Genomic DNA, 115343 nt, shown 5'->3' with positions numbered 1-115343 from the left:
TCACCACCGTCTGGTTTTCCAGCCGCGAAGCGCCGAAACTGACCTCTTCGAGCAGGCGCTCGAGCACCGTCGCCAGCCGCCGGGCACCGATGTTCTCGGTGCGTTCGTTGACGTGGTGGGCGATTGTGGCCAGCCGGATGATGCCGTCGGGCCGGAAATCCAGGGTGACGTTCTCGGTCGCCAGCAGCGCCTGGTACTGCTTGACCAGCGAGGCGTGGGTCTGCGTCAGGATGGCTTCGAAATCCGCAACCGACAGCGATTGCAGCTCGACCCGGATGGGGAAGCGTCCCTGCAGCTCCGGAATCAGGTCGCTCGGGCGGCTGAGATGGAATGCGCCCGAGGCGATGAACAGGATATGGTCGGTCTTGACCATGCCGTACTTGGTATTGACGCTGGTGCCCTCGACCAACGGCAGCAGGTCGCGCTGCACGCCCTGCCGGGAGATGTCGGTACCGCCCCCTGCCGAAGCGCGCGTGGCGACCTTGTCGATCTCGTCGATGAAGACGATGCCGTTCTGTTCGGCATTGGCCAGGGCCTTGAGCTTGATGTCCTCGTCGTTGACCAGCTTGCCGGCTTCCTCTTCGATCAGCAGACGGCGAGCCTCGGCGATCTTGAGCTTCTTGGTCTTGCGCTGCTGCGCACCGGCACCTGCAAAGAGACCGCGCAACTGCTCGGTCATCTCTTCCATGCCGGCCGGCCCCATGATCTCCAGCGCACGCGGCTGCTCGGCGATGTCGATCTCGATTTCCTTGTCGTCGAGCTGGCCTTCGCGCAGCTTCTTGCGGAAGGTCTGGCGTGCGGTGCTGTCCTGCGCCTGCACGCCCGGTTCACGGGGCATGGGGATCAGCACGTCGAGGATGCGTTCTTCGGCCGCATCCTCGGCACGGGTTCGCACCACACGCGTGGCCGACTCGCGGGTCTGCTTGATGGCGACCTCGACCAGGTCGCGGATGATGGCATCCACGTCCTTGCCGACATAACCGACCTCGGTGAACTTGGTGGCCTCGACCTTGACGAAGGGCGCATCGGCCAGACGGGCCAGGCGACGGGCGATCTCGGTCTTGCCCACGCCGGTGGGGCCGATCATGAGGATGTTCTTGGGCGTGATCTCGTGGCGCAGCTTGTCGTCGACCTGCTGCCGGCGCCAGCGGTTGCGCAGCGCGATGGCCACGGCCCGCTTGGCATCGGCCTGGCCGACGATGTGGTGATCGAGCTCGGAGACGATTTCCTGGGGGGTCATGGAGGACATGGTCAAAGCGTCTCGATGGTGTGGTTCATGTTGGTGTAGATGCACAGCTCGCCGGCGATCGACAGCGACTTGCGCACGATCTGCTCGGGGGCGAGATCGGTGTTGTCGAGCAGCGCCTTGGCCGCCGAGTGCGCATAGGCGCCGCCCGATCCGATGGCGACGATGCCGTTTTCGGGTTCCAGCACGTCGCCGTTGCCGGTGATGATGAGCGAGGTGCGCCGGTCCGCCACCGCCAGCATGGCCTCGAGACGCCGCAGCACGCGGTCGGTGCGCCAGTCCTTGGTCAGCTCGACCGCCGACTTGACCAGGTTGCCCTGGTACTTCTCGAGCTTGTCCTCGAAGCGCTCGAACAGGGTGAAGGCATCGGCCGTCGCGCCGGCAAAGCCCGCCAGCACCTGATTCTTGTAGAGCTTGCGCACCTTGCGTGCCGAGCCCTTGACGACGATATGCCCCAGCGTGACTTGTCCATCGCCGCCGATCGTGACTTGATCGCCTCGGCGCACGCTGATGATGGTGGTTCCGTGAAATTGCTCCATAGCGACCTCAATTGGGGATGAAGCGGCCGGCTGCAAGGGGGTCTCGGCGCGCAGACTGCGCACCCATAAAAATGCCCGCACGCGGCGGGCAGGGTGCAGACCCGTGCTGCGGGACTGCGGGTTCGGCCAGCCGGCACGCCGGGCACCCGGGCTCCGGTCTGCAGGCAGGCGTCGAAGGTTCAGTCGCCGAACATCTTCTGCTTGAGTTCGCGGCGTTCCTGCGCTTCGAGCGACAGCGTGGCCGTCGGACGCGCCAGCAGGCGGCCGACGCCGATCGGTTCACCGGTTTCATCGCAGTAGCCGTAGTCGCCGGCATCCAGGCGGGCGATCGACTGTTCGATCTTCTTGAGCAGCTTGCGCTCGCGGTCGCGGGTGCGCAGTTCGAGCGCGTGCTCTTCCTCGATGGTCGCACGATCGGCCGGATCGGGCACGACCACGGTGTCTTCGCGCAGGTGTTCGGTGGTCTGGCCCGCGCTGTCGTGGATGTCCTGCTTCAGTCCGAGCAGCTTGAGCCGGAAGAACGCCAATTGTTTGTCGTTCATGTATTCCTCGTCCGGCATCGCCAGAACTTCGGCGTCGCTCAGTTCTTCGGCGGACTTCTTTTTCCAGTTATTGGCCAACTTCGGGTCTTTCTTGGCCAAGGCAAACGCGCCGGCGGTGGAGTTAGCGGACATGGCGAGGTCGTATCTGACAAAAGCGCCCGTCGGCAGCGCGGAAACCAGGAGACTGGCAGGCACGTTGTCGGGCGGGGTTGACGAAATGCGCGTTGCAGCAAGTGCCGCAGGCGCGGGTGGGGGGTATGGACAGGAGCGACCGGCACCCGGCGGGCCACCTGGACGGGCCGGCCGCGATGACGGGCGGGTGCCAGGGCGGCGATTGTAGGAGTTTTTGTTTTGCAGCGGCAACAAACCGTGCATACGGCGCGACACCGCACGGCAAGCCGGCAGCCGCCGCATGGGCGCTGTCGGCTGCAAAGCAGGCTGTCGCTGATGTCACGGTGATGTCCCTCCATCTGGCCGCGGACCTGGATCGCTGCCGCGCGCTGCAGCCGGAAGGCCGCCACGCACGCGAGCCGGTCGCCCACGTCCACAAATTCATGGCACGCGTTATACCCTGTTCAGCTGCGCCTTCCGCACTTTTTGTGTCAGCCGGACGCTAAAAATTTGAAGATTCAGGCCTGGCCGTCAGCTTGGCGTCAGCCCCGGGGCCAACCGGGGCCGATCGGACGGACTCAGGCTTCGCACTGCGCCAGGCCCTGGAGCAGGATGTCGCGGGGCAGGTCGATCCCGATGAACACCATCTTGCTCACGCGCTCCTCGCCCTCGGCCCATTCCGGACCCAGGTCGCTGCCCATGAGCTGGTGCACGCCCTGGAAGATCACCTTGCGGTTGGTGCCCTTCATGTCGAGCACGCCCTTGTAGCGCAGCATGCGCGGGCCGTAGATGTTGACGATGGCGCCCAGGAAGTCCTCGAGCTTGGCCGGATCGAGCGGCTTGCGGGTCCGGAACACAAAACTCTTGACGTCGTCGTCATGGTGGTGGTGGTGACCCTGTCCGTGTTCATGACCGTGATCGTGATCGTGATCGTGATCGTGATCGTGCTGGTGCGACGGATGGTTGCAATGCTCGCCGTGCTCATGATCGTGATGATCGTGGTCGTGCTCGTCTTCCTTCAGGAAATCGGGATCGATGTCGAGCTTGGCATTGAGATTGAAGCCGCGCAGATCGAGCACGTTGGCGATCGGCACTTCGCCGAAGTGCACGACCTGCTGCGGCGCACGCGGATTCATGTGTTTGAGACGGTGCTGTAATGCATCCAGCTCCTCGCCGCTCACCAGGTCGGCTTTGCTGATGAAGATCTGGTCGGCAAAACCGACTTGCCGGCGCGCTTCCTGGCGGTCGTTGAGCTGCTGAGCGGCATGCTTGGCATCGACCAGCGTGAGGATGGAGTCCAGCAGGAAACTCTCGGCGATTTCCTCGTCCATGAAGAACGTCTGCGCCACGGGCCCCGGGTCGGCCAGGCCGGTGGTCTCGATGACCACGCGGTCGAAGTCGAGCAGACCCTTGCGTTTCTTGGCCGCCAGCAATTGCAGGGCCTCGCGCAGGTCTTCGCGGATGGTGCAGCAGATGCAGCCATTGCTCATCTGCACGATCTGTTCCTTGGATTCGCTGACCAGGATGTCGTTGTCGATGTTTTCTTCGCCGAACTCGTTCTCGATCACGGCGATTTTCTGGCCATGCTGTTCGGAGAGCACGCGCTTGAGCAGCGTGGTTTTGCCGGAACCGAGGAAGCCGGTCAGGATGGTGGCGGGAATGAGGCTCATGGTGTTTCGGGGGCTGAGAGTGGCCGAGATGTAAGAGGCAAAGATCAGGGAGTTTACCGACGACTTCAAGAGCGGGTACGGCAGGTCGATGGGATACCCACGCTATCGAGTATCCATTCTCAACAATACACAAGCCTCTGCGCTGGGTATCGCCCCTCGCTTGCCGAGGGAAAAACAGCCGGTCACGTGGGTTTCTTGCCGGATTTTCTGGCGCGCGGGTGGGCGTTGTCGTAGACCTGGGCCAGGTGCTGGAAATCGAGCCGGGTGTAGACCTGGGTGGTCGCGATGTGGGCATGGCCCAGCAGCTCCTGCACCGCCCGCAGGTCGCCGCTGGACTGCAGCAGGTGGCTGGCAAAGCTGTGGCGCAGCATGTGCGGGTGCACGGGCGTGGCCAGCGCGGCCTGGCCCGAGCGTTCGCGCAACCGCTGCCAGATGGCCTGACGGGTGAGACGCGTGCCGTGCCGTCCCACGAACAAGGCCAGCGGCTGCCCGGCGCCGGCGGGCAGGACGCTGTCGCGGACGGCGAGCCAGGCCCGCAGGGCCTCGACGGCCTGCCGCCCCACCGGCACGCTGCGGCGCTTGCCGCCCTTGCCCAGCACATGCACCTCGGCTTCGTCGAGATCGACCCAGGCCTGCGCCTGCCCGGTGGCTTGGATGTCGAGCCCGACGAGCTCGCTCACCCGCAGACCGCTGCTGTAGGCCAGTTCGACCATGGCGGTATCGCGCAAGGCCAGCCAGGCGGCCTCGTCGCCGGATTCGGGCGAACCGGCGGCCGGCGGCGCCTGGCGCGCGTGCGAGGGCTCGGCCTGCCCCTGGCCGCGGAAACCCGCGTAGACCGCCGCCTCGTCCACCCCCAGGGCCTTGGGCAGGGGTTGCCTGGCCTTCGGCGCCCGCAGGCCCTGCACCGGGTTGGACTGCACGCGCCCGGCCTGGCCCAGCCAGGCATAGAACCCGCGCCAGCACGACAGGGCCAGAGACAGGCTGCGCCCCTGCCGCCCCTGCGCATGCATGCGGATCATCCATCCCCGGATCCGGGCGGCATCGACTTCGGCCACCGGCTGCGGACCGGCGTGCTCGGCCAGCTCCTGCAGGTGGCGGGCGTACAGCTCACCGGTCCGCGCCGCCAGACGCTTGTCGACCCGGACATGGGCCAGATAGGCCTGGATCAATGCCAGGTTGTCGGGGCAGCCGGGAACGTCAGTGGCCGCGGGAGGCGAAGCGGCCGGCGGCACGGCGGCCCGGCGCGGCCTGGCAGCGGGGCGTGTCGCCATGGTCGCCGTCCGTGGCCGATTCAGGCGAGGACCCGGGCCAGGCTGGCCGCAGCCAGGGCCGACAGGCGGGTCAGGAAATCACGGCCCAGTTCGGCATCGAAACGCTGCGGATCGGGCGACGCCAGCACCAGCAGGCCAAAGACCGGGGCTTGCGGATCGGGCGCCGCACCGGCAGCCGTATCCACCGCGCGCCGCAAGGGCAGGATGGCCACCGACGCGACGGCGGCCGGATCGGCCAGCCATGCGACGGCTTCGAAACCGGTGTTGGGACCGCAGTAAGGCTGGGTCAACGCGGCGGCCTGGCTCTTGGCGCCGTCGCTCACGCCCTGGGCATAGGGTGCACTGGCATCGGCGACGCCCCACAGGCGCAGGGCCACGTCGGGCACCTGGAAACGGCTCTTGAGGTCGCCGACCAGCCGGTCCGGTACGTCACCCGCCTTGCGGGTGGCCAGCAGCACCTGCGCCCATTGCTCGAGCTTGAGGTCGAGCTGGCCGTTTTCGTTGCCGTTGCGGATGAACTCCGCCATCTTGAGTTCGAGCTGCTTGATCTTCTCGCGCAGCATCTCGGCCTGCCGTTCCTGGAGGCTGACCGCCCGGTGGCTGTGCGGGCTCGTCAACTGGATCGCCGCCAGCAGTTCCGCGTGCCGCTCGAAGAAATCGGGCGTATTGAAGAGGAAATGGGCGATGTCGTCTTCGGTGATGGGATTCATGCGTCGGGCCTGGGGGTGCCAGGCGTGGGTCTACGGTCTGGCACCTAGCATAAGCCATCGCGGGGCGGCCCGCCTCACAGGGCCGGCAGGTCGATCTCGCCCGTGAACACCGTCTCTGCGGGGCCGGTCATGAAAACGGCGTCGTCGAGTTGCCCGCTCCAGGCAATGCTCAACGGCCCGCCGCGGGTCTGGACGTCCACCTCCCGGTCGAGCAGACCGGCACGGATGCCGGCGACCACCGCCGCGCAGGCCCCCGTGCCGCAGGCCAGGGTCTCGCCGGCACCGCGCTCGTAGACGCGCAGGCGCACATGGCTGCGATCCACGATCTGCAGGAAACCGACATTCACCCGTTCGGGGAAACGGGCGTGGCGCTCGATCAACGGGCCCAGTTCGGCCACCAGCGCGGTGTCGACATCGTCGACCCGGCGCACGGCATGGGGATTGCCCATGGACAGCACGGCGACCGGCACCACCGTCGGCGAGCCGCCGTCCGTCGCCTCGATCGGCAGGGGCCACTTCTGCCAGTCGCCCACCGGCTCGGGCTGCAGCCCTGCGGCATCGAAGGGCACACGATCGGGTTCGAAGACGGGAGGTCCCATGTCGACCGTGACTCGGCCGTCGTGCTGGCTGCGCAGGGTGATGATCCCGCTGCGCGTCTGCACCACCACGGCGGCTTTGTCGGTCAGGCCGTTGTCGTGCACATAACGCACGAAACAGCGTGCACCGTTGCCGCACTGCTGCACTTCGCTGCCGTCGGCATTGACGATACGGTAGCTGAAGTCGATGCCAGGCGCAGGCGAAGGGCCCACGATCAGGATCTGGTCGGCGCCGACGCCGAAGTGGCGGTCCGCCAGAAAACGGTATTGCGCAGCCGTGAGGCCGGTGCCGCCGAGAGGGCCCTGGGTTTCGTCGAGCACGACAAAATCATTGCCGGCGCCCTGCATCTTGGTGAATTTCAGTCGCATGGCGCCATTATCCCCCTGCCCCGCTCTACCTGCTGCCGGCAGGGCTGCGCCACCGGGGAGATATACCGATGGGGTTTGCCACAGGCCAGCCCGTCGAAGCGCCCATGCAGAATGGCTCGATGGTTCGGCCCGCTCATCTGCTTTATCCCCCGCGCGTGCCCGCCGCCCTCAGGGCGGCAGCGACGGTCATCCTGTTGCGCGACACGCCCCAGGGCCTCGAGGTGCTCATGACCCGCCGCTCCGCGCAAGCGAGCTTCGCCCCTGGGGCCTATGTCTTCCCCGGCGGCGGCGTGGACGCCGCGGACGACAGCGCCGACGCGCACGCCATGTCCACCCAGCGGCCGGGCCAGAGCGACCTGCGCCTGACGCAGGCCATCACCGCCATCCGGGAATGTTTCGAGGAGCTCGGTGTACTGCTCGCCTACAACGCCCAGGGCGGCCCGGTCTCTCCCGCCGAAATATCGGCCCTGCGGCGCGACAGCCACAACGACGCCGGCGCCTTCGTGCGCGCCTGCAGCGAACAGGGGCTGGTGCTGGCCTGCGACCAGCTGTTCGTGCTGGCCCACTGGATCACCGACCGCGATCTGCCCCGGCGTTTCGACGTCCCGTTCCTGGTGGCGCGCATGCCCGAAGACCAGCAACCGGTTGCCGACGAGCAGGAGCAGTTCGAACCCGTGTGGGTCCGGCCGTGCGACGCACTGGCACGCCACGACGCCGGGCACATGCTCATCATCTTTCCCACCTACCGCACGCTGCAGTGGCTGTGCAGCCACACCGCGGTCGACGCCGTGCTCCGGGCCTGCGGCCTGGGCAGTGCCTCGGGCCGCGACGAGGCACCCCAGTGGACGAGCTGCCCCCGAGCAGGCCTCATGCAGGACCGGGAAGCCCGTTTCATGGAACACGAGCCGCCCTACGGCGAACTGGCCCTGGTCTGCCCCGACGGCCAGATCGTGCACGAGCTGGCCTGGCAGCACGAGCGGCCCGTGGCCCTGCTCAAGAACCTGCGGCGGCTGACGGCCCCCAACCCCGGCGCCATGACCGGGCCGGGCACCAACAGCTACATCGTCGGCACCCCCGCCAGCGGCTTCATCGTGATCGACCCGGGCCCTGCGGAAGCCAGCCACATCGAACGCCTGCTGCAGGCCACGCAGGGCGATATCCGGGCCATCGTCTGTACCCATTCCCATCCCGACCATGCCCCGGCGGCCTGGCTGCTGCAGGCGCTCTGCCAGCAACGCACGCGGCTGAGCACGCCGGTGCTGGGCCTGTCGTCGGGTCCCCATGCCGATCCCGCCAGCCGTTTCGTGCCGGACCGGGAACTGCTCGATGGCGAACGGCTGTCTCTGCTGGGCTTCGGCGTCAGCCACACCTTGCGTGTCGTGCACACGCCCGGGCACGCGGCCAACCATGTGTGCCTGCTGTTCGAGGAAGAAGGCCTGCTGTTCACCGGCGACCATGTGCTCAACGGCAGCACCACCGTCATCCGGCCGCCCGACGGCCACATGGGCGACTACATGGCATCGCTCGAACGCCTGCAGGCCCTGTGCGAGCAGCACAACGTCGGCACGCTGCTGCCGGCCCACGGCTATGCCCTGGGGCCGGCCGTGCAGGCGCTGGTTCAGCTCAAGCGGCATCGCCATTCACGCGAGGCACGGGTCATCGAGGCCCTTGCAGCCTCGCCGAATGCCACGCTCGAGGAGCTGCTGCCTCACGTCTATGCCGATGTGCCGCAGTCCATGTGGCCGGTGGCCGCGGGATCGCTGCAGGCCCATCTCGACCATGTCCGCCAGACCGCCGGCAACCAGGACACCTTGCGCCAGGCCTGAGCGGCACCTGACGAGGCGATCACGCCGCGACGATGCGTGCGATCAGCTTTCCGCGATACGCCAACAGTTGCGCCCCTCGCGCTTGGCGCGCATCAGGGCTGCATCGGCGCGGTTGACGGCCGAGGAATAGTCACCGCCCTCGTCCAGCGTGGCCAGGCCTGCGCTCACGGTCAGCGACAGAACCCCCTCCTCGTAAGGCACGTGCAGCGCTCCGATGGCCAGGCGCAGGCGCTCGATGACCACCTGGGCGGCCTGCGAGTCGGTCTCGGGCAGCAGCAGCAGAAACTCCTCGCCCCCCCAGCGGCCGCAGGTGTCGGATTCGCGCAGATGCTGCTTGAGGGTCTTGGCGACATGGACCAGCATCAGGTCCCCGGCCTCGTGGCCGAAGGCGTCGTTGACCGCCTTGAAGTCGTCGAGATCGAGCATGGCGACCGTGAAAGGCTGGTGAGTGCGGTGACTGCGCGCCGTTTCTTCCTTGACCTTGTCGACCAGCAGCCGGCGGTTGGGCAGACCGGTGAGCACATCGTGCGTGGAGGCCTGTGTCAGCGCGGTGTTGAGGTCGCGCATCATCATCTGGTAGCGGTCGGAGATGCGGGCGAGTTTCTGAAACTGCCTCAACTGCTTTTCGAGCTGCTCGTCGAGATTCATCTCGCGCTCGAGCGCCAGGCTCTGGTAGGCATCCGAAATACGGGTCACGCGGTCGATGCGCTGGGCCAGGCTGTAATAGCGGTCCCAAAGCTGCGACAGCGCGGCCTGGAGCGGATGGCCCTGGTACTGCGGATCCGCCAGCAGTTTCTGGATATCCTTGTCGAACGTCGGCGTGGGCTCGGACATGGTCATGTTTCCCGCCTGACCTAGGAGCTGATGATCTCGAACGGGAAGGTGCAGTCCTCGCGAAACTCCTCGGCGAGTTCGAACACCCGCTCGTTGCGGTGGTCGTAGTGCCAGTTGACGGAAACCGGCTTGCCTTGCCGGTGGGCTTCCTCGAGCAGGTCGAGGATGTCCATCAAGGCCTTGATGCTGCTGGTGTTGAGATACAGCAGGCGAAGCTCGAGTCGCAAGGGCTGGCCGGCATCGGCCAGGTAACGGCGGATCCAGTCGAAGACCTGCTTGAAGAGTTCATGCGCGTTCTCGGGGTAGGAGTCCCCCTCCAGCGACAGCACGCCGCGGGCCCAGTCGCTGGAGATGGAGGGAGAGGACTGGCTGCCTGCAATGGTGAAATCGTGTTGGCTCATGTTGAAATAAGGAATCTGGGATGGAAGGGCAAGGGGGCTGTGGCCAAGGCCTTACATCACGGCGCGCAGGCTGATGAAGGCTCGACCGTCCGACAGCTCGCGCAGCGAGGCCTGCAGGGGCTCGCTGGCCTTGCGGGCGATATCGATCAGGCCCAGGCCGGCACCGCTGACGGCATCGGCATCGCGAGGCTTGCGCAATTGCTCCTTGTAGGCGGCCTTGAGCTGGGCCTTGTCGTAGCCGGAAAGCTCTTCGACCCGTTCCAGCAGGGCCTGCCCGTCGGGCCGCTCGATGAGGTTGCCGGCAGACACCACGTAGCGGCCGGCGCCGTCGCGCGAGACCACCACGGTCGCGCCGGCGTCCTGATCGGCCCAGTTCTTGGTGCGGGCGTAATGCCGGATGTTCTGCGTCATCTCGATATAGACCGCAAAGACGTCCATGGCGGCCGAGGGCTGGACCTGTTCCGCGCTGAGATAGTTGCGCAAGGCGTTGCCGATCTCCTCGATCAGGCTGCGCGAGATCGGACCGTTGAAGCAGAGCATGATCTGCTGCCGGTTGTAGTTCTCACGCATGGTGAATAAATCGATCATCTCCATGGCAGTCTCAACTCCTAACAGGGCCTGTCGAAAAAACGCGGGTCAGCCGGGAACGGAACATCGTCTCAATCGAAACGGAAACACAGCATCGTGATGTCGTCGCGCTGCGGCCGGTCGCCCTGGTATGCGGCAAGTGTCTCACTGAACACCCGACTTTGTTCTACCAGCGGCAACTGCGCATGGTTACGAATCATGTCCGAGAACCGGCTGCTGCCGAAGCCGTAGCCGAACTCGCCGCCGGCCTGGTCGAGGAAGCCGTCGGTGGTCATGTAGAAGGTGCGGCCGGCTTGCAGCGGAACGCTGGCATTGGTGTACTGCCCCAACCGCTTGTCCCCGATGGCACGGCGCGCGCCGGCCAGTTGCTCGACCGATTCGCCGTCGCTGGAGTAGAGCGCCACCTTGGCGCCTGCAAAGACCACCTCGCGCCCGGCCAGATCGACGAAGGCCAGGCCCACATCCATGTTGGTGGCCAGCGCCTGGTTGTCGACCACGCCGTCCTGCAGCATGGCGCGCACGATCTGGTCGGCGCGCGCCAGCACGCCGGCCGGATCGGCCATGCCGACATCCACGATGGCCTGGTCGATGGCCGCATGCGCCAGCATGGTCATGAGCGCACCGGGCACGCCATGCCCCGCGCAATCGACCACGCCGAACAGGCAGCAGTCCTCGCCCGCACGGTAGATGTAGAAGTCGCCGCCCACCACGTCGCGGGGCCGCCAGAGCACGGCGTGCCGTTCGCCCAGGGCATTCACGAGCTCGCGGCGCGGCAGGATCGCACGCTGGATCAGACTCGCATAGTCGATGGAATCGCTGATCTTCTTGTGCGCAGCCGCCATGTCGCGATTGGCGAGCTCCAGGGCCTGCGTCCGCTGGCGCACGCGGTCCTCGAGCTCGGCCGTGTGGTTGCGCACCTTCTCGGCCATCACGCCAAAAGCATTGCTGAGCTCGCCGATCTCGTCGCCACGCGCAGGCGGCAGCTGCACGTCGTAGCGGCCCGCGGCCATCGCCTGGGCCGTACGCTTGAGCTGGCCGATCGGGCGCAGCACCAGACGTTCGACCGCATAGGCAAAGCCGCCGAGCATCAAGGCCAGCAGCACGCCCAGGGCCGCCACCAGCGGCGTCAGCAGGCTGCCGTCGATCACCTTGGCCGTCCCCAGATCGACCAGATTGACCACGTACCATTTCAGATCGGGCATGTAGGTCAGGGCCAGCAATTCGCGCTTGCCCGCCGTGGTCACCGGAATCAGCTGCACGTCGCCGGGCTGTTCCTGCGAGACGCGCATGGCCTGCCGGACCGCTTCGCGTTGCGCATCGGTTCCGAGCAGGCCAAACAGCGTGTGACCGCTGCCGCCGCCGCCGCTGCCCGAGTTGAGCGCGATCAGGTTCTTGTCGGGGTGGGCCTGGATGCTGCCCTCGCTATTGACGATCATGGCCGTCACCCCGCGTTCCTCGTTCGACACGAAGTCCTGCAGGAAAGCCGAAAGATCGAGTCCCGTGCCGGCCACGCCGATGCGGCGCTTGCCGTCGAGCACCACGAAGTTGAACCAGACCTTGGTGGTCCGGAGCACGGCGCTGGTGTCGACGTTGATGTTGGACAGCGGCGCGTCGTCCCGCATGGTGTTGTAGAACCAGGCGTTGGTGGCGACGTTCTCGTGCAGCACTTCACGGGGCTGCTCGCTGTAGTTCTTGTCGCTGTTGAAGAAGTAGCTGCCCGAAGGCGCGCTGGCCAGGAAGTAGGAGTGGTCGCGGAAATCCTCGCGCCAGCCTTCGGCATCCCGGAAGAACAGCGAGCGCTTGGCAGGATCCTGCTCGTCGAGCAGAAACTGCCGCACCACTTCGGAATGGGCAAAGCGCCGCGACAGGGCGTACTCGCGCGAGATCGGCGCAAAGATCTTTTCCCGGTTGAGCAGCGTCGTGTTGCGCGCGTAAGCCTGGCTGAAATGGGTATGGATGCCGTCGAGCACCTGCCAACCCACCAAGGCCGTGGGCAGGACGGCAATCAGGCATGCCAGCAGCAGTGCCAGCAGCGATTTGCTGCGCAATCCCCAAGTAGCCACGAGTTCCCCTCATCGGTGCCGGCGACTGCGTCCATCGGGGGGCTCGGCGTTTTGTGCAAACGCTCCCCTATGGCGCGGCCGGTGCGGCACCCGATCATTGATTTCTGTTGATCCAAAAGCCGGTCGAACACGGTCTCTGCCGCCCTGCGTACCCGCTTTACTCCCTTGCGACGCGCTTTCGCGGCCCGTCACCTCGTCACCACGCACACGGAGCCTGGCCCCTCTCATTCAGACAAAAACGTTCGAAATGAACACTTTTACCTTAACCTCAAAGCTCCAAGACCCGGCTGATGTGCCGATGAACGATTCTATGCGCGGCGCATGCCCAAAAGCCACCGGAATCCTGCGCGGCGCGGCCTCGTCGCCACACCCCGCACCGGCAGGCGCGACGCCCGCACGGGGGCCGCATGTGCGGCCAACCCCGGCACAATAGGCGCACATGACCGCCCCACTCACGCCCCCGCCGCCGGCTGCCGGCACACCCACCGCGCTGCAGTCCCGGCAACGCTGGCTGTTCCTGCTGACGCTGATGGTCGGCACCATGGCCTCGGTGATGTCGTCGACCATCATCAACGTCGCCATTCCGGGCATGAGCGAGTACTTCGCGCTCGGACAGGAACGTGCCCAATGGGCCACGTCCAGCTTCATGCTGGCCATGACGGTCTCCATGCTCACCACCCCCTGGCTGCTGGGACGCTACGGCTGGCGTGCGACCTACCTCGGCACGATGGCGCTGCTGCTGGCCGGCGGCGTGGTCGGCGGACTGGCCGAGGATTTCAACGTGGTGCTGGCCGCGCGCGTGGCCGAAGGGCTGGCCGCAGGCGTGGTCCAGCCGATTCCGGCCATTCTCATCATGCGCACCTTCCAGCCCTACGAACAAGGCAAGGCGACCGGCCTGTTCACCATGGGCGTGGTGCTGGCCCCGGCGCTGGGCCCCAGCATCGGCGGCGTACTGCTGGACTTCTGGGGCTGGCGCTCGATCTTCTTCATGGTGGTGCCGCTCTGCGTACTGGCCTTTGCGCTGAGCCTGCGCTGCGTGCCCAACCTCACCCCCGACGGCGCACGCCCCGGACAGGGCGGCGCCGGCGCACCGCTCGACTGGCGCGGACTCGCTCTGGCCGGCCTGGGCACGCTGGCGCTGCTGCACGGCATGGTCGGACTGCATGGCGGCCAGACGGCGCAAGCGGCACTGCTGATCGGGGCAGCCGTCGTGCTGTGGGCCGGGTTCCTGCTGTGGCAGCAACGCCAGCGGCAACGCGGCGGCACGCCGCTGCTCAACCTGGCCGTCTTCCAGCACCGCACGTTCGCACTGGGCTGCGTGGTGGCCTTCATCTACGGCGCGGCCCTGTTCGGCTCGACCTACCTGCTGCCGGTCTACATGATGCTGGGCCTGGGGCTGTCGCCGACCCATGTCGGGACGGTGCTGCTGCCGGCCGGCCTGGTGCTGGCCGCCGTGATTCCCATCGGCGGCCGCCAGGCCGACCGCCGCCCGCCCGGCCAACTCATCATGCTGGGCCTGCTGCTGCTGGGCCTGTCCTTTGCGATGATGCCGATGCTCGGTCTGGGCTCGGGCGTGGTCGCCCTGGGCGCGCTGACCCTGCTGGGCCGGATCGGGCTCGGATTCATTCTGCCGGCACTCAATCTGGGCGCGATGCGGGCCCTCGACAAGCCGCAGATCCCACAGGGCGCCAGCGTGATCAATTTCGTACGCATGCTCGGCGGTGCCATCGGCGTGAGCCTGTGCGGCATCCTGCTGGAATGGCGGGCCCTGGCGCGTGGCCAGAGCCTGACCGCCCCCACTCACACCCTCGATCGCCTGCGCGCCTTCGACGACGTGTTCCTGGTCCTGGCGGCACTCTGCGTGTGCGCCATGCTGGCGGCCTGGCGCATGCGGACCCCGACGGCCAGGGCCTGACGCTCTCCGGCACTTCACCCCGCATATTACAAAAACGCATAAGAATAGGCTTGCACGATCGGATTTTGCGTTTAAAAAGACAGTCTGAGCTTTTCCCCGCCCGCTCGTCCTCCAACAACAATCAACAGGATTCCCGCCGCCATGTGCCAATTGCTCGGCATGAACTGCAACCTCCCGGCCGATGTCACATTCAGCTTTTCGGGATTCGCCCAGCGTGCCGGTCACACCGGCGACCACACCGATGGCTGGGGCATCGCCTTTTTCGAAGGCCATGGCCTGCGCCATTTCGTCGACCACCTGCCCGCGCTGCAATCGCCCGTGGCGCAGCTCATCCGCAGCTATCCCATCAAGAGCCGCGACGTCATTGCCCACATCCGCAAGGCCACGCAAGGCGAGGTCAAGCTCGAGAACTGCCACCCCTTCGTGCGCGAACTGTGGGGGCGCTACTGGGTCTTTGCCCATAACGGCAATCTCAAGGATTTCCATCCCCGGCTGCATGCCGCGTTTCGCCCGGTCGGCGAGACCGACAGCGAGCGTGCCTTCTGCTGGATCATGCAGGAGCTGGCCAAATCCCACGCCGGCGTTCCCAGCGTGGCCGAGCTCACGCTCACCTTGCAGGAACTGGCCGAGACGATCTCGCCGCACGGCACTTTCAACTTCCTGCTCTCGAACGGCGAAGCCCTGTGGGCCCACGCGACGACCAGCCTGTACTACATCGAGCGCCGGCACCCCTTCAACCAGGCCCGGCTGGCCGACGAGGACATCCGCATCGATTTCGCCCAGCACAACGGCCCGGACGACCGCATCGCCGTCATCGTCACGGCGCCCTTGACCTCGGACGAACAATGGACGGCGTTCGAGGCCGGGCAGGTGATGGTCTTTGTCGACGGTGCGCTGCAGAATGCCGAACGGCCCTCCAAGCTCATCCAGCACAAACCCAGTGCCTGAAGGCTGACGCCGCAGGCCCTCAGTCGTTCACCCGGGGTTCGAGGCGCGAGAAGATGGGGCCGGCCAGCGGCTCGAGATCGGGCAGCGGCAGGCGGCCGATGCGCCGGGCCTCGTCGACCGGCAGTCCGAGTCCCACCAGCAGCCGCTCGACCAGTAGCTCGGCATGGTCAGGGGCCGTCTCTTCCTTCAGGCAGGTCTCGATGCCGTAGAAAAGCGCGCCCAGCAACAGGTCGCGCCCGACCTGCACGTTGGTCAGTCCCAGACGCTGCGCCACGATGGCATCGGACACGTCGCGGCGCAAGTGGATGTCGATCGGCTGGCCACGGGCCGCGATGTGTGTCCCCACGCGTGCGATGAACGCCCCCCAGATGGGATAACGCACGGCCTCGCGCAGATACAGCCGCGATCCGACGGAAAACCGCTCGAGCGGATCGGTGCGCGCCAGCGCATAGGGCTCGATCACGTGCAGCACTTCGTCGCTCATGCCGGCGGCGACGGCGAGCATGAGCTCGTGGGTGGTTCGGAAATGGTTGTAGAAGGTGCCCCGCGACACCCCTGCCGCAGCGATGAAATCGTCGATCACGGCCATGTCCGGCCCCTTGGCGACAAACACGGTCAGCGAGGATTCGATCAGCTTGATCCGTGTTCGCCCCCGGCGCTGAGCACCGACGCGCGTACGATGTCCGACATCGGGCGCCATCTCGGGGGGCAAGCGATCATTCATGGAAGGCAAGGCCAGACTGGGAAAGAAAGGCCGGCGGCAGACAGCGACAGACGGGCTGTGCGGGTGTCTCTCGCCGGGCAAACCTGCACGTTCCAAAGGGCAGGCGGAACGACGAGGCATTGTGACACACGGCCCGCACCGCCCTCGGTTCTCAGCGTGCCAAGGACTCGAGCGCGTCCAGGAACATGGCGGGTACGTCGAATCCGGTCTGGTCCGTGATTTCCTGGAAACACGTCGGGCTGGTCACATTGATTTCCGTCAGGCTGGTGCCGATCACATCCAGCCCCACCAGCAACAGCCCTCGTGCGGCCAGCACGGGGCCCAGGGCTTCGGCGATCTCGCGGTCGCGCACGGTCAGCGGCTGGGCCACGCCCTTGCCGCCGGCCGCCAGGTTGCCCCTGACCTCGCCGCCCTGCGGGATGCGCGCCAGGCAATACGGTGCCGGCACGCCGTTGATCAGCAGGATGCGCTTGTCGCCATGGACGATGTCCGGCACGTAACGCTGCACCATGAGGGTCTGCGTGCCCTCGCGGTTGAGCGTCTCGATGATGGCGCCCAGGTTGAGACCGTCGGCCCGCACCCGGAAGATCCCCATGCCGCCCATGCCGTCGAGCGGCTTGAGGATGATGTCGCCGTGCTCGGCCTGGAACGCCCGGACGTCTTCGGGACGGCGTGTCACCAGCGTCGGGCTGACGTACTCGGGAAACTCGAGCAGGGCCAGTTTCTCGGGATGATCGCGCAGGGCCTGCGGCTTGTTGAACACCTTGGCGCCTTCGCGCTCGGCCTGCCCCAGCAGGTGCGTGGCATAGAAGAACTCGGTGTCGAAAGGCGGATCCTTGCGCATGACGATGGCATCGAAGCCGCGCAGCTCGACCCGCCGCGTGCCGTCGGTGCGGAACCAGGCCTGGGCCTCGCCGGTGAGCGTGATGTCGCGGACCTCGGCCGTGACCCGCTCTCCGCTGCGCCAGGCGATGTCGATCTGCTCGCAGGCCGAGACCCGATGACCGCGCCGCTGGGCCTCGCGCATCATGGAGAAGGTGGTGTCCTTGTAGATCTTGAAGGATTCCAGGGGGTCGGCGACAAACAGGATGTTCATGAAAAAACCTCGCAGAGGGGCTTGTGGGGAAATGGGGTGAACGGGGGCCGGATCATGCGCGGCGGTGCAGGATCCACAAGGCCAGCACGCCTGCGGCAACGCCCCAGAATGCCGAACCGATGCCCGCGATCGTCACGCCGCTGAGCGTGACCAGGAACGTGATGAGCGCCGCTTCGCGGTGCGATGGCTCGCCCAGCGCCACGGAAAGGCCGTTGCCGATGGTGCCGAGCAGAGCCAATCCGGCGATGGCCGCCACCAGCTCGGCCGGGAAGGCGGCGATCCAGGCCGTGACCAGGCCGGCAAAGAGGCCCAGGCACAGATAGATGACTCCACAGACCACGGCGGCCGCATAGCGGCGGTCCGGATCTTCGTGGGCCTCGCGGCCCATGCAGATGGAGGCGGTGATGGCGCTCAGCGACAGCGAATAGCCGCCGAACGGTGCCAGCAGCAAGGTCGCCAGGCCGGTCAGGGTCACCAGGCGCGAGACCGGCATGCGAAAGCCCGCGGCACGGATGGCCGCCACGCCCGGCAGGTTCTGCGAGGCCATGGTGACGACGAACAGCGGCAGGGCCAGGCTGACCGTGGCCGCCAGGCTCCATTGGGGCGTGACCCAGACCGGCTCGGCCAGCGCCCAAGCAATCGGCACGGCCATGCCGTTCATGCGGCCGCTGGCCAAGGCAAACAACACGGCCACGGCCAGCGTGGCCGGCACGGCATAACGCGCGAACAGCCGCCGCCCGAGCAGATAGGTCGACAGCATGACCAGCACCAGCGGCAACGCGGTCTGCGCCGCCGTGAAGGCCTGCAGGCCGAACCGGGTGAGCACACCGGCCAGCAGGCCGGCAGCCAGCGCGAGGGGGATGCGGTCCATGATGCGCTCGAACCAGCCCGTGACGCCGAACAGCGCCACCAGTGCCGCGCACAGCATGAAGGCCCCGACCGCCTCGCCCATCGAGAACCCGCCGCCCGAGACCGCCAGCATGGCGGCGCCCGGCGTGCTCCAGGCCACCATCACGGGCTGGCGCAGCAGCAGCGAGGGCACGGCCGTGCACAACCCGCAACCCACGCCCAGGGCCCAGACCCACGAGGTGATCTGTTCGTGCGAGGCACCCAGGGCCTGCGCGGCCTGGAACACGATCACAATGGAGCTCGTGACGCCCACGAGGACCGCCACGAACCCGGCGCTTGCCGCCGACACACTGAGATCTTTGAGAAACCGCATGGCCGCGATTGTGTCACCGGCCCATGCCGCGCGCCGGGACACGGGCCAATGGCCCTGCCCGTTCCCGGTGCGCACCTCCCTGCTGCAGGACCCATGCCATGACGACTTCCCTTCCCCTCACCGCCAGCCAGAGGCTGGAAGCCGCGCTCGCCGCCATCGCACAAGCGGGCGACGAAGGCGGGCGCATCTTCACACGCCTCTACCCCGAGCGTGCCCGTGCCGAGGCCCATGCGGCGGATGCGCGCGCCGTGCTCGGGCTCAGCCAGGGCCCGCTCGACGGCTGCATCGTCTCGGTCAAGGACCTGCTCGATGTGGCGGGCGAGCCGACCACGGCAGGCTCGGCCCTGCTGCGCGACGCCCCGGCGGCGACGGCGGATGCCGAAGTCGTGCAGCGCCTGCGCCGTGGCGGCGCGGTCATCGTCGGCAAGACCAACATGACCGAATTCGCGTTTTCCGGGGTGGGGCTCAATCCCCACTACGGCACGCCGGGCAATGCCCACGACGCCGCGCGCATTCCGGGAGGATCGTCGTCCGGCGCCGGTATCAGCGTGGCCAGCGGCTACGCCGAGATCGCCATCGGCTCGGACACCGGCGGCTCCATCCGCATCCCCTCGGCGCTCAACGGACTGGTGGGCTTCAAGCCCACGCGCGCCCGCGTGCCGCTCGATGGCGCCCTGCCCCTGTCGTTCACCCTGGACGCCCTCGGCCCGCTGGCCCGCAGCGTGGCCGACGCGGCCCGGGCCGACAGCGTGCTGTCGGGCCAGCCCCACCATCCCCTGGCACCCCGCCCGCTCAAGGCCATGCGGCTGGGCATTCCCCGCGGCCTGCTTTTCAGCCAGACCGAGTCGGTCGTCCTCGAGGCCTTCGAGGATGCCGCAAGCCGCCTGGCCCGGCACGGCGCACGGGTCGAGGACCTGGCACTCGATGCCCTGCTCGGCGCGCCTTTCAAGCTGCAGGAGCAGGGCACGCTCATCGCCGCCGAGGCCGCGCACATCCACGCCACCCATGTGGCGCAGCGACCGGAGGCCTTCGACCCCATCGTGCTGGGCCGCATCCGCCGTGGCCAAGCCATCCCTGCCTGGCATTACGTGGCCGTGCAGCAGGCCCGCCAAGCGCTGCTGCCGCGGCTCGACGAGGCCCTGGGCGACCTCGACGCCCTCATCCTGCCCACCGTGCCTTTCGTCGCGCCGCTCATCGCAGCCGTTCAGGAGGAAGAGGCCTTCCTGCGCACCAACGCGCTCATCCTGCGCAACCCGTCGGTCTTCAACTTCTACGACCTGCCCGCCCTGTCGCTGCCCCTGCCGGCGGCCGGTTCGCTGCCCATCGGCCTGATGGTGGTGGGCCGGCGCAACGCCGATCGGGCCCTGCTGGAAACGGCTGCGGCCATCGAGGCGCTGTTCGCCTGATGGCCGCAGAGATCCGGTCCACGCTCAGTGCGACCGGACGGCGAGCCTCGAGGGCTCGCCCGGGAATCGACGGTCGATGCCCTGCCCTTACTTGGGCGGAGCGACCGGGCCGATGAACGACTGGGTGCTGTAGAGCGAGGCGTCGAGGCGGCTCATCACCGGCAGGCCGGCACCGTTGCGCGGCAGGCTGTCGATGTAGCTCTGCAGCACGTCGGCATCCTGCACGCCCACGTCCGAGCGGCGCGCCTCGGGCACATTGGCCAGCGTGGTGTAGCCGTCGCCGCCGGTGGCATTGAAGCTCAACACGAACAGGCGGTAGGTCTTGGTCAGGTTCAGCGGGCCCCAGGTGCGGGTCGCGCCGTCGAAGACTTCCACGTTGCTGGCGCGTGCGCCCTTGGCCTGAGTGGCATCCACCTTCCAGCGCAGACCCCCCGCGTAGGGATAGGGACCCGACGCGCCACCGGTCTTGAAGACGGCATCCAGTCCATCCTCGACCATCGCCTTGGCTTCGGCGCCGGTCACGTCCATGCGCCACAGCTTGTTGTCGAACGGCAGCACGGTGATGACGTCGGCAGCGGTCACGTTGCCGAGCAGCGGCACACGCACGCCGCCGCCGCTCTGCAGGCTGATGTCGGCCCCGCCGTAGTCGCGGTTGCCGATCTCGAGGTAGGCCTGGGCCACCAGTTGCTGGATGTCGCCGCCGCGCACGTTGACCAGCCCTTCGGCGGTACAGGCTGCGCTGGAGCGCGTGTAATCGACCGACCCCACGCCACCCGGCACCCGGCGCGAGCACAGCTCCACCGGTGCCGTCGCGACCACCGAGGCCTTGAACTGATCGACCTTGGCCTTGAAGGGGGCCAGCACGGCGGCAGCCGCCGCATCGGGAGCCGTCACGCGCAGGAAACCGCTGGCCGCGATGTCCTTCACGATGGCTACGCGGTCGGCCTCGGTCACGGCCGTGGTGCCGATCTTGAAGTCGTCGCCGATGAGCACATGGGGAGTGCCCGCGCACTGCGTCACGCGGCCCTGCGCGTCGAAATCGACACGCAGTTCACCGACCACCTGCGCGTACTCCCAGGCTTGGGCGACACACACGGTCTCGTTGTCCTTGTTCTTGAGCGGCTCGGCATAGGCACCGCCAGGCGTGCCCACGCCATAGGTCGCCAGGCTGTCCGGCCCCAGCAGGGTGTGCGAATCGCCGCCCACCACCACATCCACACCGGAGAGCTTGGGGATGATTTCCTTGTCGTAGGCGTAACCGATGTGGCTCATCACCACGATCTTGTTGACGCCCTGCGACTGCAGCGCATCGATGGCGCGCTGCGCGGCCGTGGCCTCGTCTTCAAACGTCGTGTCGGCATCGGGGCTGGACGACTCCTTGGTCTTGCCGGCAATCGTCAGGCCCACGAGACCGATCTTCTGGCCTCCGCGCTCGACGACCGTGTAGGGCTGGACCAAACCCGGTGCCTTGCTGCTGGCCAGGGCCGAGTTCGCACCGAACTGAACGTTGGCGCTGAGCACCGGCGTCTTGCAGGCACCGGCATGCAGCAGGTCGAGGAACGACTTGAGCGACGTATCGCCCTTGTCGAACTCGTGGTTGCCCAGGGTGAAGGCATCGAAACACACGGTGTTCATCATGGCCGCGTCGGCCTCGCCGACCCCGCCCGCACGGGCAAAGTAGGGGGTGCCGCTCAAGGCATCGCCGGCGTGCAGCTTGAGCACGTTGGGGGATGCCGCAGCGAGCTCCTCGATGGCTTGGGTGACACGGGGAAAGCCGGCGGCATCGACCGTGACCGCCACCCGTTCACCGGCCGCGTTCGTCAGTTGCAGCGCCTTGCTCTTGCTGTCGAGCGTGGAGTGATGGTCGTTGATGTGCAGGATCGTGAGCGACAAGGGCTCGGCGGTCACCGGGGGCTGCGTGCCGCCCGTATTGTCGTCGTCGTTGTCACCGCCGCCACAGGCGACCAGCACCGCGCTGGCCAGCAGCGTTGCGCCGATCGTCCAGCCCAGGCGTCCGGGCAGGCGGCGCGATTCGATCCCCTCGTTCAGATGCTTCACCCTCATGGTGTTCAGTCCTCATGGTTTACAGAACTGAAATGGTGCAGCCACTTGATGACACGGTTGTGAATCACTCACTATGCTAGAGATAGCATTTCAGACTCTGGAAATCATCGATTTCAGAGGGATGTGCATCCTCCACCGACACGGACATCCCCCCTACCGGCGACCGGACCGGCGTCAGGCAAAGAACCAGTAGCACACGGCGATCGAGGCCACCACGCCCGCCAGGTCCGCCAGCAGCGCACAGCCTACGGCATGGCGGGCACGCTGCAAGCCCACGGCGCCGAAGTAAACCGCCAGCACATAAAAAGTCGTCTCGGTACTGCCTTGCATCGTGGCGGCGACCAGTGCGGCAAAGCTGTCCACGCCATGGGTCTGCATGGTCTCGATCAACAGGGCACGCGCGGCACTGCCGGAGAAGGGCTTGGTCAGCGCAACCGGCAGGGCATCGACAAAACGGCTGTCCAGCCCCAGGGCTTCGACCGCCCACCGCATGCCGCCGAGCACCACGTCCAGCGCACCGGAAGCCCGCAGCACGCCGACGGCGCACAGCATGGCCACCAGGTAGGGCAGCAGGTTCCTGGCCACGTCGAAGCCCTCCTTGGCGCCTTCGACAAAGGTCTCGTAGACCGGTATCCGCCGCCAAGCCCCGATGGCCAGGAACACGACGATGAGCCCGAAGAGCACCAGATTGCCCAGCAGCGACGACAGCGTGGCCAGCGCGGCGGCCGACAGCGTGGCCAGCACCCCCATGAAACCGCCCAGCACCAGGGCGCCACCGCCCAGCCAGGCCAGCACCACCGGGTCCCACAGGCGCAGGCGCTGCATCCAGGCCACGCTCAGCAGGCCGGCCAGGGTCGAGGCACTGGTCGCCAGCAAGATCGGCAGGAACACCAGGGTCGGGTCGGGCGCCCCCTGCTGGGCCCGGTACATGAAGATGGAAACCGGCAGCAGCGTGAGCGAGGAGGCATTGAGCACCAGGAACAGGATCTGCGCATTGCTGGCCGTGGTGGTGCTCGGGTTGAGCGTTTGCAGCGCCCGCATGGCCTTGAGACCGATCGGCGTGGCCGCGTTGTCCAAGCCCAGGCCATTGGCCGCGAAATTCAGCGTGATCAGGCCCAGCGCCGGATGGCCGGAAGGGACCTCGGGCATCAGGCGTTTGAAGAGCGGGGCCAGCAAACGCGACAGCCACTCGACCACACCGGCTTTTTCGGCAATGCGGAGCACGCCCAGCCACAGCGTGAGCGTGCCGAACAGCAGCACCATGACCTCGACGGCCAGCCGGGCCATGGCGAACAGGCTGGCGACCATGGCGGCGAACACCTGCGGTTGCCCGCCCACCAGCCACTGCGCCAAGCCGGACACGGCCGCCACCAGAAAAAATGCCAGCCACAAGCCATTGAGCATGTCTGCCTGTCCTTCAAAAGAGACCCTTGACCGGGCGATCATGCAATAAAAAAACCGCCAGTCCGGAGACTGGCGGTTTTTGAGGTTTCAAATCCAGGCAGGCACGAGGCCTGCGCGGAATTTAGAACCAGTGGTCGAAACCAACGATGACTTGGTTCAGAGTCTTCTTGCCGTCGGTAGCAGCGGAACCGGTTTCGCCCTTCACGTAGGCGTAGCCAGCGTACACGGTGCTGCGCTTGGACAGCTTGTAGTCGGCGCCCAGACCTGCAACCTTGACCTTTTGGCCCAGGAACAGGGATTGCGAACCGCTACGGCCAGAGGCTGCGGAAGCTTGGTCAACCACGCCGTAGGTGGCGCGGATGGTGGTGGCGCCCAGGGGAACCTTCACACCGGCGGTGTAAGCGGCTTCGTCGTCCTTGTTCTTGTCGTACTCGTAAGCAGCGATCAGAGCAACGGGGCCGAAGTTGTAGGAACCACCGATTTGGTAGATGGCGTCATCGCCAGCAACACCGTTCTTGGAAGCGGTGAAGCCGATGCCGACGGGACCATTTGCGTAGTCCAGACCCAGGGCGTAGGGAGCACGGCTGCCGCCGCCAACTGCGTCGGTGTACTCTTCCTTGGTCGCAGCTTGTGCAGTGACCTTGAAGCCGCTGAAGTTGGGCGAGATGTAGGTCGCAGCGTTGCTGTTGCGGGTGCCGTTGGAGGAAATCACGGTACCAGCGTTGCTCCACACGGTGCCATGGGCGCCGCCGTAGGTGCCAGCGAACACGTCGTTCAGGGTGTACTGACGGCCGAAGCGCAGTTCACCGAAGCCGCCGGACAGCGACAGGAACGATTGACGGTTGCCCAGGCTGGTAGCCGTGGAGGTGGAGTCAACGTTGTAGCCGGTTTCGACCACGAAGCCAGCCTTCAGGCCGTTGCCCAGGTCTTCCACGCCGCGGAAGCCGATGCGCGAGCCGCCCAGACCACCGGAGTTTTGCTTGAAGCCGGGGGTACCGTAGTTGTCCCAGGTGTAGTTCACGTCAGCGCGGCCGTACAGAGTAACGGACGACTGAGCCATCGCGGCGCCGGAAGCGGCCAGCACGGCCAGGGCGATCAGGGATTTTTTCATTACAGAATTCTCCAAGGTTAAACATGGGGCGCCGGCGCCTTTGATGCAGAGCTCGCCACTTGGTGCAAATCCCCGCAACACCGGTACCCCGGGCCAACCTCCTTTTCGGAAGTTGATGCTATTGCAACAGACCCACTGCGATTTGGCCAAGCCTTTTGGACATGGCCCAAGCGATTTGTTGCGACTGTGCAACAGCCTTTTGACGCACCTTCGAAACCAGCCTCAATGCAAGCCTCGCCCGTGTCAGTCAATACCTACAAACCTTGTGTGACAACGAGTTGACGCAACTTTCTCGACTCCACGCGAGGTGGCGTGGACGCCACGTTCGATCAATCCTCGCGCAGCTCGAAGCTGGTGCCCACCTCGGCGGTCTTGGCCAGCATGATGGTGGCCGAGCAGTATTTTTCGTGGCTCATATGGATCGCGCGCTCCACGGCTGCCGCCGGCAGGCCGCGGCCGGTGACCACGAAGTGCAGGTTGATGCGGGTGAAGACCTTGGGGTCGACCTCGGCCCGCTCGGCCTGGATCTGCACGGTGCAGCCGCGCACGTCGTGGCGACCGCGCTTGAGGATGAGGACCACATCGTAGGCCGTGCAACCGCCCGCGCCGGCCAGCAGCAGTTCCATGGGCCGTGGGGCCTGGTTGCGTCCGCCGTTCTCGGGCTTGGCCGCATCGGGGGCGCCGTCCATGGCGACCACATGGCCACTCCCGGTCTCCGCCACAAAACCCATGCCGGAACGGGTGCCCGAGGCCCCCGTCCAGCTCACACTGCATTCCATGGTGTTGCTCATGGCGACTCCGCTTGTTCCGTACAGGTATCTGAAGAGGATCCCGACCGGGGATCCGCGAGGCCCGTATTGTGACAAGAGTCGGGTCTGTGCGTTTCACGCAACAGCGATGCCCGGACCATTCCGTGGCCGAAAGAAGATGTTGCGTTGCAAAAAACACGGGTTTATACTTAGCTCCATCGCATTACCGAATTTTCAGAATTTTGTGGAAACCCGGTGATGCCCCAGTTGTCTCCTCCACCCTCCAATGGTGGATTTAAACCCGACTCTCACGAGTCGGGTTTTTTTTCGTCCGCTTTCCGGATGATGTGCGGCACGCTGGGCCTCTCGGGCCGCGGATGCCCTCGCGGGCACGAGGTTTTATGATGCGGGGTGGTCCAAACGACATCTGCGCGGACCTGGAAGCCGCCCCCCGCCTCGGCGCAACGGTGACGGCTGCCATGAAGCCGCACCCGCTACGGTCGGCTTCGCCCTCCCCGTCATCCAACCCGAAAGACCGGCCTCGCTCGCAGGCGACCCTGCGCCGAGACCCCGATATGAGCAGCAAGACCCACCTCACGCCCGCCGACTATCTCAAGAAGATCCTGACCGCCCGTGTCTACGACGTGGCCCAGGAAAGCCCCCTGGAACTCGCCAGCCAGCTGAGCCAGCGTCTGGGCAACCGGGTGCTGCTCAAGCGCGAGGACCAGCAGCCGGTCTTCAGCTTCAAGCTGCGCGGGGCCTACAACAAGATGGCACACCTCTCCCCCGCCCAGTTGAAGAAGGGCGTGATCTGCGCCTCGGCGGGCAACCATGCCCAAGGCGTCGCGCTGGGCGCCAGCAAGCTGGGTACGCGCGCGGTGATCGTGATGCCCACGACCACGCCGCAGGTCAAGGTCGATGCCGTCAAGGGACTGGGCGGCGAGGTGGTGCTGGCAGGCGACAGCTACTCGGACGCCTACGACCACGCGGCCAAGCTGCAGGCCAAGCATGGGCTGACCTTCATCCACCCGTTCGACGATCCGGATGTGATCGCCGGCCAGGGCACGATCGCCATGGAAATCCTGCGGCAGCACCAAGGGCCGCTCGATGCGGTGTTCGTGGCCATCGGCGGCGGCGGCCTGATTTCAGGCGTGGCCAACTACATCAAGGCCCTGCGCCCGGAGATCAAGGTCATCGGCGTGCAGATGAGCGACTCCGACGCCATGGTCCGTTCGGTCGAGCAAGGCCGGCGCGTCACGCTGCAGGACGTGGGCCTGTTCTCGGACGGCACGGCGGTGAAGCTGGTGGGCGAAGAGACCTATCGCATCAGCCGCGAACTGGTCGACGACTACGTGATCGTCGACACCGACGCCGTGTGCGCGGCCATCAAGGACATCTTCACCGACACGCGCAGCATCGTCGAGCCGTCGGGCGCGCTGGCCGTGGCGGCGATCAAGCAGTATGTGGCCCAGCACAAGCTCAAGGGGCAGACCTTCGCCGCCGTGCTGTGCGGCGCCAACATGAATTTCGACCGGCTGCGTTTCGTGGCCGAGCGGGCCATGGTGGGCGAAGAACGCGAGGCGCTGTTTGCCGTGACCATCCCCGAGGAGCGCGGCAGTTTCCGGCGGTTCTGCGAAGCCATCGAGCAACTGCCGGGCGCACCGCGCAATGTGACGGAGTTCAACTACCGCATCGGCAGCAGCCAGGCGGCGCATGTGTTCGTCGGCCTGTCGACGAGCGGCAAGGGCGAGAACGTCAAGATCGCCAACTACCTCAACAAGAAGGGTTTCCAGGCGCTCGACCTGACGCACGACGAACTGGCCAAGGAACACGTGCGCCACATGGTGGGCGGCCCCTCGCCGCTGGCCCAGGACGAGCGGCTGCTGAACTTCACGTTTCCCGAGCGGCCCGGCGCGCTGCTGAAGTTCCTGTCGTCGATGCAGCCGGGCTGGAACATCAGCCTGTTCCATTACCGCAACCAGGGCGCCGACTATGGCCGCACGCTGATCGGCATGCAGGTGCCCAAGCGCGACAACAAGGCCTTCAAGCAATTCCTGTCGGACCTGGGCTATCCCCACAAAGAAGAGACCGACAACCCGGTCTACCAGCTCTTTCTGCGCCAGCCCCAGTGAGCACGGACGGCCCCGAGGCCGCCGGAGCGCTCAGGGCTGCCAGCCGCCGCCCAGCGCCAGGAACAGCGTGACCTGGTCGTCGGCCAGTTGTGCATCGGAAGCGGCCAGCGCGGCCTGGGCCGTGGCCAGTCCACGGTCCGCATCGAGCGCATCGAGATAGCCGCTTCGCCCGCCGCGGTACAGCGCGCGCGCCTGATCGGCCACCTCGGCGGCCTGGTCGCGTGCGGCCTGCAGCGCGGCTCGGCGGTCCAGCTCCTGCGCATAGGCATTGAGCGCCGTTTCGGTCTCGCGCAGGGCGTTGAGCACCGTGCCGTCGAAGGTGGCCAGCGCGGCACGCGTGCCGGCCTCCGACTGGGCGATACGGGCCTGCGCGACGCCGGTGTTGGGCAGGGTCCACGACACCAGCGGGCCCAGGCTCCAGGAAAAAGTGTCGCCTCGTCCAAAACCGCTCGCCAATCCGGCCGATGAAGCGGACAGGCCGAGGGTGATTTTGGGATAGAGGTCCGCAGTGGCCACGCCGATGCGTGCCGTGGCCTCGGCCAGTTGCCGCTCGGCCTGCCGGATGTCGGGCCGGCGGCGCAGCAGTTGCGCACCGTCGCCGACGGGGATCTGGCTGGCGATGGCCGGCGGCGCGGCACAGTCCTGAACCTCGCGCGGAAAGTCCTGCGGCAGTCGACCGCTGAGTGTCGCCAGCCGGTAGAGCGCGCCCTGCCGCTGAGCCCGCAAGGGCGGCAGAGCGGCTTCGAGTTGCCCCAGTTGACTGCGCGCCCGCGAGACATCGATCGAGGCGGCGCGGCCGGCCTGCTGCAGTTGTTCGTTGACGCCCAGGGCTTCCTGCTGGAGCGCGAGCGAACGGCGCGCGGAAGCCAGCCGGAGATTGGCCGAACAGATGTCGAGATAGGCGCGGGTCGTGGCGGCTGCCACGTTGACGCGGGCGAGATCGACGGCAGCCTGCGCGGCCTGCCCGCCCGCCTGCGCGGCTTCGATGCCTCGCCGGATCTGGCCAAACAGATCGACCTGATAGGACAGGCCGGCGCCGGCGCTGTAGTGATAGGCGTTGGGGGGCACATAACCGGGCTGCAGCTCGGATAGACCGGAGACATGGCCGTAGCTGGGCCCGCCCGACACGCTGGCCGTGGGCCGGGTTCCGCCCTCGGCTTCGTCGATGCGGGCCTGTGCGCTCTCCAGATGGGCCAAGGCCACCCGCAGGTCGGTGTTGTGGGCCAGGGCCTGCTGCACGATCGCATCGAGACGGTCGTCCTGGTACAGACGCCACCAATGATCGGGCAAGGGCTGCGCGGCAAAGACAGGGGAGCCGCCCCCCGGGGTCGAGGCCTGTTCGAATGGCAATGCAGCGTGCGGCTGGCTGGCGACGGCTTCGGGCGGCTGGCGATAGTCCGGGCCGACAGGCGGTGTCGAGCACGCGGCCAGCAAAGCGGCCGTGACGGCTGCACCGCCCAGGCCAGCAACAAGCCGGCGCAAGCGATGCAGGGCAGTGGGCCGGGCGGCTGTGGATGCCAGCCGGTCCGGACCGCCGCGGAAACGGCGGGACCCGGCGCGTACGGCCGTCTGAATCACGGAGGGAGTGGACACGGTCATGGTCATCCTCCCTTTGCGGGCCGGACCTGGCCGGCCATCGACGAGGCAGCCGCTGCCGGCTCCCCCGAAACCTGTCCCTGCGGGTCGTTCGACGGCTGCGGACGGCCCTCGATGACCTGCACCGTCACGGTCTGGCCGGCCACCAGTCGCCTGCCTTCGCGTGCATCGAGCTGGATGCGAACCGGCACGCGCTGCGCCAGGCGGACCCAGTTGAATGTCGGGTTGACGCTGGGCAGCAGATTGGCGCCCGTCGTGCGGTCATGGTCGGCGATGCCGGCCGCCACGCTCTGCACCGTGCCCGTCAGGGCCGTCTCGCTGCCCATGGGCGTCACGCGCACGCGGTCGCCGAGCTGGATGCGCGGCAGCTTGGTCTCCTCGAAATAGCCTTCCACATACACGTGGTCCTGATCGACCAGAGCCATCACGGCATGGCCTGCGGTCGCGTAGGCGCCCTGCCGCAGATCGAGATTGGTGACGATGCCATCGCTGGGTGCCTTGACCTGGGCACGCGCCAGATTGAGTTCGGCCGTATCGAGCGCGACCTGGGCCTGCGCCACGGCGGCGCGCGCCTGCTCCACGCGGCTGCGGGTCTGTTCCTGCACTTCGCGCGAAACCAGCGCACTCAGACCGCTGTTGCGGCTGTTCTCGCGTTGCGCCTGGTTCAGCACGGTGCGCTGGGCATCCAGTGCCGACTGCGCCTGGCGCACGGCCAGCAGATAACGGGCCCGATCGACTTCGAACAGCAGATCACCCGCCTTGACATGCTGGTTGTCGCCGACATGCACGGCGGTCACCAGACCGGAGACATCGGGTGCCAGTTGCACGACGTTGGCACGCACCCGGCCGTCGCGTGTCCAGGGCGCGCGTTCATAGTGATCCCACAATTGCAGGATCGCCCAGCCGGCCAGCGCCACGGTCAGTGCGGTGACCAGCACCCGCACGGCCGGGCGCAGCCAGGCGGGCGATGTCGTTGTTTTGGATGATGAAGCCATGTTGTTCTCGATTCCTGAAAAAGACGGGGGCGGCGGGCGGCAGGGGCCACCCGCGCAGGGCCATGCAAGGAGCCGGCGGCGTCAGCCGGCCTGCCAGGCTCCGCTGAGCCTGCTCAGGCCCCAGAGCAGCAGCGCGTACAGGGCCAGATCGAACAGCGCCGGATGCCACACCCAACGATAGAAGCCGCTGGCGGCGAGCAGCCTGCGCACGCCCCAGCTCACGAGCAGGGCGGCCAGGGCGAGCAGCATCAGCCAGGGGAAATACAGGCCGTCGACGGCGGCTTCTCCGATCATGGGGCGACTCCTTGAAGAGACGGCGCCGGTGCCCAGTCGGCCGGCGCGTCGGGAAACAGGTTGCGGCGCAGACCGACCAGCGCCGCCAGGGCACGGCGGCGCTCGCCGGCCGGCACGGGCCGAGCGCGCAGCAACTCCGCGAGCAGGCGGTCGAGGCAGGGCAGCGCAGCGGGCGGGACGCCTGGCGCACCACCCTCGGCCCGGTCGATGAAGAACCGGTGCAGTTGACGCATCAGGGCGTCCAGAGGCTCGGCAGGCAGAACGCCACGGGCACGCTGCAGCGCAGCGATGTCGGTGCCCACGCGCAGGTCGCGCAAGGCGTCGTGGGCCACGACACCCTCGACCGTGCCGCCGGCCTGCGCAATACGCGGGGCCAGCAGGCCGATGCGGTCGAGCATGCGCACGGCGTAGGACGGATCGTGCGGCCGGCCGGCTTCGGCCATATGGCCGAGTTCGCGCCACGTCGCGCGCTGGATGCGGCGGGCGCTCCAGGCCGCTCCGACCGAGCGCATCAGCCGGGCCACCCGGGCAGCGACCACCACGCCGATCGCCTCGGCCACCATGAAGTTGAGAAAGCTGGTGAGATCGGCATTGGCCGTGTCATGCATGGACAGCGTGCCGGCCACGCCGAAAAACAGCGGCATGGCGATGCCGAAGGTCGCGGGCCGGGCGATGTACAGGCCCAGGACCAGAAACAGGGGGGCGCAGACCAACACCAGCATGCCGAAATCCTGAACCAGCGGCAGCAGGATCAGCACATACAGGGCGGACAGGGGAATGGACCACAGCGTCCACTTCAGAAAGCCATGCATGGCGGGCACCGGATCGTCCATGGCGGCAAAGAAACAGCTGAAGATCGCCGCCATCATGGCCGCCACATAGCCCATGGGCCACGCCGTCACGATCCAGAACAGACAGCACAGGCCCACCGCGATGACCACGGCCAAGGCCGACAGGAGCGCCATGCCGCGGTCGCGGTGCAACACCCGGTTGCCCAGCTCGGCCGTCCGGCGCAGCGGCACGGCAGCACCCGAAAGCCCCGAGTCGATGTCGCGGCGCAACTGGCCGCACGACCACCAGTTGTCGACCAGTTCGGCCAGCCGCTGGGCCAGCCCGATGCGCAGGGCCAACTGCCACTCGCTGCCCGGACGGCCGGGCTCGGCGCGTGCCTGCGCGGCGGCACAGAAATCCTCGATCGCAGGCGTCATCGCCTGCCGCCCTGCTCTCGGATCGTCCGACGCTGCACCGGCCGTCTGCTGCTGTTCGAGCCAACGGGCGGCTTGCGTCAGCAGCGCGGCCACATCGGCAGGCAACTGGCCCGAGGCGTCCTGCAGGGCCCGGAGCCTGTCCTCCACAGCCGACAGCATCGGCGTCAGGGCGGCCACACGGTCCTGCATGGCGCGGATGGCGCCGGCCGTCCAGCGCAGATGGGTGGTGTCGAAGGGCACGTGGGTCGACAGCAGCCGCAGTTGCGTGATGTCGGCAGCCAGCCGGCGGCGGTCGGCAGTGAGCTTGGAATCGGCCGAGCCCGGCAAAATGGGCGCCGTGCGCAGCGGGTCGAGCAGGTCGCCGAGCCAGCGGCGCGCATCGGCCAGCGTGCGGTCCATGAGGCCCAGCACGCTGGGCGCCAGGCTGGCGGGCAACACGATGCTGTGCACCACCGAAGCGCACAGAATGCCCAGGCCGATCTCTTCGACGCGGGCGATCGCCGTGTCGAACATGAGCTCGGGCGTGGTGACTGCCGGAAACCCGATGAGCGCCGCGGTGTATCCGGCGAGCATGAAAAGATAGGCTCGCGGCGTGCGGTCGAGCAGAGACACATAAAGGCACAGCGCCACCCAGCACGCCAGGGCCAGGCTGAGCAGTTCCGGCGCATTCACCAACGCCGGCACCAGCAGCAGAGCCGCCATGCTGCCGACCAGCGTGCCGCCGAAACGGAACAGGGCCTTGGACCGCACCGCACCGGCCAGCGGATGCGCAACGATGTAGGTCGTCATCAAGGCCCAGAACGGCCGCGGCAGACCGGCCCGGCTGGCCAGATACATGGCCAGCATGGCGGCGGCAAAACTCTTGCCGGAAAAAACAAGTTCCGCGCGGGTGTAGCGCGGCAAAGTCAAGGTGGCCACGGCATCAGTCCTTGGCGCTGACCGGCCGGGAATCCACCGCGGAAGCCGACTGCACCGGCACCCCGGGCACCGAGGGCGCGGTGATGCCCAGGCGATGCGTCAAGGTGTCGAACACCCGCTGGCAGGCCTGGATGTCCGCATCGTCGACGCCGTCGTACAGGGTCGAGCGCAGGGTGTTGAGCGCCTCCTCGATCTCGGCACACACCCGCTCGCCTGCCGAGGTGAGATGCAAGGTCTTGGCCCGGCGATCCAGCGCATCTTCGCGTCGCTCGACGAGGCCGGCTTCGACCAACTGGTCGAGCGAACGCACCAGCGACGGTCCCTCGATGCTCATGGCATCGGCCAGAACCCCCTGCCGCAGCCCGCCTCCCAAACGGCTGATGAACACCAGCGGCCAGGCCATCGCATGCGACAGGCCCAATCCGCTCACCGCCTTGTCGGCCGCAGCACGGTAGCCACGCTGCAGGACACCCAGGGTCATGCTCAGCGACATGAGGGCGGCTGCACGGGGCGAGGCGTTGGAGAGAGCGGAGAGCGACAGGGACATGGCGGTTTTCCTCGGCCATCCGCACAGACCTGCACGCCTTGCATCGGATAGCCATCATCTAAATAGTTAGCTTGCTATCTATTATAGCGACAAGCCGAATATCCTGCACGGCAGGTCTTCAGACGCTCGATTCGTGTTCGATGACAACAAGTTAGTGTGAAGCACGCCGATAAGCCGGATTCTGTGCACGACGGTTGCCCGCCATGTGACCGCCATTAATCTGGGCCGGATGTCGCCACCCGGCTCGGTGCTACCTACCCGTGGACTCAGCGGGCCGCCTCGATGTCCACCTATTTGGTATTGCTGCGCGTAGAGATTGCCCGTTTCACCCGGACTGAACCGGCTCGTCTCTGTTGCTCTGATCCTCACCTCGCGGTGGAGAGGTGTTACCTCCTACGCTGCCCTGCGCAGTCCGGACGTTCCTCCAGTGCCATGTTTCCATGATTGCACCAGCGGCGGTCTGGCGTGCTTCACGGGCGCATTATCGCCGATCCGGGGCCCCCACCGGGCCAGGCGGGCCGGCTTCGGGTCACACGCCAGCGTGCTCGGCCGTCCTACAAGAGGCCGCAAGGCCGATCTCCATAATCGGATCATGCAAGTTTCCGGACCGGCGCGTGCTCCGCGCCGTGCAGACACCACCATGCCCCATGCCCCGACCCGACCCGCCGCTGCCTGGCGCCAACGCTTCCAGAGGCACAACTCGCGCTGGACGGCCGGCAACAGCCTGAAGCTGCTGGAAAACGGCGAGGAGTTCTTCCCCGCGGTCAACCAAGCCATTCAGAGCGCGCAGCGCGAAGTGGTGCTCGAGACCTTCATCCTGTTCGAGGACAAGGTCGGTGCGGCGCTTCAGGAAGCCTTGCTCGACGCCGCGGGCCGCGGCGTCGACGTGCATGTGCTGGTCGACGGCTACGGTTCCTATGAGCTCTCGCGGGGCTTCATCGCCAAGCTGATCCAGGCCGGTGTCAAGTTCCGGGTGTTCGATCCCGGCCAGAAGGTGATGGGCAAACGCATCAATGTGCTGCGCCGCATGCACCGCAAGATCGTGGTGGTCGACGGCGAACTGGCGTTCATCGGCGGCATCAATTACGGCGCCGACCACCTGGCCGACTTCGGGCCCACGGCCAAGCAGGACTATGCCACGGCCATCCGCGGACCCGTGGTGCAGCGCATCCGTGAATTCGTGTTCCGCGCGATCGGCGAATCGCCGCGGGAAGACAACCGCAACCTGGGCCGCGACGCCCAACCCGCAGGCGACGTCGAGACCTTGTTCGTGACGCGCGACAACCACCGCCACCGCAACGACATCGAGCGCCACTACCAGGCCGCGCTGCGCACGGCCCGCGAGCGGGTGATCATCGCGAACGCCTATTTTTTTCCGGGCTACCGCTTCATCCGCGCATTGCGCCGGGCTGCCTTGCGCGGCGTCGACGTGCGCCTGATCCTTCAGGGCGAGCCCGACATGCCGATCGTGAAGACGGCGGCCAAGCTGCTGTACGACCATCTGCTGCGCGCCGGCGTGAAGATCTACGAGTACTGCGACCGGCCGCTGCACGGCAAGGTGGCCCTGGTCGACGACCAGTGGGCCACCATCGGCTCGAGCAATCTGGATCCGCTGAGTCTTTCGCTCAACCTCGAAGCCAATATCGTGGTTCGCGACCGGGCCTTCAACGCCACCCTCCATGAAAACCTCGACCGGCTGATGAAGCACAGCTGTACGCCGGTGGTGCCCGAGCCCGAAGGCCGATGGCATGGCCTGCGGCTGGTGCGCAGCTATTGCGTGTTCCACGTGCTGCGCTGGTTTCCGACCTGGGCCGGATGGCTGCCGCGCCACAAACCCACCATTGCCCTGGCGCGCGTGCAGGCCGAGGACGGCGGCACGGTCGACGAAGAAACCGCGGCACGCGCAGCCGCGACCTGACACACTGCCCTCCCATCCGCCCTACGTCACGAGACTCCACCATGCCGCCCCAAGCCCCCACCGTCACGGCGGCAGAATCCGCATCGCGCCGCAACGGCGCAAGGCAACCGTCGGCCGATGCCGGTCCGAGCTCGCTCGCCGGCCGCTGGAAGGCCCTGCAGGCGCGTCCCTGGTGGCCCTGGCTGATCCGCACGCTGGCCGGACTGTTCATGCTGCTGGTGGTCGCGCTGCTCGTGCGACAGGCACGGGGCGTGGACTGGGCAGCCGTCTGGCAGGCCTTCACCGACCTGCCCACCCTGGCACTCGCCGGCGGCGCGCTGGCTTGCGCGGCCAGCCACCTGATCTACGGCACGTTCGACCTGTTCGGGCGGCACTACACCCGGCACGCGCTGTCGGTCCCGCGCACCATGGGCATCACGCTGGTCGCCTATCCCTTCACGCTCAACCTGGGCTCCATCATCGGGGGGGTCTCGGTGCGCTACCGGCTGTACTCGCAACGTGGCGTCAGCGTCGGCAAGATCGGACAGATCGTGGGCCTGAGCATCGTCACCAACTGGCTGGGCTACTTTGTCCTGGCCGGTGCCGTGTTCTGGGCCTGGTCGCCGCAACTGCCCGAGCAATGGCATGTCGGCCCCGAGGCCTTGCGCCTCATCGGCGGCGTGCTGGCCGGGCTGACGCTGGCCTATGTGGTGCTGTGCGCCTGGCGCAAGGGCGAGCCGCTGGCCGTGCGAGGCCGCACGTTTCCAATGCCGAGCTGGCAAGCCGCCGTGCTGCAGACCACGGTGTCGGTCGTCAACTGGATGACGATGGGCGCGGCCATCTGGCTGCTCACCCAGCAGCAGGCGCCTTATGCCGCCACGCTGGCCGTGGTGCTGCTCGGTGCCATGGCCGGCCTGATCTCGCGCATCCCGGCCGGCCTGGGCGTGCTCGAGGCCGTGGGGGCGACCGTGCTGTCGGCCTACATGCCCGCACCGGCAGCGCTGGCCGCCGTGCTGGCCTACCGTGCGATGTATTTCTTTGCGCCGCTTCTGCTGGCCGGACTGGCGTTTGCGTGGATGGAATGGCGAGGCCGGCACTGAGCGCCCGGCCGAGGCCTCCTTCGCATCGGCCGGTTCAGTCCTCGTCGAAACCGCGCACGTGCTCGGCCTTGAAGACCGGCAACGCCCAGTTGAAACGGATGGCCAGCATGCGCATGGCAAAACCCACGACCAGCGCGGCCAGCATCGCCTGACCCTGTGCCATGCCGCCCTGCTGCAGTCCGACGTAGATCACGCCGGTCACGAGCGAGACCGAGGCGTACAGATCGCGGCGCAGCACCAGCGGCACCTGGTTGCACAGCACGTCGCGCAGCAGGCCGCCGAAGATGCCGGTGATCAGCCCCATCAGCACCACGATGACGACATGCACACCGGCCTCGGCCGCGATATTGCAGCCGATGACGGTGAAAGCCACCAGTCCCATGGCGTCGAGCAGCAGGAATGCGCCCTTGACGCGATAGGCCTGGCGGGCCAGCGCGGCGGCAGCCACCGCGGCACCGATCGTGAAGGCCAGGTATTCGGGGTGGGCGACCCACCCCAGCGGATAGTGGCCCAGCAACATGTCGCGCACCGAACCGCCGCCCAGTGCGGTCACGGTCCCGATGAAACACAGTCCGAACAGGTCCATGTTGCGCCGCATGCCCATGATCGCGCCCGAAGCGGCTTCGGCGGCAATGGCCACCAGGTAGATGAAACTCAGCATATCCATGATGTCGGCCGGCTCGGGCGGTCAGAGAAAACGCGACACGTCGAGCGTGTGCGCACGCCCCAGCCACGACACGTGCAGGGTGTGATCGGCCAGGTCGTCGCCGGTGTCGCCATGCACCAGAACGTCCAGGCCGCCGCGCTGGGCCTCGAGCCACGGAATGAGCGCATCGAACGTTTCTTTCCCGAAAGCCAGCTGGCAGCTCCAGCACGGATGGGGCCCGACGAGCCGTTCATGGACCCGGCCGACCTGAACATCGAACCGTTCGCCTGCGCGCTGGCACAGGGCACGCGCCTGCGCCACGGTCTGCGCATCGAAGTAGACGTGAGCGTGGTATCGGTCGTACAGATTCTGGGGAAAGGCAGTCATGTCGGCAAGCCAGGAGGGGCACACGGCCCCGATGCTACCCGCAAGCCCTGGCGCTTCGAGCGAGGGGCCTTTAAAATCGTGCCCCCTGCTCGATGACCACGAGCCTTCGATCGCTCTGCGATCCGCCCGCAAGACTGTTCCCCCCATGATCCGCCTGTCCGAACTCAAGCTGCCTCTCGACCATCCCGAGGGCGAACTGGCCCAACTGGCCGCCCGCACCCTGGGGGTGGATGCCGCCGCGCTGGCCCGTGTGCATGTGCACAAGCGCAGCTTCGACGCCCGCAAGGCCGATCTGCTGGTGGTCTACATCGTCGATGTCACGCTGGCCGACGAGGCGCTGGAGCCGGCCTTGCTGGCGCGGCACACCGACCACGCCCATATCCGCGCGACGCCGGACATGGCCTACTACCCGGTGGGCCAGGCCCCCGCTGCGCTGGCGGCTCCCCGGCCCGTGGTGGTGGGCTTCGGGCCCTGCGGCATCTTCGCCGCGCTGCTGCTGGCGCAGATGGGCTTCAAGCCGATCGTGCTCGAGCGCGGCAAGACGGTGCGCCAGCGCACCAAGGACACCTGGGGCCTGTGGCGCAAGAGCGTGCTCAATCCCGAGTCGAACGTGCAGTTCGGCGAAGGCGGCGCAGGCACCTTCTCGGACGGCAAGCTCTACAGCCAGATCAAGGACCCCCGCCACCTCGGCCGCAAGGTGATGGAAGAGTTCGTCAAGGCCGGCGCGCCGCCCGAGATCCTCTACATCGCCCACCCCCATATCGGCACCTTCAAGCTGGTCAAGGTCGTCGAGAACATCCGCGCGCAGATCACGGCCCTGGGCGGCGAGATCCGCTTCGAGCAACGCGTGACCGACGTCCTGCTCGAGCCCGGCGAAGAGGGCCAGCAGCGCCTGCGCGGCCTGCAGGTGCTGGACCTCGCCACCGGCCAGAGCCACGAACTGCGCACCGACCATGCGGTCATGGCGCTGGGCCACAGTTCACGCGACACCTTCCAGATGCTGCATCGGCGCGGCGTCTACATCGAGGCCAAGCCGTTCTCGATCGGCTTCCGGGTCGAGCATCCGCAAGGCGTCATCGACCGCGCGCGCTGGGGCCGCCACGCAGGCCACCCGCTGCTGGGCGCGGCCGATTACAAGCTGGTCCACCACGCCAGCAACGGCCGGGCCGTCTACAGCTTCTGCATGTGCCCGGGCGGCACGGTGGTGGCGGCGACCTCGGAACCGGGCCGCGTGGTGACCAACGGCATGAGCCAGTACTCGCGCAACGAACGCAATGCCAATGCGGGCATCGTCGTCGGCATCGAGCCGTCGGACTACCCGCTCGATTACGGCCTGCTCGAGGATGTGCCGCCCGAAGCGCATGGACGGCCCCACGTGCTCGCCGGACTCGAGATGCAGCGCCGCCTCGAGACCCGGGCCTTCGAACTGGGCGGCAGCGACTACCGTGCGCCAGGCCAACTGGTCGGCGACTTCGTGGCGGGGGTGCCCTCGCGCGAGTTCGGCGGCGTGCAGCCTTCGTACAAGCCCGGCGTGAACCTGGGCGACCTGCATGCGGCCCTGCCCGACTACGCCATCGCCGCCATGCGCGAAGCCTTCCCGGCCTTCGGCAAGAAGATCAAGGGCTTCGACATGCCCGATGCCATTCTCACCGGTGTGGAAACCCGCACGTCCTCGCCCATCCGCATCACCCGCGGCGAGGACTTGCAGAGCCTCAATGTGCGTGGCCTGTTTCCGGCCGGCGAGGGTGCAGGTTATGCGGGCGGCATTCTGTCGGCCGGCGTGGACGGCATCAAGATCGCCGAAGGCGTGGCGCGCAGCCTGCTGGGCTGAACCCGAGGCGGCGCGTGCATCCATGCAGAACGGCGCGCCTGCCGTTAGCATGGGGGTCGAGTTTCCCCGACCGACCCGACCATGACCGACGCCAGCATCCATTTCTACGAACCCGCCCAGGGCCACGGCCTGCCGCACGATCCGTTCAACGCCATCGTGGGGCCGCGCCCCATCGGCTGGATCTCGTCACGCAGTTCCGACGGCTCGCTCAACCTCGCCCCCTACAGCTTCTTCAACGGCTTCAACTACACGCCGCCCATCGTGGGTTTTGCCAGCGTGGGCTGGAAAGACAGCGTCGAAAACATCCAGGCCACGGGCGAGTTCGTCTGGAACCTGGCCACGCGGCCGCTGGCCGAAGCCATGAACGCGAGTTCGGCAGCCGTCGGCCCCGAGGTCGATGAGTTTGCACTGGCCGGCCTGACGCCCGCCGCCTCGCGCCTGGTGGCCGCCCCGCGCGTGGCCGAAAGCCCGGTGTCCTTCGAGTGCAAGCTCACCCAGTTGATCCAGCTTCAGAGCGCCGCAGGGCAACCGGTCGAAACCTGGCTGGTTCTGGGCGAAGTGGTGGGTGTCCACATCGCCCTGGCCGCGCTCGACCAGGGCATCTACGACCCGGCCGCCACCCACACCATTCTGCGGGCCGGCGGGCCGGCGGACTACTTCGAAATCATTCCCGAAACACGCTTCAAAATGAGGCGGCCCCGCACCGGGGACTGAATCTCCACGGCCAGTCGATGCCCTATGATTGCGCTGAACGATCAGGGGGCATGAGCAGGATTGCAACTTCAATCGCTGCTCGCAGAACAATGGCAATGCCAAGGCGTGTTCTTGAGGAGAGTTCGATTTGAATATCAGCCATCTGCTGGCTCATACGCGAGATGCGGTCCAAGGCTTATCCGTGACCGACAGCGGGTCATGCGTCTTGTTTTTCTCAGTCAGCGATTCCATGTCGCGGGCCCAGACGCTGAGCGTACGTGCCAAGACCTTCGATCAGGCTTGGCTGGATGGTGCCCAAAAGCTACACCGGCTCGTGACACAGGCCAAACTCAAAGCCGCCTGGCTGCGCATCGATCGGGTCGACGAGTTGAAGATGCTCGACTGGCAAGCGCTCAAGGCCATGCTGGGCCAGAGCAAACGCAACTACTTCCCCCATGGCATCGCTTTTGACGCAGCTTGCCAGACGGCCATGCTGGAGTACGAACTGGGCGCGAATGCCCTGCTCTACGACATCCGCGAAGACAACTGTTCGCCGAACGCAGCCAACCTCAAGGCCTACGGTCGGCAACGCTACAACCGCGAGCTGGCCTGGCCAGCCATGGACGACACACCGGTTTGGATCTTCAGCACGCGCGCGGTGTTTTCGGATGGTCAGTCGTGTGTCGAACTCGAAAGCGAGGGCCCCTTCCGCGGCTACCGCAAGTTGCCGCAGTGGGGCGAGGAACAAGTCATTGAGCGGGTGAAGTCGGCCACGCAGTACCTGGCGGACCAAATCCAGCCCTCAGGCCGTTACCACTACGGCTGGTTTCCCTGTTTTGACAAACCCATCCCGACCTACAACACCCTGCGCCACGCCAGTTCGACCTACGCGCTGCTCGAAGGGTGGGAACTCACGGGCGAAACAAGCCAGCGCAAAGCCATCGAAAGAGCACTGGACGATCTGGACCGACGGCTGATTCATCGCACCACGCTGCCCGATGGAACACAAGCAGCATTTCTGGTCGACACCGGCAACGAAATCAAACTCGGTGGTAACGCCGTGTGCATCCTGGCCTTCGTCAAATACACCGAGCTCACCGACGATCGGCGCTATCTGCCCCTGCTGGAGCAACTGGCGCTCGGCGTGCTGCACCTGCAACAGCAGGACGGCAGCTTTGTGCACGTCCTCAACCATCCCGACCTCAGCGTCAAGGAACGCCAGCGCATCATCTACTACGACGGTGAAGCTGCCTTTGGCCTGATGCGACTGTACGGTCTGACGCAAGACGGCCGCTGGCTGGCCTGTGTGGAACGCGCCTTCGAACATTTCATCGCGGCCAAGCACTGGAAAGCCCACGACCATTGGCTGAGCTACTGCGTCAACGAACTCACGTTGTATCGACCCGACGAACGCTACTACCGATTCGGCCTCGACAACGTCCGTGACCATCTGGACTTCGTGCTGCAGCGCATCACCACCTACCCGACCCTGCTCGAGCTGATGATGGCCGCACGGCAGATGATCGAACGCATGCAGTCCGACCCGCAGCGTGCCGCTTTGCTCAGGGGATTCGATTTGGACAAATTCCACCGCGCCCTTGAATTCCGGGCACGGTACCTGCTCAACGGGCATTTTTGGCCCGAGTTGGCCTTGTTCTTCAAGAATCCAGCCCGTATCGTCGGCAGCTTTTTCATTCGCCACCACAGCTTCAGAGTCCGCATCGACGACGTGGAACACTATCTCTCGGGATATGTTGCGTATTGGAAGTACCTGCGGCAGACGAAAACCCGCCCCGCACACCCGGAGCCCGCCAAGGACGTCGAGTCCAACCCAGCAAAAAACCGACCCCGCGTCGGCGAAACGGCCAGCAGCGTGCGGCCAGAGCCTGCGCCTTCATGCGATCCGAAGTCGGATGGCGAAGCCGCCCGGGTCTTGTTCCTGCAGGAGAACCTGCGTGCGGTGGGCAATGGCATCGAGGTTTCCGGGGTTGGCCGCGCTCGCCTGTTCCATCGCGACCTCGGCATACCGGCGGACATTCTCACCAGCAATTTCAACCCCGGCCTGCAAGCCCATGTCGAAAACCTCAAGCGAAGTGAAAAACTGCCGGCAGCCTGTACCGTCTTCAATGTCTACGAATGGCTGACGCGCATGCACGCGAGCGGTCTGGTCGGGCCATTGCCTGCCCATCCGACCGATGCGCCGGAGGACTTCATCAGTGAATCGGCTCCCATGTCCACGCCCCATGGCGCATTGACACGACGCAGCTACCGCCAGTCACGCACCGGACCCCTGCTGGTGGAGGACTTCGTCATCGACGGTCAACACGTCGTGCTGCGCAAGACGTATGCATCCAAGCCTGGCCATCCGGCCCGGTTGGCTACCGTCCGCCTGCATGCCATCGACGACCAGCCTGTGGATTATCCGAGTGAGGGCGACTTCGTCTGCGCCATGATGGCCGTCAATCTCGACCGCAGAAACGCTTGGCACTTCATCGTCGACAAAAACAAGATGTATCGGCGCCTGCGTCACAGCGCCGTCAACCGACACATCCACCACACGCTGACGGCCGTGCTCCACAACACCCATGTGCTCGAGGATGGCCGCTACAAGGGCAGCTACCGCCATCTGATTCAGGAGCCGAGCTGCAGCGACCGCATCGTGTCCCTCACTGAAGAACAGTTCGGCGACCTGACAACCGAGGGCGTTCCCGCCGCCAAACTGCTGCACATCCCCCACCCCATCGCCGCTCAGCAAACCGAGGCGTTGGACTTGCTCGATCCGCAGGGCCTGCGTGTCATCTACCTGGCACGCTATGCCAGCGAAAAAAGGCATCACTTGCTGCTCGACGCCTTCGAAGAGGTCGTCAAGCAACTCCCGCATGCCGAGCTGCACACCTATGGCGTGGGTGCACTTCAAGACGAGCTGGCCCAGCGCGTACACGCTACGCCAGCGCTGGCTGGACAGGTCCACATCCATGGTTACGCAGAAGACGTGTCCAGTGTCTATCGACAAGCCAGTCTGGCCGTGATGAGCTCCAAGGAAGAAGGTTTCCCGCTGTTCGGCCTGGAATGCCAGGCCCACGGTTGCCCGCTGGTCGCCTTTGCAGTGAAGTACGGGCCACGCGACTTGCTCGAGGGCCGCAACGCCGGCCTGCTGATCACGCCAGGTGACACGAAGGCCCTCGCACGGGCTGTCGTCGAGCTGTTGCGCGATCCTGCACGGCGCCAATCGATGCGCGCCGCTGCACTGGAATCCGTTCGCCGCTTTTCGCACGACCGTGTGGCGGACAAGTGGCGGGACTGGCATGCCGACATGACACGGCTGCTCGCCGAGCGCAAGTCCTCTTCACTCGCCCCCAACGCTGCCCTGCAACCCACAGCCGCTGCCATGGTGGAAGGCCCATGAGCGCCACACGCCAGCCCCTCTGCGGACAATCCAAGGCAACACCGGTCTGCCTGACACTGTTGCTGGCAGGTTGGATCTCTGTGTTGCAGCCCGCGCAGGCCGTGCCACCCCTCGATACGAAACCCGGGCGATGCCGCTCGCTCACCTTCGACGCCCTGGACAGCCTGGTGCACACCCGGGTACACGGGAACATCCACATTCGCTATGCCACCCAGGGCCCGCATGCCATCGGATCGAAGGACGACCGCGATGGCAACGGCATACCCGACCGCATCGACGACCTCATCCTCCAACTGGCCACCGCACAGCAGGTCTACGACGACGTACTGGGCCTGACCCCCCCTTTGCGCCAGCCGCGCTACCAACTGGCCAGCCGGATCAATGTATTTGTCGTCAAGCTCGATAGCGGAAATGGACGAGCCTTCGACGAAGTGGTCAACGAAAAAAGCAGCCGCACGGACCCCGGTCTGCCTTGTGGCATCAAGATCTTCATCGACAGCCAGGTTGAGCCCAGCAGCAACATCACCCCCGCTCACGAACTCTTCCATCTTTACCAGTACGGCTACACGATGTTCAAGTCTCGCGGTTATCTCGAAGGCATGGCACGCTGGAGCGAGACGTTTTTCATCGATGACACAAAGATCGACAGAGACCAGCAACGCCATGGCGACGCACAGTGCGGACAAGCAATGACGCAAAGCTACGGGGCATCGGCCTTCTGGCGCCGCCAGGGCAAGCTCTCGGGCGAAGCCCCCCTTGTTTTGCCGACCACGATGCGCGCCTTGCGCTACAGCGACGATCGGCCCGTCATCACATCCAGAGGGATGCAGGGCGCACGCTATCTGCGTACGACGCTCGAATCCCTGGCCGTGGCCAGCCGCGAGCAAGCCATCGAACGCCGACTTCCGCTCTATAACTGGCCAGAAGAGCTTCAGCGCTCGGACACATTCGATGCCGACATCTGCCGAGCAGCCGGTGCATCCGGGAGCAAATAATGGGGACTTCCGCCATCGGCCTGCGCTGCGCATCTATCGGCCCACGCGAACTTGCGCTCGCACACCAGCTCTGCCCCTGCTTCGACGAAGTCGTCTTCCTGCTCGACCCTCAGGCCCGTCCTGCCGCACAGGCCCTTGAAGATGCACAACGCCTGGGAACGGTCGCGACAATCCAGCCGGACTGTCTGATCCCCTCGATCGGGCTGCCTGGGGACTGGGCATGGCGCTGCGGCGACTTGGCGCTGCTGGCGCTACAGGCCCACCTTCGCAACCGTGGACAATCGGCGACACATTATTGGCTGATCGAATCGGATGTCGGCCTTCACCTCGATGCCGAGGCGTTTTTTGACGCCTGCCGGGTGCGCCCTGAAGACCTGCTGGCCAAACACATCCGCCCGGCCAGCGCGCACTGGCGCTGGCATGAAACGGTGGCGCCGTTCTGCGCCACACCCTGGCGCTGCGATTTTCCACTGCTGCGAATCTCGGATCGTGCGCTAGACGCCTGCAGAACACTGCGCATGACCATCCATGAACAGCTGCAGAGCCTCGATCGTCTCGCCCCCAACGACGAGAGTTTGGTGGCATCGTGTGTGATCGCCCAGGGATACAGCTTCGAGTCGCTCGAACACCTTTTTCCCGAAGTCTTTCATTACTATTCGACCGTACGCGCTTTTCCCGATACCCCCCACTGCCGTCAACAGACGGATGGCTCCATCGTTCACAGCCTGCTGCCCATGAACGACTTCATTCGAAAAAACTTCGTCGCCAAGCTCAAACATGTGCAGCCCCCAGACCATGCAGCCTTTCTGCGCCACCGGATCGAGGCCCTCGGCCCCTTGCTGAACCCCGAAGAGACCGAACACATCGTGTCGGCACTCATCCTCGGAGGCCACCTCTGAGAAGCCAGTCCCAAAAAGCGGTTACGGCTCACCCGTAGCGGTCTGGGCACCACCCTCTAACGGCCTCGGTATCGCCCTCGGCCGCCCCTTGTCGTCGATCGCCACATAGGTCAGGCGCGCTTCGGTCACCTTGATCACGCGTCCCTGGTCGTGCATGCGTTCGGCATAGACCTCGATCTTGACCGTGATCGAGGTGCGGCCGATGCGCTCGATGTCGCCGAAGAAAGACAGCAGGTCGCCCACCCGCACAGGCTGCTTGAAGATGAACTCGTTGACCGCCACGGTGGCATAACGCCCGCCGGTATAGCGTGCGGGGATGACCGAGCCGGCCAGATCGACCTGGGCCATCACCCAGCCGCCGAAGATGTCGCCATTGGCATTGCAATCGCCCGGCATGGGGATCACCTTGAGCACCAGTTCCTTGTCGGTCGGCAGTTGGGTCAGCATATCGTTGGTATAGACCATGGGAGCACGCAATCTGAAATGAAGCCGTGCGGGCGGAAAAAACCAGGCGCCGGATCGGCACACCGGCCCTTCGCGGCCGCCCGCGAAAAAACGCAGATTGTCCACTCCACACTTCCGGTCTTGTTATGAGGGGGGGTCGGAAGTCCCGCGCACCGGCTTGGCCCAGGGCCAGCCAGCACGGCGGGGCCCCAGTATAAAACCGCGCGCCGGGCGCCGCAGAACTCGGCTCCCCCAGACAAACCGCCATGGCGATCCGAGGGCGCGGCCGCTACGATGGCGGCAGACATCCCTTTGGCCCATCCGGTCCGTCCTCCGGGGCAGACCTTCGAAAGCTCTTCTGCCATGCCTGATCTCCAGACCGAGTTCGAATCTGCCGTCGCCGACTCCAAGCTGCTTGCGCAGCGCCCCGACAACCCGACCCTGCTCAAGATCTACGGCCTCTACAAACAGGCCACCGAAGGCGACAACACCGCCAAGAAACCCAGCTTCAGCGACGTCGTCGGCCGTGCCAAATGGGAGGCCTGGACGGCTCGCAAGGGTCTGTCGGGCGACCAGGCCCGCCAGGCCTATATCGAGTTGATCGAGTCGCTCAAGTAACGGCGGCCGGCTCGGTCGCGCGCCCCTGCGGGCTGTCGGCCTCGACCTGCACCAGGCAGTCGTAGAAAACCGGCGCCCGCCCCATGTCGGTCAGGCGCTGGCTGGTGAGTTCGTTGACATTGCGGCCGTCCAGTCCCAGCTTGCGCCACCAGATGCCCAGGCCGTTGACCACGCCCGGACGGGCACGGGTCGATACCTCGGCCTTGCAGCGGTAGCTGCCGCGGTCGTTGAAGATCCGCACCACGGTGCCGTCGGCAATGCCGCGTTCGGCTGCATCTTCGGGGTGGATCTCGACCAGGGGTTCGCCTTCGATGCGCCGCAGGCTCTGCACGTTGACGAAGGTCGAATTCAGGAAGTTGCGCGCCGGCGGCGAGATCATGGCCAGCGGGTACTGCGCCGAGGTCCCGGCCAGTTCGTAGTTGGGCAGATGGTCGGGCAATCCGTCCTGGCCCTGCGCCGCCAGCCTGGCGCTGTAGAACTCGCAGCGGCCGGACGGCGTGGCAAAACCGCCCTGCGCAAACGGTGCGTCCGGCACGTCGAGCGCCACGTAGCCGTCGGCCAGCAGGGCCTCGAAATCCACGGCATCGCCCAGCGCCTGACGGCACAGCGCGAGGTCGTCGTCGGCAAAACACGCCTCGTCGAACCCCATGCGGGACGCCAGGCCGCGGAACACGTCCGTATTGGGGCGGGCCTGCCCCACCGGCGCGATCGCCGGACGATTGAGCAGCACATGGGTATGGCCATAGCTGTTGTGCATGTCCCAGTGCTCGAGCTGCGTGGTCGCCGGCAGCACATAGTCGGCGTAATCGGTGGTGTCGGTGCGAAACTGCTCCAGCACCACGGTGAACAGGTCGTCGCGCCCGAAACCGCGCACCACTTCGGCGGACTGCGGCGCCACGGCCACCGGGTTGCTGTTGTAGACCACCACCGCCTCGACACGCGGGCCGGATGCGGGCCCCGCCTCCTGCAGCAGATGCCGGCCGATGGTCGACATGTTGAGCGTGCGCGGCCGGCGCGCGCCCAGCAGGTCGGGGCGCTGCAAGGCCGCGCGCTGCACGGGAGCGGTGCCGGAAGCCGACAGCAGCAGCCCACCGGCCGGATCGCGCCATGCGCCCACCAGGGCGGGCAGGCAGGCCACGGCACGCACCGCATTGCCACCGCCTCGCACCCGCTGCATGCCGTAGTTCAGGCGGATGGCCGCAGGCCGCGTGTGCGCGTAGTCATGGGCCAGGCGGCGGATCTGTTCGACGGGTATGCCGCAGACTTCGGCTGCGCGCTCGGGCGGCCATTCGAGGGCCCGCGCACGCAGCGCCTCCCAGCCCAGGGTATGGCGCGCCAGATAGTCGTGATCGAGGCCGGCATCGGGCTGCAGGCTCTTCCAGCCGGCATCGTGGACGACGAGCTCATGCATCAGGGCCAGAGCCAGCGCCGCGTCGGTGCCCGGCCGCAGGGCGATGTGCTCGTGGCATTTGTCGGCGGTTTCGCTGCGCCGCGGATCGATGCACACCAGCCGGGCACCGGCACGCTTGGCCTGCTGCACATAACGCCAGAAATGCAGGTTGCTGCCGATGGAGTTGCTGCCCCAGATCAGGATGAGGCGGGACCGGGCAAAAAACTCGACCTTCATGCCCACCTTGGCCCCGTACGTCTGCATCAGCGCCTCGGCCCCGGCGGATGCGCAGATGGTGCGGTCGAGCAACGAGGCACCCAGCCGGTGAAAGAACCGCGCCGCCATGGACTCGCCCTGCACCAGCCCCATCGTGCCGGCATAGCTGTAGGGCAGGATGGCCTGCGGGTCGCGCTGCGCGATTTCACCCAGGCGGGCGGCGATCGCGTCCAGCGCCTCGTCCCAGCCCACGGGCTCGAACTGCCCGCTGCCCTTGGGCCCTGTCCGGCGCAGCGGCGTGAGCACCCGCTCGGGGTGATAGGTGCGCTCGGTGTAACGCGAGACCTTGGCGCACAGCACGCCATCGGTGTGCACGTGCGCAGGGTTGCCCGCCACGCGCAGCGCCACGCCGTCCTGGACCGTCGTCACCAGCGAGCAGGTGTCGGGACAGTCGTGCGGGCAGGCGCCCAGAACGTGCTGGATCGGGGCCGGCGAAGGCAGGCCAGGGGTCGGGTCGGAAAGAGTTGCGGTCATGGGTCTCGGGTCGTCACGGTCGGACGCTCGCATCGGGGTATGCCATTCTGGCGCAGTCGCGGGGTGGCCGCTTGCGGTAGCGGCTGTCGCGCGACAGGACTAAACTGGCACGAATGCCCATCCGCAGGGAACAGGCGCGATCCTTGCTCGCTCCGGCTGCAAGCCATCCCCGCGCACCGGCGCCCGCTACCTTCCTACCCGAAGACCATGAACCTCATCGACAACATCGTGGCCCAGGCCGCCGCCATGACCGCCATCCGGCGCGACATCCACGCCCACCCCGAAACCTGCTTCGAGGAACACCGCACGTCCGAACTGGTCGCGAAACTGCTGACCGAATGGGGCATCGAAGTCCATCGCGGCCTGGGCAAGACCGGCGTGGTCGGCCTGATCCGGGGACGCGACGGCGGCCAGAGCGGCCGCAGCCTGGGCCTGCGCGCGGACATGGACGCCCTGCCCATGCAGGAACTCAATTCCTTTGCCCACGCCAGCAAGACCCCCGGCAAGATGCACGCCTGCGGCCACGACGGGCACACCACCATGCTGCTGGCAGCCGCTCAGCATCTGGCCAGGCAGCGCGACTTCGACGGCACCGTGGTGCTGATCTTCCAGCCTGCCGAAGAACTCGGCGGCGGTGCCCACGCCATGATCGAGGACGGCCTGTTCGAGCGATTCCCCGTCGACGCCGTCTTCGGAACCCACAACTGGCCGGGCATGGCCGTCGGCGACATCGCGCTGTCCTCGGGCCCCGTCATGGCCTCGACCAACGAATTCAAGATCGTCATCCAGGGCCGCGGCTGCCACGGCGCCATGCCGCACATGGGCATCGATCCGGTTCCCGTGGCCTGCCAGGTCGTCCAGGGTTTCCAGACCATCATCAGCCGCAACAAGAAGCCCATCGATTCGGCCGTGCTGTCGGTCACCATGATCCATGCCGGCGAAGCCACCAACGTGGTGCCCGACCACTGCGAGATCCAGGGCACCGTGCGCACCTTCCGCACCGAGGTGCTCGACCTGATCGAATCCCGCATGCGCGAAGTCGCCGAACACATCTGCGCGGCGCACCAGGCCAGCTGCGAGTTCGGTTTTGCGCGCAACTACCCGGCCACCGTCAACGACGTCGAGGCCACCGCGTTCGCACGCGCCGCGCTGGCCGAGGTGGTGGGCGCCGACCATGTGATCGACCAGGAACCCACCATGGGAGCCGAGGATTTTTCCTACATGCTCCAGGCCAAGCCCGGCGCCTACTTCTTCCTGGGCAACGGCGACGGTGCCCACCGCACCGGCGGCCACGGTGCCGGCCCCTGCGTGCTGCACAACCCGTCCTACGATTTCAACGACGACCTGCTGCCCCTGGGCGCCAGCGCCTTTGTGCATCTGGTGCACCGCTGGTTCGCGCGTCCGGCCTGAAAACCGCACCGTCGCCGCCACAAACCCCTTGTGCACGCCGGTTCTCCAGTGGCGCGGGCGGTAAAGAACGGTATGCTTGCCGATCTCCTTTCGCCCGACACGACTCATGGAAACCAAGTGGCTTGAAGACTTCGTCAGCCTCGCCGAAACCCATAGTTTTTCGCGTTCGGCGCAATTGCGCCACGTGACCCAACCGGCTTTCTCGCGCCGCATCCAGTCGCTCGAAGCCTGGGCCGGGACCGATCTGGTGGATCGGTCCTCGTACCCCACCCGGCTCACCCCGGCGGGCCAGACGCTGTACAACCAGGCGCTGGAATTGCTGCACGACCTGCAGGCCACGCGTTCCATGCTGCGGGCGCACCGGCAGGCGGCCGACGATGTGATCACCTTCGCCATGCCACACTCGTTGACCTTCGCCTTCTTCCCGGCGTGGGCCTCGGTGCTGCGCGATCAGTTCAAGCCGATCAAATCGCGCCTCATCGCGCTCAACGTGCTCGATGCCGTCACCCAGCTGGCCGAGGGCGGATGCGACATTCTGGTGGCTTTCCACCACCCTTCGCGCCCGCTGCAGCTCGATCCGCTGCGCTACGAGATGATCCAGCTCGGCATCGAACCGCTGTCGGCCTATTCGCTGGCCGACAGCCAGCTCCAGCCCGTCCACCGGCTGCACATCGCCGGCTCGCGCACACCCGTTCCCTACCTGGGCTACGGACCGGGGGCCTACCTGAGCCACATGTCCGAGCTCATCATCCAGCAGTCGCCCGAGCCGCTGCTGCTCGACCGCGTCTACGAGACCGACATGGCCGAAAGCGTCAAGGCCATGGTGCTGGCCGGCCACGGCGTGGCCTTCCTGCCGCGCAGCCTGGTGAAAAAGGAGCTGCGCAGCCACAAGCTGGTGCCGGCGTCCGACGATCCGCGCCACACCGTGACCATGGACATCCTGGCCTACCGCGAACGCCCCACCGCGCGCCACACCCCCAAGGGCGTGGCCGCCGAACTCTGGGACTACCTGCTCAGCCCCGCCGCGCACAAGGCCAAGCTGGCGCAGGCCGAACCCCGTTCCGTGTCTCCGGCGCAACCGGCTCAGGCCTGAATCCATATCCATGAATTCCATGCATAACCTCCCAGATTAACGGCATTGGATTTTGTAGGTCGAAGTCCTTACAGTGAGGCCGTCGTCACTCAGAAGGCACGCCATGCTGTCGATCGCCACGCGCCAGGAGCATGATTTCCTGGGCATCCGGGACATTCCGCAAATCGTCTATTGGGGCGTGCACACCGCCCGAGCCCTGGAGAACTTTCCCATTTCCGGGACACCGATCTCGGCCATGCCCGAGCTCGTCCGCGCACTGGCCCACATCAAGAAGGCAGCGGCCGCCACCAACGCCGAACTGGGCGTTCTGGCGCCGGCCACGGCCCAGGCCATCGTTGCGGCCTGCAACGACCTGCTCGACGGACAGCACCACGATCAATTCGTGGTCGATGTCATCCAGGGCGGCGCCGGCACCTCGACCAACATGAACGCCAACGAGGTCATCGCCAACCTCGCGCTGGAACACCTCGGACACGACAAGGGCGACTATGCCGTCGTCCACCCCAACGACCACGTCAACGCATCGCAGAGCACCAACGATGTCTACCCATCCGCGCTGCGTCTGGCGCTGTGGGAAAAATCGGGCCAGCTGCAGCCGCAACTCACCGCGCTGCGCCAGAGCCTCGAAGCCAAGGCCGAACAGTTCGCCGGCGTCCTGAAGATCGGCCGCACGCAGTTGCAAGACGCCGTCCCCATGACGTTGGGTCAAGAGTTCGCCGCCTTTGCCAGCATGCTGGCAGCCGACGAGCGGCGTCTGGCGCAGGCACGCGAAGAACTCACCGAAGTCAACCTCGGCGGAACCGCCATCGGCACCGGCATCAATGCCCCGGCCGGTTATGCCGAACAGGTCTGCCGGCGCCTGGCCGAAGACAGCCTCGTCCCCGTGCGTCCGGCCACCGACCTCATCGCCGCCAGTCAGGACACCGGCGCATTCGTCCAGCTTTCGGGCGTCCTCAAGCTGATCGCGATCCGCCTTTCCAAGATCTGCAACGACCTGCGTCTGCTCTCCAGCGGCCCGCAAGCCGGCTACGGCGACATCCGCCTGCCGCCGCGGCAAGCCGGTTCGTCCATCATGCCCGGCAAGGTCAACCCGGTGATTCCAGAGGCCGTCAACCAGGTGGCGTTCGAAATCATCGGCAACGATGCCGCCATCACACTGGCAGCCGAAGCCGGCCAACTGCAGCTCAATGCCTTCGAGCCCCTCATCGGCTGGAGTCTCTACAAAAACCTGGATCACCTGGATGGTGCATTGCGCACACTCAAGGTGCACTGCGTGGACGGCATCGAGCCTCGCCAGGACGTGCTGGCCCGCCAGGTCCGCGAATCGGTCACGCTGGCCACGGCACTCAACCCGCTGATCGGCTACGAAAAAGCCGCAGCCATCGTGAAGCGGGCCATGGCGACCGGACAACCTCTCGACCGTACCGCTCAGGAACTCGGCATCTTGAGTGCCGAAGAGATGGACGCCCTGCTGGTGCCCGAAAAGCTCACACGTCCGTACAGCGTGACCCGCACAACCCTCACGGCTGCCGTCCGATGACTCGGGAAAACCCTGTTTCGCGAACCAGACACCGGGTGCAGAGCCTTGTGTCGACCGCGTTTTCCACTACCGGGCACGAACCATGCTGTACATTGCGGACCCCATTCGGCCTCTTCGCCCAGGGTTACCCATATGGACGGTTCGCGTCAGAAAAACACCATTCTGGTGCTTTTCCGGAAGGGAACATGTCTACTTTTGGTCATACTCTCAGGGGGGCGGCTAAAGCAGGCGCTCCGCAGCCTCGCTCCAGCCGACTGGAGAACAGTTTTTTTAGGAGATTACTGATGAAGAAACACGTATTGGCACTGGCAGCTGTCGTGCTCGCGACCGGCGTGGCTCACGCGCAAAGCAGCGACACGCTGGCCAAGATCAAGTCTTCGGGCAGCATCACGCAAGGCGTGCGCGAGTCTTCGGGCGCGCTGGCCTACACGCTGGGCAACGGCGTGTACACCGGCTTCCACTACGATGTCTGCACCAACGTCATCCGCGACGTGCAGAAGAAGCTGGGCCTGTCGCAGCTCGAGACCAAGTACCAGCCCGTGACCTCGGGCAACCGCATTCCGCTGGTCAAGAACGGCACGGTCGACATCGAGTGCGGCTCGACCACCAACGACGAGAACCGCCAGAAGGAAGTGGCTTTCGCCACCACGCTGTACGTCGAGGAAGTGCGCATCGCCGTCAAGGCCGACTCGCCGATCAAGTCGGTGGCCGACCTCAACGACAAGACCGTCGTGACCACCACCGGCACCACCTCCGTGCAACTGCTGCGTCAGAACAAGCGCGCCCAGAACATCAACTTCCGTGAAGTCAGCGGCAAGGACCACTCCGACAGCTTCCTGCTGCTGGAATCGGGCCGTGCCGATGCGTTCGTGATGGACGGCCAGATCCTGGCCGGCAACATCGCCAAGGCCAAGTCGCCCAAGGACTTCAAGATCGTGGGCGAGCCCCTGTCGGTCGAACCCATCGCCATCATGATCCGCAAGGACGATGCCGAGTTCAAGAAGGCCGTCGACGACAGCATCGCCCGCCAGATCAAGGACGGCACGGTCGCCAAGCTGTACGACAAGTGGTTCGTGCAGCCCATCCCCCCGACCAACACGGCTCTGAACATGCCCGCCTCGGCTGCCACCAAGGCCGCCTGGGCCAACCCCAACGACAAGCCCAAGGAAGCCTACAAGGTCGACTAAAACCGACTGAAGTGCCACGATGAGCGAGCGTGCCGGACACCTGTTGACCCGGCCGCTCAGGCGCCCGCCCCGCGGGCGTTTTTTGTGAGTTTTCGAGACGTGAGCCCATCGGCTTTCAGCCAGCGTCGCGCTCGATCGAGGAGTTTTCCATGGGAACAGATTGGGACTGGCAGGTATTCCTGCAGGATCCAGGCAACTACCCGACCTACTGGCAATGGCTGATGTCGGCCTGGGGCTGGACCGTATCCGTTGCGGTGCTGGCATTGATCGTCGCACTGGTGCTGGGGTCCATCATCGGCATCCTGCGCACGCTCCCCAACAGCCCCTGGCTGTCGGGCTTCGGCACATGTTGGGTCGAGTTGTTTCGCAACGTCCCGTTGCTGGTTCAGATTTTCCTGTGGTATCACGTCATTCCGGCGCTGATACCCGCCATGAAGAGCTTCGACAGCTTCACCCTGGTGGTGATTGCGCTGGGGCTGTTCACTTCGGTCCGGATCGCCGAGCAACTGCGCTCGGGCATCCAGTCGCTGCCGCGCGGCCAGCGGTATGCGGGCATGGCCATGGGCTTCACCACGGCGCAGTACTACCGCTACGTGCTGCTGCCGATGGCGTATCGCATCATCATTCCGCCGCTGACCAGCGAAACCATGAACGTGTTCAAGAACTCGTCCGTGGCCTTTGCCGTGTCGGTGACCGAACTGACCTGGTACGCCATGCAGGTCGGTGAGGAAACCTCGCGTCCCATCGAGATCTATGCCGCAGTGACCGCGCTCTACGTGATCTCGGCTCTTGCCATCAACCGCATCATGGCTTTCATCGAAAAGCGTTCGCGTGTCCCCGGCTTCATCGCCTCCGCCAGCGGGGGAGGTCACTGATCATGACGCTTGATTTTTCCTTCTACAACTGGGACGTCATCAGCAACTACATCCTCAAGGGGTTGTATTTCAGCTTGATCCTGACGCTGGTGGCCACCGTCGGCGGCGTGATCTTCGGCACCGTGCTCGCACTGATGCGCCTGTCCGGCGTGAAGATCCTGATGATCCCGGCGACCATCTACGTCAACGGCATGCGCAGCATTCCGCTGCCCATGGTGCTGCTGTGGTTCTTCCTGCTGGTGCCCTTCCTGATCGGCCGCCCCATCGGTGCCGAAATGGCAGCGGTGATCACCTTCATTGCATTCGAGGCGGCCTACTTCAGCGAGATCATGCGCGCCGGCATCCAGTCGATTCCGCGCGGCCAGGTCTTTGCCGGTCAGGCCGTGGGCATGACCTACGGCCAGAACATGCGCCTGGTCATCCTGCCGCAAGCCTTCCGCAACATGCTGCCCGTGCTGCTCACGCAGACCATCGTGCTGTTCCAGGACACCTCGCTGGTCTATACCATCGGCGCCAACGACCTGCTCAAGGGTTTTGTGGTGGCCGGCACCAACCTCGGACGCCCCATCGAAAGTTACCTGCTGGCGGCCGTGGTTTACTTTGTCATCTGCTTTGCGCTGTCCTACATGGTCAAGCGCCTGCACAAAAAGATCGCCATCATCCGCTGATCGGCCTAGGAGAAAGATAGATGTCTGAAACCATGATTGAACTCAAAAACGTCTCCAAGTGGTACGGCCCCGTGCAGGTGCTCAACAACTGCTCGGTCAGCGTGAACAAAGGCGATGTGGTGGTGGTCTGCGGCCCGTCGGGCTCGGGCAAGTCCACGCTCATCAAGACCGTCAACGCGCTCGAGCCCTTCCAGAAGGGCGAGATCACCGTCAACGGCGTGAAGCTGCACGACCCCAAGACCAACCTGCCCAAGCTGCGCAGCAAGGTCGGCATGGTGTTCCAGCATTTCGAGCTGTTCCCCCACCTCTCGGTGACCGAGAACCTGACCATCGCCCAGATCAAGGTGCTGGGACGCAGCGCCGACGAAGCCAAGAAGCGCGGCCTCAAGATGCTCGACCGCGTGGGCCTGTCGGCGCACAAGGACAAGTTCCCCGGCCAGCTCTCGGGCGGTCAGCAGCAGCGTGTGGCGATCGCCCGCGCCCTGTCGATGGACCCGGTGGTGATGCTGTTCGACGAACCCACTTCGGCACTCGACCCTGAAATGGTGGGCGAGGTGCTCGACGTGATGGTGGGCCTGGCCAACGAAGGCATGACCATGATGGTCGTGACCCACGAAATGGGCTTTGCCCGCAAGGTCAGCAACCGGGTGATCTTCATCGACGTCGGCGGCAACATTCTCGAAGACTGCGGCAAGGACGAGTTCTTCGGCAACCCCGAAGCCCGCCAGCCCCGCACCAAGGATTTCCTCAACAAGATCCTGCAGCACTGATCGGTGCCCCCGCCGGGAGACCGGCCGGGCCGGCTCCCTGCGGGCTCGGTCCGTGCCGTATCTTGCGGTGCCGATCGATCGGCCCACGCCCTCCGTCCGGAGGGCTTTTTTTTGTCTTTTTCGTTTTCTTATATCCAGAAAAAATCTGTTAATGAGCAACCGATAGAACGAAAAACACATAAAGAACTGGATAATACCGAGCTCGATCTCATAACAAAGACCTGCTGTGCTTTCAGCCGGCCCTCTATCCATCCAGGAGTTTTCAGTTCATGACCCCACGTTTCAAGTCCCTGTTTCTCCGTGCCGTCCTGGCCACCGGTGCCGCAGCCACCTTGTCGTTTGCCACCACGAGTGCTTCGGCACAAGACAAAATTGTCGTCGGCGCCTCGCCCGTGCCGCACGCCGAGATCCTGAACTTCGTCAAGCCCGCGCTCAAGGCGCAGGGTGTGGACCTGGAGGTGAAGATATTCACCGACTACGTGCAGCCCAACCTGGCGGTGGAAGACAAGCAGCTGGACGCCAACTACTTCCAGCACAAGCCCTACCTCGACACCTTCAACAAGGAGCGTGGCACCCATGTGGTGATCGCCCCGTCGGGCCTGGTGCATGTCGAACCCTTCGGTGCCTATTCCAAGCGCATTTCATCGATCAAGGAACTGCGTGAAGGCGCGACCGTCGCCCTGCCGAACGATCCGTCCAACGGCGGACGTGCGCTGCTGCTGCTGCAGCAAGGCGGCCTGATCAAGCTCAAGGACCCGGCCAACCTGCTGTCCACGCCGCGCGACATCGCCGACAACCCGAAGAAACTGAAGTTCACCGTGGTCGAGGCCGCACAGCTCCCGCGTGTGCTGCCCGATGTGGATCTGGCGCTGATCAACACCAACTATGCGCTCGAAGCCAAGCTGGTGCCCACCCGCGATGCACTGCTCATCGAAGGCGCCGATTCGCCTTACGCCAACTTCATCGCCGTGCGCCCCGACAACGCCCAGTCGGCTGCCGTGCGCAAGCTGATCGCGGCTCTGCATGCACCTGAAACCCGCAAGTTCATCGCCGACAAGTACAAGGGCGCGATCGTGCCCGCGTTCTGATTGCTGGGTAACGGCTCGATCTCCGCAGCCGGAGATGCGAGCCCTTCAGCTCGAACGTCGCCGGCTTATTTCTGCGAGTCGGCGACGGACTTCTCGGCCTGGCTCACGAGCTCGGCGCCGACCTGCGTTTTCCATTTGTCGTAGACCGGCCGGGTCGCATCCACAAAGGCCTTGCGCTGCGCGGGGGTGAGTTCGGTCACCGTCACGCCCAGACCGGCGAGCTGCTTGACCAGGGGCTTGTCGGCCTCGACCAGGCCCTTGCGTGCGAGCGCCTTGCCCTGCTGGCCGGCATCGACCGCAGCCTGCTTGACGATGGCCCGATCGGCCTCGCTCCAGCCGGCCCAGATCTCCTTGTTGACGACAAAGATCAGCGGATCGGCCACGTAGCCCCACAGCGTGATGTGTTTCTGCTCGACGGTGTTGAGTTTGGCGGCCATGTAGACGGCGAGCGGGTTTTCCTGCCCGTCGACCGCTCCGCTGGCCATGGCGGGCTGGGCATCGGCCCAGCTCATCTGCGTCGGATTGGCGCCCAGCGCGGTGAAGGTATCGAGGAACAGGGGCGAACCGACGACCCGGATCTTCAGGCCCTTGAGGTCGGCAGGCGTCCGGATGGCATGCTTGGAATTGCTGATCTCGCGGTAGCCGTTCTCGCCCCAGGCCAGCGGCAGCACACCGGCCTTGTCCACGGCCTTGAAGATCTCGGCACCGGCAGGCCCCTGCGTCACCGCGTCGATGGCGGCGAAGTTCGGCATCAGGAAGGGCATGGAAAACAGGTTGAGCGACTTGACCTGCGGCGACCAGTTGATGGTCGAACCGACGGCCAGATCGATCACGCCCTGACGCAGCGCCGTGAACTCGCGGGTCTGGTCGCCCTGGACCAGCGAGGTCCCGGGATAGAGCTTGATGTTGATGCGGCCCTGGGTACGCTCGCGCACCAGGTCGGCCCAGATCTCGCCGCTCTTGCCCCACGGAAAAGCGGGGCCGAGCACCAGCGACATCTTGTATTCGGACTTGTAGGTCTGTGCCCAGGCCCCTCCGCCCGTGCCCAATGCGGCGGCGGCCAGAGTCAAGGCCAGCAGGGAACGCAATTTCATGATGTCTCCTTGTGTGTCGTTGTCGAACTGAAAACTCTTGGTACTCAATACCCCAGGTAGGCCGGCAACCACAGCGCCAGTTGGGGCATGAGCACCACCAGCAGCGTCACGAACAGCACCGCCACCAGCAGCCAGCCCACCCAACGCACCGTGTGCTCGATGGGCACATTGGCGATGCGGCACGAAACCATCAGGTTGACCGCCAGCGGCGGCGTGAACTGCCCCAGTGCCACCATCAAGGTGAGGATGACGCCGAACCAGACCACATCCCACTGGAAATGCTGGACGATGGGCAGCAGCAGCGGTACAAAAATCAGGAAGATCGAGATGCCGTCGAGAAACATGCCGGCGACGATGAGCAGCAGCACGATCAGCGCCATCACGCCGCCCTCGCCCAGCCCCGAGTGGACGATGGCGCGGGTCAGCGGATCGATGACGCCCAGCGTGGACAGCGAGTACGCGAAGATGCCGGCCAGCGCGACCACCAGCAGAATGACGGCCGAGGTTTCGCCGGCCTCTCGCAGGATCACGTAGAGGTCGCGCACGCGGATGGTGCGGTGCACCACCATGCCGATGAACAGGCCGTAGAAAACGGCCACCACGGCGGCCTCGGTCGGGGTGAACCAGCCGAGCCGCATGCCGCCCAGGATCAGCACCGGCGCGGCCAGCCCCCACACCGATTCGCGCAGGCTGGCCCACAGCGGAGGGCGCGGCAGCGTGCTTTCGGCCTGCCCCATGCGATGGCGGCGAGCCAGCCAGACGGCGGGCACGATCAGCGCGAGGCCCACCAGAATGCCGGGCACCATGCCGGCTGCGAACAGGGCCGGCACGGAGGCCCCAGGCACCAGCACCGAATAGACGATGAAGGCCACCGAGGGAGGAATCAGGATGTCGGTCGCGGCGGCGGCCCCTACCACGCTGGCCGAGTAGGCACGGGGATAACCAGCGCGTGTCATGGCCGCGATCATCACGGCGCCCACCGCGGCGGCCGTCGCCGGACCCGAGCCCGAAATACCGCCCAGGAACATGGCCACCGAGATCGCCACCAGGGGGAGCATGCCCGGGCCGCGCCCGACCACCGCCACGGCCAGATTGACCAGGCGCGAGGCCACGCCCGAGCGGTCGAAGATCGACCCGACCAGGACAAACATCGGTATGGCCAGCAGCGGGTACTTGCCCAGTCCCGCATAGAAATTCTGCGGCACGGCCATCAGGCCCAGCCACTGCGCATCGGCATTGGCGAGAGCAATCGCCGCCATGCCGGCGAGGCCGATGGCCGCGGCAATCGGCACGCCGGCAGCCATGGCGGCGATGAACAGGGTGAACAGCAGCGTGGCGATCACAGGGGCGCCCCCCGGTCCACCCCATGGACGAGCGGATCGACCTCGGGCGGCGGCTGCCGCCAGCGCCGCACCGCCAAGCCCAGCGCCCGCGAGGCGATGGCTGCCGACAGCAAGGGCAGCCACATCGAATACCACCACTGGGGCAATCCCAGCGCGGGCGAGGTCTCTTCGTAACGGTAGTCGTCCCAGACCATGCGCGCGCTGAGCACGGCCAGCACGGCAAAGGCCAGGGACGTCAGCCCGGCGGCCAGCACGGCCAGTGCCCGGCGGCGGCCCGCCGAGCCGCGGGCGGCGAGATACTCGATGCGGATATGACGGTCGCGTGCCACCGCGGCGGAGCCGGCCACCATGGCCAAGACGATCATCAGGAAAATCGAGAACTCTTCCGTCCAGGCAAACGACTGGCTGGTGAAGTAACGCGCAACGACGTTGCCGAAGGTGATCAGGGCCAGGAGCCCCATGACCGCCACGGTCAGCACATCCTCGATCCTGAGCGGCACGGCAGTCGGTTCGTCCGCTTCGGCGGCATCGCCGTCGTCCGGGCGCGACGGTTGCACAAGGCCCGATGCCGCGTGAACATCGGTGGCGTCGTCGGCGACGGGAATGGAAGTCGGCAGAACACCGGCAGGCACGGCGGAAGGACGCGAGGGGGGTGGATCCGGGATCTGAGACATGGCTGACGAAAAAAACGCACGCGGCCCCGCTGGGAAGGCAAGCGCGGCAACGCAGGAATGGAGCACGGCCGGGTCGGCCGCAGCAGGCGCGGGCGATGTGGGGCCACGCAGGCTCCCGGAAACGGCTCCGGCATCGTCCGGCCCTCGTGAGGCGCGCGATCTGGCCCCGGGCGATGATACGAAGGTCGCCCTGGACTGTGCAGGGGGTTAACCCCGGGCAGTGGCGATGCGACAATGCGGACCCATGACGACCGCCCCTCAAGACTCTTCCACGCCTGCGGCAGCGCAGGGCCCCGACAGCATCACTCTGGCTCGCCCCGACGACTGGCACCTGCACGTGCGCGACGGCGACGTGCTGGCCGACGTGGTACCGGCCTCGGCCCGGCAGTTCGGCCGCGCGCTGATCATGCCCAACCTGCGCCCGCCGGTCACGACGGCCGCACTGGCCGTGGCCTACCGGGAACGCATCCAGGCGGCGATCCCGCCCGGCTCGGCTTTCGAGCCCTTGATGTCGCTGTATCTCACCGACAACACCACCCCCGAGGACATCGCCCAGGCCAAGGCTGCCGGCGTGGTGGCGCTGAAGCTCTATCCGGCCGGCGCGACCACCAACAGCGACCACGGCGTGAGCGACATCCGCAAGACCTACGCCACGCTGGAGGCCATGCAGAAACACGGCCTGCTGCTGCTGATCCACGGCGAAGTGACCGATCCCACCGTCGATGTCTTCGACCGCGAGGCGCTGTTCGTCGAACGCATCATGATCCCGCTGCGCCGCGACTTTCCCGAGCTGAAGGTGGTGTTCGAACACATCACCACCGAGGAAGGCGCCCACTATGTGCGGGATGCCTGCAGCTACACCGCCGCGACCATCACGCCGCAGCATCTGCTCTACAACCGCAATGCGCTGTTCCAGGGCGGGCTGCGGCCGCACTTCTATTGCCTGCCGGTCCTCAAGCGCGAGAAGCACCGCCTGGCCTTGGTCGAGGCGGCCACCAGCGGCAGCCCCCGGTTTTTCCTGGGCACCGACAGTGCGCCCCACGCGGCGCGGCTCAAGGAGCACGCCAGCGGTTGCGCGGGCTGCTACTCCGCCTACTCGGCCATCGAACTGTATGCCGAGGCCTTCGACCGCGCCGGCAGGCTCGAGCAGCTCGAGGCGTTTGCCAGCCTCAACGGCCCGGCCTTCTACGGCCTGCCCGTCCATACGGACACGGTGACGCTCAGGCGCGAAACCTGGACCGTGCCGGAAGAGCTGCCTTTCGGCAACACCACCATCAAGCCGCTGCGCGGCGGCGAAACGCTGAGCTGGCGTCTGGTGGACTGACACCGCCCGGCGCTTCCGCCATGCCCGGCCGGCCCGGGCGTGGCGGTGCTGCGTCGATGCAGGCGAGCGGCCGATCAGCGGACCAGGCGCACCTCGTCGACATCGACTTCGGCCGAGCGAAAATCCTTGTCGTATTCGCCCACCAGTTCGACCGGCGTCTGCTCGTTGAACGCCTGGCCCTGCGGCAAGCGGCGCTTGGAAATGTCCACGCGCATCTGGCCGCTGTCGTCGGCAAAGGTGTAGCGGTCGCCGCCGTCGTGCGACACGATGCGTCCGCGCAGGATGACCTTCTGATCGTCCTTGCCCGTCTCTTGAAGCTGCTGCACGGTCATCACGGGCACGCTGCTGGGACCGGTGTACTGGGCCAGCGCATGGCCGGAAAAACCGCCGACGGCGATGACGAATGCGGTGAGGCCGGCGGCGGCGGTCGGGGTGTATTTCATGATGGAACTCCTGAATCTTGCTTGCATGGCGAACAGGCCATGAGAGGTATTGGAGCGCTTCAACATGAAGACGGCCTGATGCATAAACCGCTTGATTTCAGGTGTTTTCGCACGGCCACTCGATCGTCACGGACAAGCCCCTGCCTTCGAGGCCCGTGGCCAGGCGCACCTCGCCGCCATGCAGAGCGGCGATGCGCTCGACGATGGAAAGGCCCAGCCCGCTGCCCGTTTCGTTGGTGCCCAGGGCACGGAAGAAGCGCTGGGTCAGCCGGGCCCGGTCCTGCTCGGAGACACCCGGCCCGTCGTCGAGCACCACCACCCACGCGCGGCGTTGCGCAGCGGGCCGCAGGCCTGGCAGATGCCGCCGTTCCGTGCGTGCGGCGAGGCCGACCTCGACCCTCACCTGCCCCCCGGCGTGCCCATAACGCACGGCATTGTCGATGAGGTTGCGCAAGGCGCTGCGCATCAGCTCCTGGTGCATGGGCAGCGTCTCGACCTGCACGTCGACCGTCAGGGACACGGCCTTGGCCTGTGCAGCCGGAGTGCAGTCGGCCACGGCGGCGTTCACCCAGGCGTGCACGTCGGTGGGCTTCAACGGCAGGCTGCCGGGCTGCTGCGGATCGAGGCGCGCCAGGGCCAGCAGGTTCTCGACCAGTGCCGTGCAGCGGTCCACATCGTCGCGCAGTGCCTTCAGCGGGGCACCCGTGTCCACTCCGCCGGCCTGTGCGGTCTGCGTCCGCTGCATCAGCTGGATCTTCATGCGCAGGGCGGCCAGGGGGGTGCGCAGTTCATGCGCCGCATCGGCCGTGAACCGGCGCTCGGTGCTCAGGGCTTCCGACAGTCGCTGCAGCACGCCATTGAGCGCATCCACCATGGGCCTGAGCTCGTCGGCCTGCCCGCGGTGCGAAACGGGCGACAGGTCGCCCGGCGACTTGCGGCCGATATCCCCGGCCATGCGTTCGAGCGGGCGGAGAAGCTGGCGGATGGCCAGCCAGTTCAGCAGTCCGAGCAACGCCAGCAAGCCCAGAGCGGGCCAGACCAGGCGTTCGCCCATTTCCTCGAGCAGTTCGGTGCGTGTGTCCCAGGGTTGCGCGATCTGCACATAAAAACCCGCGTCGGGCACATGCAGCACATGGACGCGCCAGGTGCGGCCGTCCGACCAGACGTTGTAGAAATCCCGGTCTTCGTCGATCCGCTCCACATAAGGACGCCGGGGGGCCTGGGACGAGCGACGCAGCACCTCGCCCCGCTCGCCGACCACCTGGTAGTACAGGCGCACCCGCTGGCGCCCCGCGCGGCCGACCAGATCGCCGTCGCCGGTCAGTTCGCCGCGCTGCTGCATGCTGGCACTGAGCACGGCCACCAGGCGCGCGGCCTCTTCGAGCGTGTCGTCGAACACATCGCTGGTCTCCTGCCAGGCCGTGCCGACGATGATGGCCAGGCTCACCAGCCAGCAGACCACGCTGCTGCCCACGGTGGTGACGATGAGGCGGCGGCGCAGCGAATAGGGACGGTCCGCAATCTTGGCAGCGGTTGGCGCAGGACCGGATGCGGGCGCGGTGCGCGGCCTGCGCCCACGCCGCAGGGGCCAGCGCGCCAGCAGGGAACGCAGCATCAGGCCCCCAGCCGGTAGCCCTGGCGGCGCAGGGTGGTGATGAGTTCGGCGCCCAGTTTCTTGCGCAGGTGGTAGACATGCACCTCGATCGCGTTGCTCTCGACTTCCTCGCCCCAGCCGTAGAGCGCATCCTCGAGTTGCTCACGGGCCACGATCTGCCCCTTGCGCTGCATGAGGGTGTGCAGCACCGCGTACTCGCGTGCCGTCAAGGCCACCGCGACACCCGCTTTCGACACGCGTTTGGCGGCCGGATCGAGCTCGACATCGCCGTAGCCGAGCGATACGGAAGGCTGGCCGCTGCTGCGGCGCACGGCGGCACGGATGCGGGCCGACAGCTCCTCCAGATCGAACGGCTTGACCAGGTAGTCGTCGGCCCCCATGTCCAGGCCCTGGACGCGGTCCTCGAGTGCATCGCGCGCAGTGATCATCAGCACCGGCACGGTGCTGCGGGCCTGCCGGAGCTCGCGCAGCAGCGCGTCGCCCTCGAGGCCCGGCAGGCCGCGGTCGAGCAGGATGCATTGGTAGTCCTGGGTGCGCAGCGCCACCTGCGCCAGGTCGCCGCGCTGCACCCAGTCGACGGCATGGCCGTCGAGCTGCAGCCACTCGCGCAGTGTCGAACCCAGGGAAAAATCGTCTTCGGCGAGCAGGATACGCATGCCGCTAGCGTATCAGCCCGGGATGAAGACGGGCTGAAGCCCCTGCCCTGCCCGGCGAGCCGCCGCGCCGTGGATGCGGTTCAAGCCGCGCGCGGTTCCTGCACATAGGCCTGCCCGCCGGTGCGCGCACCGATCACCATCTCGGTGATCCACCGCATGAGGATGCCGTTGTAGGCGGCCTGGCTGACCTCGCCCGTCAAGGCATGGTCGGAGTTGTCGAGGATGCGGTGCGTCAGCGAATGGGACTCGACGAAGGCGGCCCGGTAATTCATGATGGTCTGGTGCGGAATGTAATCGTCCCGCTCGGCCTCGACGATGAGGACATCGCCCTTGAAACGCCGGCAGGCGCCCAGCGCCCGATTCTCGTCCGACGTGACCACCGAGCGGCGGTAACGGTCGATGTCCTGACGGTCGAGCGAGGCCTTGGGACGCGTCCATTCGGTGTCGCGGTAGAGCGCAGGCACATGCAGGGCCAGCCAGCGCACGGGGCGCAGCGTGGTCAGGATGGCCGACAGATAACCGCCGTAGCTGCTGCCCACCACGGCAATGGCCGACGAATCGATCCAGGGATGCGCCATCAGCTTGTCGTAGGCGGCCAGCAAATCCTTGAGGTTGTCTTCCCGCGAGACACGCTGGCGTTCCGCACGCGTCTTCTCGTGCCCCCGCAGGTCGAACGTGAGACACACGCAGCCCAGGCCGGCCACGCCCCGCGCACGCGCCAGGTCGCTCTGCTGGCTGCCGCCCCAGCCGTGTACGAACAGCACGCCCGGCACCTTGGCATCCGGATGCAAAAACGTGCCGGCGATGCGTTCGTCGCCGACCTTCAGCTCGACCTTGTCACTCTGCGTTCCCATAAGCTTTCACCACCGTGTATTTGGTCACCGGACCGACGGCCCGGTCGTTGTCCTGGAACAGCACACGCGCACCCTCGGGCACGGACACATCCTGCCCATAGCGCTCGACCACACTGGCCGATACGGCGTCGACGTCGCCCTGCATCAGCACTTCGAGCGCGGCCACCTCTGCGCCGCTGGCGCCGCCGATGCGCCACGACTGCTCGAGCACCCCGCAGCGCAGTTCGCCCCGTGCATCGCGCCCCTGGACCACGTCGTAGTTGCGGCGAGAGGCAAAGAACCCGGCATAACACTCGCTGGCCGCCTGGTCGTAGCGCCAGGCGTGCTCGACGGCCCGGTGCACATCGGGCGGCAGCTCGAGAGCCAGCAGCCGCTCGAAATCCCCGGCGACGACATGCAGCTCGGATCCACCATAAACCATCTCGCCGCGATTGTCAGGCGCCAGGCTCTGCGTGCCGCTGTAGCTGGCGACGAAACCCGGCAGCCTCAATTGCCCGACGCTGAAGGTGACGACGTCCTCGAGGTTTTCTTCGAGAACCAGTCCGCCTTCGGCGAGCTCGGATTCTTCCATCGCAGCGAGCGCATGTTCCAGTTCGGCCGCCGTGCGCACCACCGTCTGTCCCCGCCCGCCTCGCGCGCAAGCGGGCTTCAGGCGCACCTCGCCGTCTTTCAGCAGGCGCTCGCCGGCACGCCGGGCATCTGCACGAGTGAAAACCGAATAACCGTTGAGCACCACGGGCGCCACGCGCCGCGCGAACTCGCCGGACCAGCCGGCGATGGCGCCGGCATGGTCGTCGACCAGGTCATGGGTGATGATTTTGGTGGCCACGAAGGGGTGGGGCACGACACCGCCAAAGAGGTCGGTCTCGCCCCGGATGCCCAGCCGTGCCGCTTCGGCCGGATCGTCGAGCGTCGCAGCCGGGACGATGTACCGGGGCGGCCCGCCCTCGCGGGCCGGTGCTCCGGGGGCCGCGGAGTCCCATCCGCACAGCACCGCAATGCGCCGCGCCAATTCGCCATGCACCACGCGCTCATGGGCGGGCGTGTCGGCTTGCGGCAGATAGACCACCTGCGGGCGCTCGGCCGGCGGGCAGTCATCGGCTGGAACTCGGGTATCGATCACGGGGCAGCGGGTCATGACGAACTCCTGTGACGTGCGGATCGGAACGGCGGATGTGCTTTTAGCCGCCGGTCGTTTCAGGTACCGGCTGTGCGGAGGCGTCCGGAGACGCCGACGGGGGCGGAGGCGGCGTCACCGATTCGGATGCGGTATCGAGCGGCGTGCCCGGCTGGCGGGCGACGACCCGCGCCGACTGCACCAGCAGATGCACGAACTGGAGCTTGCGCACCACCTCGATCGGCAACACGAAAGGATAGAAATCCGGCGTGCCCATGCTGCGCGAGATTTCGTTGAGCACGCCCGACAGGCGTGTCCAGGAATTGAGAAACTCGAGAAAGGCCGGTGCATCGGCAGCCTCCGGGCGATACAGCATGTCGGCCGTGAAGGGCTCGTACTCGATGTCCGATTCCTCCATCGACAGGCCAAAGCTCATCGCCGTATCGAAGGTGTCGACCATGTGCAGGTAGTGGGCCCAGGTCTCGGCCCAGTCCTCCCAGGGATGGGTGCTGGCGTAGGCGCTCACGTAATGAAGCGGCCAGTCGGGTGCGGGGCCTTGGGCGTAATGGGTCTGCAGAGCGGCTGCATAGTCGGCTCGCTCGTCGCCGAACAGGCTGCGGTAGTCCTCCAGCCAGTCGCTGCCGGCCACCAGCCGGTCCCAGTAATAGTGGCCGATCTCGTGGCGCAGGTGGCCCAGCAGCGTGCGATAGGGCTCGTGCATGGCAGCGCGGGCCTTTTCGCGCTTGACGTCGTCGGCCTCCTCGATGTTGAGGGTGACGAGGCCATCGGCATGACCGGTCAGCACCCGGGGCTGTCCGTTCAGGTCGCTCATGAAATCGAAAGCCACGCCGCGCTGCGGGTCCTGGTCGAGCCGGGAGTCGACCGGCAGCCCCATGGCCAGCAGAGCCGACACCAGGCGGCGTTTGGCCATTTCGATCTTGCCCCACTGGGCGGCATGAACAGCATTGCTCAGGTCGGGAATCTGGCGGTTGAGCGCGCAGGCGATGCACAGCGTGCGCTGCTGCAGCGGCGTGCCCGAGACATCCCGCGCCACGTGTTCGGGCGACTGCGGCAACAGCCAGTTGCAGGAGGCGGCGGTGTCGAAGTTCGCGCAGCGGCGGTAGACCTCGGGGGACGGGCCGGCCGCCCCGTCCTCGATCCAGGTTCCTTCCTCGGCCCCCGGCGCCAGCGAGAGGATGTCGCCCCGAACCGGATCGAAGCCCAGCGCGGTGCCGCAGGCGATGCACAGGCTGTTGCGGAAAAAGACGGGTTTGCCGCAGCGGCAGTTGAAACGCCGTCGGACAGAGGGTTCAAGCGGGGAAAAGGACGAATCGAAGGTCATGATGAGGCACGTGTGTTCCTGGATCGCCCGGCTGGCGCCAGCAGCGCCCTCGGGTATGGGCACGGCACGGAACGGCCCGTGCCGCGCATCCAATCTGTGACTGGGATAATGCCGCCCGTCTCCCTTCCCGACTTGTAGGCAAAACTGCCGACTTGAGGCCTGCCGCCATGCCTGCACCCCCTGACCCCACGCACTGCGACGGTGCGTCCACGCCCGCGACGGCATGGCCCACCCCTTATGCCACCATCGACTGGCAGCGTCCCTGGCTGCAGCCCTGGCGCCAGGCGGGAGTCCCTTTGGCGGACGCGGCGGCGCGATCGGGCACGCTGCAGGCCCTGCAGCAATTGCCCGACTGTCCGGTCGGTTTTGTGCCGCAGGCCGAGCTGGATGCCGGTCGGGCCTACGAAAGTTTTATTTCAGAGACGGGCAAGTGCCCGGTCAGGGAAGGTCTGCACGATTTCTTCAACGGACTGTGCTGGCATGTTTTCCCGCAGAGCAAGCGCCAGCTCAACCGGCTGCAGGCCGAGGCCATCGCCACGCAACCCGCCGCCGCGCCGCGCGGTCCGCTGCGCGATGCCATCACGCTGTTCGACGAGAACGGTGCCGTGCTTCTGGCTCCGCCGCAGGTGATCGAACCGCTGTGGCAGTCGTTGCGTGCTCACGACTGGACAACACTTTTCGTCACGCAGCGCGATCTCTGGCAGCAGGCCGACCTCGTGCTGTTCGGCCACGCCTTGCTCGAGAAACTGGTCCATCCCCGCAAGGCCATCACGGCCCATGTGCTCGCCCTGCCCTGTGACGAGCATCCCTTGCCGGGCGACACACGCCGGGTCGACGCACGGCTGGCGGCTCGCCTGCGCCCGGAAACCCTGGCCGGCAAGCCGTTCTCGCCCTTGCCGGTGCTGGGTGTGCCAGGCTGGTGGGCCGACAACAAGCAAAATTCCTTTTATGATGACGCCTCGGTTTTCAGACCCGCGAGGCGAAGCCGCCCATAAGCGCTGCATCCCTGCAGCCCAGAACAACACGCAGCGCTCTCCCCACGGGCACGGGCAACGCCGCTTGAATTCGGCGCAGCCGGTGCCATCTGACGTCACAACGCGCCATCGCGCCAGTCCTGACCGCTCTCCCGGTTTTGGACTGTTTTGATGGCGCAGGCCCCTGCACGACCCACGTAGACGACTTTCGGAGTCATCCCCTTTATGAAACGTATCGCTTTATTCGTCCTGACCAACATCGCGGTGGTCGCGGTGCTGGGCATTGTCGCCAGCCTGCTGGGCGTCAACCGCTTCCTCACGCCCAACGGCCTCAACCTGGGCGCCCTGCTGGGCTTTGCCCTGGTCATCGGTTTCGGCGGCGCCATCATCTCGCTGCTCATCAGCAAGCCCATGGCCAAGTGGACCGCAGGCGTGCGCATCATCAACCAGCCGCAGAACGCGGACGAAGCCTGGATCGTCGAGACCGTGCGCAAGCTCTCCGACCGTGCGGGCATCGGCATGCCCGAAGTCGGCATCTTCGAGGGCGCGCCCAACGCGTTTGCGACCGGCGCGTTCAAGAACTCGTCGCTGGTGGCGGTGTCCACCGGCCTGCTGCAGAGCATGACGCACGAGGAAATCGAGGCCGTGATCGGTCACGAGGTGGCCCACGTCGCCAACGGCGACATGGTCACCATGGCCCTGATCCAAGGCGTGATGAACACCTTCGTGGTGTTCCTCAGCCGCGTGATCGGTTACCTGGTCGACGGCTTCCTGCGCCGCGGCAGCGACAACCAGCAGTCGGGTCCCGGCATCGGTTATTTCGTGACCACCATCGTGCTCGACATCGTGCTCGGTTTCCTGGCGGCCATCATCGTCGCCTGGTTCAGCCGCCAGCGCGAGTTCCGTGCCGACGCAGGAGCCGCACAGCTGATGGGCCGCAAGCAGCCCATGATCAACGCCCTGGCCCGCCTGGGCGGCGTGCATCCCGGCGAGCTGCCCAAGAGCCTGGACGCCATGGGCATCACCGGCAACATCGGCAAGCTGTTCTCCAGCCACCCGCCCATCGAGCAGCGCATCGCCGCACTGCAGCAGGCCCAGCAGCGCTGAGCGCGTGCGGCGGCAGGCCCTGGGGCTTGCCGCGCGGCGTGCAGACAAAGCCTTGTGTCCCTTCCTTGCAGGGGAGCAAGGCTTTTTTCATGAGGGGACCTCACCCTCGACCGTCCAAGCCCCTCCGCGCTCAAAGCCCCGAAAAATCGGGCTTGCGTTTTTCCATGAAGGCCGTGAAGGCCTCGCGTGCGGCCGGACCGGCCATGAGGCGGCCGAAGAGCGCGCCTTCTTCATCGATGCGTTCACGCACGGCATCGACCTGGCCCTTTTTCAGCAGGCGTTTGGTCTCGATCAGCGAAGCCTGCGATTTGGCGGCCAGCTTGCGGGCCTGCTGCTGGGCATAGGCGTTGACTTCGGTGGGCGGCAGCACCCGGTTGACGAGGCCGACTTCGAGTGCGGCCTCGGCCATGAAGGGTTCACCCAGCAGCAGCGCTTCGGCGGCCCGGTGGTAGCCCATCATCTGCGGCACCAGCAGGCTGGAGGCTGCCTCGGGGCAGACACCCAGGTTCACGAACGGCATCGAGAAAGCGGCGTTGTCGCCTGCGTAGACCAGGTCGCAGTGCAGCAGCAGGGTGGTGCCGATGCCGACGGCCGGTCCGCATACCGCCGCCAGCAGCGGCTTGGGGAAACGCGCCAGCGCATGCAGGAAACCGAACACCGCCAGCGGAGGACTGGCCTCGCCGCCCGCCGGCGGTTCGGCCGGGTCGCGCTGCAGGAAATCGCCGATGTCGTTGCCGGCAGAAAACACCGTGGCATGGCCCTGCAGCACCACCACGCGCACCGCATCGTCCGATGCCGCGGTGTCCAGCGCCTGCTGGAGCACCTGGTACATGGCGCTGGTCAGCGAGTTCTTCTTGTCGAGGCGGTTGAAGGTCAGCGTGAGTACGCCGCCACTGAGGTCGTGCAGGATGTCGCTCATGATGGATGCAGTTCGGTTCGGGGTTGGAAGAAGGGCACGGGGCCAGGGCCGCAAGTCTAGAGCCTGCGCGACACCCAGGTGCGCTCGCGGGCTTCACGCCTTGTAGTAGACCGCCTGGTGGGTGGTGACCAGCAGATCTCCGCCTGTGCTCCACAGCTGTGCGGTCTGGTCGTGGAAGCCCTTGAAATAGCCTTGCCCCCGGGCCTGGGCCAGCAGGCAGTCCGTGCCGGCACGGGCCAGCATGGCCTCGTCGGCATGGAAATAGACGGTCAGCGAAACGGTTCCGACCGGCGTATGGACGGCTCGGCGCAGCCACACCCGTGGAAAGAAGATGTCGGCCATGGCGGCCAGGGCCGGAAAATCGAGCGCGCGCGGCGGGTCGTCGCGCACCCACAGCTGGCTGAGGCTGTCGTGCTGGCTGCCGTCCCACTGCGCAGGCACGTTGCCCACCAGAGGCCTGAGCTCGTAGCGGTTGAACCATTCGATGGCGGGACTGGCGGCGCGTGACACCTCGGTGGGCGGCAGCACCTTCGGCATGCCCAGCTCCGCTTCGCTCCAGGTGTCGCGGCGCACGGCCGTCAGGGCCGTTCCGGTGAGCACCACATGGGATACGCCCGCTTCGTCGACTTGGGAGATCTCGATCACCCAATGCTGGGTCGATCGATTGGTGCGCACCGGCCGGACTTCGACCGCATAGGCGCCCTCTGCGATCGCCGCGACGAAGTTCACCGTGAGCGCGACCGGCAGGCCCAGGCGTTCCGGGTGATCGAGCACGGCCTTCAGCACGGTGGCGGCCGTCACGCCGCCGAAAGGTCCCACCATGTTCCAGTATTCCGGACTGGTCCTGCCTGTGCTGCGATCGGGTTGCCCCGGAGTCGGCTCGAGCCGCAGGGCCCGGTCGAGACTGTGGCCGGCACGGCTCGCCTCGGTGTCGGGCGGCCGGGAGGAAAGCGGAGTGTCCATGTCGAGGTTCCCCTGGATGAGCGATCGAAAGAGCGGCACCATGCCGGCCGTTGCCAGTGGCAGATGCCGAGCGGCGGGCATCGGGGCAGGCCCGCAGCGCCCGGCTGCCGGCCTGCGCTCAGACCCGTTCGAAAATGCCGGCGGCGCCCTGCCCCATGCCCACGCACATCGTGACCATGCCGTAACGCAGATTGTGCCGTCGCAGGGCATGAACCACTGTCGCCGAGCGGATCGCGCCGGTCGCGCCGAGCGGGTGGCCGAGCGCGATGGCGCCGCCCATCGGATTGACCTTGGCGGGATCGAGTCCCAGGGTATTGATCACTGCCAGCGACTGCGCGGCAAAGGCTTCGTTGAGTTCGATCCAATCCATCGCGTCCAGCGTCAGGCCGGCCTGGCGCAGCACCGTGGGAATCGCCTCGATGGGACCGATGCCCATGATGGACGGCGGCACCCCCTTGCTGGCAAAACCGACGAAGCGCGCCAGGGGCTTGAGTCCGTAGCGTTCGATGGCCGCTTCGCTGGCCAGGATCAGTGCACCCGCGCCATCGGAGGTCTGCGAGCTGTTGCCGGCCGTGACCGAGCCACGCGCGGCGAACACGGTCTTGAGGCGGGCCAGGCCCGGGATGCTGGTGTCGGGCCGCGGCCCCTCGTCGAGCGTCACGCGGCGCTGGGCCGTGTGAACCTCGCCGCTGTCGAGGTCGGGCGTGCGCTCGAACACATCGATCGGCGTGATCTCGTCGGCGAACTCGCCCGCCTGCTGGGCCGCCAGCGCACGCTGGTGCGACTGCAGCGCAAAGGCGTCCTGGGCCTCGCGTCCGATCTGCCACTGGCGTGCGACCTTCTCGGCGGTCAGGCCCATGCCGTAGGCGATGCCGACATCGCCCTCCTGCGCAAAGATGGCCGGTGAAAGCGACGGCGAATTGCCCATCATGGGCACCATGCTCATGCTCTCCACGCCTGCCGCGATCATCACGTCGGCCTCGCCCACGCGAATGCGGTCGGCCGCCATCTGAACGGCCGAAAGGCCCGAGGCGCAGAAGCGGTTGACGGTGATGCCGCCCACGCGGGTCGGCAGGCCCGCCAGCACGGCAGCGACCCGCGCCACGTTCAGGCCCTGCTGGCCTTCGGGTATGGCACAGCCGCAGACGATGTCCTCGATGGCCCCGGGATCGAGCGTCGGGGCCTGGGCCAGCACCGCCTTGAGCGTGGCGGCCAGCAGGTCGTCGGGCCGGGTGTGGCGAAAAAATCCGCGATGCGATTTGCCGATGGGCGTGCGCGTTGCGGCAACGATGTAGGCGTCTTTCAGGTTTCGGCTCATGGCGTTTCGTTCCTCAGTTGCGCAGCGGCTTGCCGCTCGACAGCATGCCCATGATGCGTTCCTGCGTCGTGGGGTGCTGGACCAGGCTGGCGAAGGCCTGCCGCTCCAGCGTCATCAGGTAGGACTCGGTGACCTGCGTGCCGGTCTCGACGTCGCCGCCGCACACCACATGGGCGATCAGGCTGGCGATGTGGAAATCATGCGCGCTGATGAAGCCGCCGTCCCGCATGTTGACCAGCGTGCCCTTGATGGTGGCGATGCCGCTGCGGCCCGCCACCGGGAACCGTCGGGCGAGAGGCGGGCGCCAGCCGCTGGCCGCCATGGCACGGGCTTCCTGCAGCGCCACCCACAACACCTCGTCGGCATGGGGCACGATCAGGTCGCTGTCGAGCAGGTAGCCGAGCCGGCGCGACTCGTGTGCACTGGTGCCCACCGTGGCCATGGCCGCGGCCTTGAAGCCTTCGCCGAGCGTCTTGAGCAGATCGCCGTCGGTCGACAGCGCCGCATTCTCGGCGGCGCGCCGTGCGAGATAGGTCAATCCGCCGGCACCCGGCACCAGACCCACGCCCACCTCGACCAAACCGATGTAGGTCTCGAGCGCGGCCACACGGCGCGCCGAGTAGACCGCCATCTCGCAGCCGCCACCCAGCGCCAGGCCCCGCATGGCACTGACCACCGGCACTTGCGCATAACGCAGACGCAGCATCATCTGCTGCATCTCGGCCTCCACCCCCTCGATGGCGGACACGCCCGCCACCACGAAGGCCGGCAGCATGGCCTGCAGATCGGCACCGGCCGAAAACGCCTCGCCAGGCGACCAGATGACCAGCGCACGGTAGTCGCGTTCGGCCAGCTCGACGGCTTCGGTCAGGCCCTCGACGACCTCGGGGCTGATGACGCGCAGCTTGGTCTTGAGGCTGGCGATGAGCACCTCGCCGTCCAGGGTCCACAGACGCAGCGCATCGCCTTCCTGCACGGTGGTCCCGGCCGTGCGCGCATCGTCGCCGGGCTCTCCCAGCACGCGCTCCGGAAACAGCTGGCGGGCATGCACGGGCAGCACGGCACGCGGCTCGAAGCGACCTTCGGCAGGATTCCACGATCCTTCGGCCGTGTGCACGCCACCGGCCTCGACCACGGGCCCGGCGAACACCCAATCGGGAAGCGGTGCATCGCTCAGGGTCTTGCCGGCCTGGATGTCCTCGCGTATCCATTGCGCGACCTGCAGCCAGCCGGCTTCCTGCCACAGCTCGAAGGGACCTTGCTGCATGCCGAAACCCCAGCGCATGGCGAGATCGACGTCGCGCGCGGTCGGCGCAATCGAGGCCAGGTGCACGGCGGCGTAATGGAAACCGTTGCGCAGCACCGCCCACAGGAACTGGCCCTGTGCGCCCTTGCTTTCGCGCAGCAGGCGCAGGCGCTCGCCGGCGGGCTTGCGCAGCATGCGTGCGTAGACTTCGTCGGCCTTGAGACCTCCGGCGACATAGTCGCCCTGGCCGTCGCGGGCCGCCGCATCGAAACGCAGGATATCGCGTCCCACCTTCTTGTAGAAACCCGCGCGGGTCTTCTGCCCCAGGTTGCCCGATGCCAGCAGTTGCTCGAGCGCAGGCGGCGTGCCGAAGCTGTCGTAAAAGGGATCGGTCTCGCGGCTGAGCGTGGTCTGCAGGGTCTTGATGACATGGGCCAGCGTATCCAGGCCCACCACATCGGCCGTGCGGAAGGTGCCCGAACTGGCCCGGCCCAGCTTCTTGCCGGTGAGATCGTCGACCACGTCGTAGCTCAGGCCCAGACGGCTGGCCTCGTGCATGGTGGCCAGCATGCCGGCCGTGCCGACGCGATTGGCGATGAAGTTGGGCGTGTCCTTGGCTCGCACCGCACCCTTGCCCAGCGTGGTCGTGACAAAGGATTCCAGGTGGTCGAGCAGCGCCGGGTCGGTGTCCGGCGTGGCGATCAGCTCCACCAGCCGCATGTAGCGCGGAGGATTGAAGAAGTGGATGCCGCAGAAACGCGAGCGCACGGCTTCGGGCAATCCTTCGGCCAGGGCCGAGACCGACAGGCCCGAGGTGTTCGAGGCCAGGATGGCATGCGGGGCCAGGTGGGGCGCGATCTTGCCGTACAGCGCGTGTTTCCAGTCCATGCGCTCGGCGATGGCCTCGATCACGAGGTCGCAATCCACCAGCCGCGCCAGGTCGTCGTCATAGTTGGCGGGCTCGATCAATTCGGCATCCGCCGCCAGGCCCAAAGGCGCGGGTTTGAGTTTTTTAAGGCCCTCGATGCCCTTGCGGGCGATCGCGCTGGCATCGCCTTCGGGCGAGGGCAGGTCGAACAGCAGGACCGGGACCTTGACGTTGATCAGATGGGCGGCGATCTGCGCCCCCATCACGCCCGCGCCCAGCACGGCCACGCGCCGGATGAGAAATCGAGTCATGCAGACATCCTCAGAAAAGGGCGCGTGTGCGTCATGGCACACGCTGCCAGGTTTGGGTGCGGCCGAAAGGGCCGATGGAACCGCGCACGTCCAGCTTCCGGCCTTCGTCGGCGGGCGTCAGGCGCAGGGTGTAACTCTTGCCGTTTTCAGGGTCGAGGATCTTGCCGCCTTCCCACACCGTGCCATCGGCCGAGGCACGGGCGCCGCGGATGATCTCCAGCCCCACCAGCGGCTGATCCTTGCGCTCGTCGCTGCATTCGGTGCAGCGCGCCGCAGGATCGGCGCCCGGGCGCAGCAGCCGTTCGATGCGACCGCTCAGCATGCCGTCGCGTTCGACGATGACGATCTGCGACTTGGCCTCGCCCGTCTTGTCGTCGAAGCTGCGCCAGGTGCCCACCGGGCTGGTCTGGGCCTGCGCGCACACGCCGGCGGCAGCCAGGCCGGCCGCCAGCAGCGGGGAGCGCCAGGTCCATGCCCCGGCGAGCGGATGCGAAAAGAGAGCAGTCATGCGTAGCTCCTGGTTGCATTGAAGACCGGTCCTCCACCGGGGCCTTCCGACCCGTTGCGGGGGATCAGGCCAGGGCGGCGTCGGTATCCATCAGGGCGCCGCTGCCGGCCCGCGCGGTGCGCATGAGCGAGGCCGTTTCGGGGAACAGCTTGGCGAAGTAGAAACGCGCGGTCTGCAGTTTGGCCCGATAGAAGGGATCCTCGTTGCCTGCCGCGATCTGCCGCAAGGCCACCTGGGCCGAACGGGCAAACAGATAGGCGAATACGAGATGCCCCGCCACGCGCAGGTAGTCCACCGCAGCGGCCCCGACCTCGTCGGGGTTCTGCGAGCCCTTGAAACCCAGCTCCATCGTGAACTTGGTCATCTGTTCGCCCAGGTAGGCCAGCGGGTTGATGAACTCGGCCATGTCCTCGTTCACGCCTTCGGCCTCGACCAGGGCAGCCACCCGCTTGCCGAACTTCTTGAGCGTGGCGCCGTTGTTGCCCAGCACCTTGCGGCCCAGCAGATCCAGCGCCTGAACCGCATTGGTGCCTTCGTAGATCATGTTGATGCGGGCGTCCCGCACGTATTGCTCCATGCCCGCCTCGCGGATGTAGCCGTGACCGCCGAAGACCTGCTGGCACAGCGTGGTGGCCTGCCAGCCGTTGTCGGTGAGGAAAGCTTTGGCGATGGGGGTGAGCAGCGCCACCAGTTCGCCCGACTCGGCGCGGGTCTTCTCGTCGGGGGCGTGCAGTTCCTGGTCGATCAGCAGCGCGCTGTAGACCAGCAAGGCACGTCCGCCCTCGGCATAGGCCTTGGCCGTGAGCAGCATGCGCCGCACGTCGGGGTGCACGATGATGGGATCGGCCGGCTTGTCGCGCGCCTTCGGGCCCGAGAGACTGCGCATCTGCAGCCGTTCGCGGGCATAGGCCAGCGCGTTCTGGTACGCGACTTCGGTCAGGCCCAGCGACTGATTGCCCACGCCCAGCCGGGCGGCATTCATCATCACGAACATCGCCTGCAGCCCTTTGTTGGGCTGGCCCACGAGCGTGCCCACCGCGCCGTCGATGCTGATCTGGGCCGTGGCGTTGCCGTGGATGCCCATCTTGTGCTCGAGTCCCGTGCAGTGGATGGGGTTGCGCTCGCCCAGGCTACCGTCTGCATTGACGTGGTATTTGGGCACGATGAAGAGGCTGATGCCCTTGCTGCCGGCCGGCGCGTCGGGCAGACGGGCCAGCACCAGATGGACGATGTTGGCGGCCAGGTCGTGTTCGCCGGCGCTGATGAAGATCTTGCTGCCGGTGAGGCGGTAGCTGCCGTCGGCCTGCGGTTCGGCCTTGGTGCGCAGCAGGCCGAGGTCGGTGCCGCAATGGGGCTCGGTCAGGCACATGGTGCCGGTCCACTCGCCGCTGGTCAACCGGGGCAGGTAAAGACGTTTCTGTTCGTCGGTGCCGTGGGCATGCAGGGCTTCGTAGGCGCCGTGCGACAGCCCCGGGTACATGGTCCAGGCCTGGTTGGCGGAATTCAGCATCTCGTAGAGGCACTGGTTGAGCACGAACGGCAGGCCCTGCCCGCCGTGTTCGGGATCGCACGACAGGGCCGGCCAGCCGCCTTCGACGTACTGGGCATAGGCCTGCCTGAAACCCTGGGGCGTGGCGACTTCGTGGGTGTCGCGGTCCAGCACGCAGCCTTCGCTGTCGCCCGTCATGTTGAGCGGAAACGCCACCTCGGCGGCGAACCGGCCGCCCTCCTCCAGAACCGCATTGATCGTGTCGGCATCGACCTCGGCGTAGCGGGACGTGTCCTTGTAATGTGCGCAGACGTCGAAAACCTCGTGCAGCAGGAACTGCATGTCGCGCAGAGGGGGGGCGTACTGGGGCATGGTGGAGGTCTCCTTGTTGGACGTTCGGTCAGAGGCCCTGGGCTGCGCCATGGCGCGCCAAGGTGTTGTCGAAACCCTGCAGGGCACGGTCGACCGAGGCCGGGTTCTTCAGGAACCGGGCTTCGTAATGCAGGGCGAGGATGAGGCCATGGATCTCGAACAGGATCTGTCCGGCATCGACGGCGGTGTCGAGATGGCCTTGCTGCTGCGCCTGCTCGATGGCCCGGCGCATGGCATCCAGCCAGATCCGGACCGACTGCGACAGCGCGTCGTGCACCGGTCCGCTGCGGTCGTCGAACTCGACCGCGCCGCTGATGTAGATGCAGCCGGCATCGATCTCGATGGAGGTGCGCCGCATCCAGTTGGCAAACAGCGCGCGCAGGCGGGGCAGGCCCCGCGGGGCCTGGAGGGCCGGGTAGAAGACTTCCTGCTCGAAACGCTCATGGTATTCGCGCACCACCGAGATCTGCAGTTCCTCGCGTGAGCCGAAATGCGCGAACACGCCGGACTTGCTCATGCGCATGAGCTCGGCCACGGCGCCGATGCTCAAGCCCTCGAGCCCGGCCTGCGTGGCCAGGCCCAGGGCCGCATCGACGATGGCGGCCTTGGTCTGCTGGCCCTTGTTGCCGGCGCGGGCCGCAACCCGGCTGGCAGAAGCAGAAAGAGCGGTTTCGGTGTCGTCGAACAGTTGGGACATGGAAGGCACGGCAGCAGAGCTGCCACGGCAAAAGCGGGGAACACAAAAAGAACGGTCGTTCTATTTTGCATCGTTCCGCATTTTTTGCACGCCGATGTCGCCCCAGCGCCGCCATTTAGCGGGAAAACCCCAGGACCGGGGCCTCCCACGCCGTCGTCAGCGATGTCGGCGCAGCTGCAGGTGGTACGCCAGCACACACATCGCCAGCACCGCGATGACGGCGAACTCCACCCAGAGCGCGGTGACGGTGGCCTCGAGGTAACTCTGCCCGCCGCGCAAGGCATGGGCAAAGATGGCGCCCAGCAGGGCCGAGCCCATGCCCAGTGCAGCCTGCTGCACGGTCGAGAGCATGGCGCCGCCCGCCCCGGCGCCGTCGGCCGGCACGTCCGACAGGCCCAGGCGCCAGAAACTGCCGACGATGAGCGCCTGCCCCCAGCCCATCACCGCCGTGGCGGCGGCCAGGTTGAACGCACCGGGATGCGGCCAGACCGCGTGCAGGGTCCAGACCAGCAACAGCAGGCCGGCCAGGACCACGCCGCAGCCCAGCAGCATGGTCTGCACGTGTCCCAGCCTGCGGGCGACACGGGCGCTGATCAGCGAACTCACGAAATACGAGAGGCCCAGCACGATGAAGGCGTTGCCCGCCTGCAGCGGCGTCAGCCCGGCGCCGGCCTGCAGTGCCAGGGCCATGACGAACATGAAGCCGCTCCAGCAGGTGAAGAACAGCACGGCGATCAGCAGCCCGAAGCGCACGCTGTGGAGCTTCAGCAACGCGGGCGGCAGCAAGGGGTGGCGGCCGCTCCGGGCCTGCCGGTGCTCGACGCGCCAGAGCTGGGCGGCGATCGGCAGTGCCGCGGCCAGCGGTACCCAGCAGGGCCACGACCAGCCGACGATCGGCCCCAGGGCCAGCGGCAGCAGCAGGCAGACGATGAGCAGCGCCAGCCAGACCGTGCCGGGCCAATCGATGTCGACGGCCTGCTCGCGGCGCGTCTCGGGCACCCAGCGGCGGGTGCAGGCCAGCACGGCCACGCAGATCGGCAGGTTGATGAGGAACACGCTGCGCCAGCCCATGCCCCAGAGGTCGCTGGACACCAGCAGCCCGCCCAGCACCTGGCCGATGATGAAGGCCAGCCCGCCGACGGCGCCGTAGAAACCGAGCGCACGCGAATGCGCCTGGCCCTTGAGACCGACGTGGATGGTGGAGAGGATCTGCGGCACGATCAGTGCCGCTGCCGCGCCCTGCAGCACACGGGCCACCAGCAGCAGCCCCATGCTGCCGGCCACGCCGCACAGCAGCGAAGCCAGGCCGAAGAGGCCGACTCCCCATGCAAAGACACGCCGGCGGCCATGGTTGTCGCCCAGCCGGCCGCCCATGGCCAGACAGACCGCAAACGAGATGCCGTAGACCGCCACCATCAGTTCGAGTTCGGTGGGGCTGGCGCCCAGCGAACGGGACAAGGCGTCGAGCGCCACATTGACGATGGAGAAGTCGATCAGCGGCAGCAGCAGGCCGGAGAGCAGGACATAGAGCCCAGCCGGGGCCAGTTGGGTGGCCGCCGCGGGCGAGGCGGCGGCAGTGCCGCCCACGGAAGGCGGCAGGGAAACAGAAGAGGATCGGGTCACGTCGGCGGCGGAAAAAAGGGATTGTGGTGGGCGGTTCCGCACAGTATGCTGCGTATCCTAACCAGGTACCAGTTCTTTGTTATCCTGGTATAAAAACTATCAGGCAGCGCGTGCCCCCTGCCCCAGAACCTACCCACCGAACCCGAACATGCCACTGTCCGCTGCCCACCTCCCACGTTCCGACGTGTCCGCTTTCGCCGCCGGCGGCCTGGCCGAATCTTCTGCGGCCTTGCTGTCCGATGCCGTTCCGGCCCAGGCGCGCAACGAGGCGCTGGGTCTCTTCCTTCGCACGCGGCGCGAGAGCCTGGCACCTCAGCGCCTGGGTCTGCCCCGGGTGGGGCGGCGGCGCACGCCGGGACTGCGGCGCGAGGAAGTGGCGTTGCTGGCCGACGTCGGGGTCACCTGGTACACCTGGCTGGAACAGGGCCGCGCCATCCAGCCGTCGGTCCGCGCGCTGTCGGCCATCGCCCAGGCATTGCAGTGCAGTGCAGCGGAAACCCGGCACCTGTTTTCACTGGCGGGGCTGGCCCTGCCCGAAGCGGACGCGGCACCGGTCTGCGTGCGCCCGTCGGCCAGCACCGAGGCGCTGCTGCATCAGCTCGGCCCCTACCCCGCCCTGGTGCAGAACGCCAGACTGGATCTGGTGGGCTTCAACGACGCCTATTGCCGCCTGGTGAACGTCGATCTGCACGCGGTGCCCGAAGCCGACCGCAACTGCCTGTACCTGGCGTTGACCGATGCCAACTGGCGGGCCTGCATCGGCGACTGGGATGCGGCGTTGCCCCGCATGGTCGCGTACTTCCGTGCCGCGATGGGCGAGCATGTGGGCGAGCCCGAATGGGAGGCGCTGCTCGCCCGCTACATGGCGGTCTCGGCCGAGTTTCGCCGGATCTGGCAGCGCTACGAGGTGCTCGGCATCGAAAACCAGGCCAAGCGTTTCATCCATCCGGTCGAAGGCGAACTGTTGCTGCAGCAGACCAACTGGTGGTCGGCGCCGCGCAATGGCGACCGGCTGGTGGTCTATACCCCGGCCAGCGACGCCGTGGCAGACGCCCTGGCGCGCATGGCCCGTCAGGGCGGGCTGACGGTGCCGTCATCCGCCCGCGCCGGCGCTTGAGCCGCCGGGCTCAGAAACGATAGGTTGCGGCCAGCCGCACGTCGCGTTCATAACCGATCACACAGAAGTCGGCCCCGCCGCGCATCACGTTGCATTGCGTGCGATACCGCTTGTCGAACAGGTTGCTGACGTTGAGCGCCAGCCGCCAGGGACCGGTGTCGTAGGCGACCAGCGCATCGAACAGCGTGTAGCCGTCGTTGCGCGGCGTCTCGACGCCTGCCATCGGAACGTCGCCGGGCGCGCTGGAGATGTAGCGCACGCCCAGCCCCCACTCCCAGTCGCCCTGGCGGTACTTGCCCCAGGCCGAAGCGGCATGCCGCGGCGCCGAAGGCCGCTGCGAACCGACCTCCAGTGCGGTGTTGCTGCGCCGCGTGACGGCATCGAGGTAGGCATAGGACGCGATGGCCGAAAAACCGCCACCGAGGTCGCCGCTGCCCTGCAATTCCAGCCCGCGGCTGCGGATCTCGCCGGTCTGGACGTTGAAGCGCGGATCCTCGCGCGAGGGCGTCTGCACGTTGCGTTTGCTGAGGTCGAACACGGCTGCGCTGAGCGTGTAGCCGGCATGGGCCGGTGCGTAACGCACGCCGGCCTCGAGCTGGCGGCCGGTCTCGGGCTCGAAAGGCCGGCCTTCGGCGTCGGTGGCCGTGGCCGTCGACAGGGGCGGCTGGAAGGACGTGCTGAAGCTGGCATACGGCGCCCAGCCGTTGTCGGCCAGGTAGACCAGTCCGGCCCGCCCCGTGAAGGCCTCGTCGCGGCGACGGACGGGGGTGCTGGAGAACGCCGCGTCGGCGGTGGCACGCGCCTCGTAGGCGCTGTCGGTGCGGGCCCAGTCGTAGCGTCCGCCCAGGCTCAACACCCAACGCCGGTCGAACTTGATCTGGTCCTGCACGTACAGGCCGACCTGCGAGACCTTCGCCAGCGTGCGGTCGGCCAGGAAGTTGTCGCCCCAGGCCGGCGCGATGTAGACCGGATCGACGATGTCCAGCGGTGCCACGGCGCCATTGAGCGAATGGATGCGCAGATCGAGCCTGGAGCGGTAGTAGTCCATGCCGACGACGATCTGCTGCTCCAGGCGGCCGCTGCTCAGGCGCCATTCGGCCTGGTTGTCGAGCACCCAGGTCTGCTCGCTGTCGGGACGCACCATGGCCAGGCGGTTCATGCTGCGCAAATCCGGGCGCAGGCCGCGGTTGCGCATCTCGTGGCGCAGGTTTTCGCCGTCGAGGTAACGCAGGTTCTGGCGGACACGGAAGGCGTCAGAGAACTCGTGCTCGAACAGGTAGCCGACCGTCGTGCTGCGCTTGCGGTGGAAAGAGCCGGGGCCATTCACGTTGATGCTGTCGTCGGCTTCGCCGAACGGCGTCTCGCGCCAATAGGGAATCGCAAAGCCGGTCTCGTCTTTCTGATACTGGGCCAGCAGCGTCAACGACGTCCGTTCGCCCTGGAAGGTGAGGGCCGGGGCCACGAACGTGCGGTCGCTGCGCAGGCCGTCCCACTGGGTTCCGGCCTTGCGCTGGAGCACCGTCAAGCGGCCCAGCAGCGTTCCCTGCTCGTTGAGCGCGCCGCCCACGTCGGCAGTCGCCTGGCGCCGCTGGTGGCTGCCGAATTCCACGCCGACTTCGTTGCGCTGGCCGGCGCGGGGCCGTTTGGTCACGGCATTGACGATGCCGCCCGGAGCCGCCTGGCCATAGATGACCGAGGCCGGCCCATGCACGACCTCGAGCCGCTCCAGCCCATAGGGTTCCAGGTTGGTCATGAAACCGTTCTGGATGAGGCGCATGCCGTCGCGGTACAGGCCCGTGCCGGTCAGGAAAATGCCGCGCACGGCAAGATCGTCGTCGGTGATGCCGTAGTCCAGCGGCCGCACGCCTGCGGTATAGCGCACGGCTTCGTTGACCGACGCGGCCGCCTGGTCGCGCATCTGCTCGGCCCCGATGGTGGAAACGGTCTGCGGGATCTCGGCCACCGCCACATCCATCTTCGAGGCCGCTGCGCTGCGGGTCGCCCGGTAGCCCTGGATCGGGCCCAAAGCCGCTTCACGGCTGGCCATGACCGTCACCGCGGGCAGCGAGACGTCGCGCCGGGAGCCGACGGTGGCGGCACGGCGCAGCGCATAGCTGCCGCCGGACTGGCGCACGGCCTCGAGCCCGGCGTCGGCCAGCAGCCGGGCCAATCCCTCCTCGACGCCGTAACGTCCCGTCAAGCCCGGGCTGGTGCGCCCGGCCGTGAGGTTGGCGTCGATCACCAGCAGAATGCCGGCCTGTGCGGCGTACTGGTTGAGCGCCTGGTCCAGCGTTCCCGCACCGACGCGGTACTCGCTCGGGCTCGCCGCAGTCGGCGCGCCGGCCGGCGAAGCGGCCTGCTGTGCACCGGCAGTGCCCGCCCCGGCTGCGAGCGCACCGGCCAGGCCGGTCGCCAGCCAGGTGTGGCGCCAGGGTGTGGCCGGGGCGGCTGCACGGCCCCGCGGTTCGCCGTGCCGGCGGCGGCCGGCGCTGTCTTGATGGTTGTCGGATCGACGCATATCCTCGCTCTCCATGCTGTGTAGAAACAGGCGCCCGCAAGGGGCTCTTACCTGTATCCCGGACGAAGCGCAGAAAGTGCTACCGCAGCGGATGCCGGTCCGCTATCGGCGCAGAGCGGCCCCGGCCGTGAATCAGCCCGGCCTTGCACCGATCCAGACCCCATAACGTGTGACATAACGGATCTGGATGGGGAGTGCCTGGGCCAGCGCCTGCAGCACACGATCGGTGTCGTCGAGCGGAAAGACCCCCGAGACCCGCAGCCCGGCGATCGCGTCGTCCCACAGCAGCAGTCCCGGGCGATAGACGCGCAGCGCGGCCAGCAGGTCGGCCAGGGCCATGCGCTCGGCCACCAGTTGGCGGCGTGTCCAGGCCAGCTCGCCCTCGTCCAGCCCATGCGGTCCGGTCACCCCCCGGGCATCGAACACGGCCTGCTGGCGCGATGCGACATGCACCGGCTCGCCTGCCGACGCGGACGGCCGCAGCATCACCGCCCCTTCGAGCACGGCCACCTGCGTATCGCCGGACCGCACACGCACGGCAAACACGGTGCCCAGCGCCTGGACCTGGCCATGCTGCGTCGCCACACGCAAGGGCCGGTCGCGGCCGGCGGCGTCGGGCGCAGTGCGGATCCGAATCGCCCCTGCATGCAGGCGCAGCAGGCGTTCGGCGGGACCGTATTCGATGTCCAGCGCGCTGCCGGCATCCAGCAGGACACGCGAGCCGTCGGCCAGTGCGAGCTCGCGCCATTCGCCCGTTCCCGTGCGCACGTCGGCCAGCACGGCGCGTCCGGGCTGCGTGCGCGAGGCGGTCCACGCCAGACCCAGCACGCCGCCCAGCCCGGCCAGTTGCAGCAGTTGCCGGCGGGCGGGGCTGCGTGTGCGGGCGTGCTTGAGCGGCGCCGCTGCCGAGGCCGGCAGCGCCTGCAGTCCGCGCAGGCGCCGGTCCATGGCCTGCACTTTCTGCCAGGCCGACTCGTGGTCGGGGTGGGCCTGGCGCCAGTGATGCAAACGGGTCAGCTCATCGGCCGAGGCCTCGCCGGACCAGACGGTCACCAGCCATTCCAGGGCCTGCTCATGCGCCTGCGCTGCACGATTCCCAGCCGACGGAGCGGCCGTCACCGGCCGCCCTCCTCGTCCAGCGCGGCAAAGCAGGCCTGGGCGGCGCGGAGCATGTATTTGCGGATGGCACCGACCGACAGGCCGAGGTGCAAGGCAATGGCGCTGTAGGTCCAGCCGTCGAGCTGCGACAGCAGGAAGGCTTCCCGCACACGTGCCGGCAGCGACTGCAAGGCGGCATCGACGCGCATCAAGGTCTCGACCACGATGGCCTGGTCCTCCAGCGACGGCACCTGAGCCATGGGCAGGACAGCCAGTGCATCGAGGTAAGCCTGCTCGAGCAGACGCCGGCGATGGAGATCGACGACCAGGCCCTTGGCCACCTGCATCAGGTAGGCGCGGGATTGCGGTGGCTGCGGCAAGCGGCCCGACACCAGCAGCCGCACATAGACGTTGTGGGCCAGATCGGCGGCGTCGCACGCGTCGTTGAGACGCCGGCGCAACCAGCCCACCAGCCAGCCGTGGTGATCGACATACAGCGTGTGCACGTCCTGGCTGGACGCCTCGCGGGTCAAGGCCGCGTCATTGACGGTCATGGTCGAGCCGGCTCCTGGGCACTGTCAGGCCATACAAATGAGGTGGATTCGCAAGATGCTTCTTATTCTTATTTTAAGACGAATCGTTGCCGGTGCTCGACATTCCCCATCGGCAGGCGGGTCAACCGTCCTGCTCCGGCAACAGGGCGGCAGACGGCACGCCCAAGCCGCCGCTGCGGCCGACGGCGGTCAACGGCGATCGAGCGGGGCCGGCCGGTCGCCGCCGCGGGAGAACGGCTGGAATCAGCCCTTGGCGGGAGCGGAAGCGCTGCGGCTCGTTCGAACCGCCTTGGCGGCCACTGCCCGGCCTGCGGGCTTCGCGAACGGCACGACCTCTTGCCGCTGCTCGCCCAGTCCGGTGATGCCCAACGTCATGACATCGCCCTGGCGCAGGTACTGCGGCGGCTTCATGCCCATGCCGACGCCGGGCGGCGTGCCGGTGGTGACGATGTCGCCGGGCTCCAGCGTCATGAAACGGCTCACGTAGCTCACCAGCTTGGCGACGCTGAAAATCATGGTGCGGGTGTTGCCCGACTGCCGGCGCTGTCCGTTGACATCGAGCCAGGCCTCCAGGCGCTGCGGCTCGGGCAGCTCGTCCCGCGTGACCAGCCAGGGGCCGATCGGACCGAAGGTGTCGCAGCCCTTGCCCTTGTCCCAGGTGCCGCCGCGTTCGATCTGGAACTCGCGCTCGCTCACGTCGTTGACCAGCACATAACCGGCGACGTGCGACAGCGCATCTTTCTGCGTCACGTGGCTGGCCCGGGTGCCGATGACCACACCCAGTTCCACCTCCCAGTCGGTCTTGACCGAGCCCTTGGGCAGCATCACCGGGTCGTTCGGGCCCTGGATGCAGCTGGTGGCCTTGAGAAAGACGATGGGTTCCTGGGGAATCGGCAGGCCGGACTCGATGGCGTGGTCGCGGTAGTTCAGGCCGATCGCCACGAACTTGCCCACGCCCGTCACCGGGGCGCCCAGGCGCGGCTTGCCACGCACCAGGGGCAGCGACTCGACCTTGCGTTTGCTCAGGCTCGCCAGGGCCTTGTCGCTCAGTTGGCCGGGGCCGATATCCGGCCACAGGGCGCTGAGGTCGCGCAAGCGCCCTTCGGCGTCGATGAGACCGGGTCTTTCCTTGCCGGGAGCGCCGTAGCGGACGAGTTTCATGGCAGCACGCTTTCTTGCAGGGTCAACGGGACAGGAGGACCAGGCTCTCGGCGAGATGGTCGGTGGGGCGCAGGCGAAAACCCGAGCGCACGAAACGCTGCAGGCGTCCGACCGCAAAGGCGGCCATCACGCCCGACTGGATCGCAGCCTGGGCCGTGGGCGCCGGATCGCCGGCCGCCAGAAAACGGTCGCGCAGGGCCTGGCGCAGCGCCGCCTCGATCTTGTCGAAGAACTGGTTCATGCGTGCCTGCAGCCGCTCGTTCTCGTAGACCAGGGCATCTCCGACCATGACGCGTGTCATGCCGGGATTGGTCTCGCCGAACTGCAGCAGCAGGGCGACCATCTGGGGCGCCACGGCGTCGGCGGCCATCTCGCCGGCCTCCACCCGCTGGTGCAACTGGCCGACGAGCGTGAAGACCGACTGTTCGATGAAGTCGATCAGCCCCTCGAACATCTGCGCCTTGCTGGCGAAGTGGCGGTAGAGGGCGGCTTCGCTCACGCCCAGCCGCGCGGCCAGGGCCGCCGTGGTGATGCGTTCGGGATGCGGCTGCTCGAGCATGGCCGCCAGGGCCTGCAGGATCTGAGCCCGGCGTTCACCGGGCTTGGGACGCCGCCTTGACGGGTCTTCGGACTCGGCGGCCGGCGCAGACGGGGGCGACGCGTCGGCCCCGTGCCTCGAAAGTCCGTTCGGGGCCGGCTCGTCGAGGGCCGGGTGGGGAGTGGCGGGCAAGTGCTCCGTCATCGCATGGTTCTTTCTTCCTCCGACAGGAACGACGCAGTCGCGCTGTGGCGCGTGCAGGCAGCCGGGATGGCTCAGTGCGAGCGGATCATGGTGCCGTAGGCCTGATCGGTCAGGATCTCGAGCAGCATGGCATGCGGCACGCGGCCGTCGACGATGTGCACGGAGTTCACACCGCTCTTGGCCGCATCGATCGCGCCGGCCAGCTTGGGCAGCATGCCGCCCGAGATGGTGCCGTCGGCGATGAGCTCGTCGATCTCGCGCGAGGTCAGTTGCGTCAGCAACTGGCCCGCCTTGTCGAGCACGCCGGGGATGTTGGTGAGCATCATCAGCTTTTCGGCCTTGAGCACCGTCGCCAGCTTGCTGGCCACGACGTCGGCGTTGATGTTGTAGCTCTCGTTGTCCTCGCCGAAGCCCAAGGGGCTGATCACCGGGATGAAGGCATCGTCCTGCAGGGCCTGGACCACGCTGGGGTCGATGGAGACGATGTCGCCCACCTGGCCGACGTCGTGTTCCTTGTTGGGGTCGTCCTTGTCGAGCAGCTTGAGCTTGCGCGCACGGATCAGGCCGCCGTCGCGGCCGGTCAGGCCCACGGCCTTGCCGCCGGCCTGGTTGATCAGGCCCACGATGTCCTGCTGCACCTCGCCGGCCAGCACCCATTCGACCACTTCCATGGTTTCGGCGTCGGTCACGCGCATGCCCTGCACGAACTGGCCCTGCTTGCCCAGGCGCTTGAGGGCGGTCTCGATCTGCGGTCCGCCGCCATGCACCACGACAGGATTCATGCCCACGAGCTTGAGCAGCACCACGTCTTCGGCGAAATCGGCCTGCAGCGCAGGATCGGTCATGGCGTTTCCGCCGTACTTGATGACGATGGTCTTGCCGTGGAACTTTCGGATGTAAGGCAGTGCCTGGGCCAGGATTTCCGCCTTGTCCCGCGGCGCGATCAACGTGGTGTCGGTCATGTCGAGTCCGTGTGGTCAGTCAAAAAAACAATGCGCGCATTGTGCACCAGCCCGGCCCTGCGAACCCTCTCAAAGTTTTTCGGGGGTGCGCAGGGCCGGTATGGCCGGCTGTCATCGGCCCGTCACGGCCGCGCCATGGCGCGCCAGTACGGGTGCCAACGCCACGCCGGTGTGGGTGCCCAGCTGCACCACACGCTCGGGCGTCGTGGCCGCGACCACCTCGCCGCCGTGCTTGCCGCCGTTGGGGCCGAGATCGATGATCCAGTCGGCTTCGGCGATGACGTCCAGATCGTGCTCGATGACGACCACGCTGTGGCCGCCGTCGACCAGCCGGTGCAGAACATGGATGAGTTTCTCCACGTCGGCCATGTGCAGGCCGACGGTGGGCTCGTCGAGCACGTAGAGCGTGTGCGGCACCTTGTTGCCGCGCCGGGTGACGTCGTCGCGCACCTTCGACAGCTCGGTCACCAGCTTGATGCGCTGGGCTTCGCCGCCCGACAGCGTGGGCGACGGCTGGCCCAGGGTCAGGTATCCCAGTCCCACGTCCTTGAGCAACTGCAACGGATGGCCGATGGCGGGCATGCTGGCGAAGAACTCGACGGCCTCGTCGACCTCCATCTGCAGCACCTCGCCGATGCTCTTGCCGCGCCAGGTCACGGCCAGGGTCTCGCCGTTGAACCGTGCGCCGTGGCAGACGTCGCAGGGCACCTTCACGTCGGGCAGGAAACTCATCTCGATGGTGCGCACGCCTGCGCCCTCGCAGGCCGGGCAGCGGCCGTCGCCGGTGTTGAACGAGAAACGGCCGGCGGCATAACCGCGGGCCTTGGCCTCGAGCGTCTCGGCAAACAGCTTGCGGATGGTGTCCCAGAAACCGATGTAGGTCGCCGGGCAGCTGCGCGGCGTCTTGCCGATCGGCGTCTGGTCGACCTCGAGCACCCGGTCGACCACCTGGTAGCCGTCGAGCGCCGAGCAGCCCGTCCATTGCGGGTGGCGTCCGGCATCGTCGGCTTCGCGGCCGGCCTTGGTGGTGCGTTGCGACACCGCCGCATGCACGTTGGTCAGCAGCACATCCCGGGCCAGCGTGGACTTGCCCGAACCCGACACGCCCGTCACCGCGACCAGCCGCCGCAGCGGCACCTGCACGTTGACCTGCCGCAGGTTGTGCAGCGAGGCGCCGCGCAGCGACAGCCACTGCACGGCATGGTCGCCCTTCATCGCCACCTCGCGGCGCGCGTGCAGCGGATGCTGGATGGGGCGGGCCAGATAGCGGCCGGTCAACGAGTCGGCATCGGCCATGAGTTCGGCGACCGTCCCCTGGGCCACCACGCGTCCGCCGCGCTTGCCGGCGCCGGGCCCGATGTCGATGACATGGTCGGCGCGCCGGATGGTGTCCTCGTCATGCTCGACCACCACCAGCGTGTTGCCCTTTTCGCTGAGGGTATGCAGGGCCTTGAGCAGGATCTGGTTGTCGCGGGCATGCAGGCCGATGGTCGGCTCGTCGAGCACGTAGCACACGCCCTGCAGGTTGCTGCCCAGTTGCGCGGCCAGCCGGATGCGCTGGGCCTCGCCGCCCGACAGCGTGGGCGCGCCGCGATCCAGCGTGAGGTAGCCCAGGCCGACTTCACGCAGGAAGGACAGCCGGGCCGCGATCTCGGGCACCAGGTCGCGTGCAATACCGGCTTCACGGCCCGCCAGGGCCAGGCCATCCACCCAGGCCTGGATGTCGTCGACCGACAACTGGGCCACATCGGTGATGGACTGTTCCTGGAAGACCACGGCGCGTGCCGTGGCGTTGAGCCGCGTGCCGTTGCAGCCCGGGCAGGTCTCCTCGCCCACGCCTTCGACTTCGGGCTCGGCGAAGCTCTGCTCGCGGCCGCGATCCTTGTCGTCGATGACGGAGTCGTCGTAGGCCTTGCGCTGATCCTTGTCGAGGCGCACGCCGGTGCCCACGCAGTCGGGGCACCAGCCGTGCTTGCTGTTGTACGAGAACATGCGCGGATCCAGCTCGGGGTAGCTGGTGGCACACACGGGACAGGCGCGCTGGGTCGAGAAGACCTCGATGCGGCCCAGGCCGCTGCCGGAGCCGCCTTGCGCCATGTCGGCCCGCAGGCCGTCGAGCGGCGCCAGCACATGAACGACGCCCTTGCCCAGCTCGATGGCGCGCGCCAGCTGTGCGCGCAGCAGCGCCTCGCCGGCCGCATTCACCATCAGGTCGGCCACGGGCAGTTCGATGGTGTGTTCCTTGAAACGATCGATGCGCGGGAAACCGGTGGTGGGCAGGAACTCGCCGTCGACGCGCAGGTGGGTGTAGCCGCGCGGCCGCGCCCAGTCCGCGAGTTCGGTGTAGACGCCCTTGCGGTTGACGACCAGCGGTGCCAGCAGCCCGATGTGCTGGCCCTTGTAGCGCTTGAGCAACTGGGCCGCGATGCTGTCGGCGGTCTGCGGCTGCACGGCCGCACCGTCGTGGATGCAGTGCTGCACGCCGAGCTTGACGTACAGCAGGCGCAGGAAATGCCAGACCTCGGTGGTGGTGCCCACGGTGGACTTGCGCCCGCCCCGGCTCAGCCGCTGTTCGATGGCGACGGTGGGCGGAATGCCGTGCACGGCATCGACCTCGGGGCGCCCGGCCGGCTGCACGATGGAGCGGGCATAGGCATTGAGCGATTCGAGGTAACGCCGCTGCCCTTCGTTGAAGAGGATGTCGAAGGCCAGCGTCGACTTGCCCGAACCCGAAACCCCGGTGACCACCGTGAACTTGCCGCGCGGGATGTCGACGGACAGCGACTTGAGGTTGTGCTCGCGCGCATTGACGATCTGGATGTGCTCGGAGAAGGTCTTCTTGCCGCGGTTGAGCGGTACCGAGCGGTCTTCGGCGCCATCGACGGCCACCGCATAGGTCGCCGTGCGTTCGTGCACGGCCGCTGCCGGTGCGTCGACGATGCCCATCACCACGTCGTAGTCGCGCAGCGCCTGCGCGGTGTGCGAGCTGGCGTGGCGGCGCACCTCCTCGGGGCTGCCCTGGGCCACGATCAGGCCGCCGGCCTCGCCGCCCTCGGGCCCCAGGTCGATGAGCCAGTCGGCGGCGCGGATCACATCGAGGTTGTGCTCGATCACGACCAGCGAATGACCGGCCTCGAGCAGCCGGCGCAGGGCCCGCATGAGCTTGGCGATGTCGTCGAAGTGCAGCCCCGTGGTCGGCTCGTCGAACAGGAACAGCGTGCCCTTGCGCGCCACGGGCTGGCGGCTGGAGCTGCCGGTCCGGGCGGCCTCGGCCAGGAAACCGGCCAGCTTGAGACGCTGCGCCTCGCCGCCCGACAGCGTGGGCACGGGCTGGCCGAGCTTGACGTACTCGAGCCCGACGTCGACGATGGGCTGCAGTGCCCGGATGACTTCCGGATCGCCTGCGAACAGCGTGGCTGCCTCGCTCACGGTCAGGCCCAGCACATCGGCCACGTTGAGCGAACGCCCCTGGCGTTCGATGTGGACCTCGAGCACCTCGGGCCGGTAGCGCTGGCCGTTGCAGTCCTGGCAGCGCAGGTAGACGTCCGAAAGGAACTGCATCTCCACGTGCTCGAAGCCCGAACCGCCGCAGGTCGGGCAACGGCCGTCGCCGCTGTTGAAGCTGAACTTGGCCGCGGTGTAGCCGCGCTCCCGCGACAGCGGGGCGCCGGCAAAGATCTCGCGCACGCCGTCCCAGGCGCCGACATAGCTGACCGGGTTGGAACGTGCCGTCTTGCCGATGGGCGACTGGTCGACATAGACCACGTCGGCCAGGTGATCGGCGCCCAGCAGCCGCTGGTGCCGGCCCGGCGATTCGGTGGCACGGCCGAAATGGCGCATCAGGGCCGGGGCCAGCACGTCCTGGATCAGGGTGGACTTGCCCGAACCCGAAACACCGGTGACCACGACCAGGCGCTGAAGCGGGAAATCGACGCTCACGTCGCGCAGGTTGTGCTCGCTCGCCCCTTCGAGGATGAGGCGGGGCGTGCTGTCCGTGACCATGCGCTTGATGCCCATGCTCACGTGCTTGCGCGCGCCCAGGTAGGCGCCGGTCAGCGTATCGGCGTGCTTGAGCGCCTGCGGCGTGCCGTCGAACACGATCTGGCCGCCGCGCTCGCCGGGACCGGGTCCCATGTCGATCATGCGGTCGGCAGCCAGCATCACGGCCGGGTCGTGCTCCACCACCACCAGCGTGTTGCCGGCGTCGCGCAGGCGGTGCATGGCCACGGTGATGCGGTTCATGTCGCGCGGATGCAGGCCGATGCTGGGCTCGTCGAGCACGAACAGCGTGTTGACCAGCGAGGTGCCCAGCGCGGTGGTGAGGTTGATGCGCTGAACCTCGCCGCCCGACAGCGTGCGGCTCTGCCGGTCGAGCGTGAGGTAACCGATGCCGACTTCGCACAGATAGCGCAGGCGGGTGCGGATCTCGTCGAGCACCAGGCGTGCGGCCTGCGCTTCGGCCTCGGTCAGGCTGGCCAGCGACAGGCCGTCGAAGAAACGCCGCAGCCGCTCCATGGGCAGCAGCATCAGGTCGTGCACGCACAGGCCGGGCAGCGCCTCGAGCTGGTCACGGCTCCAGTCCACGCCCTGCGGCATGAAGCGCTGGGCGGGCGGCAGCACGGCGTCGGCATCGGCCTGGCTGCCCATGCGCCACAGCAGCGCCTCGGTCTGCAGGCGGGCGCCGCCGCAGGTCTCGCAGGGGGTGTAGCTGCGGTACTTCGAGAGCAGCACCCGGATGTGCATCTTGTAGGTCTTGCTCTCGAGGTACTCGAAGAAACGTTTGACCCCGTACCACTGCTTGTTCCAGTTGCCCTTCCAGTTGGGCGACCCGTTGATGACCCAATGGCGCTGATCCGGCGTCAGCCGGGCCCAGGGGGTGTCGCGCGGAATGCCGGCGTCCTCGGCATAACGCAGCATGTCGTCCTGGCACTCCTTCCAGGCCGGGGTCTGGAAGGTCTTGATGGCGCCGTTGCGCAGCGTGAGTTTCTCGTTGGGAATGACCAGGCCGTAGTCCACCCCGATCACGCGGCCGAAACCGCGGCAGGCCGGGCAGGCGCCCTGCGCCGAATTGAACGAGAACAGCGACGGCTTGGGATCGGCATACCGGATGTCGGAATCGGGGCAATGCAACCCGGTCGAGAACCGCCACAGCTCGGGTTCGCCCTCGCCGTCGGCCGGCAGCACATAGACATTGAGCCGTCCGCTGCCGCGCCGAAGCGCCACCTCGATCGCCTCCATCACGCGGACCTGCTCGGCCGTGCCGGCGCGCAGGCGGTCGGCCACCACGTCGAGCAGCTTGTGAGGGCCGGCCGGCGTGGCGATCTCGCGTTCGGCCTGAACCCGCGTGTAGCCGCTGGCCGACAGCCACTGCGTGACTTCCTCGGCGGTGGTGCTGGCGGGCAGCTCGACGGGAAAGGTCAGCACCAGCCGCGGGTCGCCCTGGGCGGCGCTGCGCTCCAGCAGCGACTGGTAGATGCTGGCGGGTGTGTCGTGCCGCACCGGCTGGGCGGTGCGTCGATCGAACAGCTGCGCCGCACGCGCGAACAGCAGTTTCAGGTGATCGTTGAGCTCGGTCATCGTCCCCACCGTCGAGCGCGAGGAACGCACCGGATTGGTCTGGTCGATGGCAATCGCCGGCGGCACCCCTTCCACACGATCGACGGCAGGCTTGTCCATGCGGTCGAGGAACTGGCGCGCGTAGGCCGAGAAGGTCTCGACATAACGGCGCTGCCCCTCGGCATAGAGGGTGTCGAAGACCAGGCTGGACTTGCCCGAGCCCGAGGGTCCGGTGACCACCGTGAGCTCGCCGATGCGGATGTCCAGATCGATGTTCTTGAGGTTGTGCTGCCGTGCGCCGCGAATGCGGATGGAGCCTTGCGTCATGTCTGCCGCCCTTTGCTACGTGAGGGCAAACATTCTAGGACGGGGATGCCGAGCGGGTCGGCCGACAGCCTGTAGCCCTACGGCAGACTGGGTTTTTATACAGAACTGGATATTTATCCTGCATTCTGCGTTCACGGCAGGGGGCCATGAAAAAAGCCCGGAGCAGGTCCGGGCTTGGGAAATCGGAGGTCGATGCCTCCGCGCCGAGCGTTCGGCCGAACGGCTCGCGGCCGCCGCCGGGCCGCCGGCTGCTCAGGCCAGGTGTTGCCCGGCGGCCGTTGCCGCACCGTGCTTCTCGCCGGTGAGGTCGATGTTGCCGCCGGTGCTCATGAGCACATAGATGGCGATGGCCGCGAAGGCGATGAATCCGATGGCCAGTTTCACCATGGCACGCTCCTGTGATGTCGATGGAAGTCTAGAAAACCGATAAAGAGCGGGCCCCCGTTCTGCGGGGATCGGGGTACCCGCGGTGTATCAGTCGTTGGCGAAGATGTCGACGTCCTTGGTTTCCTTGAGGAAGAAGAGACCGATCACGAACGTTCCGAGCGCCACCACCACGGGGTACCACAGGCCGTAGTAGATGTCGCCCGTCGCCGCGATCATGGCAAAGGCCGTGGTGGGCAGCAGGCCGCCGAACCAGCCGTTGCCGATGTGATACGGCAGCGACATGGAGGTGTAGCGGATGCGGGTGGGGAACAGCTCGACCAGCGCCGCGGCAATCGGCCCGTAGACCATGGTCACCAGCAGCACCAGGAAGAACAGGATCAGCACCACCATGGGCATGTTCATGGTCGCCTTGTCGGCCTTGACCGTCAGGCCGGCTTCGCTGACCGTGCCCGTGACCTGCTTGCGGAAGGCGTCGATCTGTGCACGGCTTTCCGGGGCAAAGGCATTGCCGCGTTCGTTGAGACGGCCGGTCACCGAGGTCAGCACCTTGTCGCCGACGCGGATGGTGGCAGGCTGGCCCGCGGGTCCGTCGATCTTGGTGTAGGGCACGTAGCTGGTCACCAGGGCACGCTTGGCGATGTCGCACGAACTGGTGAAGTCGATCTCGCGGGCAATCGGGTTGCCCTGGAAGGTACATTCAGCCGGATCGGCCGTCACCACCACCTGCACGGTCTCGTGGGCCTTCTTCAGTGCCGGATTGGCGTAGCCCAGCAGCGCGGGAAAGACCGTGAAATAGGTCAGCGCAGCCAGCAGGCAGCCCGCCATGATCACCGTCTTGCGGCCGATGCGATCGGACAGCGAACCGAAGAACACAAAGAACGGCGTGCCCAGCAGCAGGGCCACGGCGATCAGCAGGTTGGCCGTGGTAGCGTCGACCTTGGCGATGCTGGTGATGAAGAACAGCGCGTAGAACTGGCCCGTGTACCAGACCACGGCCTGGCCGGCGGCGAGGCCGAGCAGCGCGATGATCACGATCTTCAGGTTGCGCCATTGGCCGAACGACTCCTTGAGCGGGGCCTTGGAGGTCTTGCCCTCGGCCTTCATCTTCTGGAAAGCGGGCGACTCGTTGAGCGTCAGGCGGATCCACACCGACACGCCCAGCAGCACGATGGAGAGCAGGAAGGGAATGCGCCAGCCCCAGGTCTCGAAGTTCTCGCCGGTGAACTGGCGCACCAGCAGGATCACGATGAGGGACAGGAACAGCCCGAGCGTGGCCGTGGTCTGGATCCAGGAGGTGTAGAACCCCCGGCGGCCCATCGGCGCGTGTTCGGCCACATAGGTGGCCGCACCGCCGTACTCGCCGCCCAGAGCCAGGCCCTGCAGCATGCGCAGCACGATCAGGATGATGGGCGCGACGATGCCGATGCTGTTGTAGTTGGGCAGGATGCCGACGATGAAGGTCGACGCGCCCATCAGCAGGATGGTGACCAGGAAGGTGTACTTGCGGCCGATCATGTCGCCGAGCCGGCCGAACACCAGAGCGCCGAACGGCCGCACCAGGAAGCCGGCGGCAAAGGCCAGCAGCGCGAAGATGTAGGCCGATGTCGGGTCGAGGCCCGAGAAGAACTGCACGGCGATGATGGCCGCCAGCGAACCATAGAGGTAAAAGTCGTACCACTCGAACACCGTGCCGAGCGAAGAGGCAAAAATGACCTTTCGCTCCTCCGGCGTCATGGGGCGCGGAGTCGCCCGTCCAGCCACAACAGTCGCCATGATCCTGTCTCCTTCATATTGTTGCCACGGGCACGAATGGACCGTGTTGAACGCACTATGTGGACAAGGGCTGACCGAAGTCTGACGGATCGCTGAACGTTGGCTTACAAGTTCGGGACTAACCCGGACTTTTCATTTCACGATGCGGATAAATCACGGTTTCCAGCACCGGACAAGGGTAAGTCCCAGTACTGGATTTACGCTGAAATTCGCCATCCCTCGGATCCGGACGGCGCATTCACAAGCCGAGAACTTCAGGCGGCCCGCACCACCACGTCGGCCACGGGGGCCTGGGTGAGCGTCGCGAGCTCGCCGGGCGTCAGGGCAAACACGGCATGCGGATGGCCTGCGGCGGCCCAGATCTGCTCGAAACGCGAGAGATCCTGGTCGATCAGCGTGGCCACTGCCGTGGCATGGGCCACCGGCGACACGCCGCCGATCGAGAACCCGGTAGCGGCCTTGACGAAGGCGGCATCGGCGCGGCCCAGCGTCTGTCCTTCGGCACAGACCAGCGGCGCGACCTTGTTCTCGTCGACGCGGCGGTCGCCCGAAGTCACGACCAGCACGGCCACATCGTCGGGCAGGCGCCGGAAGATGATGCTCTTGGCGATCTGGCCGACCTCAATGCCCAGCGCATCGGCAGCCTGCTGCGCCGTTCGCGCGGAGTCGGCCAGCATGACCGGCATCTGGCCGTGGCCGCGTTCGGAGAGGTAGGCCGCCACGCGCTGTGCGCCGGCGGGCAAGGCAATCAATTCGGAACCACACATGGTCAGGGATCTCGCAGAAACAAAAACGACAAAGGCGGGCCACACACGGCAACCCTGCCAGCGGTGCCCGTGAGCGGGCAGGCTCGCGTCACAGGGGCAGATGGGTCGTGGACAACACTTCCTTGAGCACCATGAAGGTGCGGATCTGGCGGACCCCGGGCAGGTAGAGCAGTTGTTCGGCGTGCAGCCGGTTGAAGCTCTCATTGTCGCGCGTGCGCAGCATCATCACGTAGTCGAACTCGCCGGTGACCACATGGCATTCGAGACAACCCGACACCTTCTGCACGGCTTTCTCGAAATCGGCGAACGAATCCGGCGTCGAGCGGTCGAGCACCACGCCGATCATGACCAGCGTGCCGAGGTCGAGCGCCTTGGGGTTGAGCAGCGCCACGGTGGCGCGGATGAGCCCGAGCTTGCGCAGGCGTTCGACCCGCCGCAGGCAGGCCGGTGCGCTCAGGTTGACCTTGTCGGCCAGCGCCACGTTCGACAGGGACGCATCGCGCTGGAGCAAGCGCAGGATGGATTTGTCGGTGCGATCCAGCGTCTCGGGGCCCACTGCGGAATCGACACTCTTGTCATGCAATTTAATTTCTCTTTTGACCATTTTCAGACAATCAATATCGCAACATTCAATTCATTGCCCTCGATGATTAATCAGAACACACAAAAAACGCAACCCTGTTACGCGGCCATTTTCCTATCATGGAGTCATCGCCATCCCGCATGGCCCTCACCCCGCCCACCGCCTGGAGCCCCCTATGCGCCTCGACAAGTTCCCCCGTTATCCCCTGACCTTCGGCCCGACGCCCATCCAGCCTCTCAAGCGGCTGAGCCAGCACCTGGGCGGCAAGGTCGAGCTGTATGCCAAACGCGAGGACTGCAACAGCGGCCTGGCCTTCGGCGGCAACAAGACCCGCAAGCTCGAATACCTGATCCCCGAAGCACTGGCCGGCGGCTACGACACGCTGGTGTCGATCGGCGGCGTGCAGTCCAACCAGACCCGCCAGGTCGCCGCGGTCGCCGCTCACCTCGGACTCAAGTGCGTGCTGGTCCAGGAGAACTGGGTCAACTACTCGGATGCCGTCTACGATCGCGTCGGCAACATCGAGATGTCCCGCATCATGGGTGCCGAGGTCAGGCTCGACAGCGCCGGCTTCGACATCGGCATCCGCGAGAGCTGGGAACAGGCCATGGCCGACGTGCGCAAGGCCGGCGGCAAACCTTTCCCGATCCCGGCAGGCTGCTCCGAACATCCTTACGGCGGCCTCGGCTTCGTCGCCTTTGCCGAAGAAGTGCGCCAGCAGGAAGCCGAGCTCGGCTTCAAGTTCGATTACATCGTGACCTGTGCCGTGACCGGCAGCACGCAGGCGGGCATGGTGGTCGGTTTCGCCGATGACGGCCGCGCCGACCGCGTGATCGGCATCGATGCCTCGGCCAAGCCCGAGCGCACCCACGAGCAGATCCTGCGCATCGCACGCCACACGGCCGAGATCGTCGAGCTGGGCCGCCCCATCGAAGCCTCCGACGTGGTGCTGGACACCCGTTTCGGCGGCCCCGAGTACGGTTTGCCCAGCGAAGGCACGCTGGAAGCCATCCGCCTGAGCGCCCGCTTCGAAGGCATGATGACGGATCCCGTCTACGAAGGAAAATCCATGCACGGCATGATCGAGAAAGTCCGGCTGGGCGAGTTCCCCGAAGGTTCGAAGGTGTTGTACGCCCATCTGGGCGGCGCCCCGGCGCTGAGCGCCTACGGCTACATCTTCCGCAACGGCTGATCGCCGCACCGCCCGCCATGTCCCACCCGCTGCCAGCCGGCGATTGGAAGCCCCGGACCGTCCCCCCGCCGCCAGACGCCAGGCCGGTGGAGACCCTGGCTGCCTGCGTGGCGCAGTGGGCGGGCAGCGCTCCGGGCATCGACTGGTGCGGGCCACCCCTGTCCGGCGCACCGGCGGCCGGGGCCCACGAGCCGGCACGGGACTGCCTCGCACGCACCGAAGACTGGCTGGCCGGCCGGCTGGCGGCGGCAGCACGGCGCACCGGCACGCCCGCTCCCCTCCCCCTTCTTCACGACCCGCACGGCCAGGTGCCCTGGCGGGCGGCCGACCTGCTGACCAGCGCGGCCGCCAGGGGCGCGCAGGGCTTGATCCTCGAGACCGCGCCGTCGCACAGCCCGCTGGCGCATCCCTTGCAATCGCACACGCCCGAAGGCGTGCACGTCTACACGCCGGCGTTCTCGGGCGAACTCGCCGCGCTCCTGACCCATGCCATGACACGCTGGACGCAAGGACTGCCCATCGGCCTGATGTGCATCCGGGTCTTGCCGCACACCCTGCCTTCGCCCGACCTGCCGCGCAGCTTCGCCGCCGGCATCGTGCGCGGGCTTTACCTGCTGGTGGCCGATGCGGCCGAGCGTGCCGTGCGCCTGCAGTTGCTGGCCTCGGGCGCCAGCCTGGCACCGGCGCTCGACGCGGCCCTGGTTCTGCGTGAACGCCATGGCCTGGCCGTGGATGTATGGAGCGTGACGAGTTACGCCGGCACACTGCGTGCGGCCCAGACGGCCGGAACCTCGCCGGATGCGGCCGGCCTGGCGGCGCAGATGGCGCACAGCCAAGGCCCGATCCTGGCGGTGGCCGATGCGCCCCGGAGCGTGCCCGAGACATGGCGTTCACTGCTGCCGCCGACACGCCCGTTCGAGACGCTGGGATGGGACGACACCCACCCGGCAGGCCCCGTGGGATGGCATGGCGGGGGCCCCGCCGGTGCACAGCGCATCGTCGACCGTGCGCTGGCGGTGTGCGAGAGCGAGGCCAGACACCAGGCGGACGACCGCCAGCGGCACTGGGCCAGCATCGCTTCGACGGCGTCGATCTGACCCTCTTGCGGGCCGATCGCGCCGCACCGGCCGATGCGGCGAAGAGCCGCCAGGCGCCCGGACGAATCAGGCCGGCGCGTTCACGCCACCGAATCGGCCATGCGGCCCAGCATGCGCAGAACCGCCTGCGCCCGCGGCACGAAGGTCTCGAGACGACAGTACTCATCCTCGGTATGGGCCTTGGCGCCGACCGGCCCCAGTCCGCAGAGCGTGGGAATGCCCATCGCTGCCGTGAAGCCGGCATCCGAACAGCCGCCCGTGAACTCCCCTTCGACCTCGAAACCGCTGGCCCGTGCGCTCTCCTGGTAGAGCGCCAGCAGGGCCTCGCTGCAGCGCGGCTCCAGCGGCAGGAACTCGGACACGACGTCGAACGAGGCGTCGGTTCCAGGCACATCGGTGCGCTTCACGATGGCGTCGACGGCCTCGAGCAGCGCCAGACGCTGCGCGGCCGTGCAGAAACGCACGTCGAGCCGGGCCTCGGCTTCGGGAGCCACGGTATTGCTCGACAGCCCGCCGCCGATCAGGCCGACGTTGGTGGTCACGCCGCTGGCGTAGTCGGTCAACGCATGCAGGGCCTGGACCTTGATGGCGAGCGCGCCGATGGCGCTGGCCCCTTCGGCGTGGTTGACGCCCGAATGCGCGGCACGCCCGCGAACCGCGATGCGGATCGTGGCGCCGCCCTTGCGCGCAGACACCACGTTGCCCGTGACACGCGCAGGCTCGGCATTGAGCGCGGCATGGGCGCCACGGCCCCAGGACTCGATGGCCAGCCGCCCACGGGCCGAACCGATTTCCTCGTCGGCCGTGAACAGGCCGACGACGGGAAACGGCAGCGCCGGCGCATGCTTGAGCGCCATCAGCACAAAGGCTTGCAGCACCAGGCCGGATTTCATGTCGGCCACGCCGGGGCCGTAGGCCCTGTCGCCTTCGCGCCGGTAAGGCCGTTGCGCCACGGTCCCCGTGGGAAAGACGGTATCGCGGTGCCCCATGAGCAGCACCGGCGCCGCGCCGGGCCGGCTGCCCGCCAGGCGTGCGACAAGCGCATCGCCTTGTGCGGGCTCGGGGGCGCGTTCCCAATCGACACCGTGGCCTGTGAACCAGGCCGCCATGGCATCGGCCACGGCATCCGTGCCCGCCTTGTCATGGCTGTTCGAGTCGATTCCCACGAGTTGCGCCAGGGCCTGCTCCATGGCCGCCCCCTGATCCGACAGCCAGGCCAGCGCGGCGGACAGATCGGTCGTGCTCATGCGCGTTCCCGGTGCACGGCCTGACCCTGCTCGCAGAGGTCCCAGAAGAGTCCGGCCATGATGGCCAGCGACTCGCGGGTGGTGTCGACCAGGATGTGTTCGTCGGGCGCATGCTGCGAGCAAGCGGGATACGAATGCGGCACCCAGAGCGTCGGCAGGCCCAGCGTGGCGGAGAACACGTCGTTGGGCAGCGATCCCCCCAGATTGGGCAGCAGCGCAGGCCGCTGGCGTGTGGTGTGCTCGATGGAAGACAGGCACCAGCGCACCCAGGGGTCGTTCGGATCGAGACGGGTCGCAGGCATGCGCACATCCGAAGCAACGATTTCGATGTCTTCGAAACCCTCGGCATCGAGATGCTCGCGGATGTGTTTCTGAAAATTGCCGACGTCGCTGCCCACCACGTAACGCATGTGGCAATGGGCCATGGCCTCGCCGGGAATCGCGTGCACGGGCGCATCGGGATTGCCGGTGGTGTAGGCCAGCACTTCCAGCGTGTTCCAGCCGATCACCCGTTCGGCGGGCGTCAGGCCGGGTTCGCCCCACTGCGGGTCGACCTCGGGATCGTTCGGCCCGCCGCCCACGTCGATGTCGGTGAGTGCCGCACGCACGCTGGCCGGGATCTCGGGCGGCAGCAGCGCAGGCACGCGGATTTCGCCGCGCGGCCCCACGAGACTGGCGATGGCATGCGCCACCCGGATGCCGGGATTGCACAGCAGTCCACCCCAGTTGCCGGAATGGTGACCGCTGCTGCGCAGCTTCAGGCGCAGCCCGAAGTTGTAGACGCCGCGCGAGCCCAGGAACAGCGTGGCGCGCCCGGCCGAGACCCGTGGCCCGTCGGAGGCGATGAACAGGTCCGCAGCGAGGGCCTCGCGCTGTTCGGCGATCACCTGGGCCAGGCCCGGCGAACCGGATTCCTCGCCCATCTCGAAGATGATCTTCACGTTGTAGCCCAGGCGGCCCTGGCGCAGCGCGATGACTTGCGCCAGCGCGGCCAGGTTGATCGTGTGCTGTCCCTTGTTGTCGGCGGTGCCGCGGCCGTACCAGCGGTCGCCTTCGACCACCACCGTCCAGGGAGCCAGCCCCTGGCGCCACTGTTTGTCCTGGCCGCGCACCACATCGCCGTGACCATAGGTCAGCAGCGTGAAGGCGGCCGCGTCTTCCAGGCGCTCGGCCATCAGGAAAGGACCTTTTCCGGCGACCGGGTTGTCCAGCTTGGTGCAGGAAAAACCCAGCGCTTCGAGATGGGGAATCATCTCCTCGTCGAGGTAGGCATGCAGCACGTCGAGACGGCCGGCTTCCTGGCTTTCCGTGCGGAAAGCGACGCGGCGGGACAGCGTCTGCAGAAAGGCGCCACTGTCGAAGTGGTCCAGGGTGTTGGCAATGGCAAGCGCGCGGCTCATGGGGGTCCTTCTGGCGTGGTGGTCGGGCAGGCAGCCGCGTGCCCGGCCGGGTTGACGGGTGGTTGCCGCTCAGGCCGGCAGGGCCTCGCGGGTGAAGTCGGGCAGGCCGAGGCCGGGCTCGGGCGTCAGGGCCGAAGCCAGCAGCATACGGGTATAGGCGTGTTCCGGCTGGGCGAAGATCCGGGCCCTTGTCCCCTGCTCGACGATGCGCCCCCGGTGCATCACGGCGACCCGGTCGACCAGGTGTTCGACGACGCCCAGGTCATGGCTGATGAACAGGTAGGTCAGGCCGAACTCGGCCTTCAGGTCCATCAGCAGATTGAGGATCTGGGCTTGAACCGAGACGTCCAGGGCCGAGGTCGGCTCGTCGCAGACCAGGATGTCGGGGCGCAGCACCAGTGCACGGGCGATCGCCACGCGCTGGCGCTGCCCGCCGGACAGTTGGCCGGGGTACTGGCTGTGCGTGCGCTCGGGCATGCCCACGAGGTCCAGCATCTCCCGGACCCGGCGCCGCTGCTCGGCGGCATCGCCCAGTCGGTGCAGCCGCAGCGGCAGGGAGACGATCTGTTCGATCGTGTGGCGCGGATTGAGCGACGAGTACGGGTCCTGGAAGATGGGCTGGATGTGGCGGGCCTGCGCCAGGCGCTGGCCCGGATCGACTTCCTTGCCGTGGATGAGCACGTTGCCCGAGGTCGGTTCGAGCAGGCCCAGCAGCATCTTGGCCAGGGTGCTCTTGCCACACCCCGACTCGCCCACCAGGCCCAGCGTCTCGCCGCGGCGCAGGCGCAGGGACACGTCGTTGACGGCGAGGATCTCGCCCGGCGCCTTGAACAGGCCGCGCTTGAGTTTGAAGCGCCGCGTCAGGGCACACAGCTCCAGGGCGATCGGTGCATGGGCAAACGGGTCGGCTTCGGCCGGCGCCACGGCGGGCATGGGGATGGCGTTCATGCGGCAGCCCTCAGTTGGTCGCCGCCGTGCGCCTGCACGCAGCGCACCGCATGCGCGGCCTGGCCGGCGTGGGGCAGCAGCGCAGGGGTCGACAGGCACGCCTGGCGGGCCTGCGGGCAGCGGTTGTAAAACGCACAGCCCTCGACTGCACCGATCAGGCTGGGCACCACACCCGGAATGGCCTGCAGGCGGCTGCCGGGCTCGGTCTTTCCGCGCACCGGAATGCAGCCCAGCAAGCCCTGGGTGTAAGGGTGCGTCGGCTGCCCGTAGAGCTGCTGCACGGGGGCGGATTCGACCACCTGGCCGGCATACATCACCGACACGCGGTCGGCGATGCGCGCCACCACGCCCAGGTCGTGCGTGATGAAGACGACGGCCGTTCCGAACTCCTGCTGCAGCTCGCGGATCAGCCGCAGGATCTGGGCCTGGATGGTCACATCCAGCGCCGTGGTCGGTTCGTCCGCAATGATGAGCTCGGGTCCGCACATCAGGGCCATGGCGATCATCACCCGCTGGCGCAGGCCGCCCGACAGTTGGTGGGGATACTGGCGCAGGCGATCCGAGGCCTGCGGCACGCCTGCGCGCTCGAGCAGGTAGACCGCGCGCTCGCGGGCCTGGGCCCGGCTGGTCTTGCGGTGGGCCAGCAGGGCCTCGCACAGCTGGTCGCCCAGCGTGAAGGACGGATTGAGCGAGGTCATCGGCTCCTGGAAGATCATCGACATGCGTGCACCGCGGATGCCGTTGAGCTGGCGTTCGTTCATCGTCAGCAGATCCTCGCCGCAGAACGCCAGGCGGTCGGCGCTGCGCCGCGCCTTGGCCGGCAGCAGGCCCATCAGGGCCAGCGAGGTCATGGACTTTCCGCAACCGGATTCGCCCACCAGGCACAGCATTTCGCCCCGGTTCACCTGCAGGTCGATGCCGCGCACGGCCTGCAGCATGCCGCGAGGCGTCGGCAGTTCGACGCGCAGGTTCCGAACATCAAGAATAAGGCTCATGGAAAGACTCCGGATTCAGTTTCGGCCTTCGGGCGCGGCCAGATCGCGTATGCCGTCGCCGACCAGGTTGATCGCCAGCACCAGCAGGGCCAGCACCACACCGGGGATCATGATGACCCACGGCTGGAAGAACATGTAGGCCTTGCCCTCGGCGACCATCAGGCCCCACGACGGCGTCGGCGGCTGCACGCCCAGCCCCAGGAAAGACAGCGTGGACTCCAGCAGGATGGCGTGCGCCATCTCGAGCGTGCCCACCACCGTGAGCGCGCCCAGGATGTTGGGCAGCAGTTCGCGCACCAGGATGTAGGGCGTCGAGGCGCCCAGCGTCTTGGCCGACGCGATGAACTCGGCATCCCGCAGTTGCTGGGTGGCCGAACGCGTCACGATGGCAAAGCGGTCCCACAGCAGCAGGCCCAGCAGAACGATCACCACCTGCAGCGAGCCGCCGACCAGCGAGGCCATGGCCAGTGCCACCAGCACCACCGGCATGGCCAGCCGCGTGGTGATGAGGTAACTCACCACCGCATCGACCCGGCCGCCGTAGTAGCCGGCAAGCACCCCCAGCGTGGTGCCGATCAGCCCCGAGATCAGGGCCACCACGACCCCGATCGTCAAGGAGACCCGTGCGCCGTAGAGCAGGCGGCTGAGGTAGTCGCGTCCGAGCTTGTCGGTGCCCAGCACATGGGTCCAGCTGCCCTTTTCATGCCAGATGGGCGGGATCAGGCGCTGCGTGACGTCCTGCGCATAGGGATCGTGCGGCGCCAGCCAGGGGGCGAACACGGCCGCCAGCACCACCAGCCCCAGCACGGCCGCGCCCAGGGCCAGCCCGCGGTGGCCCAGCACACGCCGCAGCAGGCGCTGCCAGCCGGCGACCGGCGCGAAGGCGGCCGACACGTCCAGGCGCGGGCTGTTCGGAATCGGGGAAGAAGACATGGATCGTTGGCTCCAGAGATCGGGACAAGGGGCTGCTGCGCGGCCCTCAGCGGGTGCGCATGCGCGGGTCGAGCGCGGCGTTGAGCACATCGGCCAGGAAAGTCAGGCCGATGTAGAAGACCGCGATGATCAGGACCACCGCCTGCACCACCGGATAGTCGTTGCGGGCGATGGAATCCCAGGCCAGCTGGCCCAGGCCCTGCAGCGAGTACACCGACTCGATGACCACCGAGCCGCCGAGCATGAAGCCCAGTTCCACGGCGGCCAGCGCGACCACCGGGATGATGGCGTTGCGCAGTGCGTGCTTGAAGATCACGCGCGAGCGGCTCAGGCCCTTGGCGCGCGCGGTGCGGATGTAGTCCGAGCCCAGCACGTCGAGCATGCCCGCGCGGGTCAGCCGCATGATGGCCGGCATGGCGTAATAGCCCAGCGCCACGGCGGGCAGCACGAAGTGCAGCCAGGTGGCGTTTCCCGCCACCGGCAGCCACTTGAGCCCGACCGAGAACACCACGATCAAGGTCAGCGCGAACCAGAAGTTGGGCATGGCCTGCCCGATCACCGCCACGCCCAGGGCCGTTCGATCGACCCACGAGTCGCGGTAGACCGCCGCGGCCACGCCCAGCGGCACGGCGACCAGCAGGGCCAGGAGCAGCGACACGCCGCCGAGCTTGAGCGTGATCGGCAGGCGCTCGCCGATCAGTTCCATCACCGTGTTCTGGAAGTAGAACGAGCGGCCGAAATCCAGTTGCAGCGCCGACCAGAACCAGTCGCCGAACTGCGCGACCATGGGCCGGTCCAATCCGTACTGCACACGGATGGCTTCGACATCGGCCGCGCTCGACTCGGGCCCGGCCATGGCGGTGGCCAGGTCACCCGACAGATGCAGCAGCAGGAAACTGACGACGGAGACCGTCAGCACCACGCTCAGGGCCACCAGCAGGCGGCGCAGGACATAGATCAGCATGTTGATTCAGGCCGGTTGCCGTCGCTCACTTCCAGCTGGCCATGAAAAAACGGGGCAGCTCGTCGGGCTGGGCCTCGAATTTCAGGTCGGAACTGAAGGCGTAGTTGGTGGAATAGGTGAACAGCGGTGCCCACATCGCCTTTTCGGAAATGCGCTGCAGGGCCTGGGCGTACTTTTCCTGGCGCGGCTTGGCCTCGACCGTGGCGTCGGCCGTCTGCACCAGGGCGATGGTGGTCGGGTCCTTGGCGGTGTCGTCCGGACCGCCCTTGAAGAAGTTGCCCACGAAGGCCGACGCGTCGTTGACGGAGAACGATCCCCAGGCCTGGAAGGACAGCGGCGCACGGCCCGCGCGGACCTCGTTGCGCAGCGCCGGGTACTGCACGAAATGCAGCCGCGCACGGATGCCGACCTTGCGCAGGTCGCCGATCATGGCTTCCGCATAATCGCGCTCGCGGTAGGCCCACAGGTCGGTATCGAAGCCGTTGGGATAACCGGCCTCGGCGAGCAGCGCCTTGGCCTTGGCCGGATCGTAGGGATACTTCACCACCTTGCTCGTGTCGCAGCCGAACTGCGTGCGGAAACACGGGGCATACACCGGCTGGCTGCCGCCGCGCACCAGATTCTCGGCCAGGCCCTTGCGGTTGATGGCGTAGTTGACGGCCTGCCGCACACGCTCGTCCTTGAAGGGTTCGGCCTCCGGCGTCGTGCCGTTGTTGTTGATGGTCAGGAAACCCACCCGCATGGTCTCGTCGCTGAGCACCTGCAGGTTGGGCATGCTCTTGAGCGCATCCGACTGATCGGCGGGGACCCGCCAGATCCAGTCGACTTCGCCGGTCATGAGCTGGGCCGAACGGGCTTCGGGATCGCGGATCACCTTGAAGACCACGGTCCCGATGCGCGGGGCGCCCTTGGGGCTGTCCTTGAAGTAACCCGGGTACTTCACCATGGTCACCCCCTGGCCGGGCGTGACGGCGCTGATCCGGTAGGGGCCGGTGCCGACCGGCGCCTTGCTGTAGCCCTCCAGACCCACTTTCTGGAAATAGGCGGACGGGTAGATCGGCGTCGGGCCCGACAGGTATTCCAGGGCGGCGGGGAAAGGTGCCTTGAGCTTGAGGCGCACCTGGCTGTCGCTCACCTTTTCGGCCTGGGCGATCCAGTCGGTGTTCTGGCGCGTGGCGATCTTGGCATCGGGGCCGTTGATGACGTTGAAGGTGTAGACCACGTCGTCGGCACCGAACCGGTCGCCGTTCTGGAACGTCACGCCCTGCCGCAGATCGAGCAGCAGCGAAGTCGGCGATTCCCACTTCCAGGCCGTGGCCAGCGACGGCAGGTACTTGCCGGTCTTGACGTCGCGGTAGATCAGCGTGTCCCAGGCCATGTTGGCCAGGATCACGCCCTCGCGCATGTTGTTGTGATACGGACTGACATTCTCGACCTCGCTGTCCGACGCGTAGACCAGCGTGTCGTTCGATTTGCCAGCCCACACCGGCGCCGAAAGAAGGCCCAGAACCAGTGCCAGCGACCCGCGTCGCACTAACTTGGGGAAAACATGCGTCATGACATGACCTTTCAGGAGATGAAGTCGGGAAATGACATCAACATCGCAAAAAGAAGGCCACAAACGGCTTGCCTCACGTATTGTTTTTAGACCAATTCCTTCTCAAAATGGCAAGGCTCTCCCTGCCCTCCGTCCGGTTCTTTCCACCGACACTGCCGCATGCCCTCCCATCGCCCGCTGCCCGCCATCGCCCGCCAGTTGCAGGACACGTCGCTGCGCTATTTCCTCGAAGTGGTGCGCTGTGGCTCCATTGCCGAAGCGTCGGTGCGGCTGAACGTGGCCGGCTCGGCCATCAGCCGCCACATCACCCAGCTCGAGGCCCTGATGGGCATCAGCCTGTTCGAGCGCCGTCCGCGCGGCATGGTGCCCAGCGCTGCAGGCGAACTGCTGGCCAGCCATGCGATCAAGTCCGCGCACGAGGCCGAACGGGTGGCGCACGACATCCAGGCCCTGCAAGGCCTGCAGCGCGGCCGCGTGCGCGTGGCGACGACCGAGGGGTTCGCCATGGAATTCGTGCCCCAGCTCATCGCGAGCTTCGTGCACAAGAATCCCGGCGTGCAGTTCCACATGGAGGTGCTGCCGCCGGCCGACGTCTCGCGCCGCGTCGTGCAGGGCGATGCCGACATCGGCGTGACCTTCACGCGGGCCGTCGAGAAGGACATCCGGGTCGAGCTGATCCGGCCTGCGCCCATCTACGCCGTCATGCGCAGCGGACATCCGCTGGCCCGGCTGCGCCGCATCGGCGTGGCACAGATGCTGGCCTATCCGCTGGCCCTGCCCTCGCCCGACACCACCGTGCGCCAGCTCTTCGACATCGCCTGCAGCCTGCGGCGGCTGGCCGTCACGCCGGCACTGACCAGCAACTACATCGCAGGATTGTTCGGTTTTCTGCGCGAACACGACGGCATCACCATCGCGGGCGAACTCTCGATCCGCAACCAGGTGGCCCGTGGCGACCTCGTCGCCATCGCCCTGCGCGACCCGGGCCTGGCGCTGCGCAACATGGAGGTTCAGACGCTGGTGGGCCGCGAACTGCCGCGCGCGGCACAGGCCTTCCTGGCCGATCTCAAGGCCGATCTCAAGGCCGATCTGGCGCCGGACGCCGACGAACCGGCCGCTGCGGCAGCGCCGTGAACCGTCGCCGGGGGGCGGTTCGAGCGCCCGTCGGAGGTTGCGTCAGAGCGTGCGTTTGTTGAGCAGCGCACGCGCCACACGCGACTGCGTGCCGCGGCCCAGTTGCTCGCTGATGAAGACGCCGGCATCGACCAGCCGGTCGAGATCGATGCCGGTCTCGATGCCCATGCCGTGCAGCAAATAGACCACGTCCTCGGTGGCCACGTTGCCGGTCGCGCCCTTGGCATACGGGCAGCCGCCGATGCCGGCGACCGAAGCGTCGTATTGCCAGATCCCGACTTCGAGCGCGGCCAGCGTGTTGGCCAGCGCCTGTCCGTAGGTGTCGTGGAAATGGCCCGAGACATCGTCCAGCCCGTAGTGGCGAAGCGCCGCTTCCAGGGCCTGCTGCACCTTGCGCGGCGTGCCCACGCCGATGGTGTCGGCCACGCCCACGTGCTGCACGCCGATCGCCTTCATCAGGCCGGCCACCTGTTCGACGCGTTCCGGCGCCACGTCGCCCTCGTAGGGACAGCCGACCGCGCAGGAAATCGCACCCCGCACATGGATGCCCAGCTCGCGGGCCTTCTGCACGACCGGCTCGAAACGCGCGATGCTCTCGGCAATCGAGCAATTGATGTTGCGCTGGCTGAAGGCCTCGCTGGCGGCACCGAACACCACCACTTCGTCGGGCCATTGCTCGCGCGGCGCCGCCAGGGCCGCCTCCAGCCCCTTCATATTGGGCACCAGCACCGAGTACACGATACCGGGCCGGCGCTGCAGGCCGGCCATCACCTGCGCGTTGTCGGCCATCTGGGGCACCCATTTGGGACTGACGAAACTGGTCACCTCGATGGCCTGCAGGCCCGCCAGTTCCAGCCGGCCCACCAGCTCGGTCTTGACCGCTGCGGACACCGGGGATTTTTCGTTCTGGAGGCCGTCTCTGGGCGAAACGTCGACCAGCCGGACACGTGTGGGAAAACTCATGGTGCTTGTCTCCTGCGGCGCGATGCCGGCTCGTTGGATGAGCCGACGGAATGGGACCGGACCGGCAGCCGATCGGCTCGGGGTTGTTGATCGTCCTGGCGGCCCTTCGGGACCCTCCGCCAGATGGATGTCAATAGGCACGCTCCCGGTCGACCATGCCCGCCACCTGCCGGCCCTGGGCCAGCGCCCTCATCTTGCCGGCGATCTGCACGATGCTGTCTTCGCGCAGCGTGATGGCCGAGGTGTGCGGCGTCAGCACCAGCCTGGGATGCTGCAGGAAAGCATGGCCTTGCGGCAAGGGTTCCTCGCGGAACACATCCAGCGTGGCCCCGCTGAGGTGGCCTTCCTCGATCAGGTCCAGCAGATCCTGCTCGACCAGGTGGCCGCCGCGCGCCACGTTGATCAGATAGCCGCCCGGCCGCAACGCACCCAGGGTACGGCGATCGAGAATGTTCTCGGTTTCCGGTGTCAGCGGCAGCAGGCAGACCAGCACCTGCGAAGCATGCAGGAAGTCCTGCAGGCCCGCTTCGCCGCTGTAGGCCCGCACGCCGTCGACCGCGCGCGGCGTGCGGCTCCAGCCGTTGACGGGAAACTCGAAGGCCGCCAGGGCCTGCGCCACACGCTGCCCGAGAACGCCCAGGCCCATCACGCCCACCGGGCAATCGGCCCGGCGGCGGGGTTCGTGCGATTGCCAGACACCGGCCCGCATGTCCGACTCATACCGGTCGAACCCACGAAAATGACGGATGACGGCCTGGCACACATACTCGGCCATCTGCACCGCCATGCCCGCATCGTCGAGCCGCACCACCTGCATCGCGGCCGGCAACTCGCGCTGCAGGATCGCATCCACCCCGGCGCCGATGTTGAACACGGCCTGGAGCTGCGGCTGGTCGTCGAAGAAGGCCTGGGGCGGACGCCAGACGACGCCGTAGTCGGCTACGGTGTGTGCCTGCCCCTCTTGCCAGACGTCGACCGTGGCCTCGGGCAAGGCCGCACGAAAACCCTCGACCCAAGGCTCGGCCGGGGTCCCTTCAAGACAGATCAGGATATGCATGGCTCGCATGCTAACGCGTCCGGTGCCATGGCCTTCCCTTCCGTTTGCGCCCTGGCCCCTTGCATACGCCATGTGTCCTGTGCCTTCAGGCGGCCTGCTTCAGCGTCAGCAGCGCGGCGCCTTCGGCCACCTGGTCGCCGGGCGCGTACAGCAGCTCGGCCACCACGCCGTCGGCGGGCGCGCTGATGGTGTGCTCCATCTTCATCGCCTCCATCACCGCGAGCGGCTGGCCACGGCTCACCGTGGCGCCCGGTTCGACATGGAAAGCGACGACCTTGCCGGGCATGGGCGCCGTCAGTTGGCCACCCGCTTCGGCGGCATCGCCGGCATGGCGGCGCGGATCGGCCAGCGCGAGCCGGCGGTAGCCCGTGTGCGCGTAGACATGCTGCTGGCGCTCGTCCGCATGCACCCAGGCCTGCAGGCGCCGGCCGGCGTGGTGCAGCAGCACGGCATCGGCCTCGCCCTCGACCGCCTCGAAGACCAGCGCACCCGAGACACCGCCCACACGCAGCATCAGCGAGCCGTCCGGCAGGTACTCGAGCAACGCGGCGAGCGCCGGCTCGTCGGCCTCGGTGGCGAAGTCGAAGCGGCGCTGTGCGGTGCCCGCCAGGCGCCAACCATCGTGGGCGGCGAAAGGCCCTGCGCCTGCGGCCCGCGACTGCCGGCTGCGGCGCTGCTCGGACAGCAGGCTGTGCGCCACCACCGCGGCGGCGGCCAGATCGGCCGGCACAGCGCCGGGGCCGAACAGATGATCGTGTTCACGCGTGATCAGTGCCGTGTCGAGGTCGGCTTGCGCAAAGCTGCGGCTGCTCAGCACACGCCGCAGGAACGGCACATTGTTGGCCACGCCGACGATGCGGCAATGCGCCAGTGCGGCATCCAGCCGGGCCAGGGCCTGCGCCCGGTCCTCGCCCCAGACGATGAGCTTGGCGATCATCGAGTCGTAATGCGGCGTGATGTCGTCGCCCTGGCGGACGCCTGCGTCCACGCGCGGCCGCTCGCCCGTGCCGCGTTCGAACGCGACATGGGGCGGCAGCGCGAACACCCGCAGGTGGCCGGTCGCCGGCAGGAACTGGTTGTCGGGGTTTTCCGCGCACAGGCGGGCCTCGATGGCATGGCCGCGCCGGGTCAGTTGCTCCTGGCGCAGCGGCAAGGCCTCGCCGCTGGCCACCCGCAGTTGCCACTCCACCAGATCCAGGCCGGTGATGGCTTCGGTGACCGGATGCTCGACCTGCAGCCGCGTGTTCATCTCCATGAAAAAGAAAGCCATGCCGCCGTCGGGCTTCTGCTCGACGATGAACTCCACCGTCCCCGCGCCTTCGTAGCTCACGGCCCGGGCAGCGGCCACTGCCGCTTCGCCCATGGCTCGGCGCAGGTTGTCGTCCAGGCCCGGGGCCGGCGCTTCTTCCAGCACCTTCTGGTGGCGGCGCTGCACCGAGCAGTCGCGTTCGAACAGGTAGACGATGTTGCCGTGGCTGTCGCCGAAGACCTGGATCTCGATGTGGCGCGGGCGCTGTACGTATTTTTCGACCAGCACCGCGTCGTCGCCAAAGCTGTTGCGCGCCTCGCGCTGGCAGGACTGCAGCGCAGACGCAAAATCCTCGTGCCGCTCGACGATGCGCATGCCCTTGCCACCGCCCCCCGCGCTGGCCTTGATGAGCACCGGGTACGCGATGCGGTCGGCCTCGCGCTGCAGCAGGTCGGGCGACTGGTCCACGCCGTGGTAGCCCGGCACCAGCGGCACGCCCGCCCGCTCCATGAGCTGCTTGGACGCGGCCTTCAGCCCCATCGCCTGGATGGCCTGCGGCGGCGGCCCGATGAACACCAGACCGGCCTCGCGGCAAGCCGTGGCAAAGGCCTCGTTCTCGCTCAGGAAACCGTAGCCGGGATGGATGGCCTGCGCACCGGTGGCCTGCGCGACCTCGATGATCTTGTCCCAGCGCAGATAGCTCTCGGCCGGTGCGCTGCCGCCGATGTGAACGGCTTCGTCGCAGGCCGACACATGCTGCGCATGCGCATCGGCATCCGAATAGACGGCGACGGTGGCGACGCCCATTCGGCGTGCGGTGCGGGCCACCCGGCAGGCGATTTCGCCGCGGTTGGCTATCAGGATCTTGTCGAACATCGGATGGATCTCCTCGGGTCTCGGGTTCCCGTGCAGGCACGGGACGTCATGATGGGCGCGGGGCTCTCAAGGCAGCCAGGGCGGCGCCTGCTTGGCCAGAAAAGCCGAGACGCCGGCACGGCCCTCGTCGCTGGCCCGGATCTCGGCAATGCCTTCGACCGTGCGCGCGATCAACGCGTCGTCGACCGGACGGTCGGCCACGTCCCGCAGCAGGCGCTTGCATGCACGCACCGCCTGCGGCCCCGCGGCGCGCAACGCCTGCACCAGCCCGTCGACGGCGGCATCGAGCCCGTCGGCGGCCACCACGGTGTGCACCAGTCCCAGCCGATGGGCTTCGGCGGCATCGAAACGTTCGGCCGTGAGCAGGTAGCGCTGTGCCGCGCGCCGGCCCATGGCACGAACCACGTAGGGTCCGATGGTGGCGGGGATCAGCCCGATCCGGGTTTCGCTCAGGCAGAAGCCGGCGCCCTCGGCCGCCACCGCCATGTCGCACGCCGCCACCAGGCCCATGCCTCCGGCATAGACGTCGCCCTGGATGCGCGCGATGGTCGGAACCGGGCAGTCGCTCAGCACCTGCAGCATGCGGGCCAGCCGGCCGGCATCCGCCAGATTCTGTTCGCGGCTGTAGCCGGCCATGCGGCGCATCCAGTTGAGGTTGGCACCGGCACAGAAGGCCTTGCCGCGCGCCGCCAGCACGATGGCCCGCAAGTCGTCGCGCTGCCCCAGGCTCTCGAAGGTCTGCGTCAGTTCGGCGATCACCTCGTCGTCGAAGGCGTTGCGCACATCGGGCCGGTTGAGCCAGACCGTGGCCACGCCGGGTGCAAAAGTCGTCTCCAGTGCCGCTGCCGGATTGTCGGTCGTCATGTCGTCTTGTCTCCTGGGCCGGGGCCTACATGCGGAACACGCCGAACCGGGTCTCGGTCTCGGGGCCTTGACGGCTCGCCGCCAGACCCAGGGCCAGGACCCGCCGGGTGTCGGCGGGGTCGATCACGCCGTCGTCCCATAACCGCGCAGTGGCGTAGTAAGGGTGGCCCTGCTCCTCGTACTGCTGGCGGATGGGCAGCTTGAACGCCTCTTCCTCGTCCGCGCCCCACCGGCCGCCCTTGGCCTCGATGCCGTCGCGCCGCACCGTCGCCAGCACGCTGGCCGCCTGTTCGCCGCCCATCACCGAGATCCGTGCGTTGGGCCACATCCACAGGAAACGGGGGCCGAAGGCCCGTCCGCACATGCCGTAATTGCCCGCGCCGAAGCTGCCGCCGATGATGACCGTGAACTTCGGCACCGCTGCCGTGGCCACGGCGGTCACCATCTTGGCCCCGTGCCGGGCGATGCCCTCGTTCTCGACCTTGCGCCCCACCATGAAGCCGGTGATGTTCTGCAGAAACACCAGCGGGGTGCGGCGCTGGCAGCACAGTTCGATGAAATGCGCACCTTTCTGGGCCGATTCCGAAAACAGGATGCCGTTGTTGGCGATGATGCCCACCGGCATGCCCTCGATCTCGGCGAAGCCCGTCACCAGCGTGGCGCCGTAGCGCGGCTTGAACTCGTGGAACTCGGCGCCGTCGACGATGCGGGCGATGATCTCGCGCACGTCGAAGGGCTTGCGGGTGTCGGTCGGGATCACGCCGTAGAGCTCGCGGGCATCGTAGGCCGGCTGCTGTTCAGGGCCGCTCGGCGGATACACCGTGGCCGGGCGGTTGAGGTGCCGGACCGCCTCGCGCGCCAGTTGCAGCGCATGCGAGTCGTTGTGCGCCAGGTGATCGGCCACACCGGACAGCCGCGTGTGCACGTCGCCGCCGCCCAGGTCCTCGGCCGTCACCACTTCGCCGGTGGCGGCCTTCACCAGCGGAGGCCCGCCCAGAAAGATCGTGCCCTGGTTCTTGACGATGATGGCCTCGTCGCTCATGGCCGGCACGTAGGCGCCGCCGGCCGTGCACGAGCCCATCACCACGGCGATCTGGGCAATGCCCTGGGCGCTCATGTTGGCCTGGTTGTAGAAGATGCGGCCGAAGTGGTCGCGGTCGGGAAACACGTCGTCCTGGTTGGGCAGGTTGGCGCCGCCCGAATCGACCAGGTAGATGCAGGGCAGCCGGTTCTGCTGCGCGATCTCCTGCGCCCGCAGGTGTTTCTTGACCGTCAGGGGGTAGTAGGTTCCGCCCTTCACCGTGGCGTCGTTGCAGACGATGACGCAGTCCACGCCGGCCACACGGCCGATGCCCGTGATCACGCCGGCACCCGGTGCGTCGCCGCCGTACATCGCATGCGCCGCCAGCGGACTGAGTTCGAGAAAAGGCGAGCCCGGATCGAGCAGTTGCTGCACGCGCTCGCGCGGCAGCAGCTTGCCCCGCGCCAGGTGTTTGGCGCGGGCCTGTTCCCCGCCGCCCTGCGCCACCCGCTCGCACTGCAGGCGCAAGTCCTCGACAAGGGCCTGCATGGCCTGGGCGTTGGCCTTGAACTCGGCCGATCGCACGTTGAGTTTTGTCTCCAGCTTGGGCATGCCTGTCTTTCTTCTTCAGAATTGACGTTTACGTAAACGTCAATATAAA

At 67.0% G+C, this 115343-nt stretch carries 94 protein-coding genes, 1 other RNA gene and 1 pseudogene (1 of these 96 only partly in view); 28 read left to right on the top strand and 68 right to left on the bottom strand.

Features of this window, described 5'->3' with window-relative positions:
- From hslU to dapF, 7 genes and pseudogenes are all read right to left on the bottom strand, one after another.
- A protein-coding gene (hslU, locus tag EC845_RS07495) for an ATP-dependent protease ATPase subunit HslU (protein WP_123296770.1) crosses the window boundary here: on the bottom strand, positions 1 to 1249 show its 5' portion. Its footprint begins 74 nt before the window's first position; only the first 1249 of its 1323 coding nucleotides appear in the window; the start codon lies at positions 1247 to 1249; the stop codon falls past the left edge of the window.
- Between the two features lie 2 nt (positions 1250 to 1251).
- Positions 1252 to 1785 (bottom strand): ATP-dependent protease subunit HslV, encoded by a 534-nt coding sequence (gene hslV, locus EC845_RS07490; RefSeq protein WP_123296768.1) that lies wholly within the window; start codon positions 1783 to 1785, stop codon positions 1252 to 1254.
- Between the two features lie 179 nt (positions 1786 to 1964).
- A pseudogene (dksA, locus tag EC845_RS22805) lies at positions 1965 to 2429 on the bottom strand (RNA polymerase-binding protein DksA); the annotation flags it as partial.
- A gap of 587 nt (positions 2430 to 3016) precedes the next feature.
- Positions 3017 to 4108: a GTP-binding protein gene (locus EC845_RS07480; RefSeq protein WP_123296764.1), complete on the bottom strand. Its 1092-nt coding sequence runs from the start codon at positions 4106 to 4108 to the stop codon at positions 3017 to 3019.
- 182 nt (positions 4109 to 4290) lie between these two features.
- Positions 4291 to 5379 (bottom strand): tyrosine recombinase XerC, encoded by a 1089-nt coding sequence (locus EC845_RS07475; RefSeq protein ID WP_123296762.1) that lies wholly within the window; start codon positions 5377 to 5379, stop codon positions 4291 to 4293.
- Between the two features lie 20 nt (positions 5380 to 5399).
- Positions 5400 to 6089: a DUF484 family protein gene (locus EC845_RS07470; protein WP_123296759.1), complete on the bottom strand. Its 690-nt coding sequence runs from the start codon at positions 6087 to 6089 to the stop codon at positions 5400 to 5402.
- Between the two features lie 74 nt (positions 6090 to 6163).
- The gene (gene dapF / locus EC845_RS07465) at positions 6164 to 7054 is read right to left on the bottom strand and encodes a diaminopimelate epimerase (RefSeq protein WP_123296757.1); all 891 of its coding nucleotides are present in this window, start codon (positions 7052 to 7054) and stop codon (positions 6164 to 6166) included.
- 119 nt (positions 7055 to 7173) lie between these two features.
- On the opposite strand from dapF, the gene EC845_RS07460 reads away from it, so the two are divergent.
- Positions 7174 to 8880, top strand: a complete 1707-nt coding sequence (locus tag EC845_RS07460; protein ID WP_123297957.1) for an MBL fold metallo-hydrolase — start codon at positions 7174 to 7176, stop codon at positions 8878 to 8880.
- A gap of 42 nt (positions 8881 to 8922) precedes the next feature.
- Here EC845_RS07460 and siaD read toward each other — a convergent pair whose 3' ends face one another.
- The 4 genes from siaD to siaA all read right to left on the bottom strand — a co-directional run bounded on the left by siaD (position 8923) and on the right by siaA (position 12766).
- Entirely contained in the window at positions 8923 to 9720 is a 798-nt protein-coding gene (gene siaD, locus EC845_RS07455; protein ID WP_233597975.1) for a biofilm regulation diguanylate cyclase SiaD, read from the bottom strand.
- A 14-nt stretch (positions 9721 to 9734) separates the two neighbouring features.
- A complete protein-coding gene (gene siaC / locus EC845_RS07450; protein ID WP_123296755.1) occupies positions 9735 to 10115 on the bottom strand; it encodes a biofilm regulation phosphoprotein SiaC in 381 nt (126 codons plus the stop codon).
- A 51-nt stretch (positions 10116 to 10166) separates the two neighbouring features.
- Entirely contained in the window at positions 10167 to 10703 is a 537-nt protein-coding gene (gene siaB / locus EC845_RS07445; RefSeq protein ID WP_304984848.1) for a biofilm regulation protein kinase SiaB, read from the bottom strand.
- A gap of 71 nt (positions 10704 to 10774) precedes the next feature.
- Positions 10775 to 12766, bottom strand: a complete 1992-nt coding sequence (gene siaA / locus EC845_RS07440) for a biofilm regulation protein phosphatase SiaA (RefSeq protein WP_123296752.1) — start codon at positions 12764 to 12766, stop codon at positions 10775 to 10777.
- Between the two features lie 439 nt (positions 12767 to 13205).
- Here siaA and EC845_RS07435 point away from each other — a divergent pair, with 439 nt between their 5' ends.
- Positions 13206 to 14681, top strand: coding sequence for an MFS transporter (locus EC845_RS07435; RefSeq protein WP_123296750.1), 1476 nt, complete (start codon positions 13206 to 13208; stop codon positions 14679 to 14681).
- 141 nt (positions 14682 to 14822) lie between these two features.
- Positions 14823 to 15629, top strand: coding sequence for a class II glutamine amidotransferase (locus EC845_RS07430; RefSeq protein ID WP_123296748.1), 807 nt, complete (start codon positions 14823 to 14825; stop codon positions 15627 to 15629).
- A 19-nt stretch (positions 15630 to 15648) separates the two neighbouring features.
- On the opposite strand, the gene EC845_RS07425 is transcribed toward EC845_RS07430, so the two are convergent.
- The 3 genes from EC845_RS07425 to EC845_RS07415 form a co-directional block, all read right to left on the bottom strand.
- Entirely contained in the window at positions 15649 to 16353 is a 705-nt protein-coding gene (locus EC845_RS07425; protein WP_233597974.1) for a TetR/AcrR family transcriptional regulator, read from the bottom strand.
- A 151-nt stretch (positions 16354 to 16504) separates the two neighbouring features.
- The gene (gene gshB, locus EC845_RS07420) at positions 16505 to 17449 is read right to left on the bottom strand and encodes a glutathione synthase (protein ID WP_123296744.1); all 945 of its coding nucleotides are present in this window, start codon (positions 17447 to 17449) and stop codon (positions 16505 to 16507) included.
- Between the two features lie 52 nt (positions 17450 to 17501).
- Positions 17502 to 18671 carry a benzoate/H(+) symporter BenE family transporter gene (locus EC845_RS07415; RefSeq protein ID WP_123296742.1) on the bottom strand — a complete coding sequence of 390 codons (1170 nt, stop codon included), beginning with the start codon at positions 18669 to 18671 and terminating at the stop codon, positions 17502 to 17504.
- 98 nt (positions 18672 to 18769) lie between these two features.
- Between EC845_RS07415 and EC845_RS07410 the strand changes: the two genes are divergently transcribed.
- Positions 18770 to 20077, top strand: a complete 1308-nt coding sequence (locus EC845_RS07410; RefSeq protein ID WP_123296740.1) for an amidase — start codon at positions 18770 to 18772, stop codon at positions 20075 to 20077.
- A gap of 87 nt (positions 20078 to 20164) precedes the next feature.
- Here EC845_RS07410 and EC845_RS07405 read toward each other — a convergent pair whose 3' ends face one another.
- From EC845_RS07405 to EC845_RS07390, 4 genes are all read right to left on the bottom strand, one after another.
- Positions 20165 to 22141, bottom strand: coding sequence for a bifunctional UDP-sugar hydrolase/5'-nucleotidase (locus tag EC845_RS07405; RefSeq protein WP_123296738.1), 1977 nt, complete (start codon positions 22139 to 22141; stop codon positions 20165 to 20167).
- Between the two features lie 174 nt (positions 22142 to 22315).
- The gene (locus tag EC845_RS07400; RefSeq protein ID WP_123296736.1) at positions 22316 to 23545 is read right to left on the bottom strand and encodes a nucleoside recognition domain-containing protein; all 1230 of its coding nucleotides are present in this window, start codon (positions 23543 to 23545) and stop codon (positions 22316 to 22318) included.
- Between the two features lie 121 nt (positions 23546 to 23666).
- Positions 23667 to 24656, bottom strand: coding sequence for a porin (locus EC845_RS07395; RefSeq protein ID WP_123296734.1), 990 nt, complete (start codon positions 24654 to 24656; stop codon positions 23667 to 23669).
- 329 nt (positions 24657 to 24985) lie between these two features.
- Complete coding sequence (locus tag EC845_RS07390; protein WP_123297953.1) at positions 24986 to 25435, bottom strand: OsmC family protein; 450 nt, start codon at positions 25433 to 25435, stop codon at positions 24986 to 24988.
- Positions 25436 to 25980: 545 nt separating this feature from the next.
- Here EC845_RS07390 and ilvA point away from each other — a divergent pair.
- On the top strand, positions 25981 to 27537 hold the full coding sequence (gene ilvA, locus EC845_RS07385) for a threonine ammonia-lyase, biosynthetic (protein WP_123296732.1): 1557 nt from the start codon (positions 25981 to 25983) through the stop codon (positions 27535 to 27537).
- A gap of 30 nt (positions 27538 to 27567) precedes the next feature.
- Here ilvA and EC845_RS07380 read toward each other — a convergent pair whose 3' ends face one another.
- The 6 genes from EC845_RS07380 to rnpB all read right to left on the bottom strand — a co-directional run bounded on the left by EC845_RS07380 (position 27568) and on the right by rnpB (position 33567).
- Positions 27568 to 29136, bottom strand: a complete 1569-nt coding sequence (locus tag EC845_RS07380; protein WP_123297952.1) for an efflux transporter outer membrane subunit — start codon at positions 29134 to 29136, stop codon at positions 27568 to 27570.
- Between the two features lie 2 nt (positions 29137 to 29138).
- Positions 29139 to 30128, bottom strand: a complete 990-nt coding sequence (locus tag EC845_RS07375; protein WP_123296730.1) for an efflux RND transporter periplasmic adaptor subunit — start codon at positions 30126 to 30128, stop codon at positions 29139 to 29141.
- Between the two features lie 81 nt (positions 30129 to 30209).
- Positions 30210 to 30422 carry a DUF1656 domain-containing protein gene (locus EC845_RS07370; protein ID WP_123296728.1) on the bottom strand — a complete coding sequence of 71 codons (213 nt, stop codon included), beginning with the start codon at positions 30420 to 30422 and terminating at the stop codon, positions 30210 to 30212.
- Entirely contained in the window at positions 30419 to 32548 is a 2130-nt protein-coding gene (locus EC845_RS07365) for an FUSC family protein (protein ID WP_123296726.1), read from the bottom strand. Before EC845_RS07365 ends, EC845_RS07370 begins: the two co-directional genes overlap by 4 nt.
- A 4-nt stretch (positions 32549 to 32552) precedes the next feature.
- Positions 32553 to 33095 (bottom strand): MarR family winged helix-turn-helix transcriptional regulator, encoded by a 543-nt coding sequence (locus EC845_RS07360; protein ID WP_233597973.1) that lies wholly within the window; start codon positions 33093 to 33095, stop codon positions 32553 to 32555.
- Positions 33096 to 33249: 154 nt separating this feature from the next.
- Positions 33250 to 33567, bottom strand: an RNA gene (rnpB, locus tag EC845_RS07355) — RNase P RNA component class A.
- A gap of 168 nt (positions 33568 to 33735) precedes the next feature.
- Between rnpB and clsB the strand changes: the two genes are divergently transcribed.
- Both clsB and EC845_RS07345 read left to right on the top strand, forming a co-directional pair.
- Positions 33736 to 35013: a cardiolipin synthase ClsB gene (clsB, locus tag EC845_RS07350; RefSeq protein WP_123296723.1), complete on the top strand. Its 1278-nt coding sequence runs from the start codon at positions 33736 to 33738 to the stop codon at positions 35011 to 35013.
- Positions 35014 to 35054: 41 nt separating this feature from the next.
- Complete coding sequence (locus EC845_RS07345; RefSeq protein WP_123296721.1) at positions 35055 to 36092, top strand: YbhN family protein; 1038 nt, start codon at positions 35055 to 35057, stop codon at positions 36090 to 36092.
- Positions 36093 to 36126: 34 nt separating this feature from the next.
- On the opposite strand, the gene EC845_RS07340 is transcribed toward EC845_RS07345, so the two are convergent.
- Both EC845_RS07340 and EC845_RS07335 read right to left on the bottom strand, forming a co-directional pair.
- Entirely contained in the window at positions 36127 to 36759 is a 633-nt protein-coding gene (locus tag EC845_RS07340) for a trimeric intracellular cation channel family protein (RefSeq protein WP_123296719.1), read from the bottom strand.
- Positions 36760 to 36780: 21 nt separating this feature from the next.
- Positions 36781 to 37125 carry a DOPA 4,5-dioxygenase family protein gene (locus tag EC845_RS07335; RefSeq protein ID WP_123296717.1) on the bottom strand — a complete coding sequence of 115 codons (345 nt, stop codon included), beginning with the start codon at positions 37123 to 37125 and terminating at the stop codon, positions 36781 to 36783.
- A gap of 145 nt (positions 37126 to 37270) precedes the next feature.
- On the opposite strand from EC845_RS07335, the gene EC845_RS07330 reads away from it, so the two are divergent.
- From EC845_RS07330 to EC845_RS07310, 5 genes are all read left to right on the top strand, one after another.
- Positions 37271 to 38956: an NAD(P)/FAD-dependent oxidoreductase gene (locus EC845_RS07330; RefSeq protein ID WP_123296715.1), complete on the top strand. Its 1686-nt coding sequence runs from the start codon at positions 37271 to 37273 to the stop codon at positions 38954 to 38956.
- Between the two features lie 81 nt (positions 38957 to 39037).
- Positions 39038 to 39670: a flavin reductase family protein gene (locus EC845_RS07325; protein WP_123296713.1), complete on the top strand. Its 633-nt coding sequence runs from the start codon at positions 39038 to 39040 to the stop codon at positions 39668 to 39670.
- Between the two features lie 229 nt (positions 39671 to 39899).
- Positions 39900 to 43055: a glycosyltransferase gene (locus EC845_RS07320; protein WP_199739750.1), complete on the top strand. Its 3156-nt coding sequence runs from the start codon at positions 39900 to 39902 to the stop codon at positions 43053 to 43055.
- Positions 43052 to 44050 carry a peptidase gene (locus EC845_RS07315; protein ID WP_123296709.1) on the top strand — a complete coding sequence of 333 codons (999 nt, stop codon included), beginning with the start codon at positions 43052 to 43054 and terminating at the stop codon, positions 44048 to 44050. Before EC845_RS07320 ends, EC845_RS07315 begins: the two co-directional genes overlap by 4 nt.
- A gap of 236 nt (positions 44051 to 44286) precedes the next feature.
- Positions 44287 to 44949 (top strand): hypothetical protein, encoded by a 663-nt coding sequence (locus EC845_RS07310; protein ID WP_148077268.1) that lies wholly within the window; start codon positions 44287 to 44289, stop codon positions 44947 to 44949.
- Between the two features lie 21 nt (positions 44950 to 44970).
- On the opposite strand, the gene EC845_RS07305 is transcribed toward EC845_RS07310, so the two are convergent.
- Complete coding sequence (locus tag EC845_RS07305; protein ID WP_123297948.1) at positions 44971 to 45414, bottom strand: acyl-CoA thioesterase; 444 nt, start codon at positions 45412 to 45414, stop codon at positions 44971 to 44973.
- 342 nt (positions 45415 to 45756) lie between these two features.
- Between EC845_RS07305 and EC845_RS07300 the strand changes: the two genes are divergently transcribed.
- The gene (locus EC845_RS07300; RefSeq protein ID WP_123297946.1) at positions 45757 to 46011 is read left to right on the top strand and encodes an acyl-CoA-binding protein; all 255 of its coding nucleotides are present in this window, start codon (positions 45757 to 45759) and stop codon (positions 46009 to 46011) included.
- On the opposite strand, the gene EC845_RS07295 is transcribed toward EC845_RS07300, so the two are convergent.
- Complete coding sequence (locus EC845_RS07295; protein WP_123296706.1) at positions 46004 to 48151, bottom strand: molybdopterin-dependent oxidoreductase; 2148 nt, start codon at positions 48149 to 48151, stop codon at positions 46004 to 46006. The two genes, EC845_RS07300 and EC845_RS07295, sit on opposite strands and share 8 nt — an antisense overlap.
- A 207-nt stretch (positions 48152 to 48358) precedes the next feature.
- Here EC845_RS07295 and EC845_RS07290 point away from each other — a divergent pair, with 207 nt between their 5' ends.
- From EC845_RS07290 to EC845_RS07255, 8 genes are all read left to right on the top strand, one after another.
- Positions 48359 to 49561: a M20 aminoacylase family protein gene (locus EC845_RS07290; RefSeq protein WP_123296705.1), complete on the top strand. Its 1203-nt coding sequence runs from the start codon at positions 48359 to 48361 to the stop codon at positions 49559 to 49561.
- 106 nt (positions 49562 to 49667) lie between these two features.
- Complete coding sequence (locus EC845_RS07285) at positions 49668 to 50654, top strand: LysR family transcriptional regulator (RefSeq protein ID WP_123296703.1); 987 nt, start codon at positions 49668 to 49670, stop codon at positions 50652 to 50654.
- Positions 50655 to 50757: 103 nt separating this feature from the next.
- Positions 50758 to 52194, top strand: coding sequence for an aspartate ammonia-lyase (locus EC845_RS07280; protein ID WP_123296701.1), 1437 nt, complete (start codon positions 50758 to 50760; stop codon positions 52192 to 52194).
- 284 nt (positions 52195 to 52478) lie between these two features.
- Positions 52479 to 53381: a transporter substrate-binding domain-containing protein gene (locus EC845_RS07275; RefSeq protein ID WP_123296699.1), complete on the top strand. Its 903-nt coding sequence runs from the start codon at positions 52479 to 52481 to the stop codon at positions 53379 to 53381.
- 149 nt (positions 53382 to 53530) lie between these two features.
- A complete protein-coding gene (locus EC845_RS07270; protein WP_123296696.1) occupies positions 53531 to 54256 on the top strand; it encodes an amino acid ABC transporter permease in 726 nt (241 codons plus the stop codon).
- Positions 54257 to 54258: 2 nt separating this feature from the next.
- Positions 54259 to 54924 carry an amino acid ABC transporter permease gene (locus EC845_RS07265; protein ID WP_123296694.1) on the top strand — a complete coding sequence of 222 codons (666 nt, stop codon included), beginning with the start codon at positions 54259 to 54261 and terminating at the stop codon, positions 54922 to 54924.
- 32 nt (positions 54925 to 54956) lie between these two features.
- Positions 54957 to 55694, top strand: a complete 738-nt coding sequence (locus EC845_RS07260; protein WP_123297944.1) for an amino acid ABC transporter ATP-binding protein — start codon at positions 54957 to 54959, stop codon at positions 55692 to 55694.
- Between the two features lie 269 nt (positions 55695 to 55963).
- The gene (locus EC845_RS07255) at positions 55964 to 56782 is read left to right on the top strand and encodes a MetQ/NlpA family ABC transporter substrate-binding protein (RefSeq protein WP_123296692.1); all 819 of its coding nucleotides are present in this window, start codon (positions 55964 to 55966) and stop codon (positions 56780 to 56782) included.
- 65 nt (positions 56783 to 56847) lie between these two features.
- On the opposite strand, the gene EC845_RS07250 is transcribed toward EC845_RS07255, so the two are convergent.
- Genes EC845_RS07250 through EC845_RS07240 form a run of 3 tightly spaced genes read right to left on the bottom strand, consistent with a single transcriptional unit; the run spans position 56848 to position 59893 of the window.
- Positions 56848 to 57876, bottom strand: coding sequence for a DctP family TRAP transporter solute-binding subunit (locus EC845_RS07250; protein ID WP_123296690.1), 1029 nt, complete (start codon positions 57874 to 57876; stop codon positions 56848 to 56850).
- A 44-nt stretch (positions 57877 to 57920) separates the two neighbouring features.
- Positions 57921 to 59219 carry a TRAP transporter large permease gene (locus EC845_RS07245; RefSeq protein ID WP_123296688.1) on the bottom strand — a complete coding sequence of 433 codons (1299 nt, stop codon included), beginning with the start codon at positions 59217 to 59219 and terminating at the stop codon, positions 57921 to 57923.
- Positions 59216 to 59893: a TRAP transporter small permease gene (locus EC845_RS07240; protein ID WP_123296686.1), complete on the bottom strand. Its 678-nt coding sequence runs from the start codon at positions 59891 to 59893 to the stop codon at positions 59216 to 59218. Before EC845_RS07240 ends, EC845_RS07245 begins: the two co-directional genes overlap by 4 nt.
- Positions 59894 to 60137: 244 nt before the next feature.
- On the opposite strand from EC845_RS07240, the gene pyrC reads away from it, so the two are divergent.
- Positions 60138 to 61217 carry a dihydroorotase gene (gene pyrC, locus EC845_RS07235; RefSeq protein WP_123296684.1) on the top strand — a complete coding sequence of 360 codons (1080 nt, stop codon included), beginning with the start codon at positions 60138 to 60140 and terminating at the stop codon, positions 61215 to 61217.
- Between the two features lie 74 nt (positions 61218 to 61291).
- On the opposite strand, the gene EC845_RS07230 is transcribed toward pyrC, so the two are convergent.
- From EC845_RS07230 to EC845_RS07205, 6 genes are all read right to left on the bottom strand, one after another.
- Positions 61292 to 61660 (bottom strand): YgiW/YdeI family stress tolerance OB fold protein, encoded by a 369-nt coding sequence (locus EC845_RS07230; protein ID WP_123297942.1) that lies wholly within the window; start codon positions 61658 to 61660, stop codon positions 61292 to 61294.
- 97 nt (positions 61661 to 61757) lie between these two features.
- Positions 61758 to 63275, bottom strand: coding sequence for an ATP-binding protein (locus tag EC845_RS07225; protein WP_123296681.1), 1518 nt, complete (start codon positions 63273 to 63275; stop codon positions 61758 to 61760).
- Complete coding sequence (locus tag EC845_RS07220; protein ID WP_123296679.1) at positions 63275 to 63931, bottom strand: response regulator transcription factor; 657 nt, start codon at positions 63929 to 63931, stop codon at positions 63275 to 63277. The genes EC845_RS07225 and EC845_RS07220 overlap by 1 nt, the downstream gene beginning before the upstream one ends.
- Before the next feature lie 80 nt (positions 63932 to 64011).
- Complete coding sequence (locus EC845_RS07215) at positions 64012 to 64785, bottom strand: S9 family peptidase (protein ID WP_123296677.1); 774 nt, start codon at positions 64783 to 64785, stop codon at positions 64012 to 64014.
- Positions 64769 to 65923 (bottom strand): DUF3182 family protein, encoded by a 1155-nt coding sequence (locus EC845_RS07210; RefSeq protein WP_123296675.1) that lies wholly within the window; start codon positions 65921 to 65923, stop codon positions 64769 to 64771. Before EC845_RS07210 ends, EC845_RS07215 begins: the two co-directional genes overlap by 17 nt.
- Positions 65924 to 65966: 43 nt before the next feature.
- Complete coding sequence (locus EC845_RS07205) at positions 65967 to 67244, bottom strand: putative zinc-binding metallopeptidase (protein ID WP_123296673.1); 1278 nt, start codon at positions 67242 to 67244, stop codon at positions 65967 to 65969.
- 167 nt (positions 67245 to 67411) lie between these two features.
- Between EC845_RS07205 and EC845_RS07200 the strand changes: the two genes are divergently transcribed.
- Positions 67412 to 68239 (top strand): DUF3025 domain-containing protein, encoded by an 828-nt coding sequence (locus tag EC845_RS07200; RefSeq protein ID WP_123296671.1) that lies wholly within the window; start codon positions 67412 to 67414, stop codon positions 68237 to 68239.
- Positions 68240 to 68443: 204 nt separating this feature from the next.
- Positions 68444 to 69325 carry a protease HtpX gene (htpX, locus tag EC845_RS07195; RefSeq protein WP_123296669.1) on the top strand — a complete coding sequence of 294 codons (882 nt, stop codon included), beginning with the start codon at positions 68444 to 68446 and terminating at the stop codon, positions 69323 to 69325.
- A 130-nt stretch (positions 69326 to 69455) separates the two neighbouring features.
- On the opposite strand, the gene EC845_RS07190 is transcribed toward htpX, so the two are convergent.
- The 8 genes from EC845_RS07190 to EC845_RS07155 all read right to left on the bottom strand — a co-directional run bounded on the left by EC845_RS07190 (position 69456) and on the right by EC845_RS07155 (position 79639).
- The gene (locus tag EC845_RS07190; protein WP_123296667.1) at positions 69456 to 70244 is read right to left on the bottom strand and encodes an enoyl-CoA hydratase; all 789 of its coding nucleotides are present in this window, start codon (positions 70242 to 70244) and stop codon (positions 69456 to 69458) included.
- A gap of 93 nt (positions 70245 to 70337) precedes the next feature.
- Positions 70338 to 71207 carry an acyl-CoA thioesterase II gene (locus EC845_RS07185; protein WP_123297940.1) on the bottom strand — a complete coding sequence of 290 codons (870 nt, stop codon included), beginning with the start codon at positions 71205 to 71207 and terminating at the stop codon, positions 70338 to 70340.
- Positions 71208 to 71325: 118 nt separating this feature from the next.
- Positions 71326 to 72525 (bottom strand): acetyl-CoA C-acyltransferase, encoded by a 1200-nt coding sequence (locus EC845_RS07180; RefSeq protein ID WP_123296665.1) that lies wholly within the window; start codon positions 72523 to 72525, stop codon positions 71326 to 71328.
- A 13-nt stretch (positions 72526 to 72538) separates the two neighbouring features.
- Positions 72539 to 74950, bottom strand: coding sequence for a 3-hydroxyacyl-CoA dehydrogenase/enoyl-CoA hydratase family protein (locus EC845_RS07175; protein ID WP_123296663.1), 2412 nt, complete (start codon positions 74948 to 74950; stop codon positions 72539 to 72541).
- Between the two features lie 31 nt (positions 74951 to 74981).
- Positions 74982 to 75458, bottom strand: a complete 477-nt coding sequence (locus tag EC845_RS07170; RefSeq protein WP_123296662.1) for a DUF2147 domain-containing protein — start codon at positions 75456 to 75458, stop codon at positions 74982 to 74984.
- Between the two features lie 64 nt (positions 75459 to 75522).
- On the bottom strand, positions 75523 to 77319 hold the full coding sequence (locus tag EC845_RS07165; RefSeq protein WP_123296660.1) for an acyl-CoA dehydrogenase C-terminal domain-containing protein: 1797 nt from the start codon (positions 77317 to 77319) through the stop codon (positions 75523 to 75525).
- Between the two features lie 28 nt (positions 77320 to 77347).
- A complete protein-coding gene (locus tag EC845_RS07160; RefSeq protein ID WP_123296658.1) occupies positions 77348 to 78016 on the bottom strand; it encodes a TetR/AcrR family transcriptional regulator in 669 nt (222 codons plus the stop codon).
- 156 nt (positions 78017 to 78172) lie between these two features.
- Positions 78173 to 79639 (bottom strand): MFS transporter, encoded by a 1467-nt coding sequence (locus EC845_RS07155; RefSeq protein ID WP_233597972.1) that lies wholly within the window; start codon positions 79637 to 79639, stop codon positions 78173 to 78175.
- A 184-nt stretch (positions 79640 to 79823) separates the two neighbouring features.
- Here EC845_RS07155 and EC845_RS07150 point away from each other — a divergent pair, with 184 nt between their 5' ends.
- Entirely contained in the window at positions 79824 to 80756 is a 933-nt protein-coding gene (locus tag EC845_RS07150; protein ID WP_233597971.1) for a helix-turn-helix transcriptional regulator, read from the top strand.
- Between the two features lie 10 nt (positions 80757 to 80766).
- Here EC845_RS07150 and EC845_RS07145 read toward each other — a convergent pair whose 3' ends face one another.
- From EC845_RS07145 to EC845_RS07100, 11 genes are all read right to left on the bottom strand, one after another.
- Positions 80767 to 83274, bottom strand: coding sequence for a TonB-dependent siderophore receptor (locus tag EC845_RS07145; RefSeq protein ID WP_123296652.1), 2508 nt, complete (start codon positions 83272 to 83274; stop codon positions 80767 to 80769).
- Between the two features lie 132 nt (positions 83275 to 83406).
- Positions 83407 to 84393 (bottom strand): FecR domain-containing protein, encoded by a 987-nt coding sequence (locus tag EC845_RS22110; protein WP_158615650.1) that lies wholly within the window; start codon positions 84391 to 84393, stop codon positions 83407 to 83409.
- On the bottom strand, positions 84390 to 84926 hold the full coding sequence (locus EC845_RS22340; RefSeq protein ID WP_123296650.1) for a sigma-70 family RNA polymerase sigma factor: 537 nt from the start codon (positions 84924 to 84926) through the stop codon (positions 84390 to 84392). The genes EC845_RS22110 and EC845_RS22340 overlap by 4 nt, the downstream gene beginning before the upstream one ends.
- Positions 84927 to 85169: 243 nt before the next feature.
- Positions 85170 to 86087 carry a fumarylacetoacetate hydrolase family protein gene (locus tag EC845_RS07130; RefSeq protein ID WP_123296648.1) on the bottom strand — a complete coding sequence of 306 codons (918 nt, stop codon included), beginning with the start codon at positions 86085 to 86087 and terminating at the stop codon, positions 85170 to 85172.
- A 22-nt stretch (positions 86088 to 86109) separates the two neighbouring features.
- Positions 86110 to 86829, bottom strand: coding sequence for a nucleoid occlusion factor SlmA (gene slmA / locus EC845_RS07125; RefSeq protein WP_123296646.1), 720 nt, complete (start codon positions 86827 to 86829; stop codon positions 86110 to 86112).
- 71 nt (positions 86830 to 86900) lie between these two features.
- Complete coding sequence (argB, locus tag EC845_RS07120; protein WP_123296644.1) at positions 86901 to 87791, bottom strand: acetylglutamate kinase; 891 nt, start codon at positions 87789 to 87791, stop codon at positions 86901 to 86903.
- 111 nt (positions 87792 to 87902) lie between these two features.
- Positions 87903 to 93674, bottom strand: a complete 5772-nt coding sequence (uvrA, locus tag EC845_RS07115) for an excinuclease ABC subunit UvrA (protein ID WP_123296642.1) — start codon at positions 93672 to 93674, stop codon at positions 87903 to 87905.
- 252 nt (positions 93675 to 93926) lie between these two features.
- Complete coding sequence (locus EC845_RS22750) at positions 93927 to 94061, bottom strand: hypothetical protein (protein ID WP_255416895.1); 135 nt, start codon at positions 94059 to 94061, stop codon at positions 93927 to 93929.
- 87 nt (positions 94062 to 94148) lie between these two features.
- Positions 94149 to 95834, bottom strand: a complete 1686-nt coding sequence (locus EC845_RS07110) for an MFS transporter (protein ID WP_123296640.1) — start codon at positions 95832 to 95834, stop codon at positions 94149 to 94151.
- Positions 95835 to 96088: 254 nt separating this feature from the next.
- On the bottom strand, positions 96089 to 96601 hold the full coding sequence (locus EC845_RS07105) for a YbaK/EbsC family protein (RefSeq protein ID WP_123296638.1): 513 nt from the start codon (positions 96599 to 96601) through the stop codon (positions 96089 to 96091).
- 88 nt (positions 96602 to 96689) lie between these two features.
- The gene (locus EC845_RS07100; RefSeq protein ID WP_123296636.1) at positions 96690 to 97205 is read right to left on the bottom strand and encodes an Lrp/AsnC family transcriptional regulator; all 516 of its coding nucleotides are present in this window, start codon (positions 97203 to 97205) and stop codon (positions 96690 to 96692) included.
- 154 nt (positions 97206 to 97359) lie between these two features.
- On the opposite strand from EC845_RS07100, the gene EC845_RS07095 reads away from it, so the two are divergent.
- Positions 97360 to 98376, top strand: a complete 1017-nt coding sequence (locus tag EC845_RS07095) for a 1-aminocyclopropane-1-carboxylate deaminase (protein WP_123296634.1) — start codon at positions 97360 to 97362, stop codon at positions 98374 to 98376.
- A 17-nt stretch (positions 98377 to 98393) separates the two neighbouring features.
- Complete coding sequence (locus EC845_RS07090; protein WP_148077266.1) at positions 98394 to 99473, top strand: hypothetical protein; 1080 nt, start codon at positions 98394 to 98396, stop codon at positions 99471 to 99473.
- 80 nt (positions 99474 to 99553) lie between these two features.
- Here EC845_RS07090 and EC845_RS07085 read toward each other — a convergent pair whose 3' ends face one another.
- The 7 genes from EC845_RS07085 to EC845_RS07055 form a co-directional block, all read right to left on the bottom strand.
- Complete coding sequence (locus EC845_RS07085) at positions 99554 to 100720, bottom strand: M20 family metallopeptidase (protein ID WP_123296630.1); 1167 nt, start codon at positions 100718 to 100720, stop codon at positions 99554 to 99556.
- The gene (locus EC845_RS07080) at positions 100717 to 102120 is read right to left on the bottom strand and encodes a M20 family metallopeptidase (protein WP_123296628.1); all 1404 of its coding nucleotides are present in this window, start codon (positions 102118 to 102120) and stop codon (positions 100717 to 100719) included. Before EC845_RS07080 ends, EC845_RS07085 begins: the two co-directional genes overlap by 4 nt.
- A gap of 69 nt (positions 102121 to 102189) precedes the next feature.
- A complete protein-coding gene (locus EC845_RS07075) occupies positions 102190 to 103068 on the bottom strand; it encodes an ATP-binding cassette domain-containing protein (protein ID WP_123296627.1) in 879 nt (292 codons plus the stop codon).
- On the bottom strand, positions 103065 to 104063 hold the full coding sequence (locus EC845_RS07070) for an ABC transporter ATP-binding protein (protein ID WP_123296625.1): 999 nt from the start codon (positions 104061 to 104063) through the stop codon (positions 103065 to 103067). Before EC845_RS07070 ends, EC845_RS07075 begins: the two co-directional genes overlap by 4 nt.
- 15 nt (positions 104064 to 104078) lie before the next feature.
- On the bottom strand, positions 104079 to 104996 hold the full coding sequence (locus tag EC845_RS07065; protein ID WP_123296623.1) for an ABC transporter permease: 918 nt from the start codon (positions 104994 to 104996) through the stop codon (positions 104079 to 104081).
- Between the two features lie 46 nt (positions 104997 to 105042).
- Positions 105043 to 105960, bottom strand: coding sequence for an ABC transporter permease (locus EC845_RS07060; protein ID WP_123296621.1), 918 nt, complete (start codon positions 105958 to 105960; stop codon positions 105043 to 105045).
- Between the two features lie 25 nt (positions 105961 to 105985).
- Positions 105986 to 107518 (bottom strand): ABC transporter substrate-binding protein, encoded by a 1533-nt coding sequence (locus EC845_RS07055; RefSeq protein ID WP_123296619.1) that lies wholly within the window; start codon positions 107516 to 107518, stop codon positions 105986 to 105988.
- A gap of 159 nt (positions 107519 to 107677) precedes the next feature.
- Here EC845_RS07055 and EC845_RS07050 point away from each other — a divergent pair, with 159 nt between their 5' ends.
- Positions 107678 to 108652, top strand: coding sequence for a LysR family transcriptional regulator (locus tag EC845_RS07050; RefSeq protein ID WP_123296617.1), 975 nt, complete (start codon positions 107678 to 107680; stop codon positions 108650 to 108652).
- A gap of 42 nt (positions 108653 to 108694) precedes the next feature.
- Here the strand turns inward: EC845_RS07050 and EC845_RS07045 are convergent, their stop codons facing one another.
- From EC845_RS07045 to EC845_RS07025, 5 genes are all read right to left on the bottom strand, one after another.
- A complete protein-coding gene (locus EC845_RS07045; protein ID WP_123296615.1) occupies positions 108695 to 109615 on the bottom strand; it encodes a hydroxymethylglutaryl-CoA lyase in 921 nt (306 codons plus the stop codon).
- A gap of 130 nt (positions 109616 to 109745) precedes the next feature.
- A complete protein-coding gene (locus EC845_RS07040) occupies positions 109746 to 110672 on the bottom strand; it encodes a glyoxylate/hydroxypyruvate reductase A (RefSeq protein ID WP_123296613.1) in 927 nt (308 codons plus the stop codon).
- Between the two features lie 85 nt (positions 110673 to 110757).
- The gene (locus tag EC845_RS07035; protein WP_123296611.1) at positions 110758 to 112797 is read right to left on the bottom strand and encodes an acetyl/propionyl/methylcrotonyl-CoA carboxylase subunit alpha; all 2040 of its coding nucleotides are present in this window, start codon (positions 112795 to 112797) and stop codon (positions 110758 to 110760) included.
- A 66-nt stretch (positions 112798 to 112863) separates the two neighbouring features.
- Positions 112864 to 113661, bottom strand: coding sequence for an enoyl-CoA hydratase/isomerase family protein (locus tag EC845_RS07030; protein WP_123296609.1), 798 nt, complete (start codon positions 113659 to 113661; stop codon positions 112864 to 112866).
- 25 nt (positions 113662 to 113686) lie between these two features.
- Positions 113687 to 115294 (bottom strand): carboxyl transferase domain-containing protein, encoded by a 1608-nt coding sequence (locus tag EC845_RS07025; protein WP_123296607.1) that lies wholly within the window; start codon positions 115292 to 115294, stop codon positions 113687 to 113689.
- Positions 115295 to 115343 lie beyond the last annotated feature (49 nt).

The organism is Comamonas sp. BIGb0124, assembly GCF_003752175.1.
Taxonomy (GTDB): Bacteria; Pseudomonadota; Gammaproteobacteria; order Burkholderiales; family Burkholderiaceae_C; genus Comamonas_F.
This window is presented reverse-complemented; position numbering and strand designations above follow the sequence as displayed.

What these genes read in the sequence shown, in the direction of transcription:
- hslV (WP_123296768.1), bottom strand. Translation starts at nt 1,785, where the DNA reads ATGGAGCAATTTCACGGAACCACCATCATCAGCGTGCGCCGAGGCGAT.
- EC845_RS07480 (WP_123296764.1), bottom strand. Translation starts at nt 4,108, where the DNA reads ATGAGCCTCATTCCCGCCACCATCCTGACCGGCTTCCTCGGTTCCGGC.
- EC845_RS07475 (WP_123296762.1), bottom strand. Translation starts at nt 5,379, where the DNA reads ATGGCGACACGCCCCGCTGCCAGGCCGCGCCGGGCCGCCGTGCCGCCG.
- EC845_RS07470 (WP_123296759.1), bottom strand. Translation starts at nt 6,089, where the DNA reads ATGAATCCCATCACCGAAGACGACATCGCCCATTTCCTCTTCAATACG.
- dapF (WP_123296757.1), bottom strand. Translation starts at nt 7,054, where the DNA reads ATGCGACTGAAATTCACCAAGATGCAGGGCGCCGGCAATGATTTTGTC.
- EC845_RS07460 (WP_123297957.1), top strand. Translation starts at nt 7,174, where the DNA reads ATGGTTCGGCCCGCTCATCTGCTTTATCCCCCGCGCGTGCCCGCCGCC.
- siaD (WP_233597975.1), bottom strand. Translation starts at nt 9,720, where the DNA reads ATGACCATGTCCGAGCCCACGCCGACGTTCGACAAGGATATCCAGAAA.
- siaC (WP_123296755.1), bottom strand. Translation starts at nt 10,115, where the DNA reads ATGAGCCAACACGATTTCACCATTGCAGGCAGCCAGTCCTCTCCCTCC.
- siaB (WP_304984848.1), bottom strand. Translation starts at nt 10,703, where the DNA reads ATGATCGATTTATTCACCATGCGTGAGAACTACAACCGGCAGCAGATC.
- EC845_RS07435 (WP_123296750.1), top strand. Translation starts at nt 13,206, where the DNA reads ATGACCGCCCCACTCACGCCCCCGCCGCCGGCTGCCGGCACACCCACC.
- EC845_RS07430 (WP_123296748.1), top strand. Translation starts at nt 14,823, where the DNA reads ATGTGCCAATTGCTCGGCATGAACTGCAACCTCCCGGCCGATGTCACA.
- EC845_RS07425 (WP_233597974.1), bottom strand. Translation starts at nt 16,353, where the DNA reads ATGAATGATCGCTTGCCCCCCGAGATGGCGCCCGATGTCGGACATCGT.
- gshB (WP_123296744.1), bottom strand. Translation starts at nt 17,449, where the DNA reads ATGAACATCCTGTTTGTCGCCGACCCCCTGGAATCCTTCAAGATCTAC.
- EC845_RS07415 (WP_123296742.1), bottom strand. Translation starts at nt 18,671, where the DNA reads ATGCGGTTTCTCAAAGATCTCAGTGTGTCGGCGGCAAGCGCCGGGTTC.
- EC845_RS07410 (WP_123296740.1), top strand. Translation starts at nt 18,770, where the DNA reads ATGACGACTTCCCTTCCCCTCACCGCCAGCCAGAGGCTGGAAGCCGCG.
- EC845_RS07405 (WP_123296738.1), bottom strand. Translation starts at nt 22,141, where the DNA reads ATGAGGGTGAAGCATCTGAACGAGGGGATCGAATCGCGCCGCCTGCCC.
- EC845_RS07400 (WP_123296736.1), bottom strand. Translation starts at nt 23,545, where the DNA reads ATGCTCAATGGCTTGTGGCTGGCATTTTTTCTGGTGGCGGCCGTGTCC.
- EC845_RS07395 (WP_123296734.1), bottom strand. Translation starts at nt 24,656, where the DNA reads ATGAAAAAATCCCTGATCGCCCTGGCCGTGCTGGCCGCTTCCGGCGCC.
- EC845_RS07390 (WP_123297953.1), bottom strand. Translation starts at nt 25,435, where the DNA reads ATGGAATGCAGTGTGAGCTGGACGGGGGCCTCGGGCACCCGTTCCGGC.
- ilvA (WP_123296732.1), top strand. Translation starts at nt 25,981, where the DNA reads ATGAGCAGCAAGACCCACCTCACGCCCGCCGACTATCTCAAGAAGATC.
- EC845_RS07380 (WP_123297952.1), bottom strand. Translation starts at nt 29,136, where the DNA reads ATGACCGTGTCCACTCCCTCCGTGATTCAGACGGCCGTACGCGCCGGG.
- EC845_RS07375 (WP_123296730.1), bottom strand. Translation starts at nt 30,128, where the DNA reads ATGGCTTCATCATCCAAAACAACGACATCGCCCGCCTGGCTGCGCCCG.
- EC845_RS07370 (WP_123296728.1), bottom strand. Translation starts at nt 30,422, where the DNA reads ATGATCGGAGAAGCCGCCGTCGACGGCCTGTATTTCCCCTGGCTGATG.
- EC845_RS07360 (WP_233597973.1), bottom strand. Translation starts at nt 33,095, where the DNA reads ATGTCCCTGTCGCTCTCCGCTCTCTCCAACGCCTCGCCCCGTGCAGCC.
- clsB (WP_123296723.1), top strand. Translation starts at nt 33,736, where the DNA reads ATGCCCCATGCCCCGACCCGACCCGCCGCTGCCTGGCGCCAACGCTTC.
- EC845_RS07345 (WP_123296721.1), top strand. Translation starts at nt 35,055, where the DNA reads ATGCCGCCCCAAGCCCCCACCGTCACGGCGGCAGAATCCGCATCGCGC.
- EC845_RS07340 (WP_123296719.1), bottom strand. Translation starts at nt 36,759, where the DNA reads ATGGATATGCTGAGTTTCATCTACCTGGTGGCCATTGCCGCCGAAGCC.
- EC845_RS07335 (WP_123296717.1), bottom strand. Translation starts at nt 37,125, where the DNA reads ATGACTGCCTTTCCCCAGAATCTGTACGACCGATACCACGCTCACGTC.
- EC845_RS07330 (WP_123296715.1), top strand. Translation starts at nt 37,271, where the DNA reads ATGATCCGCCTGTCCGAACTCAAGCTGCCTCTCGACCATCCCGAGGGC.
- EC845_RS07325 (WP_123296713.1), top strand. Translation starts at nt 39,038, where the DNA reads ATGACCGACGCCAGCATCCATTTCTACGAACCCGCCCAGGGCCACGGC.
- EC845_RS07320 (WP_199739750.1), top strand. Translation starts at nt 39,900, where the DNA reads ATGTCGCGGGCCCAGACGCTGAGCGTACGTGCCAAGACCTTCGATCAG.
- EC845_RS07315 (WP_123296709.1), top strand. Translation starts at nt 43,052, where the DNA reads ATGAGCGCCACACGCCAGCCCCTCTGCGGACAATCCAAGGCAACACCG.
- EC845_RS07305 (WP_123297948.1), bottom strand. Translation starts at nt 45,414, where the DNA reads ATGGTCTATACCAACGATATGCTGACCCAACTGCCGACCGACAAGGAA.
- EC845_RS07300 (WP_123297946.1), top strand. Translation starts at nt 45,757, where the DNA reads ATGCCTGATCTCCAGACCGAGTTCGAATCTGCCGTCGCCGACTCCAAG.
- EC845_RS07295 (WP_123296706.1), bottom strand. Translation starts at nt 48,151, where the DNA reads ATGACCGCAACTCTTTCCGACCCGACCCCTGGCCTGCCTTCGCCGGCC.
- EC845_RS07290 (WP_123296705.1), top strand. Translation starts at nt 48,359, where the DNA reads ATGAACCTCATCGACAACATCGTGGCCCAGGCCGCCGCCATGACCGCC.
- EC845_RS07285 (WP_123296703.1), top strand. Translation starts at nt 49,668, where the DNA reads ATGGAAACCAAGTGGCTTGAAGACTTCGTCAGCCTCGCCGAAACCCAT.
- EC845_RS07280 (WP_123296701.1), top strand. Translation starts at nt 50,758, where the DNA reads ATGCTGTCGATCGCCACGCGCCAGGAGCATGATTTCCTGGGCATCCGG.
- EC845_RS07275 (WP_123296699.1), top strand. Translation starts at nt 52,479, where the DNA reads ATGAAGAAACACGTATTGGCACTGGCAGCTGTCGTGCTCGCGACCGGC.
- EC845_RS07270 (WP_123296696.1), top strand. Translation starts at nt 53,531, where the DNA reads ATGGGAACAGATTGGGACTGGCAGGTATTCCTGCAGGATCCAGGCAAC.
- EC845_RS07265 (WP_123296694.1), top strand. Translation starts at nt 54,259, where the DNA reads ATGACGCTTGATTTTTCCTTCTACAACTGGGACGTCATCAGCAACTAC.
- EC845_RS07260 (WP_123297944.1), top strand. Translation starts at nt 54,957, where the DNA reads ATGATTGAACTCAAAAACGTCTCCAAGTGGTACGGCCCCGTGCAGGTG.
- EC845_RS07255 (WP_123296692.1), top strand. Translation starts at nt 55,964, where the DNA reads ATGACCCCACGTTTCAAGTCCCTGTTTCTCCGTGCCGTCCTGGCCACC.
- EC845_RS07250 (WP_123296690.1), bottom strand. Translation starts at nt 57,876, where the DNA reads ATGAAATTGCGTTCCCTGCTGGCCTTGACTCTGGCCGCCGCCGCATTG.
- EC845_RS07240 (WP_123296686.1), bottom strand. Translation starts at nt 59,893, where the DNA reads ATGTCTCAGATCCCGGATCCACCCCCCTCGCGTCCTTCCGCCGTGCCT.
- pyrC (WP_123296684.1), top strand. Translation starts at nt 60,138, where the DNA reads ATGACGACCGCCCCTCAAGACTCTTCCACGCCTGCGGCAGCGCAGGGC.
- EC845_RS07230 (WP_123297942.1), bottom strand. Translation starts at nt 61,660, where the DNA reads ATGAAATACACCCCGACCGCCGCCGCCGGCCTCACCGCATTCGTCATC.
- EC845_RS07225 (WP_123296681.1), bottom strand. Translation starts at nt 63,275, where the DNA reads ATGCTGCGTTCCCTGCTGGCGCGCTGGCCCCTGCGGCGTGGGCGCAGG.
- EC845_RS07220 (WP_123296679.1), bottom strand. Translation starts at nt 63,931, where the DNA reads ATGCGTATCCTGCTCGCCGAAGACGATTTTTCCCTGGGTTCGACACTG.
- EC845_RS07215 (WP_123296677.1), bottom strand. Translation starts at nt 64,785, where the DNA reads ATGGGAACGCAGAGTGACAAGGTCGAGCTGAAGGTCGGCGACGAACGC.
- EC845_RS07210 (WP_123296675.1), bottom strand. Translation starts at nt 65,923, where the DNA reads ATGACCCGCTGCCCCGTGATCGATACCCGAGTTCCAGCCGATGACTGC.
- EC845_RS07205 (WP_123296673.1), bottom strand. Translation starts at nt 67,244, where the DNA reads ATGACCTTCGATTCGTCCTTTTCCCCGCTTGAACCCTCTGTCCGACGG.
- EC845_RS07200 (WP_123296671.1), top strand. Translation starts at nt 67,412, where the DNA reads ATGCCTGCACCCCCTGACCCCACGCACTGCGACGGTGCGTCCACGCCC.
- htpX (WP_123296669.1), top strand. Translation starts at nt 68,444, where the DNA reads ATGAAACGTATCGCTTTATTCGTCCTGACCAACATCGCGGTGGTCGCG.
- EC845_RS07190 (WP_123296667.1), bottom strand. Translation starts at nt 70,244, where the DNA reads ATGAGCGACATCCTGCACGACCTCAGTGGCGGCGTACTCACGCTGACC.
- EC845_RS07185 (WP_123297940.1), bottom strand. Translation starts at nt 71,207, where the DNA reads ATGGACACTCCGCTTTCCTCCCGGCCGCCCGACACCGAGGCGAGCCGT.
- EC845_RS07180 (WP_123296665.1), bottom strand. Translation starts at nt 72,525, where the DNA reads ATGAGCCGAAACCTGAAAGACGCCTACATCGTTGCCGCAACGCGCACG.
- EC845_RS07175 (WP_123296663.1), bottom strand. Translation starts at nt 74,950, where the DNA reads ATGACTCGATTTCTCATCCGGCGCGTGGCCGTGCTGGGCGCGGGCGTG.
- EC845_RS07170 (WP_123296662.1), bottom strand. Translation starts at nt 75,458, where the DNA reads ATGACTGCTCTCTTTTCGCATCCGCTCGCCGGGGCATGGACCTGGCGC.
- EC845_RS07165 (WP_123296660.1), bottom strand. Translation starts at nt 77,319, where the DNA reads ATGCCCCAGTACGCCCCCCCTCTGCGCGACATGCAGTTCCTGCTGCAC.
- EC845_RS07160 (WP_123296658.1), bottom strand. Translation starts at nt 78,016, where the DNA reads ATGTCCCAACTGTTCGACGACACCGAAACCGCTCTTTCTGCTTCTGCC.
- EC845_RS07145 (WP_123296652.1), bottom strand. Translation starts at nt 83,274, where the DNA reads ATGCGTCGATCCGACAACCATCAAGACAGCGCCGGCCGCCGCCGGCAC.
- EC845_RS22340 (WP_123296650.1), bottom strand. Translation starts at nt 84,926, where the DNA reads ATGACCGTCAATGACGCGGCCTTGACCCGCGAGGCGTCCAGCCAGGAC.
- EC845_RS07130 (WP_123296648.1), bottom strand. Translation starts at nt 86,087, where the DNA reads ATGAAACTCGTCCGCTACGGCGCTCCCGGCAAGGAAAGACCCGGTCTC.
- slmA (WP_123296646.1), bottom strand. Translation starts at nt 86,829, where the DNA reads ATGACGGAGCACTTGCCCGCCACTCCCCACCCGGCCCTCGACGAGCCG.
- argB (WP_123296644.1), bottom strand. Translation starts at nt 87,791, where the DNA reads ATGACCGACACCACGTTGATCGCGCCGCGGGACAAGGCGGAAATCCTG.
- uvrA (WP_123296642.1), bottom strand. Translation starts at nt 93,674, where the DNA reads ATGACGCAAGGCTCCATCCGCATTCGCGGCGCACGGCAGCACAACCTC.
- EC845_RS22750 (WP_255416895.1), bottom strand. Translation starts at nt 94,061, where the DNA reads ATGGTGAAACTGGCCATCGGATTCATCGCCTTCGCGGCCATCGCCATC.
- EC845_RS07110 (WP_123296640.1), bottom strand. Translation starts at nt 95,834, where the DNA reads ATGGCGACTGTTGTGGCTGGACGGGCGACTCCGCGCCCCATGACGCCG.
- EC845_RS07105 (WP_123296638.1), bottom strand. Translation starts at nt 96,601, where the DNA reads ATGTGTGGTTCCGAATTGATTGCCTTGCCCGCCGGCGCACAGCGCGTG.
- EC845_RS07100 (WP_123296636.1), bottom strand. Translation starts at nt 97,205, where the DNA reads ATGGTCAAAAGAGAAATTAAATTGCATGACAAGAGTGTCGATTCCGCA.
- EC845_RS07095 (WP_123296634.1), top strand. Translation starts at nt 97,360, where the DNA reads ATGCGCCTCGACAAGTTCCCCCGTTATCCCCTGACCTTCGGCCCGACG.
- EC845_RS07090 (WP_148077266.1), top strand. Translation starts at nt 98,394, where the DNA reads ATGTCCCACCCGCTGCCAGCCGGCGATTGGAAGCCCCGGACCGTCCCC.
- EC845_RS07085 (WP_123296630.1), bottom strand. Translation starts at nt 100,720, where the DNA reads ATGAGCACGACCGATCTGTCCGCCGCGCTGGCCTGGCTGTCGGATCAG.
- EC845_RS07080 (WP_123296628.1), bottom strand. Translation starts at nt 102,120, where the DNA reads ATGAGCCGCGCGCTTGCCATTGCCAACACCCTGGACCACTTCGACAGT.
- EC845_RS07075 (WP_123296627.1), bottom strand. Translation starts at nt 103,068, where the DNA reads ATGAACGCCATCCCCATGCCCGCCGTGGCGCCGGCCGAAGCCGACCCG.
- EC845_RS07070 (WP_123296625.1), bottom strand. Translation starts at nt 104,063, where the DNA reads ATGAGCCTTATTCTTGATGTTCGGAACCTGCGCGTCGAACTGCCGACG.
- EC845_RS07065 (WP_123296623.1), bottom strand. Translation starts at nt 104,996, where the DNA reads ATGTCTTCTTCCCCGATTCCGAACAGCCCGCGCCTGGACGTGTCGGCC.
- EC845_RS07060 (WP_123296621.1), bottom strand. Translation starts at nt 105,960, where the DNA reads ATGCTGATCTATGTCCTGCGCCGCCTGCTGGTGGCCCTGAGCGTGGTG.
- EC845_RS07055 (WP_123296619.1), bottom strand. Translation starts at nt 107,518, where the DNA reads ATGACGCATGTTTTCCCCAAGTTAGTGCGACGCGGGTCGCTGGCACTG.
- EC845_RS07050 (WP_123296617.1), top strand. Translation starts at nt 107,678, where the DNA reads ATGCCCTCCCATCGCCCGCTGCCCGCCATCGCCCGCCAGTTGCAGGAC.
- EC845_RS07045 (WP_123296615.1), bottom strand. Translation starts at nt 109,615, where the DNA reads ATGAGTTTTCCCACACGTGTCCGGCTGGTCGACGTTTCGCCCAGAGAC.
- EC845_RS07040 (WP_123296613.1), bottom strand. Translation starts at nt 110,672, where the DNA reads ATGCATATCCTGATCTGTCTTGAAGGGACCCCGGCCGAGCCTTGGGTC.
- EC845_RS07035 (WP_123296611.1), bottom strand. Translation starts at nt 112,797, where the DNA reads ATGTTCGACAAGATCCTGATAGCCAACCGCGGCGAAATCGCCTGCCGG.
- EC845_RS07030 (WP_123296609.1), bottom strand. Translation starts at nt 113,661, where the DNA reads ATGACGACCGACAATCCGGCAGCGGCACTGGAGACGACTTTTGCACCC.
- EC845_RS07025 (WP_123296607.1), bottom strand. Translation starts at nt 115,294, where the DNA reads ATGCCCAAGCTGGAGACAAAACTCAACGTGCGATCGGCCGAGTTCAAG.